The organism is Mesorhizobium sp. WSM3868, from assembly GCF_002294785.1.
Taxonomy (GTDB): domain Bacteria; phylum Pseudomonadota; class Alphaproteobacteria; order Rhizobiales; family Rhizobiaceae; genus Mesorhizobium.
Map to the genome: position 1 here is coordinate 1 of NZ_NSGB01000007.1, position 111,992 is coordinate 111,992.

General features: G+C 64.4%; 113 protein-coding genes, 1 tRNA gene, 1 other RNA gene and 3 pseudogenes. 78 read left to right on the plus strand and 40 right to left on the minus strand.

Annotated features, from left to right (window positions below; genetic code table 11):
• Nucleotides 1–193: 193 nt before the first annotated feature.
• The 4 genes from purH to htpX all read right to left on the minus strand — a co-directional run bounded on the left by purH (nt 194) and on the right by htpX (nt 6,169).
• On the minus strand, nt 194–1,810 hold the full coding sequence (purH, locus tag CK221_RS13110) for a bifunctional phosphoribosylaminoimidazolecarboxamide formyltransferase/IMP cyclohydrolase (protein ID WP_095778035.1): 1,617 nt from the start codon (nt 1,808–1,810) through the stop codon (nt 194–196).
• Nucleotides 1,811–1,906: 96 nt separating this feature from the next.
• Nucleotides 1,907–3,631: a heparinase II/III family protein gene (locus CK221_RS13115; protein WP_095778036.1), complete on the minus strand. Its 1,725-nt coding sequence runs from the start codon at nt 3,629–3,631 to the stop codon at nt 1,907–1,909.
• Between the two features lie 148 nt (nt 3,632–3,779).
• Nucleotides 3,780–5,165, minus strand: a complete 1,386-nt coding sequence (locus tag CK221_RS13120; protein ID WP_245430633.1) for an RsmB/NOP family class I SAM-dependent RNA methyltransferase — start codon at nt 5,163–5,165, stop codon at nt 3,780–3,782.
• Nucleotides 5,156–6,169, minus strand: coding sequence for a zinc metalloprotease HtpX (gene htpX / locus CK221_RS13125; protein WP_067001483.1), 1,014 nt, complete (start codon nt 6,167–6,169; stop codon nt 5,156–5,158). The genes CK221_RS13120 and htpX overlap by 10 nt, the downstream gene beginning before the upstream one ends.
• A gap of 105 nt (nt 6,170–6,274) precedes the next feature.
• Between htpX and CK221_RS13130 the strand changes: the two genes are divergently transcribed.
• The gene (locus CK221_RS13130) at nt 6,275–6,484 is read left to right on the plus strand and encodes a DUF1674 domain-containing protein (protein ID WP_095778038.1); all 210 of its coding nucleotides are present in this window, start codon (nt 6,275–6,277) and stop codon (nt 6,482–6,484) included.
• A gap of 102 nt (nt 6,485–6,586) precedes the next feature.
• Here the strand turns inward: CK221_RS13130 and CK221_RS13135 are convergent, their stop codons facing one another.
• Nucleotides 6,587–7,252, minus strand: a complete 666-nt coding sequence (locus CK221_RS13135) for an HAD-IA family hydrolase (protein ID WP_067001487.1) — start codon at nt 7,250–7,252, stop codon at nt 6,587–6,589.
• An 80-nt stretch (nt 7,253–7,332) separates the two neighbouring features.
• Between CK221_RS13135 and CK221_RS30245 the strand changes: the two genes are divergently transcribed.
• The 4 genes from CK221_RS30245 to CK221_RS13150 all read left to right on the plus strand — a co-directional run bounded on the left by CK221_RS30245 (nt 7,333) and on the right by CK221_RS13150 (nt 11,743).
• Nucleotides 7,333–7,476, plus strand: a complete 144-nt coding sequence (locus CK221_RS30245) for a hypothetical protein (RefSeq protein WP_179295121.1) — start codon at nt 7,333–7,335, stop codon at nt 7,474–7,476.
• A complete protein-coding gene (locus tag CK221_RS13140; protein WP_067001492.1) occupies nt 7,476–8,345 on the plus strand; it encodes a transglutaminase family protein in 870 nt (289 codons plus the stop codon). The genes CK221_RS30245 and CK221_RS13140 overlap by 1 nt, the downstream gene beginning before the upstream one ends.
• A gap of 301 nt (nt 8,346–8,646) precedes the next feature.
• Nucleotides 8,647–10,065: a pilus assembly protein gene (locus tag CK221_RS13145; RefSeq protein WP_095778039.1), complete on the plus strand. Its 1,419-nt coding sequence runs from the start codon at nt 8,647–8,649 to the stop codon at nt 10,063–10,065.
• Nucleotides 10,066–10,474: 409 nt separating this feature from the next.
• Nucleotides 10,475–11,743 carry a cyclopropane-fatty-acyl-phospholipid synthase family protein gene (locus CK221_RS13150; protein WP_095778040.1) on the plus strand — a complete coding sequence of 423 codons (1,269 nt, stop codon included), beginning with the start codon at nt 10,475–10,477 and terminating at the stop codon, nt 11,741–11,743.
• A gap of 11 nt (nt 11,744–11,754) precedes the next feature.
• Here the strand turns inward: CK221_RS13150 and CK221_RS13155 are convergent, their stop codons facing one another.
• Both CK221_RS13155 and acs read right to left on the minus strand, forming a co-directional pair.
• Complete coding sequence (locus tag CK221_RS13155) at nt 11,755–12,501, minus strand: MOSC N-terminal beta barrel domain-containing protein (RefSeq protein WP_067324949.1); 747 nt, start codon at nt 12,499–12,501, stop codon at nt 11,755–11,757.
• Nucleotides 12,501–14,456: an acetate--CoA ligase gene (gene acs, locus CK221_RS13160; RefSeq protein WP_095778041.1), complete on the minus strand. Its 1,956-nt coding sequence runs from the start codon at nt 14,454–14,456 to the stop codon at nt 12,501–12,503. The genes CK221_RS13155 and acs overlap by 1 nt, the downstream gene beginning before the upstream one ends.
• A gap of 304 nt (nt 14,457–14,760) precedes the next feature.
• On the opposite strand from acs, the gene CK221_RS13165 reads away from it, so the two are divergent.
• Nucleotides 14,761–15,033 carry an aspartate-semialdehyde dehydrogenase gene (locus CK221_RS13165; protein ID WP_067001506.1) on the plus strand — a complete coding sequence of 91 codons (273 nt, stop codon included), beginning with the start codon at nt 14,761–14,763 and terminating at the stop codon, nt 15,031–15,033.
• A gap of 266 nt (nt 15,034–15,299) precedes the next feature.
• Here the strand turns inward: CK221_RS13165 and CK221_RS13170 are convergent, their stop codons facing one another.
• Complete coding sequence (locus CK221_RS13170; protein WP_067002175.1) at nt 15,300–15,962, minus strand: YggS family pyridoxal phosphate-dependent enzyme; 663 nt, start codon at nt 15,960–15,962, stop codon at nt 15,300–15,302.
• Nucleotides 15,963–16,108: 146 nt separating this feature from the next.
• Here CK221_RS13170 and leuS point away from each other — a divergent pair, with 146 nt between their 5' ends.
• Together leuS and lptE are read left to right on the plus strand one after the other, a co-directional pair.
• Nucleotides 16,109–18,751 carry a leucine--tRNA ligase gene (leuS, locus tag CK221_RS13175; RefSeq protein WP_095778042.1) on the plus strand — a complete coding sequence of 881 codons (2,643 nt, stop codon included), beginning with the start codon at nt 16,109–16,111 and terminating at the stop codon, nt 18,749–18,751.
• Nucleotides 18,738–19,319: an LPS assembly lipoprotein LptE gene (gene lptE / locus CK221_RS13180; protein WP_067001511.1), complete on the plus strand. Its 582-nt coding sequence runs from the start codon at nt 18,738–18,740 to the stop codon at nt 19,317–19,319. The genes leuS and lptE overlap by 14 nt, the downstream gene beginning before the upstream one ends.
• Before the next feature lie 92 nt (nt 19,320–19,411).
• Here the strand turns inward: lptE and fsa are convergent, their stop codons facing one another.
• Entirely contained in the window at nt 19,412–20,068 is a 657-nt protein-coding gene (gene fsa / locus CK221_RS13185; RefSeq protein WP_067001514.1) for a fructose-6-phosphate aldolase, read from the minus strand.
• A 90-nt stretch (nt 20,069–20,158) separates the two neighbouring features.
• Here fsa and CK221_RS13190 point away from each other — a divergent pair, with 90 nt between their 5' ends.
• From CK221_RS13190 to CK221_RS30250, 9 genes are all read left to right on the plus strand, one after another.
• A complete protein-coding gene (locus CK221_RS13190; protein WP_095778043.1) occupies nt 20,159–22,342 on the plus strand; it encodes a primosomal protein N' in 2,184 nt (727 codons plus the stop codon).
• A 34-nt stretch (nt 22,343–22,376) separates the two neighbouring features.
• Nucleotides 22,377–23,072 (plus strand): aspartate/glutamate racemase family protein, encoded by a 696-nt coding sequence (locus CK221_RS13195; protein ID WP_095778044.1) that lies wholly within the window; start codon nt 22,377–22,379, stop codon nt 23,070–23,072.
• Between the two features lie 125 nt (nt 23,073–23,197).
• Nucleotides 23,198–23,593: a DUF4345 family protein gene (locus CK221_RS13200; RefSeq protein ID WP_095778045.1), complete on the plus strand. Its 396-nt coding sequence runs from the start codon at nt 23,198–23,200 to the stop codon at nt 23,591–23,593.
• Nucleotides 23,594–23,840: 247 nt separating this feature from the next.
• On the plus strand, nt 23,841–24,401 hold the full coding sequence (locus tag CK221_RS13205; protein ID WP_095778046.1) for a F0F1 ATP synthase subunit delta: 561 nt from the start codon (nt 23,841–23,843) through the stop codon (nt 24,399–24,401).
• Complete coding sequence (atpA, locus tag CK221_RS13210) at nt 24,401–25,930, plus strand: F0F1 ATP synthase subunit alpha (RefSeq protein WP_095778047.1); 1,530 nt, start codon at nt 24,401–24,403, stop codon at nt 25,928–25,930. Before CK221_RS13205 ends, atpA begins: the two co-directional genes overlap by 1 nt.
• A 34-nt stretch (nt 25,931–25,964) precedes the next feature.
• Complete coding sequence (locus tag CK221_RS13215; protein WP_067001531.1) at nt 25,965–26,849, plus strand: F0F1 ATP synthase subunit gamma; 885 nt, start codon at nt 25,965–25,967, stop codon at nt 26,847–26,849.
• Between the two features lie 75 nt (nt 26,850–26,924).
• Entirely contained in the window at nt 26,925–28,505 is a 1,581-nt protein-coding gene (atpD, locus tag CK221_RS13220) for a F0F1 ATP synthase subunit beta (protein WP_179295122.1), read from the plus strand.
• A 98-nt stretch (nt 28,506–28,603) separates the two neighbouring features.
• Nucleotides 28,604–29,011, plus strand: coding sequence for a F0F1 ATP synthase subunit epsilon (locus CK221_RS13225; RefSeq protein ID WP_067001534.1), 408 nt, complete (start codon nt 28,604–28,606; stop codon nt 29,009–29,011).
• 112 nt (nt 29,012–29,123) lie between these two features.
• Complete coding sequence (locus CK221_RS30250) at nt 29,124–29,387, plus strand: S26 family signal peptidase (RefSeq protein WP_095778048.1); 264 nt, start codon at nt 29,124–29,126, stop codon at nt 29,385–29,387.
• An 18-nt stretch (nt 29,388–29,405) separates the two neighbouring features.
• On the opposite strand, the gene CK221_RS13235 is transcribed toward CK221_RS30250, so the two are convergent.
• Complete coding sequence (locus tag CK221_RS13235; RefSeq protein WP_095778049.1) at nt 29,406–30,947, minus strand: mannitol dehydrogenase family protein; 1,542 nt, start codon at nt 30,945–30,947, stop codon at nt 29,406–29,408.
• A gap of 179 nt (nt 30,948–31,126) precedes the next feature.
• Between CK221_RS13235 and uxaC the strand changes: the two genes are divergently transcribed.
• From uxaC to recQ, 8 genes are all read left to right on the plus strand, one after another.
• On the plus strand, nt 31,127–32,530 hold the full coding sequence (gene uxaC, locus CK221_RS13240) for a glucuronate isomerase (RefSeq protein ID WP_095778050.1): 1,404 nt from the start codon (nt 31,127–31,129) through the stop codon (nt 32,528–32,530).
• A gap of 24 nt (nt 32,531–32,554) precedes the next feature.
• Nucleotides 32,555–32,689 (plus strand): hypothetical protein, encoded by a 135-nt coding sequence (locus CK221_RS31070; protein WP_280940578.1) that lies wholly within the window; start codon nt 32,555–32,557, stop codon nt 32,687–32,689.
• 38 nt (nt 32,690–32,727) lie between these two features.
• Nucleotides 32,728–33,501, plus strand: a complete 774-nt coding sequence (locus tag CK221_RS13245; protein WP_067001542.1) for a FadR/GntR family transcriptional regulator — start codon at nt 32,728–32,730, stop codon at nt 33,499–33,501.
• A gap of 114 nt (nt 33,502–33,615) precedes the next feature.
• Entirely contained in the window at nt 33,616–34,383 is a 768-nt protein-coding gene (gene kduD, locus CK221_RS13250; RefSeq protein WP_067001545.1) for a 2-dehydro-3-deoxy-D-gluconate 5-dehydrogenase KduD, read from the plus strand.
• A gap of 32 nt (nt 34,384–34,415) precedes the next feature.
• Nucleotides 34,416–34,745: a cupin domain-containing protein gene (locus CK221_RS13255; protein ID WP_067001548.1), complete on the plus strand. Its 330-nt coding sequence runs from the start codon at nt 34,416–34,418 to the stop codon at nt 34,743–34,745.
• 33 nt (nt 34,746–34,778) lie between these two features.
• On the plus strand, nt 34,779–35,726 hold the full coding sequence (locus tag CK221_RS13260; RefSeq protein ID WP_245430634.1) for a sulfotransferase: 948 nt from the start codon (nt 34,779–34,781) through the stop codon (nt 35,724–35,726).
• Nucleotides 35,723–36,682, plus strand: a complete 960-nt coding sequence (locus tag CK221_RS13265) for a hypothetical protein (protein WP_143749036.1) — start codon at nt 35,723–35,725, stop codon at nt 36,680–36,682. Before CK221_RS13260 ends, CK221_RS13265 begins: the two co-directional genes overlap by 4 nt.
• A gap of 220 nt (nt 36,683–36,902) precedes the next feature.
• Nucleotides 36,903–38,768, plus strand: coding sequence for a DNA helicase RecQ (recQ, locus tag CK221_RS13270; protein ID WP_245430635.1), 1,866 nt, complete (start codon nt 36,903–36,905; stop codon nt 38,766–38,768).
• A 100-nt stretch (nt 38,769–38,868) separates the two neighbouring features.
• On the opposite strand, the gene CK221_RS13275 is transcribed toward recQ, so the two are convergent.
• Nucleotides 38,869–39,078: a hypothetical protein gene (locus CK221_RS13275; protein ID WP_095778053.1), complete on the minus strand. Its 210-nt coding sequence runs from the start codon at nt 39,076–39,078 to the stop codon at nt 38,869–38,871.
• A gap of 296 nt (nt 39,079–39,374) precedes the next feature.
• Between CK221_RS13275 and CK221_RS13280 the strand changes: the two genes are divergently transcribed.
• From CK221_RS13280 to CK221_RS13300, 5 genes are all read left to right on the plus strand, one after another.
• Nucleotides 39,375–39,914 carry a sulfotransferase gene (locus tag CK221_RS13280; RefSeq protein ID WP_348628437.1) on the plus strand — a complete coding sequence of 180 codons (540 nt, stop codon included), beginning with the start codon at nt 39,375–39,377 and terminating at the stop codon, nt 39,912–39,914.
• 273 nt (nt 39,915–40,187) lie between these two features.
• Nucleotides 40,188–40,652, plus strand: coding sequence for a DUF2147 domain-containing protein (locus tag CK221_RS13285; protein ID WP_095778055.1), 465 nt, complete (start codon nt 40,188–40,190; stop codon nt 40,650–40,652).
• Between the two features lie 223 nt (nt 40,653–40,875).
• On the plus strand, nt 40,876–41,706 hold the full coding sequence (locus tag CK221_RS13290) for an oxidoreductase (protein ID WP_067001565.1): 831 nt from the start codon (nt 40,876–40,878) through the stop codon (nt 41,704–41,706).
• Nucleotides 41,707–41,770: 64 nt separating this feature from the next.
• Nucleotides 41,771–42,811, plus strand: coding sequence for an AraC family transcriptional regulator (locus tag CK221_RS13295; RefSeq protein WP_067001568.1), 1,041 nt, complete (start codon nt 41,771–41,773; stop codon nt 42,809–42,811).
• A 187-nt stretch (nt 42,812–42,998) separates the two neighbouring features.
• Nucleotides 42,999–43,628: a methyltransferase domain-containing protein gene (locus tag CK221_RS13300; protein WP_095778056.1), complete on the plus strand. Its 630-nt coding sequence runs from the start codon at nt 42,999–43,001 to the stop codon at nt 43,626–43,628.
• Nucleotides 43,629–43,908: 280 nt separating this feature from the next.
• Here CK221_RS13300 and CK221_RS13305 read toward each other — a convergent pair.
• Nucleotides 43,909–43,998, minus strand: a tRNA-Ser gene (locus CK221_RS13305).
• Between the two features lie 316 nt (nt 43,999–44,314).
• Between CK221_RS13305 and rplU the strand changes: the two genes are divergently transcribed.
• The 3 genes from rplU (at nt 44,315) to CK221_RS13320 (ending at nt 46,114) form a co-directional block, all read left to right on the plus strand.
• Nucleotides 44,315–45,031 (plus strand): 50S ribosomal protein L21, encoded by a 717-nt coding sequence (rplU, locus tag CK221_RS13310; RefSeq protein ID WP_067001574.1) that lies wholly within the window; start codon nt 44,315–44,317, stop codon nt 45,029–45,031.
• 100 nt (nt 45,032–45,131) lie between these two features.
• Nucleotides 45,132–45,401, plus strand: a complete 270-nt coding sequence (gene rpmA / locus CK221_RS13315) for a 50S ribosomal protein L27 (RefSeq protein WP_040991608.1) — start codon at nt 45,132–45,134, stop codon at nt 45,399–45,401.
• A gap of 125 nt (nt 45,402–45,526) precedes the next feature.
• A complete protein-coding gene (locus CK221_RS13320) occupies nt 45,527–46,114 on the plus strand; it encodes a GNAT family protein (RefSeq protein ID WP_067001577.1) in 588 nt (195 codons plus the stop codon).
• A 163-nt stretch (nt 46,115–46,277) separates the two neighbouring features.
• Here the strand turns inward: CK221_RS13320 and CK221_RS13325 are convergent, their stop codons facing one another.
• Entirely contained in the window at nt 46,278–47,141 is an 864-nt protein-coding gene (locus tag CK221_RS13325) for an endonuclease/exonuclease/phosphatase family protein (RefSeq protein ID WP_067001579.1), read from the minus strand.
• Nucleotides 47,142–47,289: 148 nt separating this feature from the next.
• Between CK221_RS13325 and obgE the strand changes: the two genes are divergently transcribed.
• The 5 genes from obgE (at nt 47,290) to CK221_RS13355 (ending at nt 52,982) form a co-directional block, all read left to right on the plus strand.
• Nucleotides 47,290–48,327, plus strand: a complete 1,038-nt coding sequence (gene obgE / locus CK221_RS13330; RefSeq protein WP_095778057.1) for a GTPase ObgE — start codon at nt 47,290–47,292, stop codon at nt 48,325–48,327.
• The gene (gene proB / locus CK221_RS13335) at nt 48,324–49,481 is read left to right on the plus strand and encodes a glutamate 5-kinase (protein WP_095778058.1); all 1,158 of its coding nucleotides are present in this window, start codon (nt 48,324–48,326) and stop codon (nt 49,479–49,481) included. The genes obgE and proB overlap by 4 nt, the downstream gene beginning before the upstream one ends.
• Nucleotides 49,482–49,499: 18 nt before the next feature.
• Nucleotides 49,500–50,786, plus strand: a complete 1,287-nt coding sequence (locus CK221_RS13340) for a glutamate-5-semialdehyde dehydrogenase (RefSeq protein WP_095778059.1) — start codon at nt 49,500–49,502, stop codon at nt 50,784–50,786.
• Between the two features lie 249 nt (nt 50,787–51,035).
• Entirely contained in the window at nt 51,036–51,623 is a 588-nt protein-coding gene (locus tag CK221_RS13350; RefSeq protein ID WP_067001594.1) for a nicotinate-nucleotide adenylyltransferase, read from the plus strand.
• 81 nt (nt 51,624–51,704) lie between these two features.
• Nucleotides 51,705–52,982 (plus strand): MFS transporter, encoded by a 1,278-nt coding sequence (locus CK221_RS13355; RefSeq protein ID WP_095778061.1) that lies wholly within the window; start codon nt 51,705–51,707, stop codon nt 52,980–52,982.
• A gap of 5 nt (nt 52,983–52,987) precedes the next feature.
• Here the strand turns inward: CK221_RS13355 and CK221_RS13360 are convergent, their stop codons facing one another.
• Complete coding sequence (locus CK221_RS13360) at nt 52,988–53,839, minus strand: mechanosensitive ion channel domain-containing protein (protein WP_095778062.1); 852 nt, start codon at nt 53,837–53,839, stop codon at nt 52,988–52,990.
• 241 nt (nt 53,840–54,080) lie between these two features.
• On the opposite strand from CK221_RS13360, the gene rsfS reads away from it, so the two are divergent.
• The 10 genes from rsfS to CK221_RS13410 all read left to right on the plus strand — a co-directional run bounded on the left by rsfS (nt 54,081) and on the right by CK221_RS13410 (nt 63,638).
• The gene (gene rsfS / locus CK221_RS13365; RefSeq protein ID WP_059189846.1) at nt 54,081–54,458 is read left to right on the plus strand and encodes a ribosome silencing factor; all 378 of its coding nucleotides are present in this window, start codon (nt 54,081–54,083) and stop codon (nt 54,456–54,458) included.
• A gap of 61 nt (nt 54,459–54,519) precedes the next feature.
• Nucleotides 54,520–55,002: a 23S rRNA (pseudouridine(1915)-N(3))-methyltransferase RlmH gene (gene rlmH, locus CK221_RS13370; RefSeq protein ID WP_067001603.1), complete on the plus strand. Its 483-nt coding sequence runs from the start codon at nt 54,520–54,522 to the stop codon at nt 55,000–55,002.
• Between the two features lie 148 nt (nt 55,003–55,150).
• On the plus strand, nt 55,151–56,485 hold the full coding sequence (locus tag CK221_RS13375; protein ID WP_067001607.1) for a murein hydrolase activator EnvC: 1,335 nt from the start codon (nt 55,151–55,153) through the stop codon (nt 56,483–56,485).
• Between the two features lies 1 nt (nt 56,486).
• The gene (locus tag CK221_RS13380) at nt 56,487–57,818 is read left to right on the plus strand and encodes a S41 family peptidase (protein ID WP_067001610.1); all 1,332 of its coding nucleotides are present in this window, start codon (nt 56,487–56,489) and stop codon (nt 57,816–57,818) included.
• A 212-nt stretch (nt 57,819–58,030) separates the two neighbouring features.
• Complete coding sequence (locus CK221_RS13385) at nt 58,031–59,230, plus strand: divergent polysaccharide deacetylase family protein (protein WP_095778063.1); 1,200 nt, start codon at nt 58,031–58,033, stop codon at nt 59,228–59,230.
• Between the two features lie 51 nt (nt 59,231–59,281).
• Nucleotides 59,282–59,797: an RNA pyrophosphohydrolase gene (locus CK221_RS13390; RefSeq protein WP_067001616.1), complete on the plus strand. Its 516-nt coding sequence runs from the start codon at nt 59,282–59,284 to the stop codon at nt 59,795–59,797.
• A gap of 251 nt (nt 59,798–60,048) precedes the next feature.
• On the plus strand, nt 60,049–61,140 hold the full coding sequence (alr, locus tag CK221_RS13395; RefSeq protein WP_095778192.1) for an alanine racemase: 1,092 nt from the start codon (nt 60,049–60,051) through the stop codon (nt 61,138–61,140).
• A gap of 271 nt (nt 61,141–61,411) precedes the next feature.
• Complete coding sequence (gene rnk / locus CK221_RS13400; RefSeq protein WP_095778064.1) at nt 61,412–61,831, plus strand: nucleoside diphosphate kinase regulator; 420 nt, start codon at nt 61,412–61,414, stop codon at nt 61,829–61,831.
• Nucleotides 61,828–62,358, plus strand: a complete 531-nt coding sequence (locus CK221_RS13405; RefSeq protein WP_095778065.1) for a nucleoside-diphosphate kinase — start codon at nt 61,828–61,830, stop codon at nt 62,356–62,358. The genes rnk and CK221_RS13405 overlap by 4 nt, the downstream gene beginning before the upstream one ends.
• Before the next feature lie 20 nt (nt 62,359–62,378).
• Nucleotides 62,379–63,638 carry a D-amino acid dehydrogenase gene (locus CK221_RS13410; protein ID WP_095778066.1) on the plus strand — a complete coding sequence of 420 codons (1,260 nt, stop codon included), beginning with the start codon at nt 62,379–62,381 and terminating at the stop codon, nt 63,636–63,638.
• Nucleotide 63,639: 1 nt separating this feature from the next.
• On the opposite strand, the gene CK221_RS13415 is transcribed toward CK221_RS13410, so the two are convergent.
• Both CK221_RS13415 and CK221_RS13420 read right to left on the minus strand, forming a co-directional pair.
• Nucleotides 63,640–65,730 carry a phosphatidylserine/phosphatidylglycerophosphate/cardiolipin synthase family protein gene (locus CK221_RS13415; RefSeq protein ID WP_095778193.1) on the minus strand — a complete coding sequence of 697 codons (2,091 nt, stop codon included), beginning with the start codon at nt 65,728–65,730 and terminating at the stop codon, nt 63,640–63,642.
• Nucleotides 65,731–65,798: 68 nt separating this feature from the next.
• The gene (locus tag CK221_RS13420) at nt 65,799–66,239 is read right to left on the minus strand and encodes a hypothetical protein (protein WP_095778194.1); all 441 of its coding nucleotides are present in this window, start codon (nt 66,237–66,239) and stop codon (nt 65,799–65,801) included.
• A gap of 76 nt (nt 66,240–66,315) precedes the next feature.
• On the opposite strand from CK221_RS13420, the gene CK221_RS13425 reads away from it, so the two are divergent.
• On the plus strand, nt 66,316–66,573 hold the full coding sequence (locus CK221_RS13425) for a hypothetical protein (protein WP_143749037.1): 258 nt from the start codon (nt 66,316–66,318) through the stop codon (nt 66,571–66,573).
• Nucleotides 66,574–66,653: 80 nt separating this feature from the next.
• Here CK221_RS13425 and CK221_RS13430 read toward each other — a convergent pair whose 3' ends face one another.
• Nucleotides 66,654–67,535, minus strand: coding sequence for a LysR family transcriptional regulator (locus tag CK221_RS13430; protein ID WP_095778195.1), 882 nt, complete (start codon nt 67,533–67,535; stop codon nt 66,654–66,656).
• A 368-nt stretch (nt 67,536–67,903) separates the two neighbouring features.
• On the opposite strand from CK221_RS13430, the gene CK221_RS13435 reads away from it, so the two are divergent.
• A complete protein-coding gene (locus tag CK221_RS13435; protein WP_095778068.1) occupies nt 67,904–69,400 on the plus strand; it encodes a CoA-acylating methylmalonate-semialdehyde dehydrogenase in 1,497 nt (498 codons plus the stop codon).
• A 428-nt stretch (nt 69,401–69,828) separates the two neighbouring features.
• On the plus strand, nt 69,829–70,128 hold the full coding sequence (locus CK221_RS13440; RefSeq protein ID WP_067001648.1) for a hypothetical protein: 300 nt from the start codon (nt 69,829–69,831) through the stop codon (nt 70,126–70,128).
• A gap of 3 nt (nt 70,129–70,131) precedes the next feature.
• Here the strand turns inward: CK221_RS13440 and CK221_RS13445 are convergent, their stop codons facing one another.
• The gene (locus CK221_RS13445) at nt 70,132–70,371 is read right to left on the minus strand and encodes a hypothetical protein (protein ID WP_095778069.1); all 240 of its coding nucleotides are present in this window, start codon (nt 70,369–70,371) and stop codon (nt 70,132–70,134) included.
• Here CK221_RS13445 and CK221_RS13450 point away from each other — a divergent pair.
• A complete protein-coding gene (locus tag CK221_RS13450; protein WP_095778070.1) occupies nt 70,370–70,687 on the plus strand; it encodes a hypothetical protein in 318 nt (105 codons plus the stop codon). The genes CK221_RS13445 and CK221_RS13450 overlap by 2 nt on opposite strands.
• Nucleotides 70,688–70,729: 42 nt before the next feature.
• Here CK221_RS13450 and CK221_RS13455 read toward each other — a convergent pair whose 3' ends face one another.
• Complete coding sequence (locus CK221_RS13455) at nt 70,730–71,431, minus strand: GntR family transcriptional regulator (protein ID WP_245430636.1); 702 nt, start codon at nt 71,429–71,431, stop codon at nt 70,730–70,732.
• A 69-nt stretch (nt 71,432–71,500) separates the two neighbouring features.
• Between CK221_RS13455 and CK221_RS13460 the strand changes: the two genes are divergently transcribed.
• From CK221_RS13460 to CK221_RS13520, 13 genes and pseudogenes are all read left to right on the plus strand, one after another.
• A complete protein-coding gene (locus CK221_RS13460; protein ID WP_095778072.1) occupies nt 71,501–72,394 on the plus strand; it encodes a dihydrodipicolinate synthase family protein in 894 nt (297 codons plus the stop codon).
• 63 nt (nt 72,395–72,457) lie between these two features.
• Nucleotides 72,458–73,774, plus strand: coding sequence for an FAD-dependent oxidoreductase (locus CK221_RS13465; protein ID WP_245430637.1), 1,317 nt, complete (start codon nt 72,458–72,460; stop codon nt 73,772–73,774).
• A 36-nt stretch (nt 73,775–73,810) separates the two neighbouring features.
• Complete coding sequence (locus CK221_RS13470) at nt 73,811–74,812, plus strand: 4-hydroxyproline epimerase (RefSeq protein ID WP_095778074.1); 1,002 nt, start codon at nt 73,811–73,813, stop codon at nt 74,810–74,812.
• A gap of 452 nt (nt 74,813–75,264) precedes the next feature.
• Nucleotides 75,265–76,167: a branched-chain amino acid ABC transporter permease LivH gene (locus CK221_RS13475; RefSeq protein WP_067001669.1), complete on the plus strand. Its 903-nt coding sequence runs from the start codon at nt 75,265–75,267 to the stop codon at nt 76,165–76,167.
• Between the two features lie 5 nt (nt 76,168–76,172).
• Complete coding sequence (gene livM / locus CK221_RS13480; protein ID WP_067001672.1) at nt 76,173–77,564, plus strand: high-affinity branched-chain amino acid ABC transporter permease LivM; 1,392 nt, start codon at nt 76,173–76,175, stop codon at nt 77,562–77,564.
• Nucleotides 77,564–78,637 (plus strand): annotated as a pseudogene (locus CK221_RS13485) (ABC transporter ATP-binding protein); the annotation flags it as partial. The gene livM and the pseudogene CK221_RS13485, both read left to right, overlap by 1 nt.
• A 32-nt stretch (nt 78,638–78,669) precedes the next feature.
• Entirely contained in the window at nt 78,670–79,398 is a 729-nt protein-coding gene (locus CK221_RS13490) for an ABC transporter ATP-binding protein (RefSeq protein ID WP_067001678.1), read from the plus strand.
• 17 nt (nt 79,399–79,415) lie between these two features.
• Nucleotides 79,416–79,763 carry a DUF6867 family protein gene (locus tag CK221_RS13495; RefSeq protein ID WP_095778075.1) on the plus strand — a complete coding sequence of 116 codons (348 nt, stop codon included), beginning with the start codon at nt 79,416–79,418 and terminating at the stop codon, nt 79,761–79,763.
• A gap of 139 nt (nt 79,764–79,902) precedes the next feature.
• Nucleotides 79,903–81,021, plus strand: a complete 1,119-nt coding sequence (locus CK221_RS13500) for a branched-chain amino acid ABC transporter substrate-binding protein (protein ID WP_067001684.1) — start codon at nt 79,903–79,905, stop codon at nt 81,019–81,021.
• A 263-nt stretch (nt 81,022–81,284) separates the two neighbouring features.
• Complete coding sequence (gene pyc / locus CK221_RS13505) at nt 81,285–84,743, plus strand: pyruvate carboxylase (protein WP_095778076.1); 3,459 nt, start codon at nt 81,285–81,287, stop codon at nt 84,741–84,743.
• A gap of 355 nt (nt 84,744–85,098) precedes the next feature.
• Nucleotides 85,099–85,359: a DUF2312 domain-containing protein gene (locus CK221_RS13510; protein WP_067001689.1), complete on the plus strand. Its 261-nt coding sequence runs from the start codon at nt 85,099–85,101 to the stop codon at nt 85,357–85,359.
• A gap of 120 nt (nt 85,360–85,479) precedes the next feature.
• A complete protein-coding gene (locus CK221_RS13515) occupies nt 85,480–85,920 on the plus strand; it encodes a hypothetical protein (RefSeq protein WP_067001692.1) in 441 nt (146 codons plus the stop codon).
• A 7-nt stretch (nt 85,921–85,927) separates the two neighbouring features.
• On the plus strand, nt 85,928–86,227 hold the full coding sequence (locus tag CK221_RS13520; protein ID WP_082980670.1) for a hypothetical protein: 300 nt from the start codon (nt 85,928–85,930) through the stop codon (nt 86,225–86,227).
• A 52-nt stretch (nt 86,228–86,279) separates the two neighbouring features.
• Here CK221_RS13520 and msrB read toward each other — a convergent pair whose 3' ends face one another.
• The 6 genes and pseudogenes from msrB to CK221_RS13550 all read right to left on the minus strand — a co-directional run bounded on the left by msrB (nt 86,280) and on the right by CK221_RS13550 (nt 90,060).
• A complete protein-coding gene (msrB, locus tag CK221_RS13525) occupies nt 86,280–86,684 on the minus strand; it encodes a peptide-methionine (R)-S-oxide reductase MsrB (protein WP_067001694.1) in 405 nt (134 codons plus the stop codon).
• Nucleotides 86,685–86,820: 136 nt separating this feature from the next.
• Nucleotides 86,821–88,010: pseudogene (locus CK221_RS13530) on the minus strand (VWA domain-containing protein).
• A 10-nt stretch (nt 88,011–88,020) separates the two neighbouring features.
• Nucleotides 88,021–88,425: a type II toxin-antitoxin system HicB family antitoxin gene (locus CK221_RS13535; RefSeq protein WP_067002185.1), complete on the minus strand. Its 405-nt coding sequence runs from the start codon at nt 88,423–88,425 to the stop codon at nt 88,021–88,023.
• An 11-nt stretch (nt 88,426–88,436) separates the two neighbouring features.
• Complete coding sequence (locus CK221_RS13540) at nt 88,437–88,631, minus strand: type II toxin-antitoxin system HicA family toxin (RefSeq protein WP_095778077.1); 195 nt, start codon at nt 88,629–88,631, stop codon at nt 88,437–88,439.
• A gap of 52 nt (nt 88,632–88,683) precedes the next feature.
• Nucleotides 88,684–89,130, minus strand: a complete 447-nt coding sequence (locus CK221_RS13545) for a GNAT family N-acetyltransferase (RefSeq protein ID WP_095778196.1) — start codon at nt 89,128–89,130, stop codon at nt 88,684–88,686.
• Between the two features lie 90 nt (nt 89,131–89,220).
• Nucleotides 89,221–90,060 carry a MoxR family ATPase gene (locus CK221_RS13550; RefSeq protein WP_095778078.1) on the minus strand — a complete coding sequence of 280 codons (840 nt, stop codon included), beginning with the start codon at nt 90,058–90,060 and terminating at the stop codon, nt 89,221–89,223.
• Nucleotides 90,061–90,210: 150 nt separating this feature from the next.
• On the opposite strand from CK221_RS13550, the gene ssrS reads away from it, so the two are divergent.
• The 5 genes from ssrS (at nt 90,211) to CK221_RS13580 (ending at nt 93,414) form a co-directional block, all read left to right on the plus strand.
• Nucleotides 90,211–90,366: non-coding RNA, 6S RNA (gene ssrS, locus CK221_RS13555), on the plus strand.
• A gap of 82 nt (nt 90,367–90,448) precedes the next feature.
• On the plus strand, nt 90,449–91,033 hold the full coding sequence (locus tag CK221_RS13560) for a 5-formyltetrahydrofolate cyclo-ligase (RefSeq protein ID WP_067001704.1): 585 nt from the start codon (nt 90,449–90,451) through the stop codon (nt 91,031–91,033).
• A gap of 209 nt (nt 91,034–91,242) precedes the next feature.
• Entirely contained in the window at nt 91,243–91,551 is a 309-nt protein-coding gene (locus tag CK221_RS13570; protein ID WP_143749038.1) for a hypothetical protein, read from the plus strand.
• A 190-nt stretch (nt 91,552–91,741) separates the two neighbouring features.
• Nucleotides 91,742–92,566 carry a YmdB family metallophosphoesterase gene (locus tag CK221_RS13575; protein ID WP_067002189.1) on the plus strand — a complete coding sequence of 275 codons (825 nt, stop codon included), beginning with the start codon at nt 91,742–91,744 and terminating at the stop codon, nt 92,564–92,566.
• Nucleotides 92,567–92,646: 80 nt separating this feature from the next.
• Complete coding sequence (locus CK221_RS13580; protein ID WP_067001713.1) at nt 92,647–93,414, plus strand: TerC family protein; 768 nt, start codon at nt 92,647–92,649, stop codon at nt 93,412–93,414.
• Nucleotide 93,415: 1 nt separating this feature from the next.
• Here the strand turns inward: CK221_RS13580 and CK221_RS13585 are convergent, their stop codons facing one another.
• Both CK221_RS13585 and CK221_RS13590 read right to left on the minus strand, forming a co-directional pair.
• Nucleotides 93,416–93,805: a VOC family protein gene (locus tag CK221_RS13585; protein ID WP_280940573.1), complete on the minus strand. Its 390-nt coding sequence runs from the start codon at nt 93,803–93,805 to the stop codon at nt 93,416–93,418.
• 26 nt (nt 93,806–93,831) lie between these two features.
• Nucleotides 93,832–94,314 carry an SRPBCC domain-containing protein gene (locus CK221_RS13590; RefSeq protein WP_067001716.1) on the minus strand — a complete coding sequence of 161 codons (483 nt, stop codon included), beginning with the start codon at nt 94,312–94,314 and terminating at the stop codon, nt 93,832–93,834.
• Nucleotides 94,315–94,365: 51 nt separating this feature from the next.
• Here CK221_RS13590 and CK221_RS13595 point away from each other — a divergent pair, with 51 nt between their 5' ends.
• The 3 genes from CK221_RS13595 (at nt 94,366) to CK221_RS13605 (ending at nt 96,006) form a co-directional block, all read left to right on the plus strand.
• Nucleotides 94,366–94,689 carry a helix-turn-helix domain-containing protein gene (locus CK221_RS13595; protein ID WP_067001718.1) on the plus strand — a complete coding sequence of 108 codons (324 nt, stop codon included), beginning with the start codon at nt 94,366–94,368 and terminating at the stop codon, nt 94,687–94,689.
• Nucleotides 94,690–94,912: 223 nt separating this feature from the next.
• Nucleotides 94,913–95,662, plus strand: coding sequence for a YebC/PmpR family DNA-binding transcriptional regulator (locus CK221_RS13600; RefSeq protein ID WP_067001721.1), 750 nt, complete (start codon nt 94,913–94,915; stop codon nt 95,660–95,662).
• A 32-nt stretch (nt 95,663–95,694) separates the two neighbouring features.
• Entirely contained in the window at nt 95,695–96,006 is a 312-nt protein-coding gene (locus CK221_RS13605; RefSeq protein ID WP_095778080.1) for a SelT/SelW/SelH family protein, read from the plus strand.
• 28 nt (nt 96,007–96,034) lie between these two features.
• On the opposite strand, the gene CK221_RS13610 is transcribed toward CK221_RS13605, so the two are convergent.
• Together CK221_RS13610 and CK221_RS13615 are read right to left on the minus strand one after the other, a co-directional pair.
• Nucleotides 96,035–96,511, minus strand: coding sequence for a DUF1772 domain-containing protein (locus CK221_RS13610; protein WP_095778081.1), 477 nt, complete (start codon nt 96,509–96,511; stop codon nt 96,035–96,037).
• A gap of 1 nt (nt 96,512) precedes the next feature.
• On the minus strand, nt 96,513–97,346 hold the full coding sequence (locus CK221_RS13615; protein ID WP_095778082.1) for an NAD(P)H-binding protein: 834 nt from the start codon (nt 97,344–97,346) through the stop codon (nt 96,513–96,515).
• Nucleotides 97,347–97,458: 112 nt separating this feature from the next.
• On the opposite strand from CK221_RS13615, the gene CK221_RS13620 reads away from it, so the two are divergent.
• Nucleotides 97,459–98,097, plus strand: coding sequence for a TetR/AcrR family transcriptional regulator (locus CK221_RS13620; RefSeq protein WP_095778083.1), 639 nt, complete (start codon nt 97,459–97,461; stop codon nt 98,095–98,097).
• A gap of 91 nt (nt 98,098–98,188) precedes the next feature.
• On the opposite strand, the gene rpmE is transcribed toward CK221_RS13620, so the two are convergent.
• Complete coding sequence (rpmE, locus tag CK221_RS13625; RefSeq protein ID WP_040974396.1) at nt 98,189–98,410, minus strand: 50S ribosomal protein L31; 222 nt, start codon at nt 98,408–98,410, stop codon at nt 98,189–98,191.
• A 205-nt stretch (nt 98,411–98,615) separates the two neighbouring features.
• On the opposite strand from rpmE, the gene CK221_RS13630 reads away from it, so the two are divergent.
• Nucleotides 98,616–100,418 (plus strand): ABC transporter transmembrane domain-containing protein, encoded by a 1,803-nt coding sequence (locus tag CK221_RS13630; protein WP_095778197.1) that lies wholly within the window; start codon nt 98,616–98,618, stop codon nt 100,416–100,418.
• A gap of 19 nt (nt 100,419–100,437) precedes the next feature.
• Here CK221_RS13630 and CK221_RS13635 read toward each other — a convergent pair whose 3' ends face one another.
• A complete protein-coding gene (locus CK221_RS13635; RefSeq protein WP_095778084.1) occupies nt 100,438–101,922 on the minus strand; it encodes a carboxypeptidase M32 in 1,485 nt (494 codons plus the stop codon).
• 148 nt (nt 101,923–102,070) lie between these two features.
• Here CK221_RS13635 and CK221_RS13640 point away from each other — a divergent pair.
• A pseudogene (locus CK221_RS13640) lies at nt 102,071–102,423 on the plus strand (DUF1304 domain-containing protein).
• An 88-nt stretch (nt 102,424–102,511) separates the two neighbouring features.
• Here the strand turns inward: CK221_RS13640 and CK221_RS13645 are convergent.
• From CK221_RS13645 to CK221_RS13680, 8 genes are all read right to left on the minus strand, one after another.
• A complete protein-coding gene (locus CK221_RS13645) occupies nt 102,512–102,937 on the minus strand; it encodes a hypothetical protein (protein ID WP_095778085.1) in 426 nt (141 codons plus the stop codon).
• A 248-nt stretch (nt 102,938–103,185) separates the two neighbouring features.
• On the minus strand, nt 103,186–104,214 hold the full coding sequence (locus CK221_RS13650) for a peptidoglycan -binding protein (RefSeq protein ID WP_067319478.1): 1,029 nt from the start codon (nt 104,212–104,214) through the stop codon (nt 103,186–103,188).
• Between the two features lies 1 nt (nt 104,215).
• Nucleotides 104,216–105,235 carry a MotA/TolQ/ExbB proton channel family protein gene (locus tag CK221_RS13655; RefSeq protein WP_067319476.1) on the minus strand — a complete coding sequence of 340 codons (1,020 nt, stop codon included), beginning with the start codon at nt 105,233–105,235 and terminating at the stop codon, nt 104,216–104,218.
• Nucleotides 105,236–105,340: 105 nt separating this feature from the next.
• The gene (locus CK221_RS13660) at nt 105,341–106,033 is read right to left on the minus strand and encodes a hemolysin III family protein (protein WP_179295125.1); all 693 of its coding nucleotides are present in this window, start codon (nt 106,031–106,033) and stop codon (nt 105,341–105,343) included.
• A gap of 193 nt (nt 106,034–106,226) precedes the next feature.
• Nucleotides 106,227–107,027, minus strand: a complete 801-nt coding sequence (locus tag CK221_RS13665; protein ID WP_095778087.1) for an inositol monophosphatase family protein — start codon at nt 107,025–107,027, stop codon at nt 106,227–106,229.
• Between the two features lie 25 nt (nt 107,028–107,052).
• Nucleotides 107,053–107,619: an elongation factor P gene (gene efp / locus CK221_RS13670; protein ID WP_067001754.1), complete on the minus strand. Its 567-nt coding sequence runs from the start codon at nt 107,617–107,619 to the stop codon at nt 107,053–107,055.
• Between the two features lie 133 nt (nt 107,620–107,752).
• Complete coding sequence (locus CK221_RS13675) at nt 107,753–108,727, minus strand: tetratricopeptide repeat protein (protein ID WP_245430643.1); 975 nt, start codon at nt 108,725–108,727, stop codon at nt 107,753–107,755.
• Nucleotides 108,728–108,929: 202 nt separating this feature from the next.
• Nucleotides 108,930–109,577: a thiamine phosphate synthase gene (locus CK221_RS13680; protein WP_095778088.1), complete on the minus strand. Its 648-nt coding sequence runs from the start codon at nt 109,575–109,577 to the stop codon at nt 108,930–108,932.
• Between the two features lie 226 nt (nt 109,578–109,803).
• On the opposite strand from CK221_RS13680, the gene CK221_RS13685 reads away from it, so the two are divergent.
• Complete coding sequence (locus tag CK221_RS13685) at nt 109,804–110,532, plus strand: class I SAM-dependent methyltransferase (RefSeq protein WP_095778089.1); 729 nt, start codon at nt 109,804–109,806, stop codon at nt 110,530–110,532.
• 30 nt (nt 110,533–110,562) lie between these two features.
• Here the strand turns inward: CK221_RS13685 and CK221_RS13690 are convergent, their stop codons facing one another.
• Nucleotides 110,563–111,021: a GNAT family N-acetyltransferase gene (locus CK221_RS13690; protein ID WP_095778090.1), complete on the minus strand. Its 459-nt coding sequence runs from the start codon at nt 111,019–111,021 to the stop codon at nt 110,563–110,565.
• Nucleotides 111,022–111,215: 194 nt separating this feature from the next.
• Here CK221_RS13690 and CK221_RS13695 point away from each other — a divergent pair, with 194 nt between their 5' ends.
• Nucleotides 111,216–111,986, plus strand: a complete 771-nt coding sequence (locus CK221_RS13695; protein ID WP_095778091.1) for a sulfite exporter TauE/SafE family protein — start codon at nt 111,216–111,218, stop codon at nt 111,984–111,986.
• Nucleotides 111,987–111,992 lie beyond the last annotated feature (6 nt).

The following is a 111,992-nucleotide window of genomic DNA, read 5'->3' on the forward strand; positions in this document are numbered from 1 at the left end:
CGCGCGCGGCTACGACACCGGGGGGCCCCCCCCCCACCGCCCCCCCCCCGGGGGGGGTTCTATCCCCCCCCCCCGGGGGGGGGGGGGCCCCCCCGCCCCGGGGGGGGGGGGGGCGGGCGGCGCCATCACCCCGCCCCGGTGCGCTCGCAGGCGAGCGCACCGACCCTCCCCATCGAGGGGAGGGTAGTGGCTCTCAATGCCTGAAGTGCCGCACGCCGGTGAACACCATGGCGATGCCGTGCTCGTCGGCGGCGGCGATCACGTCCTCGTCGCGCATCGAGCCGCCGGGCTGGATCACGGCCGTGGCGCCGGCCTCGATGGCCGACAGCAGGCCGTCGGCGAAGGGGAAGAAGGCGTCGGAAGCGACGACCGAACCCCTGGTCAGCGGCTCGGCCAGGCCAGCCGCCTCGGCAGCGTCGAGCGCCTTGCGGGCGGCGATGCGCGAGGAATCGACGCGGCTCATCTGGCCGGCGCCGATGCCGACGGTCGAGCCGTCCTTGACGTAGACGATGGCATTCGACTTGACGTGCTTGGCGACGCGGAAGGCAAATTTAAGGTCGGCCATCTCGGCCGGAGTCGGCGCGCGTTTCGTCACCACCTTGAGCTCGAGGTCGTCGACCACCGCATCGTCGCGGCTTTGCACCAGCAGCCCGCCGGCGACCGATTTGGCAACCGTGCCGGCGGCGCGCGGGTCGGGCAGGCCGCCGGTGACCAGAAGGCGCAAGTTCTTCTTCGCCGCTATGATCGCCGCGGCCTCGTCGGTGGCATCGGGCGCGATGATGACCTCGGTGAAGGTCTTCACGATCTCTTCCGCTGCCTCTGCGTCGAGCATGCGGTTCATGGCGACGATGCCGCCAAAGGCCGAGACCGGATCGCAGGCCAGCGCCTTTGCGTAAGCCGCCTTCAGCGTCGCGCCCTCGGCCACACCACACGGGTTGGCGTGCTTGATGATGGCTATCGCCGCTGACCGGGTCGGATCGAATTCACCGACCAGTTCGAAGGCGGCGTCGGTATCGTTGATGTTGTTGTAGGAAAGCTGCTTGCCCTGCAGCTGCCTGGCGGTCGCGACGCCCGGGCGCTTGTCGCCGGAGAGATAGAAGCCGGCGCCCTGATGCGGGTTCTCGCCATAGCGCATCACCTGGTCGAGACGGCCGCCGAAGGCGCGCCAGGTCGGATGCTCGATTTCGAGCGTGTCGGCAAACCAGCCGGAGATCGCCGCATCGTAGGTCGCGGTGCGGGCAAAGGCCTTCGCCGCCAGCTTCTTGCGGAAATCGAGCGACAGCGAGCCGAGATTCATCTCCAGCGCGTTGAGCACTGAGGCGTAGTCGGCAGGGTCGGTGACGATGGCGACATAGGCGTGGTTCTTGGCCGAGGCGCGGATCATCGCCGGGCCGCCAATGTCGATGTTTTCCACGATCGAGGCGTAGCCGGCGCCGGAGCGGCGGACCTCCTCGAACGGGTAGAGGTTGGACACGACGAGGTCGATCGGCTGGATGTGGTGGTCGTGCATCGCTTTCGCGTGCTCGGGGTCGTCGCGCACGCCGAGCAGGGCGCCATGCACCGAGGGATGCAAGGTCTTGACGCGACCGTCCATGATCTCGGGAAAGCCGGTCAGCTCCGAAACATCGCGTACGGCCAGGCCGGCCCCGGCGATCTCCTTCGCGGTGCCGCCGGTGGAGACCAGCTCGACGCCGGCGGCGGCAAGGGCTTTGGCAAAGTCGATCAAACCGGTCTTGTCGAAAACGGAAAGCAGCGCGCGGCGAATCGGAACGAGGTCGGGCGCCGGAATGTTCTTGGCGGGGACGGCCATGGCTGGCGGCCTTTCAAGGCTGGTTGGGAACGTTCGCGGGCCGTAGCATATGAGGCTCGGAAATCAAGCGCGCAACTCGGGTTCCTTGGCCGCGAATCAATTGTTCTCGGGATAGCCGGCGACGGCGGCGCGCGTCAGCTGCCAGTGCACCTCGGCGATCTCCGAGGCCTTGAAGGCAAGCACGATCTGCCGGCTGCGGCGCGGTCCGCCGAGCCCGGCGAAATAGATGGATTCCTCGATTTCCGGCGCCACTTCGGCACAAGTGAACACCCAGGTGTCGCCCTGGGAGGCCGCCAGGGTCAGGCGGCCCTGCTCGTCGTGCAGCAGGCCGATGTCGGGATGGGTATGGAAGCGCACGGTGACGAAGTCGCGGCCATTGTTGCGGATCGCCGCACCTCCGGGGCGAAGGAAGCGGTCGCGGCCGGTCAGCACATTGCCGTTCTCCGCCAGCTTCAGCTCCCGCTCGTGCAGCAAGCCGAAGCGCGCGGCATAGCCGTCGTGGCGCGCGACAAAGCCCTGCACACCCTTCTGGTCGATGCGCTTGCAAGGCACTAGCTGCGGGCCGCCGATCAGCGGCGAGCCGAGCAGGTCGCTGACCCGCAACGAGTGACTGAAGCGCGCCGAGGACGTGTCGTTGACGGTGGCGGTCGAATGCGCGGCGGTGGCGCGGGCGAGCGGCCGGAACTCGGCGGCGCCATAGGTGTCGATGCCTGCGTTGACGATGAAATGCTGGCGCCCGGAGGAAAGCTCGAAGGCGAGGCAGCCGGCATGCGCCGCGTTGGAGATGTCGACTGGCGGCGGCAGGCCGGTGTCGGCAATCACCGTGACGCCACCCATCGACAGGCGCTCATAGCCGGAATGGGGCGCGTGCAGCAGCGGCGCGCCGACCGTGTCGTCATGACGCAGGATGGTGGCGATGCGATCGTGGATGGTGGCGCCCATGCCGTTGAAGCGGGCAAGGCTGCCGTCCTGGTGGCGGAAGAAGCGCAGCGCCGGCAGCATGCGGTCGATGGCGTTGATCAGCGCCGGCGGCGGCGCCTCGGCCTGGTTGGCATAGGTCTGGCGCAACGGCAGAAGGTCGGCCAGCAATTCCAGCACCGTCATCGGGTTGCGCGAGATGTGACCGCCGTCCGGCAGGATCTGGTGGTCGAGCTCCTCGGCCAGGTTGCGCGTGGCGGCGCGCAGCGCCGAGGCCGGCGCGGGTAGCGACAGGGTGGAGAAGGCGAGCGCGATGCGAGCGCGCAGCCTGTCCTTGCCGTCCGGCATCTCGCGCGCCATCGATCTGAGATAGCGGATCTGCATGGCGAGCGATTTGAGGAAGGCGCGGTAGAACGGGAATTCAGCGCCTTGCAGCACGACCGAGGAATGCTGGAGCCAGGCAATCACCCGCTTGGCTGTCGTGCCAGGCTCCCAGGCGACGCCCGATATCTGGTTGCCGTGCATGACGATCCAGTCCGAGACCAGGGCGCGAGCGTTGGCGGCGGCGAGCTCGGTGCCTGCGGCGCGCATATGGCGCAGCCAGCGGAAGCCGTGCAGCGACTTTTGCCAGCCGCGGTTGGGCACATTGATCTGGAAAGGCGATTTGCCGCCGGTCTCGACCATGTGGCCGGACAGCGGATAGCGGCCATAGTAGATTTCGAGCGCGATCTGCGGGTCGGCGAGCCTCAGATCCGGCGGCGCGATGAGGACGCGCTCGGGCGTGCGGCCGGAATAACGCCAGCGATAGATAGGACCGGCACGAAGGCGCCGGCGCGTTTTGCGCCAGAACTCCCTCGCGACAAGCGTCCAAAGACGCGTCGTGCTGCCGGCAGCAAGTGCCAAAACCCCTCCTGATAGTCGTCAGCCCCTAAGCACAAGCTTATATGATTCAAAAACTTATGCGAAGGCGGATTTCGCCGAAGTGAACCCCTTGACGCGGCCATGGCCTGGGCGTCGCTAAAAAAGTCGGCAAGATTTATGCAATAACGTCCTAAATCGTCCTTCTCATCCGGGCGGCAAAGAAGCCGTCGAGCCCCGAAACCCCCGGTGAATTCAGCACCAAATCGGCGGGGGTGGTGCGCAGCGTGCCATCGGGCGTGAGGAAGGGATCGAGGCCGGCGAATTCACCCGCTTGGATCGGATCGGAGATCACGCCGCGAGTTCCGGCAAGGAAGACGCGATAAAGCTCCTCGCCCTCGATCGGGTCGAGCGAGCAATTGGAAAAGACGAGTCGTCCGCCCGGTTTGACGAGAGTGACGGCGTGAGCGAGCAGGCGCCGCTGCAGCGTGGCGAGCTTCTCGACATCGGCCATGGTTTTTGTCCACGGCACGTCGGGATGCCGGCGCACGGTGCCGGTCGAGGAGCAGGGCGCGTCGAGCAGCACGGCGTCGAACGGCTCCGCCGGCCGGTAGTCGAGCAGGTCGGTGTGCGCCAGTTCGGCCGAAAGGCCGAGGCGTTTTAGGTTCTCACCCAGCCTGGCCAGCCGGTTCTTTGAACTGTCGACGGCGGTGACGTTCGCGCCGGCGAGGATCAGCTGGGCCGTCTTGCCGCCGGGCGCGGCGCAAAGATCGGCGATGCGTTGTCCCTCGATGGCGCCGAAAAGGCGCGCGGGCAGGGCTGCCGCCGCATCCTGCACCCACCAGGCGCCCTCGGCGAAGCCGGGCAGATCGGTGACGCCGGTCTGCAGCTTCTCGACGCGCACGGTGCCGGTCGGCAGCACGATGCCGCCCAGCTTCTCCGCCCAGAGCGAAGGGTCGGTTTTAACGGTGAAATCGACCGGAGCCTCATGGCGATGGGCGGCAAGAATGGCCTCCGCCCTGGCGGCGCCATAGGCTGTGGCCAGTCGGTCTGCGAACCACTGGGGCGCCTCGGTCGTCGCGGCGAGCGTCGGCGCCAGCTCGGCGCCCTTGGCACGCGCCAGCGAGCGCAGCACGCCGTTGACGAGACCGGAGAAACGCAGCGTGCGTGGGTCGGACTTGGCGTGGGTGACGGCGAGGTCGACGGCGGCGCTGTCGGGGATGTCGAGAAACAGGATCTGCGCGGCGGCCACGTGCAGGATGTGCGAGAGCACGGTGGCGTTTGCCGGCAACGGCCTTTCCAGACGCCTTGCAAGCAGTCCGGCAATGGTCATGCGGTGGCGCAGCGCCGTGACCAGAATGGCGCGCACCAATGCGCGGTCGCGTTGGTCGAGCGCCTTGTATTGCGGGTGGCCGTGCTCGTTGTCGGTCAGGCCGTCGAGCGGGGTATGGGCATCGATGACGGCGGCAAGCAGGCGGGCGGCCGCCTTGCGCGCCGCGAGGCCGGCGACCGTTTCGCTCGCACTTGCGTCACCTCTGCCTTGGGTTTGCGGTCGGCGCTTCGCTCCGCTCACGACCACGGACCTTTGGATCCTCCGCCGCGAGGGCCGGTCGGGTTGCGACCCCAGGGATTGGGCTTCGGCCGCTCCGGCTCGGCCGGCTGGCTCCATGGCCCTGCCTGCGGCTCGTCCGGCTGGCCTGGCGCAGGGGCTTCGCGCCGCGCGGCTTGGGCGGCACCGCTCATCTCGCGCGCCATCTGCTGCAGGGCGGCGATGCGGTTCTCTGTGCTCGGGTGGGTCGAGAACAGATTGTCCATGCGCTCACCGTGCAACGGATTGATGATGAACAGATGTGCCATCGCCGGATTGCGCTCGGCATCCGGATTGGGAATGCGCTCGGCGCCGCGCGCGATCTTGTCGAGCGCCGAGGCGAGCCACAACGGATTTCCGCAAATTTCGGCGCCGCGCCGGTCGGCCTCGTATTCGCGGGTGCGGCTCACCGCCATTTGCACGATCATGGCGGCAAAGGGGGCAACGAGCATGGCGACAAGCACGCCGACGAAGCCCAGCGGATTGTTGTTTTCGCGGCTGCCGCCGAAGAAGAAGGCGAAATTGCCGAGCATCGAGATCGCGCCGGCAAGCGTGGCGACAATCGTCATGGTGAGCGTGTCGCGATGCTGCACATGGGCGAGTTCATGCGCCATCACCGCCGCTACCTCTTCGTGGCTGAGCCGCTCCAGCAGGCCGGTCGATGCGGCCACAGCGGCGTTTTCGGGATTGCGGCCAGTGGCGAAGGCGTTCGGCTGCGGACTGTCGATCAGATAGGTCTTCGGCATCGGCAGGCCCGCCTGCTTGGCCAGCGCCTCAACGATCGCATAATATTCGGGAGCGTTCCTCTCGTCGACCTCGACGGCGCGGTTCATCGACAGCACCATCTTGTCGGCATTCCAGTAGCTGAACAGGTTCATGCCGGCGGCGAACAGCAAGGCGATCACCATGCCGCCGGTGCCGCCGATCAGAAAGCCGACGCCCATGAACAGCGCGGTCATCGCGGCAAGGAGCATGGCGGTGCGAAGCGTATTCATCGTCTCTTCCGTCTGGCGTGGTGGCGAATAGGGGTCGATCCTGCCATTGTCATGGCTATATGATGGGAAAGGCCGGTCCCCGTTTCAATCGGCAGGAAGCATCGCATGACCGAACAACCCAACAAAACCGAAGGCGCCAAGCCGCAAAGGACGCTGTCGCCTGAGGCGCAGCGCGCATTGGCGGAAGCGGAAGCCAGGCGGAAGGCATACCGCGAGGCGGAAGCCCGCCTGCCGAAAGAGTTCGGCGGACGCGGCGGCAAGGAACCCGGGCGCTACGGCGACTGGGAGGTGAAGGGTCTGGCCACTGATTTTTAATGACACTCAAGGCGCGTCGCGCTGAAGCGGATTCAGGCGACGCGCTTTAAGCGCTTGTTTGCGCTGCCGTCTTCGCAAAACCGCTGCACACCGCGACATACGTCAGGCCGCGTCGCGCTGCGGCTCGATGATCATCCAGCCATTGTCGTCCGTGGCGACGCCGAGGGCATCGTAGGTGGCGATGCTGGCGTGCTGCGTCACGACCGGATGGACATGCGTGGCGCTGATCACCATCACCGAGGCGCCGGAGGCTTCGCCCGCGGCGATGCCGGCCGGGGCATCCTCGAAGACGAGGCAATCGCGCGCCTCGACGCCGAGACGCTTTGCCGCCAAAAGAAAACAGTCGGGCGCCGGCTTGCCGCGGGTGACGTCCTCGGCCGAGACCATGATGGCCGGCACCGGAATGCCGGCCGCCGCCATACGCAGCAGCGCGAGTTCCCGCGGCGCCGAGGTGACGACCGCCCAGCGCTCCGGCGGCAGCGACTTGAGAAACGCCACAGCACCCGGAATCGGAACGATGCCCTCGAGGTCGGCCGCCTCGGCCTCGAGCAGCGCATCGGCTTCCACGACGGGATCGACGCCGGGAAGCTTCAGCGCGGCGATGGTCTCGATCGCGCGCTTGCCGTGGATCGTCGGCAGGAAGCTCGCGACGTCGAGGCCGTGACGGCGAGCCCACTTGGTCCACACGCGTTCCGCCGCGGCGATCGAATTGAGGACCGTGCCGTCCATGTCGAAAAGGAAAGCGGCAAACTTTCTGCCTGGGTACATCGGATATCCTGGGGAATCGTTTTCGGGGAGCGCGAAACGCGCCGCTATCCTAACCTCCGAAGCGGAGCCTGCAAAGGCGCATGCCGGCATTTCGACTCGCCGCCGGAACAACGCTCCTCATTGCGGCGTTCTCCAACCAGTCTTGCAAGACCACCAACAAGGGCAAGACCACCAACAAGGGCAAGACCACCAACAAGGGCAAGACCACCTACAAGGGGAAGTGATGCTGATCAGGCTCGGCTACGAAATCGCCATCGAATGCGATGCCGCGACGCCGATCATCGCGCTTCTCGACATCCACCCGGATCGCCATGCCGACATCAAGCGGCAGACGCGCTTTCTCACCTCGCCTTCGGTGCCGACGACCACCTATCGCGACAGCCATGGCAATATCTGCCGCCGCTTCACGGCGCCGGCCGGCGGTTTTCGCATCCTCTTTGATGGGGTGGTCGAGGACAGCGGCGAGGCCGACGAGATCAACACGCTGGCGCGCGAAATGCCGGTGGCCGAGCTGCCGGACGAGGTGCTCGTCTACCTGCTCGGCAGCCGCTATTGCGAAACCGACCACCTCAGCAACCTCGCCTGGGAGCTGTTCGGCCACCTGCCGCCCGGCTGGGCGCGCGCGCAGGCGATCGTCGACTATGTCCATAGCCGGCTTTCGTTCGGCTACGGCTATGCCCGCGCCACCCGCACGGCGGCGCAGGCGCATGAGGAGCGCGTCGGCGTTTGCCGCGACTTCGCGCATCTCGCGATCGCGCTCTGCCGCGCGATGAACATTCCAGCGCGCTATGTGAACGGCTATCTCGGCGACATCGGCGTGCCGGCCGATCCGGCGCCGATGGATTTCTCAGCCTGGATGGAAGTGTTCCTCGACGGGAAATGGTACGCGTTCGATCCGCGCCACAATCGTCCAAGGATCGGCCGCGTCGTGATCGCGCGCGGCCGCGACGCCACCGACGTGCCGCTGCTGCACAGCTTCGGCCCGCATCGGCTTACCCTGTTCAAGGTGTGGACCTATGAGCAGGAAGGCAACCTGTTCAAGCCGCCGCATCACGGCATCGACAGGACCGCGAGCGCCCAGATGCTCGCGTAAGCCAGGCGGCTGTTTCACTGCGGCGCCAGCACCAGCGCTGACCCGCTTTGGCACAGGGCGCACTGTGCCGAAGCGGGAAGGGCCGCAATCGCTCCGCCACTCATGGTAAGCGCTTTATGAACGGCATTTCCCTATTGCGTTTCCATTTACCCGCCATTCACCTTCCTGTCTGCCGTATTCCAGCAGAAACAATGAGTTAGCTGTCGCTCCGCGCCTTCGAACAGAAGGGTGGCCGTGTCTGGCCGAAATCCTGCAGCGCTTCCGTTGAGCGGCACCGAAGCCGCAGCAGGCGGGGGTGAGGATGCGGCAGTTGAAAGGTCTCGCTCGTGGGGTGGACGGCTTTGCGCGGGATCGCGGAGGCAATTTCGCGGTTCTGTTTGGGGCTGCCGCATCGGTGCTGGCGCTGGGGGTGGGATTCGCAGTCAATATCGCGCAGGTCTACAATGCGAGATCGAGTCTGCAGAGCGTCGTCGATGCCGCTGTGACTTCGACGGCACGCGATCTCACCCTAGGCATCATCAAGGAAGCCGATGCCGACGCGTCGGTACAGGCATTTCTCGACGCCAACAGCGCGGCCGGCATCTTGCAGGCCGACCAGATCGTGCTCGACAAGCTCACCATCGACAGGACATCGAAGACCGTGCAGGTGAATGCGCATGCCGATGTCGGCCTCTATTTTCCGCTGTTCAGCGTTGGCGATATGCAGCGTGTCGGCGCCTCGACCACCGCGCTCTATTCGGATAAGAAGATCGAGGTGGCGCTGATGCTCGACATCACCGGCTCCATGGCGGCCAACAAGCGCGCCAAGACCAATAAGATCGGCGACCTGCAGGCGGCAGCGTCGCAGACGGTCAAGGATCTCCTGGGACAGAACCGGGATCCCAGCGAGCCTCGGGTCCGGGTGGCGATCGTCCCCTATGCCGAGGCCGTCAACACTGGCGGCCTCGCCGACACCGTCTTCGTCGAGACGTCGGCCGGACCGAAGCTGCCGCCGCCGATCGATGCGCCGCTTGCCGTTTCCGTGACGACCGCGCCTGACAAATGCGCCACCGAGCGCAAGGACAAGGACGGCTATGCCGATTATTCGTCCGACGGCCCGTATACGCTGCGGCAGGACAACAATGGCAGGACCTATGAGGCCAAGGTCAACCGCGACCACCGCATGAAAGTGTGTCCATCCGCGGCTTTGGTTCCGCTGACGGCCGATCAGGACAAGCTGCTCACGGCCATCGGTCATTTCCAAGCTGCGGGCGTGACGGCAGGTGGCATTGCCGCGCAATGGGGCTATTACATGCTTTCGCCGTCCTGGCGTTCAGCCATCGCCGATGCCCGCCTGGGCGCCGGTCCGGCGAATTTCGATCCGAAGAAAGTGGCAAAGATCGCCATCCTGATGACGGATGGCCAGTTCAACACCGCCTTTGCCCGCGGGCGGGGCACGTCCGCGTCCGACGACGAGGGCCGGAGATCGCGCGCCAATGCCGAAGCCATTTGCGAGAATATGAAGCACGACGGCATAGAGGTTTTCACCATCGGCTTCGATCTCAACGATCCGTCGATGACGACGACCGAGAGGGATCAAGCGAGATCCGTATTGAAGGACTGTGCGACCGACGACACGTCGTCGCTCAAGCATTTTTACGAGGCCGCCACGGGCGCCGAACTGTCAGATGCCTTCGATCAGATCACCCGCAATATCGAGAAGCTCACCATCAATCGCTGACCCACAGGGCAGGCCGCGAGAAAAGGAAAAGGCCGCCGCTTCTTGAGGAAGCAGGCGGCCTTCCGTGTTTCCGTCCATGACGCGGCTCCTGGCGGCGACCCCTTCGGGTCACCTGCCGCGCGTCTCGCGCCTTAACGGGAAGACTGCTTCCCGGAAGTGCAATCCGCTGAGCTCACGTTATGGAAAACGAAATCACTCGACATCGGATCACCTCCTTTCGGTTTGTTGAACACAGCCGAATGATGGGGTGCGTCGCGGCAAAACACAAGATGACGCTACGGAATGGCCGTGCATCGGGCGAGGATCATCCTCGCGCGATGCTTTTGCGCAACAGATCGGGATTGCGGTCGACAGGCCGGTGGACGACAGTGGCGCTCGAGGGCGGTGTTTCGCCTATCGGGAGGTGGGAATGGACGCCGCCGACAGAGCCGCGCGGATCGTACGCAGGGTCGTCGAGACCTTGAAGCCGGGTTTTGCGGTCAGGCTTTGGACCGGCGAGCGGATCGGGCCCGCCGGCGGTCCGGTCCTTGCCATCAACGATCAGGACATCGTCTGGCAACTGGTGCGGCGTCCTGCCTTCTCGACGCTTGTCGAGATGTGGATTTCCAAGACCGTCGACATCGAAGAGGGCACGCTGTTCGACTTCTACGCCGTGCCCTCGCAGGGCAGGCTCAAGACGAAGCTCAGATCATTGCCCAAGCTGGAGATCCTGCGCGACCTGCCGGTGGTGCTGTTCTCGCGAAAACAGATGACGGCGCGCAGCGACCTCTCCGGCCGCAACCCTTATGTCAGCGGGTCGAACAAGGAAGCGATCCAGCATCACTACGACATTTCGAATGCCTTCTACCGGCTCTTCCTTGACGAGCGCATGGTCTATAGCTGCGGCTATTTCAAGGATTTCGCCAACGGCATCGACCAGGCGCAAGTCGACAAGCTCGACCATATCTGCCACAAGCTCAGGCTGAAGCCCGGCGAAAGGCTGCTCGACATCGGCTGCGGCTGGGGCGCGATGCTGATCCATGCGGCGAAGCATTACGGCGTCGTCGGCCATGGCGTCTCGCTGTCGCGGGCCCAGACGGAGCTTGCCCGCGAGCGCATCCGCGCCGAGGGTCTCGAGGACCGCATCACCATCGAGATCAAATCCTACGCCGAGCTCTCCGGCGCGTTCGACAAGATATCGTCCATCGGCATGTTCGAGCATCTGGGTATCGCCAATCACGACGCCTACTTTTCGGCCGTCCATCGTCTGCTCAAGCCCGGCGGCGTCTATCTGCACCACGCCATCACCAGGCGCAGCAAGGGCGACATCCGCAAGACGTTGCGCAAGGGCCCGGAATACAAGGCGCTGATCAAATACATCTTCCCAGGCGGAGAGCTCGACACGATCGGCATGACGCTCGGCAATCTCGAGGCGCGTGGCTTCCTCGTCCATGATGTCGAGAACCTTCGCGAGCATTATCAGCGCACCTGCCGGCTGTGGGCCGAGCGTCTCCATGCGCGCTTCGACGAGGCGATCGCCGAGGTCGGCGAGGCGAAAGCTCGGCTATGGCTGCTCTATCTCACCGGCTGCTCGATCGCCTTCGAACGCGCCTCGGCGCAGATTTTCCAGACGGTCGCCACCAAGCGCGCGCGCGGACCAAGCGGCCTGCCGCCGACGCGTGAGGATTTGTACCGGTAGGGACAGGCAGGTCAGGCGAACCGCACTTCCGCGCCGATCTCGACGCGTGCCGGCCGGTCGACGGTGCAATAAACGCCGATATTGTGGGCGTTGTAGCGGACCAGGTTGCGCAGGATGCCGGGGTCGTTGTCGAAGCCGTCCTGGGCGATGATGGTGAAGCCGCAGCGGCGGCAGGGCTCGGAGATCGTGAGCAGCAGATCGCCGATCGCGAGCTTGCGGCCGAGCCATTCCGTCTCCGGGAAGGAGCCTTCCACCGGCTCCATGTCGACGACGATGTTGGGGCGGAAGCGGCGCGAATCTGGCACGCCTTGCGGATGCAGCGCCTTCAACCGCGCCAGCGAGGCGGTGGTGAGCAGATGGATCGGCGTCCTGCTGTATCGCTCGGCCGTCAGCGGGCCGGCATAGCCCGGCGCGTGCTCGCGGAAGTAAGGCCGGATCGAGGCGTCGAAGCCAAGAAATCCGGAAAGAACCCGGTCGCTTTCCGGGTCGGGCGCCGGCAGCCAGTCGCCGCCGGGCACGGCCACTTCGAGCCGGCGGTCTTCGGTCAGCCGGGTGCGGATCAGCGGCACCTTGTGCCATTTCGGTCCGCGGTCCGGCCTGGCGATCTCGCCATCCGACGCATCGACCAAGCCGAACAGCCGGTCGCCGTCGACAGTCGACGTGCCGACGGAGATTGCGTCCAGCCGCTCGCCGGCGAGCGAGCTCGCCGGATAGCGCCAGAGCTGGCTGACGGTGCCGAGTGCGGCCTGCGCGTTCATCAGGCCCTTTTATTCTGCCGGTTGGCAACGAGATCGTCGACCACGGCGGGATCGGCGAGCGTCGAGGTGTCGCCGAGCGCGCCGTAATCGTCCTCGGCGATCTTGCGCAGGATGCGCCGCATGATCTTGCCCGAACGGGTCTTGGGCAGGCCCGGCGCGAACTGGATCTTGTCGGGCGTTGCGATGGCGCCGATCTCCTTGCGGACATGGGCGACAAGCTCCTTGCGCAGATCCTCGCTCGATGTCGTGCCGGACATCAGCGTGACGTAGCAGTAGATTCCCTGACCCTTGATATCGTGCGGATAGCCGACGACGGCGGCTTCCGAGACCTTGTCGTGGCTGACCAGCGCAGATTCAACTTCCGCCGTGCCCATGCGGTGGCCTGAAACGTTGATGACGTCGTCGACGCGGCCGGTGATCCAGTAGTAGCCGTCGGCGTCACGGCGGCAGCCGTCGCCGGTGAAGTATTTGCCCTTGTAAGTCGAGAAATAGGTCTGCACGAAACGGTCGTGATCGCCATAGACGGTGCGCATCTGGCCGGGCCAGGAATCGGTGATGCAGAGATTGCCGTCGGCCGCGCCTTCCAGCACCTTGCCTTCGCCATCGACCAGCTGCGGCTTGACGCCGAAGAAGGGCCGTGTCGCCGAGCCGGCCTTAAGGTCGGTGGCGCCCGGCAGCGGCGTGATCAGGATGCCGCCGGTCTCGGTCTGCCACCATGTGTCGACGATCGGCACCTTGGCGTTGCCGACGACGTTGAAATACCACTCCCAGGCTTCCGGATTGATCGGCTCGCCGACCGTGCCCAGCACGCGCAGCGACTTGCGCGAGGTCTTCTTCACATGGGAATCACCGGCGCCCATCAGGGCGCGCAGCGCCGTCGGCGCGGTGTAGAAGATGTTGACCTGGTGCTTGTCGACGACTTCCCAGAAGCGCGACTGCGACGGGTAGTTCGGCACGCCCTCGAACATCAGCGTCGTGACGCCGTTGGCCAAAGGGCCATAGACGATGTAGCTGTGGCCGGTGACCCAGCCGACATCGGCGGTGCACCAGTAGATGTCGCCGTCATGGTAATCGAAGACATACTGGTGCGTCATCGAAACATAGACGAGATAGCCGGCGGTGGTGTGCAGCACGCCTTTCGGCTTGCCGGTCGAGCCCGAGGTGTAGAGGATAAACAACGGGTCCTCCGCCTTCATCTTCTCGGGTTTGCAGTCGGCCTTAACGGTCGCGGCCTCGTCATGGTACCAGACGTCGCGGCCCGGCACCCAGCCGGTCTTGCCGCCGGTGCGTCGCACCACCACCACTTTTTCCACCTTGGTGCCGGCCTTGGCGGCGATGTCGATGGCCTTGTCGGTGTTGTCCTTCAGCGCAATCGGCTTGCCGCCGCGCAGGCCCTCGTCGGCGGTGATGACGATGGTCGACTTGCAGTCGTCGATGCGGCCGGCGAGAGCGTCCGGGGAGAAGCCGCCGAAGACGACCGAATGGATGGCGCCGATACGCGTGCAGGCAAGCATCGCGTAAGCCGTTTCGGGGATCATCGGCATGTAGATGGTAACGCGGTCGCCCTTCTTGACGCCGTGCTTCTTCAGCACATTGGCGAAGCGGCAGACATGCGCATAGAGCTCGTTGTAGGTGATCTTCCTGTCATCGTAAGGGTTGTCGCCTTCCCAGATGATGGCGGTCTGGTTGCCGCGCTTCTTCAGATGCCGGTCGATGCAGTTGTAGGAAACGTTGGTCTGGCCGTCCTCGAACCACTTGATCGAGACCTTGCCGTCGAAGGAAGTGTTCTTGACCTTGGTGAAGGGCTTGAACCAGTCGATGCGCTTGCCGTGCTTGCCCCAAAACTTGTCCGGGTTCTTCACGCTGTCGGCATACCATTTGAGATAGGTGTCGTTGTCGATCAGCGCGTTTTTCTTCCACGCCGGCTGGACGCGGTGGACATGGACATCGGACATTTTCTAGCTTTCCTCCGAAACCGTTCCGCCGGCTTGATGTGCCGACGGCATCACGGCGAAGCAGCCGTGAATTCGCGGCATTATTAACAGTTCCGCCGTGACGGCAATATTAGACGTTGGATTCGCGCGGCGGGATGACGCAGGGGCAAGTGCAAACGCCTGTCAGCACTCTCGCCCTAGGGCTGCTAACCGTCTGTTTTTCCGATGGAAAACTTGGGTCTGATGTGCGAAAATCAATAGACGGTTAAGCAACGAGGCGCAGAGTTTCGCGTTGGGAGGAAAGGAGAATCAACTGAGGACGGCAATGCGCCATCATCTCGAAATGGACTTGATGCTCAGCGGCTATGGGCTGACCACGGCCAAGATCCTTTATCACTTCCCAGACCATCCACATCTGCTGCAAAGCTATATCTGGCAGGATTACGACATCGCGCCGGAGTTTCCGGTGCTGATCCGCTTCATCGAATTCTGGAAGACCAAGCTCGACGGCCCGCTGCATTCGGTGACCTATACGCACCAGAAGCTGATCGCGCCGAACGAGTGGCGGAAAGTGGACGGGGAGTTCGTGCTGCACTGAGCGGCGCAGAGGTTCTCTGGACGTCGAACGTTTGGCGGAAACGCCCATTACTCGTTATCCCCGGGCGGAGCAAGGAGCTGCAGCTAATCGCAAACGTTCACGCTTGCCCTGATAGGGACGGCCGTAATGACGTGGCCCCGAGCATTGTGTTCCGCCAAGCTGAATGACGACGGGGGAATAGGAACGGCCCGCTTCATTTCAAGCGCCGGCGAAAGCGTTATCATTGTCGGGTCGGTAACAAGATCGTTACGGAGGTGTCGAGGCGCTTAGCGACTGCCGAAGATCGCCGAGCCCAGCCTGACGCCGGTTGCGCCAAAGGCGATCCCGGTCTCGTAATCGCCGGACATGCCCATCGAGAGCTTCGCGACGCCGGCCTCGCGGGCGATCTTTTCCAAAAGCGCGAAATGCGGGCCCGGATTCTCGTCCGCCGGCGGAATGCACATCAGGCCCTCAATGGCGAGGCCGTGCACGTCGCGGCAGCGTTTGACGAAGGCGACCGCGTCGCGCGGCTCGATGCCGGCCTTCTGCGGCTCGGAGCCGGTGTTGACCTGGACATAGAGTTTCGGCGCCAGGCCTTGCCTGGCGGTCTCCTTGGCAAGCTCGGCGGCGATCTTCTCGCGATCGACGGTCTCGATGACATCGAAAAGCGCCACCGCTTCCTTCGTCTTGTTGGATTGCAGCGGCCCGATCAGGTGCAGCTCGATGTCGGGAAACGCCGCTTTCAGCGCCGGCCATTTACCTTGAGCTTCCTGCACGCGGTTCTCGCCGAAAACACGCTGGCCCGCCTCGATGACCGGGCGGATATCTTCGGCCGCGAAGGTCTTCGAGACCGCGACGAGCATGACGGCGCCGGGCTCACGCTTTGCCTCGCGTTCGGCGCTTGCGATCTTCGCCTTGACCGCGCGAAGCTGTTCGACGGGGCTCGTCATGTCCATATCCTGCCCATAGTTTTAGCACCAACGCCGGATCGCCACAGTTGACGGGTCTGGCAATCCATGGTGAACACCGCGACGACATTGTCTCGGCTGCCGGCTTGCCCAGCGCCGCGCACCCGCTTTTAAGTGAAAAACATCCGATGGCAACCGAACGATACAATCCGCGCACGTCAGAGCCCAAATGGCAGAAGGCCTGGGCCGAAAAGAAGCTGTTCGAGGCCAGGAACGAGGACCCGAAGCCGAAATACTACGTGCTCGAGATGTTCCCTTATCCCTCGGGGAAGATCCATATCGGCCACACCCGCAACTATACGATGGGCGACGTCGTCGCGCGCTACAAGCGGGCCAGGGGCTTCAACGTGCTGCACCCGATGGGTTGGGACGCCTTCGGCATGCCGGCCGAGAACGCAGCGATGCAGAACAAGGTCCATCCCAAGGACTGGACCTACGAAAACATCGCCGTCATGCGCGAGCAGCTCAAGATGATGGGCCTGTCGCTCGACTGGGCGCGCGAATTCGCGACCTGCGACGTCGACTACTACCACCGCCAGCAGATGCTGTTCCTCGACTTCGTCGAGAAGGGGCTGGTGACGCGCAAATCCTCCAAGGTCAATTGGGACCCGGCAGACATGACGGTGCTCGCCAACGAGCAGGTCATCGACGGCCGCGGCTGGCGCTCGGGCGCGCTGGTCGAGCAGCGCGAGTTGACGCAGTGGTTCTTCAAGATCACCGATTTCGCGCAGGACCTGCTGGATTCGCTCGGCCGTCTCGACGAATGGCCGGAAAAGGTCAAGCTGATGCAGCATAACTGGATCGGCCGCTCGGAAGGGCTGCTGATCCGCTGGCCGCTGGCGGCTGCAAGCTCTGCCAAGATCGGCGGCGACATGCACGAGCTGGAAGTCTACACGACCAGGCCGGACACCATCTTCGGCGCCTCCTTCATGGCGGTCGCGGCGGATCATCCGCTGGCCAAACAAGCCGCCGAGAACAATCCGGCGCTGGCCAAGTTCATCGACGAGGTCCGCCATATGGGCACCTCGGTGGCGGCGCTTGAGACGGCGGAAAAAAAGGGTTTCGATACCGGCATCCGCGTCGTCCATCCTTTCGACGACAGCTGGACGCTGCCTGTCTATGTCGCGAATTTCGTGCTGATGGAGTATGGCACGGGCGCCATCTTCGGCTGCCCGTCGGGCGATCAGCGCGACCTCGACTTCGCCAACAAATACGGCCTGCCCGTAGTCCCGGTAGTGATGCCGGAAGACGGCGACGCCAAGACTTTCCAGATCATCGAGGAGGCCTATGTCGACGACGGCGTGATGATCAATTCGCGCTTCCTCGACGGCATGAAGCCGCAGCGCGCGTTCGACGAGGTGGCGAAGCTGCTCGAACAGAGGACGATCGGCGGCCGGCCGATGGCAGAGCGCAAGGTGAATTTCCGCCTGCGCGATTGGGGCATCTCGCGCCAGCGCTACTGGGGCTGCCCGATCCCGATGATCCACTGCGAGGCCTGCGGCGTGGTGCCGGTGCCGAAGGCCGATCTGCCGGTGAAACTGCCTGACGACATCGAGTTCGACCGTCCGGGCAATCCGCTCGATCGGCATCCGACATGGCGTCACGTGAAATGCCCGCAATGCGGGCGCGACGCGCGGCGCGAGACCGACACGATGGATACGTTCGTCGATTCGTCGTGGTATTTCGCGCGCTTCACCGCCCCCTGGGCAAACGAGCCGACCGAGCCGAAGGCGGCGGACGAGTGGCTGGCGGTGGACCAGTATATCGGCGGCATCGAGCACGCGATCCTGCATCTGCTCTATTCGCGCTTCTTCACACGTGCCATGCGCGAGACCGGCCATTTGAACCTCGCCGAGCCGTTCAAGGGCCTGTTCACGCAAGGCATGGTGGTGCACGAGACCTACCGCGTCGGCGGTCCGTCGACAAATGGGCGCTGGCTGTCGCCGAGCGAGGTCAGGATCGAGGATGCCGGCGGCAAGCGCCGCGCCATCGAGATCGCGACCGGCGAGGAAGCGACGATCGGCGCGCTCGAGAAGATGTCGAAATCGAAGAAGAACACGGTGAGTCCGGAGGAGATCACCGACGGCTACGGGGCCGATACCGCGCGCTGGTTCATGCTGTCGGACTCGCCGCCGGAGCGCGACGTCGAATGGACCGACGAAGGTGCCGCCGGCGCGCATCGCTTCGTGCAGCGCGTCTGGCGCCTGGTGCAGATCGCGGCCGAACAGCTTGCCGACGTGAAGCCGGCCGCGGCGAGCGAAGGCGAGGCAGGTGCCGTTTCCAAGGCCGCGCACAAGATCCTTAAGGCGATCGGCGAGGACATCGAGAAGCTCGGCTTCAACCGGGCTATCGCCCGCATCTACGAGCTTGCCAATGCGCTGGCCGTGCCGCTCAACGACGTCGCCGAAGGCAAGGCTGACGCGGCGCTGAAGGGCGCCTGCCGCGAGGCCGTCGAGATCCTGGTGCATGTGATCGCGCCGGTGATGCCGCATCTGGCCGAGGAATGCTGGGAGGCGTTGGGCGGCACCGAGATGGTCGCCGAACGGCCGTGGCCCGCCTACGATCCGGCCTTGGTCGTCGACAACGAGATCATGCTGCCGGTGCAGGTCAACGGCAAGAAGCGCGGGGATTTGACAATTGCCCGCGACGCGGATCAAGGTGCCGTCGAAAAAGCGGTGCTGGCTCTCGACTTCGTGCAGAAAGCGCTCGATGGTAAAGCCCCGCGCAAGGTGATCATCGTCCCGCAGAGGATCGTCAATGTCGTTGCCTGATCCGGAAAAGTCACAGGCGGCGCGTTTGCTGCGCCGCGCTGCTCTCAGCGGCCTGGTCGCCTCGCTGGCACTGGTCTCCGCCTGCACGGTGCGGCCGCTCTATTCCAGCGCGCCGCTCACCGCCGGCTCGCAGGTCGGGGCCGCCGCCGAGTTGGCCTCGATCTCGATCAAGCCGGTCAGCACCCGCCCTGCACAGCAGGTGCGCAACAACCTGATCTTCGCTTTCGGCCAGGGCTCGGGCGAGCCGGCATCGCCTGCCTATACGCTCGACCTCGGCGTCACCGAGCTTGTCGAGTCGGCGGCCATCGTTCAGGTGCAGACCGAAGAGGACGAGCCGACGGCGGGCACCGTGACCCTCACCGCCAATTATGTGCTCAGAGACGCCGCGACCGGCACTGTGGTCGCGCTCGGCAAGCGCTCGATTCCTTCCTCCTTCGACCGGCCGCGCCAGGAGTTTGCGGCCTACCGGGCGCAGATCGACGCCGAGAACCGCGCCGCCCGCGAGCTCGCCGATCTGCTCAGGCTGGCGATCGCCCAGGACCTGGCCAAGAATGGCAAGAAGGCCTGAGCTGGTCTCTGGGCGCCGCCGCGCTATTCCCCTATTCGAGGCAATAAAAAAGGCCAGGTTACCCCCGGCCTTTTGTTGTCTGCTCTCCGGCCTCAGCCAATCTTCTGGCCGGTCTTGGCCCAGTCTGCGAGGAAGGCGGCGAGGCCCTTGTCGGTGAGCGGATGGTTGACCAGCGCCTTCAACGTCGCCGGCGGCGCGGTCACGATATCGGCGCCGATCAAAGCCGCCTGCTTGACGTGGTTCACCGTACGCACGGAAGCGGTCAGGATCTCGGTCTTGAAATCGTAATTGTCGTAGATGGTGCGGATTTCCGAGATCAGCTCCATGCCGTCCGAGCCGGTGTCGTCGATGCGGCCGACGAAGGGCGAGATGAAGGAGGCGCCGGCCTTGGCGGCAAGCAGCGCCTGGTTGGCCGAGAAGCAGAGCGTGACGTTGACCATGCGGTTCATCTCGGTGCGGATCGTCTTGCAGGCCTTCAGACCATCCAGCGTCAGCGGCACCTTGATGGCCACATTCGGTGCGATCTTGGCCAGCACCTCGGCCTCGGCCATCATCTGCTTGTACTCGGTCGCCACGACCTCGGCCGAGACCGGGCCTTCGACAATGTCGCAGATCTGCTTGGTGACCTCGGCGATCTTGCCGCCCGATTTCAGGATCAGCGACGGGTTGGTGGTGACGCCATCGAGCAGCCCCAGATCGTGCAGCTCCTTAATTTCCTTGATGTCAGCGGTATCGACAAAAAACTTCATGGCTGTCTCCTTGGGGATTGCCTGACGCCGGCCAGGCAGATGCGGGGGTCCCCTTTGATCTAGAGCAAAGTCGGGGCAAGGTCACGCCCGATGATCGAAGATTCGCCCTTTGTCGCGGCCGCGCCGGTGCTGGTGCCGATGCCGGCCGAACGGCCCTACACTTATGCCGTGCCGCCAGGCATGCGCGTGGTGCCGGGCTCGATCGTGCGCGTGCCGCTAGGGCCGCGGCAGGTCGCCGGCATCGTCTGGGACGCCGTCGTCGAATCCGTCGATCCGAAAAAGCTGCGGCCGATTGAGGAGGTCTTCGACTGCCCGCCGATCGACAAGGCCATGCGCCGTTTCGTCGACTGGATCGCCCAATACACGCTGTCGGCGCCCGGCATGGTGGCGCGGATGTTGTTGAGGGCGCCGGAAGCTTTCGACCCGGAGCCGTGGATCGAAGGCCTGCAGCGCACGCTTGCCGAGCCCGACCGATTGACCGACGCGCGACGCCGCGTGCTGGAGACGGCCGAAGGCGGGCTTGCCTGGACGCGCTCCGGTCTCGCCCATGCGGCGGGTGTCTCCTCGACCGTCGTCGATGGCTTGAGGGCACAAGGCGTGTTCGAGACGGTGATGATCCCGCCAAGGCCGGTGGTCGCCGCACCCGATCCGGGCCATGCCGTGCCGGATTTGATGCCGGACCAGAAGGCGGCGGCCGAGAAGCTGCGCGCGGCGATCGCCGCCGACGCCTTCAACGTCACCCTGCTCGACGGCGTCACCGGATCGGGCAAGACGGAAGTCTATTTCGAGGCGGTGGCGGCGGCGCTCGACAAGGGCAAGCAGGTGCTGATCCTGCTGCCGGAGATCGCGCTGACGCACGCTTTTCTCGAACGCTTCCAGGACCGCTTCGGCGCCAAACCGGCGGAGTGGCATTCGGACCTGCCGCCCCGGATGCGCGAACGCGTCTGGCGGCAGGTGGCGGAGGGTGGCGTGCGCGTCGTCGCCGGGGCGCGTTCGGCGCTGTTTTTGCCGTTCAAGGAGCTAGGCCTGATTGTTGTCGACGAGGAGCATGACCCGGCTTACAAGCAAGAAGACCGCGTCTTCTATAATGCGCGCGACATGGCGGTGGTGCGCGGCCATATCGGCGCTTTCCCGGTCGTGCTCGCCTCGGCGACGCCGTCGGTCGAGAGCCGGGTCAACGCCAGCCAGGGCCGCTATCATCGCGCGGTGCTGTCGGCGCGTTTTGCCGAGGCAGCGCTCCCCGACCTGAAATCGATCGACATGCGGCGCGCGCCGCCGGCGCGCGGCGGTTTCCTGTCGCCTCTCCTTCTGGAGCAGATGCAGCGCACGCTGGAGAGACAAGAGCAGTCGCTGCTCTTTCTCAACCGGCGCGGCTATGCGCCGCTGACGCTCTGCCGCGTCTGCGGCCATCGCTTCGGCTGCCCGGTCTGCTCGGCCTGGCTGGTCGAGCATCGCTTTCGCGGCCAGCTCGTTTGCCATCATTGCGGCCACAATGAGCGGCGGCCGGAGGCCTGCCCGGAATGCGGCACGCTCGATCATCTGGTCGCCTGCGGGCCGGGCGTCGAGCGCATCGCCGAGGAAGTGGTGGCGCATTTCCCGGAAGCCCGCACGATCGTATTGTCGTCCGATCTCTTGGGCGGCGTGCGCCGGCTGCGGCTCGAGCTCGAGGCCGTCGCCAATGGCGAGGCCGATATCGTCATCGGCACGCAGCTCGTCGCCAAGGGTCACAACTTCCCCGGCATGACGCTGGTCGGCGTGGTCGACGCCGATCTCGGCCTCGCCAATGGCGATCCGCGCGCCGCCGAGCGCACCTTCCAGCTGCTCAGCCAGGTGACCGGGCGCGCGGGCCGCACCGGCAAGAAGAGCCTCGGCCTGCTGCAGACCTACCAGCCCGACCATCCGGTGATGCGGGCGATCGTCTCCGGCGATTCGGAAGCCTTTTACGAGCGCGAAATCGCGGAGCGGGAGCGCGCCGCGCTGCCACCGTTCGGCCGGCTCGCCGGCATCATCGTCAGTGCCGCGACACGCGCCGAGGCCGAAACCCATGCGCGGGGCTTGCGGCGCGCGGCACCTACAGCCTCCGATCTCTTCGTGCTCGGACCGGCCGAGGCGCCGCTGTCGCTGATCGGCGGACGGCATCGCTTCCGCTTGCTTGTCCAGGGCGAGCGGCGCGCCGACATGCAAGGGTTTATTCGAGCCATGCTGGCGGAGGGGCCGAAGCTGCGCGGCTCCGTCAGGGTGCAGGTCGACATCGACCCGCAGAGCTTCCTATAAGCGAGAAAGACTGCCCCAACGGAGTGCTCGCTTTATGAAAACCCTCGGCCTTATCGGCGGCATGAGCTGGGAATCGACGGCGATCTACTACCGACTGCTCAACGAGATCGTGCGCGAGCGGCTGGGCGGGCTGCATTCGGCGAAGCTGCTCCTGTGGTCGTTCGACTTCGCCGAGATCGCCGAACGCCAGCATGCCGGCGACTGGGACGGCGCCGGCGTCCTTCTGGTGAAAGCCGCGCGAAAGCTGGAGGCCGGCGGCGCCGAGGGCCTGGTGATCTGCACCAACACCATGCACAAACTCGCCGACACGGTGCAGGCGGTCATCTCGATTCCGCTCATCCATATCGCCGACGCAACTGGACACGCTGTTGTCGCCGCAGGCGTGAAGCGGCCGGCGCTGCTGGCGACACGCTTCACCATGGAGCAGGATTTCTACAAAGGACGGCTCGCCGACAAATACGGCCTGCAGCCGGTCGTGCCCGGCCAGGCCGGCCGCGACATGGTGCACCGGATTATCTATGATGAGCTCTGCCAGGGTATCGTCAAAGCCGACTCGAAGTCCGCTTATGTCGAGGAAGTCGGCCGTCTGCGGCGCGACGAAAAGATCGACGGCCTCATCATGGGCTGCACCGAGATCAACATGCTGATCGGCCAGGGCGATTTCGACATGCCGGTGTTCGACACCACGCGCATCCATGCCGAGGCAGCGATCGAGTTCGCATTGTCCTGATCGGGCGCTCTTCTGACGCTTCTTCTCTTGCGTCTTTTCAAATGTGCCGGCCGCCATCTGGCGCGCGGATTTTCCTCGGCTAGAATGCCGGCAATTTCAGAACAAGACTTTCCGAGGGGGATCAGATGGAGTTCGCGTTTCCGTGGCCGGCGAGCCAGGGCGAGTGGCTGGCATGGTCGAGCGCCGTCGTGACGCTGCTCATCGGCCTCGTCCTGTTCCTGGCGCCGAACCTCGCCTTCCACATCCTGCGCCTGCAAGCGAAGCCGGAGAAAGCGGCGGCGATCGCCGAAGGGCGCGGCCGCATGTCGGGCTTCTACCTCGGCGTCAGCCTGTGCTGCATCCTGCTCGCGCAGCCGCTGCTCTATATGGCGCTCGGCTTCTCATGGCTGTTCACCGCTTTCGGCCGGCTTTTGTCGATGATGTCGGACGGCGCCAACACACCTTTCAACTGGGCTTCCATCGTGGTTGAATTGGCCCTGGCGGCGCTGCCGCTTGCCTTCGCCTTCGGCTTCGTGCCGTGAATTCGTGACTAATCCGCCGCTCAGGCTCGGCCTTCGCCGCCTGATGCGACAAAAGTGCCTGAAAACCATGCCGGACGATGCATTGCGGTCTCAAAAGGCCTGTGCTAGACGGCAATCGACTTTCGGCCGGGGATAGCGGAAGCCATCCCTCCGTGCTTGGAAAAATCGCAGTAAGGTCAAAGATTTAGCCAGAGTTTTCGCTCGCGCCAACAATCTGCGGCCTGTCAGACAAGAGAAAAGACGGTCCGTGGCCCAATCGTCATCGCCAATCTCAGCTGTCGCAGAGCGCTATGCAAGCTCGCTGTTCGAGCTCGCGCTGCAGGAAAATTCGGTCGCCCAGGTCGAGGCCGACCTCAACGATTTCGAGGCGATGCTCAACGGCAGCGCCGACCTTGCCCGGCTCATCAACAGCCCGGTGTTCTCCAGCGACGATCAGGCCAAGGCGATCGGCGCGATCATCTCCAAGGCCAACATCACCGGCCTCGTCGGCAATTTCCTGCGCGTCGTCGCCCGCAACCGCCGCCTGTTCGCCGTGCCCGGCATGATCAAGGCGTTCCGCCAGATTGCCGCCGACCACCGCGGCGAGGCGTCCGCCGAAGTCACCTCCGCGCATGCGCTGACGGATGCGCAGCAGGCCGAACTCAAGGCGACGCTGACCGGCATCGCCGGCAAGGACGTGGCCATCGCCATGACCGTCGACCCGTCGCTGCTCGGCGGCTTGATCGTCAAGATGGGCTCGCGCCAGATCGATACGTCGCTCAAAACCAAACTCAATTCGCTCAAGCTTGCACTGAAAGAGGTCGGCTGATGGACATCCGCGCCGCGGAAATTTCCGCAATTCTGAAAGACCAGATCAAGAATTTCGGCAAGGAGGCCGAGGTCTCCGAAGTCGGCCAGGTTCTGTCCGTCGGTGACGGCATTGCCCGCGTCTACGGGCTCGACAACGTCCAGGCCGGCGAGATGGTCGAATTCCCGGGCGGCATCCGCGGCATGGCGCTGAACCTCGAAGCCGACAATGTCGGCGTCGTCATCTTCGGCAACGACCGCGACATCAAGGAAGGCGACACCGTCAAGCGCACCGGCGCCATCGTCGACGTTCCGGTCGGTCCCGGCCTGCTCGGCCGCGTGGTCGACGCGCTCGGCAATCCGATCGACGGCAAGGGCCCGATCCAGGCGACCGAACGCCGCCGTGTCGACGTCAAGGCGCCCGGCATCATTCCGCGCAAGTCGGTGCATGAGCCGATGTCGACCGGCCTCAAGGCCATCGACGCGCTGATCCCGGTCGGCCGCGGCCAGCGCGAACTGGTCATCGGCGACCGTCAGACCGGCAAGACCGCCATCATCCTCGACACGATGCTGAACCAGAAGTCGGTGCACGACAACGGCCCGGAGAAGGAGAAGCTCTACTGCGTCTACGTCGCCGTCGGCCAGAAGCGCTCGACCGTCGCGCAGTTCGTCAAGGTGCTGGAGGAGCGCGGCGCGCTCGACTACTCCATCATCATCGCCGCGACCGCGTCGGATCCGGCGCCGATGCAGTTCCTGGCGCCGTTCGCCGGCTGCACCATGGGCGAATATTTCCGCGACAACGGCATGCATGCCCTCATCAGCTATGACGACCTGTCGAAGCAGGCCGTCTCCTACCGCCAGATGTCGCTGCTGCTGCGCCGCCCGCCGGGCCGCGAAGCTTATCCGGGCGACGTGTTCTACCTGCATTCGCGCCTGCTGGAGCGCGCCGCGAAGCTCAATGACGATAATGGCAACGGCTCGCTGACCGCGCTGCCGATCATCGAGACGCAGGCCAACGACGTGTCGGCCTACATCCCGACCAACGTGATCTCGATCACCGACGGCCAGATCTTCCTCGAGACCAACCTCTTCTTCCAGGGCATCCGCCCGGCGGTGAACGTCGGTCTGTCGGTGTCGCGCGTCGGCTCCTCGGCGCAGGTCAAGGCGATGAAGCAGGTCGCCGGCTCGATCAAGGGCGAGCTCGCGCAGTACCGCGAAATGGCGGCCTTCGCGCAGTTCGGCTCCGACCTCGACGCCGCCACCCAGCGTCTGCTCAATCGCGGTTCGCGCCTGACGGAGCTCCTGAAGCAGCCGCAGTTCTCGCCGCTCAAGACCGAAGAGCAGGTCGCGGTGATCTTCGCCGGCGTCAATGGCTATCTCGACAAGCTGGCGCTGAATCAGGTCGGCAAGTTCGAGCACGGCCTGCTCAGCCACATGCGCTCGGCCGGCAAGGACGTGCTCGACGGCATCCGCAAGGAGAAGGCGCTGTCGGACGACCTGCGCGGCAAGCTCAAGGCCGAGATCGACGCCTTCGCCAAGACCTTCGCTTAACGAGCAGCCGGACGCACGGGATCAGGTTTGAAGCATGCCTTCATTAAAAGACCTTCGTAACCGTATCGCCTCGGTCAAGGCGACGCAGAAGATCACCAAGGCGATGCAGATGGTCGCCGCGGCGAAGCTGCGTCGCGCGCAGGAAGCGGCGGAAGCGGCGCGTCCCTATTCCGAGCGGATGGGGGCGGTGCTGGCCAACATCACTCAGGCGATCGGCGGCGGCGGCGATGCCCCGGCGCTGATGACTGGCACCGGCAGGGACGACGTGCATCTGCTCATCGTCTGCACCGCCGAGCGCGGCCTGTGCGGCGGCTTCAATTCCCAGATCGCGCGCCTGGCCCGCGAGCATATTCGTAAGCTTCTCGCCGACGGCAAGCAGGTCAAGATCATCTGCGTCGGCAAGAAGGGTTTTGACATCCTGCGCCGCGAGTACGGCTCGCTGATCCTCGAGCGCGTCGACCTGCGCGAGGTCAAGACGCTCGGCTTCGTCAATGCCGATGCGATCGCGCGCAAGGTGATCAACCTGTTCAACCAGGGCGGCTTCGACGTCTGCACGCTGTTCTATTCGCAGTTCAAGTCGGTGATCAGCCAGATTCCGACGGCGCAGCAGATCATCCCGGCGGCCCCGGCTTCCGCCGCTGCCGAGACGAGCAACGGCGCCACGGCCGTCTACGAATACGAGCCGGAGCCGGGCGAGATCCTCTCCGACCTCATCCCGCGCAACATCGCGGTGCAGATCTTCCGCGCGCTGCTGGAAAACGCGGCCGGCGAGATGGGCGCTAAGATGAGCGCGATGGACAATGCGACGCGCAACGCCGGCGACATGATCAACAGGCTGTCGATCACCTACAATCGCCAGCGGCAGGCGCAGATCACCAAGGAACTCATCGAAATCATTTCGGGCGCCGAGGCGCTCTAGGCGCGCCCCGCCGCCGAGGCCATGGACCTCGCGGCAGAAGGCGTGAGCAACAGACAGACGAAAAGGGCAAAGACGATGGCGAAAGCAGCTACCCCGAAGACCGCCGCCAAGGCGGCACCGGCCCCCAAGGCGGCAAAGGCTCCGGCAGCAGCCGCGAATGCCGCTCTGGCCAAGAAGGCGGCCGCTCCGGCCAAGGCAGCGGCTCCGGCGAAGGCGGCCAGCGTTGCGGCGAAGCGGGTCGGCGCCGCCGGCAAGGTGCGCCAGGTCATCGGCGCCGTCGTCGACGTCCAGTTCGAAGATCATCTCCCGGCCATTCTGAATGCGCTGGAAACCGACAATGTCGGCAACCGCCTCGTCCTCGAAGTCGCCCAGCATCTCGGCGAGAACACCGTGCGCTGCATCGCCATGGACTCGACCGAAGGTCTCGTGCGCGGCCAGGATGTCTATGACACCGGCGGACCGATTTCGGTGCCGGTCGGCCCGGGCATGCTCGGCCGCATCATCAACGTCATCGGCGAACCGGTCGACGAGGCCGGCCCGGTCGACGCCGTCGAAATGCGCGCCATCCACCAGCCGGCTCCGGCCTATGTCGACCAGTCGACGGAAGCGCAGATCCTGGTCACCGGCATCAAGGTCCTCGACCTGCTGGCGCCTTACGCCCGCGGCGGCAAGATCGGCCTGTTCGGCGGCGCCGGCGTCGGCAAGACCGTGCTGATCCAGGAACTTATCAACAACGTCGCCAAGGCCCACGGTGGCTTCTCGGTGTTCGCCGGCGTCGGCGAACGCACCCGCGAAGGCAACGACCTCTATCACGAGTTCATCGAATCGGGCGTCAACAAGAAGGGCGGCGGCCAGGGTTCCAAGGCCGCGCTGGTCTACGGCCAGATGAACGAGCCGCCGGGCGCGCGCGCCCGCGTCGGCCTGACCGGCCTCACCGTCGCCGAGTATTTCCGCGACCAGGGCCAGGACGTGCTGTTCTTCGTCGACAACATCTTCCGCTTCACCCAGGCCGGATCGGAAGTGTCGGCGCTGCTCGGCCGCATCCCCTCGGCCGTGGGCTATCAGCCGACGCTCGCCACCGACATGGGCGCGCTGCAGGAGCGCATCACGACCACGACCAAGGGTTCGATCACCTCGGTGCAGGCCATCTACGTTCCGGCCGACGACTTGACCGACCCGGCGCCGGCCACGTCCTTCGCCCACCTCGACGCCACGACCGTGCTCAACCGCGCGATCTCGGAAAAGGGCATCTACCCGGCCGTTGATCCGCTCGATTCGACCTCGCGCATGCTCGACCCGCTGGTTGTCGGCGAGGAGCACTACCAGGTCGCCCGCCAGGTGCAGTCGATCCTGCAGCGCTACAAGTCGCTGCAGGACATCATCGCCATCCTTGGCATGGACGAGCTGTCGGAAGAGGACAAGCAGACCGTTGCCCGCGCCCGCAAGATCGAGCGCTTCCTGTCGCAGCCGTTCTTCGTCGCCGAAGTGTTCACCGGCTCGCCCGGCAAGCTGGTCGACCTTGCCGACACCATCAAGGGCTTCAAGGGCCTTTGCGCCGGCGATTACGACCATCTGCCCGAAGCCGCCTTCTACATGGTCGGCGGCATCGAGGAAGCGGTCGAGAAGGCGCAGCGCCTGGCGGCTGAAGCGGCGTAAAGAAGCGAATAGCGAATAGGGAGTAGCGAATAGGGATCAGTGGGCCGGCCGAGTTTTTCACTACTCGCTACCCGCTATTTCCTACTCGCTAGATTGGCATGGCTGAAGCTTTCAAGTTCGAACTGGTCTCGCCGGAGCGGCTGCTCGTTTCCGAGCAGGTCGAGTCCGTGGTCATCCCGGGCGCCGAAGGCGAGATGACCGTGATGGCGCAGCACGCTCCGGTCATGACCACGATCAAGCCCGGCGTCGTCACGGTGAAAACCGCGGCCGGCAAGGAAGAGCGCTACGTCGTGTTCGGCGGCTTCGCCGACATCCTGCCCTCCGGCTGCACGCTGCTGGCCGAATCGGCGGTCGCCGTCGGCGACATCGACCGCGCTGATCTCGCCCGCCGCATCCAGGAAGCCAGGGAAGACGCCGCCGACGCCAAGGACGATGAGGCCCGCAGCAAGGCCGAGCAGTTTCTCAGCCAGCTCACCACGTTGGAAGGCGCGCTGCTGCCGGCCTGACGGCGGCCTCTTAGGATGGACTGAAAGAGAGCGGGCTTGCCCCGCTTTTTTGTTTGCCTCGTTTGCCCGTTTTCTCGTTTGGGAGACAGTTCGCCCTGCTTGTCAGGGTGTCTTGCGGTTTCATGCAAACGGCGAGCCGCTCTATCTTCTTGTTTGGGTGATCGACCCCGACACGAGTTCGGCAGGCGACGACATGCCGGAAATCGTCGTGCCGCCTGATGAATTTTTCATGCTCGGCGACAACCGCGACAATTTGGCCGACAGCCGCTTCACCGGGCACGGTGCCGTACGGCAATCTCGTTGGCAAGGCAGTGCGCCTGTTCTGGACGGGGCCTACTCTGCCGCACGGCAGGTCGTGAACGAGTCGGGCGAGTAGTCTCGGTGCAGAGACGCGCTACTCGGCCAGCCGGGGCGGTTCCTTGCCGATGCCGATCGCCGCGAGAGCCAGCTTCGGACCGCCCTGCTTGAAATGGACGAGATGCGTGGCGACAGACTCGATCAACTTCTGTCGCTCCGGATGAGCTTTGGCAAAGCCGGCGAGGTCGAACACGGCCTCCGTCATCTCCGCCGTCGGCAGAATCCGGGCGAACAGGTTGCTGAGGGCGTCGTCGAGCGGGTCGGTGAAATGGCCCTCCGGCAAGCTGCCACCGCGCGCGGCGCATGCGGCGATCCAGGCGGCGACCACCAGCGTCAGGTGTACGAACTCGGTCCCGGCTTCGAGGCATTCGATGGCTGACGCGACGATGCGCTGCGGCAGTTTCTGGCTGCCGTCATTGGCGATCTGCGCCGTGCGATGGGCAAGCGCGGTGTTGGAGAAGCGCTGGGCGAGCTCGGCCGTATAGGCGGCCGTATCGAGGCTTGCATCCTCAGGCAGCGTCGGCACGGCTTCGGCCCACAATGCGTCGACAAACCGTCGGATCGACGGGTCGGCGAAGGCGCGGTCGACGGTGGTGTGGCCGCTGAGCAGGCCAAGATAGGCGATGCCGGAATGCGCGCCGTTGAGCAGCCTCAGCTTCATGTCCTCGAAGGGACCGACATCCTCGACCATGGTGACGCCGAATCTCTCCCAGGCCGGCCGCCCGGTGGGGAAACGGTCCTCAATCACCCATTGGCAGAACGGCTCGGTCACCACCGGCCAGGCATCCTGGAGGCCAAGCTCGCCGGCGATGCGGGCGTGGTCGGCGTCGGTGGTCGCCGGCACGATGCGGTCGACCATGGAAGACGGGAAGGCCACTTCGTTGGCGACATGGCGGGCGAGTTCGGTATCGCCCTGTCGAGCGAGCCCGGCATCGCCCGGTCGAGCGAGTCGTAAGTCGCGCAGCTTGGCAAACTCGAGCAACAGCTTGTGCAGCGTGGCGCCGTTGGCCGGAAGGTTGTCGCAGCACAGCACCGTGAAGGGCGGCGTGCCGGCGGCGCGGCGGCGCGCAAGCGCCTCGGCCAGGAAACCATGCGCCGTCCTGGGCGATCCGGGGTTTCCCAGATCGTGGACGATATCGGGATGAGTTTCGTCTAGGCTGCCGTCGGCGGCCCTCAGATAGGCCTTTTCGGTGATGGTCAGCGTGACGATGCGGGTGCGCGGATCGGTGAGCGCGGTAAGCACGGCGTCCGGATCTTCGGGCGCCACCAGCAACGACACGATCGAGCCGATGATCTGCAACTGCTCGCCGGCGCTTTCCCTCACCGCCAGCGTGTAGAGACCGTCCTGCGGCGACAGCGCATCGCGTGTATCGGGACTGCGCAGCGAGACGCCAATGATGCCCCAACCTGTATCGCCATCCGCCAGGACGGCGTCGACATAGGCCGCCTGATGAGCGCGATGGAAGGCGCCGACGCCGAGATGGACGATGCCGGGCGTCACGGCGCCGCGATCGTAGCGGGGTATGGCGATTGCGCCCGGCAGCTGCGTGATCGAGGCGTTCGACAGACGGCTGTTCATTGGTTTGAAGTCTCCGATCGGCGCGTCGAGCCTGGCAGGAATGGCGGCAGCGGCGTAGCACCCGCCGCTGCCCGGTACAATGGCCGGGCCTTATGCAAAAGTCATCATACAACTGGCTGGTTTTTGTATGTTGACAATGTTGTTTGCTAATCCACCAATGGCAGCCTGGGAGGAGCGAAGTGGCTGCATTGACTGATCCGGACCTGTTGTTCGCGCCGGAAACGCGAACGCTGGCTCGCGCCCTTCATGCAGGCGTCAAGGACCTGCCGATCGTCAGCCCGCATGGCCACACGGACCCGCGCTGGTATGCGTTCAACGAGCCCTTTCCCGACCCCGCGCAGCTCCTGATCGTCCCGGACCACTACATTTTCCGCATGCTGTTCAGCCAGGGCGTGCCGCTGGAAAAGCTCGGCGTGCCGACGCTCGACGGAGCGCCGGTCGAGACCGACGGCAGAACGATCTGGCGGCGCTTTGCCGAGCATTACTATCTCTTCCGCGGCACGCCGACCCGGCTCTGGCTCGACCATGTGTTCGAGCACCTGTTCGGCATCGACGAACCGCTCAACGCCAGCACCGCTGATCGGTGCTACGACACGATCGCCGCGCTTCTTCAGCGCGCCGACTATCGGCCGCGGGCGCTGTTCGAGCGCTTCAACATCGAGGTGATCGCCACCACCGAAGGGGCGCTCGACGATCTCAAATGGCATCGGATGATCCGTGACAGCGGTTGGCAGGGCCGCGTCGTTACCGCCTACCGGCCGGACGCCGTGGTCGATCCCGACCTCGAAGGGTTTCTAGCCAATCTCGATCGCCTGGGCGAAATCACCGGATGCGACACCGGCACATGGGCCGGCTATCTCGAGGCGCACCGAAAGCGCCGCGCCTATTTCAAGGAATTCGGCGCCACCTCGTCCGATCACGGCCATCCGACCGCCGACACCGCCAATCTTTCCGACACGGCGGCGCAGGAGCTGTTCGACAGCATCCGCCGCGGTTCGGAGGACGAGCGCGAGCGAAAACTGTTCCGCGCCCAGATGCTGACCGAGATGGCCAAGATGAGTCGCGACGATGGGCTGGTAATGCAGATCCATCCCGGGTCGTGGCGCAATCATTCGCCGGCTGTTTTCCAGAAATTCGGCCGCGACAAGGGTTTCGATATCCCGACCCGGACCGACTATGTGACGGCGCTGAAGCCGCTGCTCGACTGCGTCGGGCTGGAGCGAGACCTGACGATCATTCTGTTCACGCTCGACGAGACGAGCTATGCGCGCGAGCTGGCGCCGCTCGCCGGCGTCTATCCGGCGCTGAAGCTTGGGCCGGCCTGGTGGTTCCACGACAGCCCGGAAGGCATGCGCCGCTTCCGCGAGATGACCACCGAGACGGCGGGCTTCTACAATACGGTCGGCTTCAACGACGACACGCGCGCCTTTCCATCGATCCCGGCGCGCCACGACGTCGCGCGGCGTGTCGACTGTGCCTTCCTGGCGCGGCTCGTCGCCGAACATCGGCTGCGCGAGGAGGAAGCGCATGAGCTGGCGCGCGAGCTTGCCTACACGCTTGCCAAGAAGGCGTACCGGCTCTGAGCCGGGCGCCAGGATTTGAAGGGCATGAAGTTCGGCAAGATCACGGTCTGGGAAGCGATACGCTCGAACTGGCCGTTCTACGGCGCGGGTATCGTGGTTCTGGCGCTGGTGACGTATATTCCCGCGATCTCGCTGTGGTTGCCAAGTGTCTTCAAGTAGGCGTCCTCGAATAGGGCGTTCAGATAGGGGAGTGCGACGTGGCCGGGCCCACGACGGATTTCAGGGTCGAACGGAAGCCGAAGCTGTCGGAAACGGTGGTCGCGGCGATCCGCAAGCAGCTGTTGGCGGGCGAGATCCCGCCCGGGCACAAGCTGCCGACCGAAGGGCAACTCACGGAAACCTTCGGCGTCAGCCGCACCGTCATTCGCGAGGCGCTGGCAAAGCTTGCCGCCGACGGCCTCGTCGAGGCGCGGCAGGGCGCCGGCGTCTTCGTCACAGAACACATCTCCACCACGCTCGGCGTTTTGGCCGCCGACATGGGCGCCAAGGATTCGATCGCGCTCAACGTGCTCGAGGTGCGGCTGGCGATCGAGATCGAATCGGCCGGCCTTGCCGCCATCCGCCGCAACGCGGCGCAAGAGGCGGCGATCCAGGAGGCTTTCTTCGAGTTCGAGCGGCTTCTGCTCGCCAGCCAGCCGACCGGTCCGGCGGATCTCGCCTTCCATAGGGCAATCGCCAGCGCCACCAATAACCCGTTCTATGTCGAGATGCTCGACGTGCTCGGCCGCCGCGCCATTCCCTGCGACGTAACCTCGCCCTGGTCGGCCGAGCTCGTCCAGTCCGACGAGTACCAGCGTGGCCTGCAACGGGAGCATCTGGTGATCCTCAACGCGATTTCGGCGGGCGACGCCGAAGCCGCGCGCGAGGCGATGCGGGCACATCTCACCTCGAGCCAGCAGCGCTACCGCGAGCGCCTGCAGGCGCGGCAGGCCTATTACGCAAAGTCCGTGGCGGCTGCGTCGACCGGATAATCATTCGAGCAAGGTAGAGATGGACCAGACACACACCGGCGCTTTCATCTGGGCCATGGCTGGCGACAATGTCGATTATACCGACGTCGACCAGCTGACGATGGACCAGCTCAAGTGAGCGATCTTTTCGCCTTCAGCCTTGCGGGAAAACGCATCCTCGTCACCGGCGCCAACACCGGCATCGGCCAAGGCATTGCAGTGTCGGTCGCGCGCGCCGGCGGCGCCGTCATCGGCGTCGGCCGCTCGGCGATGGATGAAACCGTGGAGAAGATCGCGGCCATTGGTGGCCAGTTCGAAACCGTGGCCGCCGATCTCGGCGATCCTGCTGCGGCTGCCGTCATGCTCGACCGGATATGGGACGAGAAGGGACCGCTCGACGGCTTGGTCAACAATGCCGGCATCATACGACGCGCCGACGCGGTCGATCTGACCGAAGCCGACTGGGACGAGGTGATGGACATCAATTTGAAGACGGTCTTCCGGCTTTGCCAGAGTTTTGCCAGACGCGTGCTGGCCGAGCCCGGGCGGCGCGGCAAGATCGTCAACATAGGCTCGGTGCTGAGCTTCCAGGGCGGCATCCGCGTCGCCTCCTACACCGCTTCGAAACATGGTGTGCTTGGCCTCACGAGGCTGCTCGCCTGCGAATGGGCGGCGAAAGGCATAAACGTCAACGGCATCGCGCCGGGCTATATCGAAACCAACAACACCGAAGCCTTGCGCGCCGACCCCGACCGCAGCGCCGCCATCCTCGGACGCATTCCCGCGGGGCGCTGGGGCCGGCCGGGCGACATCGGCGACGCGGCCGTTTTCCTGCTCGCGCCCGCGTCGGACTACATGCATGGCGCGGTGATGCCGGTGGACGGCGGCTGGCTGGCGCGGTGACCATTCTGCCAATTTCGAACGGAAGCTAAGCGATGACGCCTCTCTTTTCACATGCCGGCGAAAAAGCCTGGGAGCCGACGCCCGACGGCAACAGACGGCGCGTGCTGGTGCACACGGCCGAACTGATGATGGTCGAATTCGCCTTCAACAAGGGCGGCCTCGGCGCGCTGCATTCGCATCCGCACGTCCAGGCAAGCTATGTCGCCGAAGGCCGCTTCGAAGTCACCATCGACGACAAGTCAGAGATCCTGGCAGCGGGAAGCAGCTTCATCGTGCCGTCCAACCTGGTGCACGGCGTCAGGGCGCTGGAAGCGGGGCGGCTGGTCGACAGTTTTGCGCCTTATCGGGCCGACTTCCTATAGCGATATTCCTGTTGCCAAAGAAAAACCCGCGCCGTGAGGCGCGGGTTTGTTGCCTGGGCGCAGGTGGCGCCGCTGCGGTACTCAAACATTGCCGCAGGACGACAACGGTGCCGCAGCATGGTGAAGATAGGTTTAACGAAGAGGACTGGCACTCTGCCGGCATATCGGCCAAAGAGACGGCGCGCCGCAGCTTTGGCAACGGATGAACTAAGCCGGCGGGAGCGGAAGTCGGAAATGGACGTCGCACGAAAATCAGAAGCCTTTTTGCGCAAGGCCATCAGGCGGCCGATCAGAGAGGTTCGGCGCTTGGCGCTGGATGTGAAGCGGCTGTGGCGGCTTTGGTTTGCTGGACGCTCGGCGCCTTACAAGAAGATATTCATTGCCGGTTGCGCGCGCAGCGGCACGACGCTGACCCAGCGCCTGATGGGGTGTTTCGAGGACACCTTCGTCCATCGAGCCGAAGCGAAATACACCCAGCTGGATATGTTGGACCGCTCCGAATCCAACCTTGTCGTCAAGCGCACGGATCGGGGTCATATGCATCTGGCGAAATTGCCCGCCGCCATTGGCCTGATCTATTGCGTTCGCCATCCTTTCGACGTGCTCACCAGCTCGCATCCGGAAAGCAGGGCGGAGCGCCGGTTCCATGTCACCTCCGAACGCTGGCTGGCCGAGTACGAGGCCTTGCTGCGGCTGAGAAAGGCGCAGCCGGAGCGCGCGATCGTCTATGTCCGTTACGAGGACATGATCGCTCGGCCGGACGAGGTCCAGGAGAGGATCGCGCGAGCATTCGACCTCAGGCCGCGTATCCGCTTCAGCGAGGATGCCGGCAACCCGATACGGGCAACATCGCTCAAGAAGTGGGAACGGAACGAGGAATACCTTGCCTATCTCAAAGCCCTGCCCCCCGCCTTCCTCGCCCGGCTGAGAGGGTTCTGTGACGAGTTCGGCTATGACATGCCGGAGTGGGCAAACGCATGACGTCGATGCTCGGCCTTTCAGCCGAACGGCGAGGACCGTTGATTACGCCCGATATGCTGCCGGGCGATGAGGGAGCCAGCATAAACGGCCCATCGCTGGTGAGGATGCCGGCCTGGGCGACCGGCCGGCTCGCAACGTATCACCTCTATTTCGCGCATCACAACGGCACCTACATCCGCCTAGCCTATTCAGATACGCTGCAGGGTCCTTGGAGCGTTCACCCGGGCGGCGTACTTTCGCTTGGCGAATGTCCTTTTCTGAGGGATCACATCGCCTCTCCCGACGTGCATGTCGACGAGCAGACCCGACGCATCGTCATGTATTTTCACGGCCCTGAGCGACATGGCCGCGAGCAGACGACCTCTGCGGCGACATCGGTCGACGGCCTTTACTTCAACCCCAGTCCCCAGGCGCTAGGGCCGTTCTATGCGCGGATATTTCGGCACGACGGCTGGTGGTATGGGCTTTTCGGCACCGGCAGCATCAGGCTTCGCCGTTCGATCGATGGTCTTTCCGGTTTCGAGGAAGGGCCGGTCGTGCTACCGGGCTCGGGCCGGGTCCGGCCACGGCATGTGGCAGTGCAGAAGAACGGGGATTTGCTGATTGTCTATTATACGCGCAAGGGCGACGCGCCGGAGCGCGTGATTTACGGCAGCATCGACCTTTCCAAGGAGTGGCGGCGCTGGGTCGTGCGCGGCAGGACCGAATTGCTGAGACCCGGCACCGACTACGAGGGCGCCGGCCTGCCGGTTCGCCGTAGCAAGGCGGGCGTGGCAAGAAGCAAGGAGAACGGGCTGCGCGATCCGGCCATTTTCGAGGAGGATGGCAGGACCTGGCTGCTCTATGCCATTGCGGGCGAGAGCGGCATCGCGCTGGCCGAAATCCGACCGGGAGAACTCCGGGCTGTCGGGCTGCGAAAATCGATTGCGGATCTATGGAGCCGGCTTGGAGTCTGACGCGCCCTGCCTTTGCTAACCCTCGGCTCAGTGGACACTGCCGACCGCCTTGCCCTGCCATCTCGGTATCGCCGGGTTGCAGCGCAGGGAGGAGCCGACACCTCCGGCAGAGACGGCGGCGCCGGCAGGCAAAAACGGCGGACAGCACGGGTTGCGATGGCCTTCGGGCGATCCGCGCCTTAAGAACGTGACCTCAGCCGAAACCGGGAATCACTCTCAAATGCAAAACGCGATGGCGGGGCGGGCATCGGTGGCGGGCATTGCGGCGGAGGGACGCGATCCGAAGCGGCGCGTGCTGAAGGACGTGTTCGGCTTCGACGATTTTCGGCCCGGTCAGGCCGACGTGATAGAGGCGCTGCTGTGCGGCCGCCACGTGCTGGCGGTCATGCCGACCGGCGCCGGCAAGTCGCTCTGCTACCAGGTTCCGGCGCTGGTCCTTGGCGGGCTCACCATCGTCGTCTCGCCGCTGGTGGCGCTGATGCAGGACCAGGTCGCAGCGCTGCGGCTCGCCGGCGTCGCCGCCGATACGATCAACTCCTCGCTGGATCGCGATGCCAACGTCGCGGCGTGGCGCCGCGTCGCCTCGGGCCAGACGCGTCTGCTCTATCTGGCGCCGGAGCGGCTGATGACCGAGCGGATGCTCGACGCGCTGGCCAGGCTCGACATCCGGCTGATCGCCGTCGACGAGGCGCATTGCATCTCGCAATGGGGGCCAGCCTTTCGGCGCGAATATGAGGACCTTGCGCGGCTGCGCGACCTCTTTCCGAAAGTGCCGATCATCGCGCTGACCGCGACCGCGGACGAAACGACGCGCACCGACATTTCGGCGCGGCTGTTTGCCCACAGTGTCGACACGCTGGTGCTGGGCTTCGACCGGCCGAACATCAAGCTTGCCATCGAGCCGAAGCAGGACAGCAAACGCCAGCTGTTGCGTTTCGTCGAACGCCATGCGGGGCAGAGCGGCATCGTCTATTGCCTGTCGCGCAGGAAGACAGAGGAGATGGCGGCCTTCCTCGAAAAGAACGGCGTCACCGCGCTCGCTTACCATGCCGGCATGAGCAAGGAGGCGCGGGACGCGAACCAAAACGCTTTCATGACGCTGTCCGGCGTGGTCATGGTGGCGACCATCGCCTTCGGCATGGGCATCGACAAGCCGGACGTTGCCTATGTCTTCCACACCGACCTGCCGGCGAGCCTCGAGGCCTATTACCAGGAGATCGGCCGTGCCGGGCGCGACGGACGACCAGCCGAGGCGCATATGCTCTACGGCCTCGGCGACATCCGCACGCGCCGCTTGTTCATCGACGACGAAGATGCCTCGCCGGAGCATAAGCGGCGCTCGCATGGCCGGCTGGACACGCTGATCGGCTATTGCGAGACGGCGCAATGCCGGCGCCAGGTCCTGCTTGGCTATTTCGGCGAAGGCGCCTCGCCTTGCGGCAATTGCGACAACTGCCTCAACCAGGCGCCGCGCGCGGACGGCGGCACCGAGGCGCGCATCATTCTTTCGGCCGTCGCGCAAACCGGCGAGCGGTTCGGGGCCTCCCATATCGTCGACATCCTGCTCGGCCACGAGACCGAGAAAGTGCTGGCCCGAGGTCATCAAAGGCTTGCCAGCTTCGGCACCGGCGCGGCGCACAAGCGACCCGCGTGGCTGTCGCTGATCCGCCAGCTTGTGGCGGGCGGGTACCTGGTGCCGGACCCGGACGGCTATGGCGGCCTTGCCATTTCCGAGAGCGGCCGCGCGCTCGGCCGCGGCGAGATCGCCTTCGAGTATCGCGTCGAGACGCGGCACCGTTCCCTGCGCGACAAGGCGCGTTCGGCCCAGGCCGCGGCGGACGCCGAAGACCTGGACGCCGCGCTGCTCGCCACGCTCAAGGCGCTGCGGCTGCGCCTGGCGAAGGAACGCCAGGTCCCGGCCTATGTCGTTTTCTCCGACCGCACGCTGATCGACATGGCCGAGCGCTGCCCGCGCGACCTCGCTGCCTTCGCCGCGGTGAACGGCGTCGGCGAAGCCAAGCTCAAGGAATTCGGCGAGGTCTTCTTGAGCGCGATTGCGGAGCATCAATCCGGCGGATCAGGTTGAGGCAAAATCGGCCGGCGCATCACGCTCGTCCGGCCCAACCTACAAACCGGATCACGCATTCAAACGATGATTGCCCGCAGCCGACGCGCAACGCCCGCTCTCAAGTTGCGCCCTGGCTGGCCCCGATCATGGTTCTCACAGCGTCCAAGGGCTGCAAGCCGGCCTCGCGCACCAGCGTGCGCCAGCTGAAGAAGCTCAGCGCCAGCTGAAGCATCGCGCGCTGCCTGCCGTCGAGGCCTTGGCCGAGCACGTCCCGGCAGGCCGCGGCGGCAAGCGCGTGCGCTTCATCGATACACCCGATACGCCGCACGCTGAAATGTGAACGGCGCCGAGCGTGGTTCCACGCCGTTCCTGTGGAAACATTCCTGTTGCAATCTTCGAGGCAAACAGTTCGAATAAAGTCTTTCCGGGGGAACAAGAATTGTGAACAAGGGTGTGGTACGGCTTATTCCAAAGCCGAGGGCCTCAATATTCATCTGTGGTTGCGGTCATACCGGGTCGACCTTGCTCGCCCGGATATTGGCTGCGCATCCGGATGTCTTCAGTGTCCCGCGGGAGACAAGCGCTTTTGTCTCGGACAAAGGCGCCAGATGGACCAAGCTAAGCTTGCTTTTGCTTGAGGCGGCCATTTCGCGCCGGAGCGTCTGGGTCGAAAAAACCCCCGGGCATATTCATTACACCCGTCAGATACGCGAGACGATCCCGGATGCCCGTTTCATCGTGGTGACGCGCGATGGCCGTGATGTCGTGGCATCGCTCGGGCAGCGCTACGAGGGCGATTTCGACAGAGCGTTCCAAAGGTGGGTCGCCGACAGCAGGGCCTCGATGCTCTGCGTCGAGAGGGGCGGGGCCATGCTGTGGCGCTACGAGGACTTTATCGAGTCGCCTGCGCTTTCGATCGAACGGCTATGCCGCTTCATTGGTGTGGCTTTCGATGCTGCCATCCTGGACTATCACCGGCATCCGGTCGTCTGGGGAAGGGCAAGAAGAGTTCGCACGGCGCATTCGGCTCGCCGATCGGCGCAGGTCAACCAACCAATCACCGACTACAGGGGCGGCTGGCGATCGAAGCTGCCTGAGGAATTCGCCTCGCGTTTCGAGGCAGGTGAGGCCCAGGAACTGATGGCCTATTTCGGATATCGCTGAGGGCGACTGTCGCGCTCCTTCGTCAAGCGCGCAGCGCCGACGAGCGATCGCCGGCTCTGCGAACGGTAGCGGCAAGCGCTCTTCCACCGAACATGGCGCCAGGCGTCAGTAAAATGGCGCCGCCCGCGACTGATCGAGGCGCAACGCCGGTTTAGCTTACGCTCATCCAGTCTCGCAAAGATGAGAAAACTGGATCTCGCGAACGGTCGACAAACGGGTCGTCCGATCCGTGCCGGCTGCCGGCACCGCCAATCCCACACAAAGGAAAGATAGATGGATCTGAACAATTTCTCCCGCCGCGGCGCCTTGGCCATTTTTGTAGGCGCCACACTTCTGTCCGCCGCGCCTGCGGCTCACGCCCAGCAGGCGTCGTCTGATGCAATCATTGGCACCTGGCAGGCGGACGACGGCAGCGTGAAGCTCGAGACGTTCAAGACCGGCTCCGAATTCCAAGCCCGTCTCCTCTATGGCAACCAACTGGTCGAGCCCGGCGGCGTGACGTTCAAGAAGGACACCAAGAACCCCAATCCGGCGCTGCGCTCGCGGTCGATGAGGAATGCCATCTTCATCACCGGCCTCCATTGGGATGACGGCGCATGGACGGGCGGCTCCCTCTATGACGGCTCCTCGGGACGCACCTACAACTGCGAGGTGCGCATCAAGAATGGCAAGATGAACCTCAGGGGCTACATCGGCCTTCCGGCCCTCGGCCAGACGCGCACCTTCCATCGCGTCTGACGGCAGTGGATGGGAGTTGGCTGGCCCCGCAAAATGCCGGGCCGCCCAACTCCCGCACTTGTCGGAGCTTGGGTTGTCGCTGCCCGTAGCCGCACCCTCGTGAGCCATGGCGGCTGCCGCCCAGAGGTTGGCGGAAATTGCAAGTACCGTGGCAGCGATCGCCAATGCGTGCCGACCCCTTTTGCCCCAGAATTCAACATCAAATAGGAAAGGCACAAATCAAATGGCTAAGAAAGCAAACAGAACCGCGCTCGTCACTGGCGCATCCTCTGGCATGGGCAAGGAAATCGCCCGGCGTCTGATCAAGGACGGCTTCAAGGTCTATGTCGCCGCCCGCACCGTCGACAAAATGGCCGATCTTGCCAAGCTTGGCGCCATTCCGGTGCGCATGGACATTTCAGTGAATGCCGACATCGAGGCCGCCGTGGAAACGATACTCGCCCAGTCCGGCGGTGTCGACGTTCTCGTCAACAACGCCGGTTTTGGTCTTTACGGGCCGGTGGAAGACGTGACGATCGATGAGGCTCGCTACCAGTTCGAGGTCAATGTTTTCGGTCCCGCCCGGCTGACCCAGCTCCTGCTGCCGGCCATGCGCAAGAAGGGCGCTGGAACCATCGTCAACATCACCTCGATGGGCGGCAAGATCTATACGCTTCTCGGCGCGTGGTACCATGCCACCAAACATGCGCTTGAGGGCTGGTCGGACAGCCTGAGGCTCGAGCTAGCCCCCTTCGGCATCAAGGTCGTCGTCGTCGAGCCGGGCCTGATCGAGACGGGCTTTGGCGATGTCGTCGCCGATGGCCTGGTCAAGCGGTCGGCAAGCAGCGCCTATGCCAAGGTTTCCCAAGCGGTCGCCAAGACAACGCGGGACACCTATGGCCACGGCCGCGGCACCAACCCGGGCGTTATTGCCGATGTGGTTTCGGAGGCCGTCCGGGCGCGCAAGCCTAAGACCCGTTACGCTGCCGGCAAATACGCCAAGCCTATGATCGCTATCCGCAAATGGTTCGGCGACCGCATGTTCGACCGGATCATCATGAGCCAAATGCGATAAACAAGACCGGGATGGGCCGCTTGGCGGCGGCCCGTCGACGATGTGGAGTACAGGAGAACAGGTCATGGGCGCAGCTCCTGCTGACAAATGCAAGGTCCCGCAGGCGTTGTGGCGGGCGATCGAAGGCCTCGGGCTTCCGGCCGCTGCCGTGCTGAGGCAGGCGCGGCTGCCGGCGACGCTGCACTTGAACCCACAAAGTCTGGTGACGACGCACCAGTACTTCGCGATTTTCAAGGCCCTGGAAGAACTCACCTCCGACCCCGGCGTCGGCATCAGGTTGGTCAAGAGTGCCGATACCGCCGTCCATCCGCCGTCTACTTTGGCCGCATTCCACGCGCGGGATTACCGCGACGGATTGTCGAGGATCGCCAGGTTCAAGAGACTCTGCACGCCCGAACAGCTGCATATCTCCGAAACAAGGGGCGAGGTGGCGATCACGAGCGAGTGGTTCTATGCGACGGAGCCGGAGCCGGCCATTGCCGTCGACATTACGTTCGCGTTTCTGCTCGAACTGGGCCGGCGCGGAACCGGGCAGAACCTGGCGCCTGTCCTGGTCGAACTCACCCGTGCCGATCCCAACAGCGACGTTCTCAGCTCTTACTTTTCCTGTCCCATCCGCTACGGCGCGCCGCGTGACGTGCTGATCTTGAAAAGCAGCGATCTGAACCGTCCGTTTCCGGGACACAATCCAGAGCTTTTGGAAATTCTCACGCCGGCGCTTGCATCCGCCCTGGGTGAACTCCAGGCGCTCAGTTCGATCCGCGAGCAGGTGAAGATGGTCCTGAAAAGGAACCTGGCCAGCGGCCGGCCGGAACTGTCCGGCATTGCAACCGATCTCGGCCTCAGCGAACGAACGCTGCAACGCCGTATCACCGAGGAAGGCACCACCTTTCGTGAACTCCTGGTGGAAGCAAGACACGAGCTGGGCCGCCAGCTTCTGGCCGATGCCTCTGCCGACATCAACGAGGTCGCTTGCCTGCTCGGCTACCAGGACACGAGTTCATTCTATCGTGCCTTCCGCGACTGGGAAGGCACTACCCCCAATAGGTGGCGCGAACTGAATATGGGTCGAGCGTCGGGACCTGGTGGCACCAGCTTGCACTAGCCTGAGATAATTGGCGGTCTACGGCCGGAGGCATTTGTCCGATCTGTGATCTGTCGACTTGCTTGGATTGGCGCGAGTCACGAGTCGAATGGCGCCTGGCGCTAATCAGCATCCTTTTCGCCAGTGCTAACACCCGCCTAGGGATTCATCGACGTGAGCGAAGCTCCGGCTTCCAAAGGTGTGCAAGATGCGCCACGATTTTTGGATGTTCTTCAGAACCTGGCTGAGCGCTCCGCTCCGCGTGGCAGCAGTCGCGCCTTCTGGCAAGGCGCTTGCGAGGATCATGACGCAGGATATAACCGCGGAGACCGGGCTGGTAGTCGAACTTGGACCCGGCACCGGTGTTTTCACCTCGCGGCTGCTGGAGCGCGGCGTGCGGCCGGAAGACTTGACCTTGGTTGAGTACGGGGCGGAGTTCGCACAGCATCTCCAGTCCCGTTTTCCTCGGGTGCGGGTATTGCAGATGGACGCGGCTGCCATCGGAGACATCTCGCTTCAAAGAGGGGCAGCCGGAGCCGTCATCAGCGGCCTACCGCTTCTGAGCATGCCTGACCACAAGGTCATCGCGATCCTGGGTGGCGCCTTTTCACTGCTGCGGCCCGGAGGCGCTTTCTATCAGTTTACCTATGGTCCACGCTGTCCCGTGCCGCGTCCCATTCTGGAGGGATTGGAATTGCGTGCCACGCGCATAGGCCGGACATTGCAGAACGTGCCGCCAGCCGCAGTCTACAAGATTTCGCGGCTCAGGACTTGGGATCGGCCCCAGGGGCGCAAAGCTACGGAGCAGCCTAAAGGGGTTTCGGCCGTTGCAAGTTGAGTGCTTGTCGCCCATCGGCCCTAAAAAACGGTCAACCGAATCCGTTTGTCCATTTCGTCAAAGATTCGAAAAACGACGCCTTTTGTAGCCGACCCGGAAAGCCTCCCGAGCTGCCCGGCGGGGCAGGCCCGGGAGAGGGGTCGGTCTACGCGTCCAGGCTGCATCGGGAGAGCCCGCGCGGCCTTAGTGCCCTTCCGCATCGTGTTCAGTTTAACCGGGGCAGAAGTCGCTAAGGGCCGCAATGCCGCCGTTCTGAGTTTCAGATAGTTGTTGGAGGTCGTGGCGGAGAGGGAGGGATTCGAACCCCCGATACCCTTGCGAGTATGCCGCATTTCGAGTGCGGTGCATTCGACCACTCTGCCACCTCTCCGCGAGGTCATGGTCGGCCGTTTGCCGGCGCGGCGCACTAGATAACGGCTGACCGCCGCAGTTACAAGGCCCTAGTCGACCGATTTCCCGCTTCTTGAAAAAGCGTCGGCGAGCGACGGACCGGCGCGCGGCCCACGGCATGCTCAGGAGCAAGGGCCGCTTGCCTTGACTTCCTTGCGACCTTCGGTTAGGGACAGCCCGCATTCGGCGTGGGGCTTCTCCGCGCCGCTTGTTTTTTGAACCCGCAGACTGACAAAAAGACGGCCGAACCGCCTGAAGCGGTTCATCGAGGCCGACCGAACAGCGAAAGGCAAAAAATGTTCGCAGTCATCAAAACGGGCGGCAAGCAGTATCGCGTCGCCGCCAACGATCTGCTCAAGATCGAGAAAGTCGAAGCCAAGGTCGGCGAGATCGTCGAGATCGGCACTGTTCTCGCGCATGGCGAGGGTGAGAATGTCACCTTCGGCGCGCCGTTCGTCGATGGCGCTCTGGTCACGGCGGAAGTCGTCGAGCAGGGCAAGAACCGCACCGTCATCGCTTTCAAGAAGCGCCGCCGCCAGAATTCGCGCCGCAAGATCGGCCACCGCCAGCTTCTGACCACCGTCCGGATTTCCGAGATCCTGCTGGGCGGCGCCAAGCCGTCGAAGAAGGCCACCGCCAAGGCTGAGGCCAAGGCGCCCGAAGCCAAGGCAGACGTCGCCGCCGAGGCGAAGGCCGAAGCCGCTCCGAAGGAGGCCAAGGCCAAGAAGGAAGCCAAGGCAGAGGCCGCCCCCAAGGAAGCTCCCGCCAGCGAAGAGGCCAAGGCCGCGCCACTGTTCAAGGCACCGAAGGGCGAGCCGGACGATTTGACCGTGATCAAGGGCATCGGTCCCGTCGCGGCGAAGGACCTCGCCGAGCAGGGCATCGTCACCTTCGCACAGCTGGCCAAGCTGACCGAGAAGGATGTCGCCAAGATCGACGAACACATGCCGTTCAGCGCCGACCAGATCAAGGACTGGCGCGAGCAGGCCAAGGAGCTGGCGAAAAAGAAGTAAGGACGGCCGGCGACAATCGTCGCCGGTACGGACTTGAAACGGAACGCGAACGCGTTCATAAGACCATTCAAGCGCCTCAGGGCGCATCGGAGTTAGTTAGATGGCACACAAGAAAGCTGGCGGTTCGTCGCGCAACGGTCGCGATTCGCACTCCAAGCGTCTCGGCGTGAAGAAGTTCGGTGGCGAAGCCGTCGTCGCCGGCAACATCATCATTCGTCAGCGCGGCACGCAATGGCATCCGGGCACCAACGTTGGCATGGGCACCGACCACACCCTTTTTGCGCTCGAAGCCGGCGCAGTCACCTTCAACAAAAAAGCCAACGGCCGAACCTACGTCTCGGTAAACCCGATCACCAAAGCAGCGGAGTAGCCGGTTCCGCACCATAACACCGGCGCCCATCTCGGGAACCGGTGTCTGGCCAGGCCAGGAAAAGGATCAGGAGAGATGGGCTTCCATCTCTCCTTTTTCATTTTTCTTTGCCCTGGAGGACTAAAATGGTTGCCGAAGCGGAAGACACCGAAGACGAAAGTTACGCGATCGATTGCCCGGTGCTCGCCACCGAGCGCCTGGTCATGCGCGCTCCGCGCGAGAGCGATCTCGCGCAACTCGTCGCTCTGGCCGACAACCGTCACGTCGCCGAAATGCTGGCCCGCATGCCGCATCCTTACGGCGAAGCCGAGGCCCGCGCCTTCCTCGCCATGGCCTCGTCGCGCCGCGCCGGCATCGCCTATGCGCTGACGCTCGCCGGAACCGGCACTTTCGTCGGCTGCGCGGGGTTGAATACCACCGATCGCGGGCTGGAGCTGGGCTACTGGATCGGCGAGCCTTACTGGAAGCGCGGCTATGCGACCGAGGCGGCGCACGCGCTGGTCGACCTTGCCTTCCAGAAGACCTCGATCCAGGTGCTGCATGCCTCGACCAGGGTCATCAATCCGGCATCGCGCCGCGTCATCCACAAGTGCGGCTTTCAGTATGCCGGCCAGGGCATGCTGAACTCGATCGTCGCCGGCCAGGTGCCGGTCGAGCGCTACCGGCTGGACCGCAAGACCTGGACGAGCCTGCGCAACTGGGTGCACTTCTAGGCATGTTGAAATTCAGGTGAGGCCGGCCCGCAAATGACGGTTTCCTGCGCTTCCGGTGCTCGCGTACTTTCAGTACGCTCCGCTCCGGTTCTCGGAAGCCGTGATTTTCGGCTCAGCCTGACCTGAATAGCAACACGCATAGGCGTCGGCGCTCAAAGACGACTCAACCCAATTCGACCCAGACCGGCAGGTGGTCCGATCCGCGCGCCTGCGGGTCGGCCCACAGGCGCTTCAGCGAGCCGGCGAGCGAAGCGCTGGTGAAGACGTAGTCGATGCATTTGTGGCGGCCCGCATCGTTGGGTCGATTGGGGTCGATCCAGGTGAAGAGGCCGGAAACCTCCAGGCGCTGGGCGACATCGACGGCGAGATCGGCGGTGAGCGGCATGCCGAATTCATGGTCCGGACGTCCGGCGAGTTCGACATATTCGGGCGATCCGGGCAGCATGTTGAAGTCGCCCATGACGATGAAGGCTTCCGGATAGGGCAGGTCCGGCAGGCCGATTTCGGGAATGCCGGAAAGGCCGCCGCCTTCCAGCGCGTAGTTGAGCAGGCGCTGGCGCAGGAAACGGATTTGGCTCTGACGCTCGACGGGGCTGCGGTGGTCGAGATGGGTGGAGTAGAAGCGGATGAAGCCGAGCGGCGTCTCGATTAGCGCCTCCAGCGCGCCGCGCTGGAAGTTCATCCGCTCCAGGCTGCGGCTGCGCGGCAGAAGGAGATTACGCGACAGATGAATGGGCGTCTTCGACAGCACCATATTGCCGAGCTGGAAGGTGCGGGTGACGGCGCGGCCGGCATCCAGGCGCGAGCCGATATTGACCTCGAAATTGCTGGCATAGGCGACAAAATAGTCCGGCAGCGCCTCGCCGATCTCGGCCACCATGTCGCGGTCGCCGTTGCGCGGGTTGTTGCGGGTGACTTCCTGCAGGGCGATGACATCGGCGCCGCGCACCGCGTCGGCGATGCGGCCGACATCGTATTTGCCGTCGAGGCCGATGCCATACTGGATGTTGTAGGTGACAAGCTTCATTCGCGCCTCCCGGTCTCGCCCGCGAACAGTGCTACCGCGCCCCTGGCTAAAGTGCATCCGGCGCTTTAGTTGCAAACGGGCCTCGCCCTTGGCTCCACCTTGGTTTAGAGCAATCCCGCAAGCGCAATAGCAGAAACCTGAAAATCCGATGAAATTCCTCGACCAAGCCCGAGTTTACATCCGGTCCGGCGACGGTGGTGCCGGATCGATGTCGTTCCGCCGCGAGAAATTCATCGAGTTCGGCGGTCCGGACGGCGGCGACGGTGGCCGCGGCGGCGATGTCTGGGTCGAAGCCGTCGATGGCTTGAACACACTGATCGACTACCGCTACCAGCAGCATTTCAAGGCCAAGACCGGCATGCACGGCATGGGCCGCAACATGACGGGCGCCAAGGGCGCCGACGCGACGCTGAAAGTGCCGGCCGGCACCCAGGTATTCGCCGAGGACAATGAGACGCTGATCTGCGATTTGACCGAGGTCGGCCAACGCTTTCTGCTCGCCAAGGGCGGCAATGGCGGCTTCGGCAACCAGCATTTCAAGACCTCGACCAACCAGGCGCCGCGCCGCGCCAATCCCGGCCAGCCGGGCGAGGAGTTGAGCATCTGGCTGCGGCTCAAGCTGATCGCCGATGCCGGCCTTGTCGGCCTGCCCAACGCCGGCAAGTCGACCTTCCTTGCGGCCGTCACCGCCGCCAAGCCGAAGATCGCCGACTATCCCTTCACCACGCTCTATCCGGGCCTCGGCGTCGCCCGCATCGACGGCCGCGAGTTCGTGCTGGCCGACATCCCCGGCCTGATCGAGGGCGCGCATGAGGGCGTCGGCATCGGCGACCGCTTCCTCGGCCATGTCGAGCGCACGCGCGTCCTGCTCCATCTCGTCTCGGCGCAGGAGGAAAATCCCGGCAAGGCCTACAAGACCGTGCGCGCCGAGCTCGAAGCCTATGGCCATGGGCTGGCCGACAAGCCTGAGATCATCGCCCTCAGCCAGGTCGACATCCTCGACGCGGACGCGCGCAAGAAGAAGGCTGCCTCGCTGAAACGCGCCGCCGGCCGCGCGCCGATGATGTTGTCAGCCGTCACCGGCGAAGGCGTCGAGGCTGTGCAGCGCGCGCTGATGGCGGTGGTCGCCGAGTCACGCGATGCCGTTCCCGCTCCAGTCGATACGCGCTGGCGGCAAAACCCATGAAATCGCTGAAAGCATACCGGCGCATAACCGTGAAGATCGGCTCGGCGCTGCTCGTCGACCGCGCGACCGGCCTGAAGCGCGATTGGCTGACCTCTTTAGCCGCAGACATCGCGGTGCTCGCCAATGCCGGCGCGGAGGTGCTCGTCGTCTCCTCGGGCGCCATCGCGCTCGGCCGCACCATTCTCGGGCTCGGCAAACGCGCGCTGAAGCTCGAGGAAAGCCAGGCAGCGGCCGCCGTCGGCCAGATCGCGCTTGCGGGCGCCTGGTCGGATGCGCTGGGCAGGGACGGGCTCAAATCCGGGCAGATTCTGTTGACCCTTGGCGATACCGAGGAGCGCCGCCGCTACCTTAACGCCCGCGCCACGATCTCGACCTTGCTCAAGATGAAGGCGGTGCCGGTCATCAACGAGAATGACACGGTCGCGACCTCCGAAATCCGTTATGGCGACAACGACCGGCTGGCGGCGCGGGTGGCGACGATGATGGGCGCCGATCTTCTGGTGCTGCTTTCCGACATCGACGGGCTCTATACGGCGCCGCCGGCCAAGGACCCGCAAGCCAAGTTCATTCCGGTGGTCGAGCGCATCACGCCGGACATCGAGGCGATGGCGGGCGCCGCCGCTTCGGAACTCTCGCGCGGCGGCATGCGGACGAAACTCGACGCGGGCAAGATCGCAAACGCCGCCGGCACGGCGATGATCATCACCGCCGGCACGCGCCTGTCGCCGCTGATGGCGATCGAGCGCGGCGAACGCGCCACTTTCTTCAAGCCCAGCGCCAACCCGGTGAAGGGCTACAAGACCTGGATCGCGGGACAGTTGGAGCCGGCCGGGAGGCTCACCGTCGATGCCGGCGCTGTCGGCGCGCTGAAATCGGGCAAGTCGCTGCTGCCGGCCGGCGTCAAGCTCGTCAGCGGCAATTTCTCGCGCGGCGACACGGTGGCGATCCTGTCGCCCGAGGGCCGCGAGATCGCGCGCGGGCTGGTTGCCTATGATGCCGCCGATGCCGTAAGGATCGCGGGTTTGAAGACGGCCGAGATCGAAAATGTGCTCGGCTACGAGGCGCGCTCGGCGATGATCCATCGCGACGACCTTGTGGTAAGTCGATCCAGTGATCAAGTATTGGCCGACGACCAAGTTTTGGCCGACGAATGACCCAGCGGAGGATGAACCATGCTGAAGCTGCATGACAAATCCGGGGAAGATACGGTGACGCTGATGGCCGATATCGGCCTCCGCGCCCGCGCCGCTGCCCGACCGTTGGCCGTCGCATCGACCAAGGCCAAGAACGACGCCTTGGCCGCGATGGCCGACGCCATCCTGCGCAACGAGCAGGCGATCCTAGAGGCTAACGCCATCGATATGTCGAATGGCGAGGAAGCCGGGCTGTCCGGTTCCTTCATGGACCGGCTGAAACTCAACCCCTCACGTATCAAGGCGATGGCCGACGGCATTCGCGAGATCGCGGCGCTCAAGGATCCGGTCGGCGAGGTGATTGCCGAATGGGACCGGCCGAACGGCCTCCATATCGAGCGCGTGCGCACGCCGCTCGGCGTCATCGGCGTCATCTATGAAAGCCGCCCGAACGTGACGGCTGATGCGGGCGCGCTCTGCCTGAAAGCCGGCAATCCCGTGATCCTGCGCGGCGGCTCGGATTCGATCAATTCGTCGTCCGCAATCCATGCCTGCATGGTCGAAGGGCTGAAGGCAGCCGGCCTGCCGCAAGACGCCATTCAGTTGGTGCCGACCACCGACCGCGCCGCGGTCGGCGAGATGCTCAAAGGCTTAGGCGGCAATCTCGACGTCATCATCCCGCGCGGCGGCAAGAGCCTGGTCGGGCGCGTGCAGACCGAGGCGCGCGTACCGGTCTTTGCCCATCTCGAAGGCATCTGCCATCTCTATGTCGATCGCTCGGCGAAGCTCGACATGGCGGTCCAGATCGCCGTCAACGCCAAGATGCGGCGCACCGGCGTGTGCGGCGCCGCCGAGACGCTGCTCGTCGACCGTGCGGTCGCGTCCACGCATCTGGTGCCGATCCTGGAGGCCCTGCGCGCCGCCGGCTGTGAGGTCCATGCCGACGCCGAGGTGATGAAAGCCTTTGCCGACGCCAGCCCGGCGACCGACGCCGACTGGGTGACGGAATATCTCGACGCGATCATCGCGGTGAAGCTGGTCGATGGCGTGGCCGGCGCGATCGAGCATGTCGAGACCTTCTCCTCGCATCACACCGAGGCGATCGTCGCCGAGGATGCGCAATCGGTCGAAACATTCTTCAGCGAGATCGACTCGGCGATTTTGTTGCACAATGCCTCGACACAGTTCGCCGACGGCGGCGAGTTCGGCATGGGCGCCGAGATCGGCATCGCCACCGGCAAGATGCATGCGCGCGGACCGGTCGGCGTCGAGCAGCTGACCTCGTTCAAGTACCGCGTGCGCGGGTCGGGGCAAGTGAGGCCTTGATGTCGCTTGCCCCAAGAGGCTGAAGCTTGCGCCTAGGCTCCCCCCTCCGGCCTGCCAGGCATCCTCCCCGCAAGGGGGGAGATCAGCTGATTTTCCCGGTTTCGCCAGTCGCCAACACTGCAAGATTTGCGACTGCGAAGGAGCTGCCAATCTCCCCCCTTGCGGGGAGGATGCCCGGCAGGGCAGAGGGGGGTGCCTAGCGTCATGCTTTCCCAGCCCGAGCAGCCCGTCCCCGCGCCCTATCTCCACATGCCGCATGCCGGCAAAGGGCTGGCCGTCGGCCTGTTCGGCGGCTCGTTCAACCCGCCGCATGCGGGCCACGCGCTGGTCGCCGAGATTGCGCTGAGAAGGCTGGCCCTCGACCAGCTCTGGTGGATCGTGACGCCCGGCAATCCGCTGAAAAGCGCGCGCGAGCTGGCGCCGCTCGCCGAGCGCATCGTGCTGTCCGAAAAGATCGCCAGGAATCCGAAGATCAAGGTTACTGCCTTCGAGGCGGCGCAGCATGTCCGCTATACCGCGGACACGCTGGCGCTGGTCAAGGCGCGCAATCCGGGCGTCGACTTCGTCTGGATCATGGGCGCGGATTCCTTACGCGACTTCCATCGCTGGCAGCGCTGGCGCGAGATCGTGCTGACCTTCCCGATCGCCGTCATCGACCGACCGGGCGCCACGCTCTCCTTCCTGTCCTCGGTCGTCGCCAAGACCTTCGACTATGCCCGCGTCGACGAAGGCGACGCCCCGCTGCTCGCCCGCATGCGGGCGCCGGCCTGGACCTTCATCCACGGCCCGCGCTCGTCGCTTTCCTCCACCGCGATCCGCAAGGCGGCGAAGGGCTGAGGCCTCCCTTCTCCACAAGGGGCCGAGCGATGTCGCTTTTACGGCGGCCTTTCGCATTCCGATCAGCCAAGCTGCGAGGGCATGCTGACGCAGACCCAAACCGATCCCGGACAATCGGCGCCGCTGATTGCCATTGCCAGCGTCATCGTGTCGATGGCGCTGATCGCGATCGGCAACGGCCTGATGTTCGCCTTCATTCCGGTGCGGCTCGGCGCCGATGGTTTCGATCCGACCTGGGCCGGACTGATCGTCACCGGCCTTTCGGCCGGCGGGCTCGCCGGCTGCATCCTGACCGGACCCTTGGTGCGCCGGGTCGGCCATGCCCGCGCGTTCATGGTGCTTTCGGCGCTGATCGCGCTCTCCAACGTGGCGATCGGCGCCGGACCGATGCCGCTGCTGTGGATCGCGGCGCGGGCGCTCTACGGCTTCGCCATATGCGGCCTCTTCATCGTCGCGCAGAGCTGGCTCAACGACGCCCTGCCGAACGCCATACGTGGCCGGGTGATGGCGGTGTTCTACGTCGCCTATATCGCCGGATTGGGCGTCGGTTATGCGACTCTCGCCGCGATCGACATCCAGACGGCGGCGGCGCCGCTGATCGGCATCGCCTTCACCGCGTTGTCCATCCTGCCGGTGGGCATGACGCGGCTTGCCCAGCCGCCCGCGCCGCAGGCCGCTTCGGTGGCGCTCGGCCAAGCGTGGAGGATCTCGCCAGTCGGCGTCGTCGGCATGCTGGCGGTGGGCGGCCTGTCGATGATCATTTCCGGTTTTGCGCCGATCCACGCCACCGCCAAGGGTTACAGCCAGGCAGAGGTGGCGCTGCTCTTGTCGGCGATGCCGGTCGGCACGCTGATCCTGCAGATACCGCTCGGCTGGCTCTCGGACCGTACCGACCGCCGCTATGTGCTGGCGGGCACGGCGGCGCTGGCGGTGGCGGCGAGCCTGCTCGCCATCGCCTTCGACGGCGGGGCGCTGATGGTCCTGGTGGCGATCTACCTGATCTGGGACGGTGCATCGGAATCGATCTATTCGCTGTCCAGCGCCCACGCCGCCGACCGCGCCAGGAAGGAAGAGCTGCTGGCGCTGTCGAGTTCGCTGCTCTTTGCCTGGTCGCTGTCCGGCTTCATCGTACCCGGCATCGTGACGGCGCTTTCCGCCGTCTTCGGCACCGGGACCTTCATCTATGTCGGCATCGCCATCGCTTCCGCGTTCTGCCTGTTCGTGCTGTGGCGGGTGTTTGCGGCGCGACCTATGCCTGCTGCCGCAACCGGCAGCTTCGCGCCGATGTCGGCGCAGACGCCCCTGCCGGTGGAGCTCGCGTTCGCGCCGGAGGAGCCGGCAAAGCCGGCCAAGGACTGACGAGATTATTGCTTGCGGACTTCCGGGGACGGTATCTCGGGCGGCGGAAGGGGGATCGAAATGCCCTCGTTGTCGAAGGCCAGCTTGGCGCGTTTGGTCAAGTCGATCTGGGTGGCGAAATAGTCGGCCGCTGAAGTCCAGTAGCGCAGGGTCAGTGAGACCGTGCTCTCGCCAAGCCCTGCGATGAAGGCGATCGGCGCCGGCTCGCGCCGGATGCGCTTCTCGGCATTGGCGATGGCAAGCAGCGTCTTCTGCCCGCGGTCGATGTCGTTCCATGAACCGATGCTCAAGCTGATATCGGTGCGCCTGACGCCGTTGCGGGTGAAATTGCGTACCGGCTGGTTCCACAGCGTCTGGTTGGGCGCCAGAATGTAGATGCCTTCGACAGTGCGCAGCTTGGTCGCGAACAGGCCGATCTCCTCGATTGTGCCGGCGATCGCACCGACCTCCACATATTCGCCGATGCGGAAGGGCCTCAGCGCAAGCAGCATGATGCCGGCGGCGATGTTCTGCAGCGTACCTTGCAGTGCAAGGCCGATCGCCAGACCGGCAGCGCCGATCGCGGCGATGATCGAAGCCGTCTGCACGCCAAACTGGCCGAGCACCATGATAACGACCAGGATCAGGATGCCGTAGCGGACGACCTGGGAGAAGAAGTGGCGCAGCGTCTCGTCAAAGCCGTGAATATGACCGAGCCCGGCATAGATCGATCGCTCGGCAAGGCCGGCAACGAGGTAGCCGACAACCAGAAGGATCACAGCACCGATTGCCGAGAAGGAATAGGAGACTATCAGCGAGCTGAGCTGCGCAAGCCCGGCTTGAATCGTGATGAGGGCGCTCTGCGGGTCGATTGGCATGGTTGGGAATCCCCTTTGTCCGGTGTGCCGATAACCCATGCGGCGCGCAGGGGTTCCGCTCTTTTCAGCCTTCCGAGGGCCTGTCCGACCTGCCGAGGCCGCCCTGAGAGCGCGCCCGTCTTGAAACTGCAATGGAACTCTGCCTATCTAAGCAGGGTCACCTGATTTGCCGGGTGATTTGGTTGTTCTTATTTGGAAAGGAAACACACTGAGAACAGCACTGCGGAAGAAGGCCAATATCGTGCCTTCGCCGGCCGGGATCAGCGGAAGCGATGCTGCCTCCCTCGCCATCAAGACAGTCCTTGCCAGTCTGGAAGACTCCAAGGCCGAAAACATCGTCTCAATCGACATCCAGGGTAAATCGAGCCTCGGCGACTATATGGTCGTCGCTTCGGGCCGATCGCACCGCCATGTCTCGGCGGTCGCCGACCATCTCCTCAAGGCGCTCAAGGATGCCGGTCTCGGCATGGCGCGCGTCGAAGGGCTGGCCAGCGCCGACTGGGTCCTGATCGATTCCGGCGACATCATCGTCCATGTCTTCCGTCCCGAAGTCCGCGAATTCTACAATCTCGAAAAGATGTGGCAGGCGCCGGATCTCGAGGAAGAGACCTTGCACTGAGCCGTATCGCGGGCCGTGACCGTTCCGGTCCGGCGCCGATCGAGAGCTCGCCGAGGCGAGGATGAAGATCACCGTTCATGCCGTGGGCCGGATGAAGACCGGCCCCGAGAGAGAGCTCGCCGACCGCTATTTCGAGCGCTTCGCCAAGAGCGGGCCCGCGGTCGGGCTGGAATTTGCCGGCATTGTCGAGACATCCGAGAGCCGCGGCCAGAGCGCCGACGAACGTCGCCGCGAGGAGGGCCAGAAGCTGCAGGGTCAGCTGCAGCAAGGCAACGTGCTGTTCCTGCTCGACGAACGCGGCAAGGCGCTGTCCTCGGAGGACCTGGCGGCCCGCATCGGCCAGTTGCGCGACAGCGGCCGCAAGGCGCTGGTCATCGCGATCGGCGGCGCGGACGGCCATCACAAATCCTTGCGCGAAGAGGCCGATCTGGTGTTGTCGTTCGGAGCGCTGACCTGGCCGCATCAGCTGGTGCGCGTCATGCTCGGCGAACAGCTCTATCGCATCGCCACCATCCTTGCCGGGCATCCCTATCACCGCTCGTGAGTCATCGTTCGCGCTGTGACCCCGAAAGCTGGGGATCACGTCCGCTTGCACCGATTTCCGCCTCAATGAACCGACATCACGGTTGTTGCGGGTGCATCCAACATGGTTGATGGTTCGTTAACGAAGCGGCGGATAGAGTCGAGGCCTGATGTCTGAAGGCTGGAATTCGAGAACGCGCGCCTGGCGCAGCCGCTGCGGCTTGACACTTGTCGCCGCGCTGATCGCGCTCGGGCCGGCTATGGCCGCGGAAAATTCGCTCGATGTCCCGCCGGACCCCGACAAGAGCCGGGTCGAATACGAGCAGGTCTCCAAGGAAATCTCCTTGTCCTCCGAGCGGCTGGCCAAGCTTGCCGCCGACGTCGCGACGGTCAAGAAAGACCATGCCTCGATCAGTGCGGCGCTGATCCAGTCGGCGATGACCGAGCAGAAGCTCGGCCAGGACATCGAGGACATCGGCGCCAAACTGGAAGGACTGAAGGCCGAGCAAGAGAAGCTGCACGCTTCGCTGGTGGCGCGGCGCGACGTGCTCGCCGAGGTGCTCGGCGCGCTGCAGCGCATGGGGCTCAATCCGCCACCGGCGATCCTGGTCAAGCCGGAGGACGCGTTGTCGTCGGTGCGCAGCGCCATCCTGCTCGGCGCCGTGGTGCCGGAATTGCGCCAGCAGACCGACAGGCTGCTCGCCGATCTCAAGGAACAGACCCGGGTGACGGCCTCGATCGAGGCCGAACGCGGGCGGCTTACCGCTGCCGTCACCGAGCAGACGGCGGAAAAGAAACGACTGACCATGCTGCTCGAGGCCAAGCAGAAGCTGCAGGCCGATACCGAAGCGGCCCTGGCAGCAGAGCGGCAGCGCTCGCAGCAACTGGCGGACAAGGCCAGCAGCCTCAAGGACCTCATCGCCTCGCTCGAGGCCGACAAGGCGCGCAAAGCGGCCGACCAGGCCAAGGCGGCCGATCGGAAATCGGCGGACGCCGACACGACCGCATCGACGGCGGAACCCGCCGCGCCGCCGGTGCCGGAGGGCAATCGTCTAACCGCTTCCGCCCCGTTCGCGGCGCTCCAGGGCCAGATCGCGCTGCCGGTCATCGGCAAGATCAAACGGCGCTTCGGCACCGACGACGGCAATGGCGCAATGATGCAGGGAGACATGGTTGCGACACAATCGGGGGCCATCGTCACCGCGCCGGCGGATGGAAACGTTCTTTATGCGGGGCCGTTTCGCTCCTATGGTCAACTCTTGATCCTCAATGCGGGCGACGGGTATCATGTCGTCCTGGCGGGGATGAGCAGAATCAGCGTCGCGACCGGACAGTCGGTGCTCGCAGGAGAGCCGATCGGCGCGATGGGAGAGGCCCGGGTGGCAAGCACCTCGGCCTCGCAGAATGGAAATGCGACGCCGGAACTCTATGTTGAGTTCCGCAAGGATGGAAAACCCGTCGATCCGAACCCCTGGTGGGCGGACCGATTTTCTGGAAGGACGTGAAATGATGCGGAAATTGTCGCTTCTGTTTGCCGGCGCGCTGATGGGCGCATCGGCAATGAGCCTGGTCTACGGCGCACCTGGCTCGGCGGCGAATGCTGCGGGTTCCGAGACCTACAAGCAGCTGGCGATCTTCGGCGACATCTTCGAGCGCGTGCGCGCGCAATATGTGACGCCCCCGGACGACAAGTCGCTGGTCGAGAACGCCATCAACGGCATGCTGGCTTCGCTCGACCCGCACTCGTCCTACATGAATGCCGAGCAGGCGCAGGATATGCGTGTGCAGACCAAGGGCGAGTTCGGCGGCCTCGGCATCGAGGTCACGATGGAGAACGACCTGGTCAAGGTGATCACGCCGATCGACGACACGCCGGCCGCAAAGGCGGGCGTGCTTGCCGGCGACTATATCGCCAAGATCGACGGCGAGGAGGTGCGCGGCCTCACCCTCAATGACGCGGTCGAGAAGATGCGCGGCCCGGTCAACACGCCGATCAAGCTCACCATCCTGCGCCAGGGCGCCGACAAGCCGATCGAGTTGACGGTCGTGCGCGACATCATCAAGGTCAAGGCGGTGAAATACCGGGTTGAGAACGACATCGGCTACATGAAGATCACCTCCTTCACCGAGAAGACCTATGACGATCTCGAGAACGCCATCGAGAACATCAAGAAGCAGGTGCCCAACGACAAGCTGAAGGGCTATGTACTCGACCTGCGCCTCAATCCGGGCGGCCTGCTCGACCAGGCGGTGAGCGTGTCGGACGCCTTCCTGAAGCGCGGCGAGATCGTCTCGACCCGCGGCCGCGATCCGAAGGACGTTACCCGCTTCGACGCCAAGCCGAAGCAGAACGACGACATCGGCGGCAAGCCGCTGATCGTGCTGGTCAATGGCGGCTCGGCAAGCGCGTCCGAGATCGTCGCCGGTGCGCTGCAGGATCTGCGCCGCGCCACCGTCGTCGGCACGCAGTCGTTCGGCAAGGGTTCGGTGCAGACCATCATCCCGCTCGGCGAGAATGGCGCGCTCAGGCTCACCACGGCGCTCTATTACACGCCGTCGGGCAAGTCGATCCAGGGCAAGGGCATCACGCCCGACATCAAGGTCGAGCAGCCGCTGCCGCCGGACCTGCAGGGCAGGGACCTGACCCGCGGCGAATCGGACCTCAAGGGCCACATCAAGGGGGCCGACGAGAGCTCGACCGGCTCGGGCTCGGCCGCCTATGTGCCGCCGGAGCCGAAGGACGACCTGCAGCTGATCTATGCCGAACAGCTGCTGCGCGGCCAAAAGACCGATCCGGCCTTCCCGCCGAACCCGGACAAGGCTGTGCTGAACCAGTAAAGACGGGGAGGGCCGGGGCAGATCGCTCTGGCCGGCCGACCGAAGCGATGCAATGCTGCCGGGACCGCGAGGTTCCGGCAGTTTGATTCGGGGACAGGGTGGTTCGGCAACGGGCGCTGCGTCGCCTAAGGTTTTGAATTTGCGCGTGAGCGCTGACGATTCGATCAGCTGCGCTGATCCGATCAGCCGCGTCACGGGCCTGGGGATGCGGCTTGGCTGACATCGGCAAGGACATCGAACGCCCGCTCGGACAGACGCTCCGGCCAGAGCGCCCTGCCTCCCGCACCTTCGGCGCCGGCTCGCTTGGCGCGGCGGTCGCCGTCCTCACTGTAGTGGGCATTTCCGGTGCGATCGCGTTGCGTGAAAAACCTTTCCGCAAACCGCAAGAGACCGCCGTTTCGACGCCGAAGGTAATCGTGGCGCCGGCTCCCGCGCCGGCACCGGCGCCGACGCCGGCACCGGCCGAGGTGGCGGCGGCGAAGCCCAATGCGAGCACGCCGATGAAGAGCGATGGCCCGCAAATCATCCATGTCGAGTCTGAAGAGGGCGATGGTCCGCCGAAGGCCGGTATCGTCATCCGCGATCCTTCCACACTCAGCCAGAATCTCAAGGTCGCGCATATTCCCGACAGGGCGCTGATCGAGGCGAGCGACAGCGGCCCGCTGCCGGTGCGCTCCGCCGATGGCCGGCGACCGTTCGACGTCTATGCGCGGCCCTGGTCCGGCGCGCGCGGCGCGCGCGTGGCTATCGTCATCGGCGGGCTCGCCGTCTCCCAGACCGGCACGCAGGCGGCGATCGCCAAATTGCCGGCCGAGGTGACGCTGGCTTTCGCGCCGCAGGGCAACAGCATCGACCGCTGGATGAAGGCGGCGCGCCAGAGCGGACATGAGATCGTCATGCAGATACCGCTCGAGCCGTTCGATTATCCGGGCGTCAATCCGGGACGCAACACGCTGACGGTCGCTGCGAGTCCGGACGAGAACCTGAAGAGCCTGCACTGGGCGCTGTCGAGGACTACCAACTATACCGGCGTCATGAACTATATGGGCGCGCGTTTCTCGGCTGATGCAAACGCGATGGGACCGTTCATGGCCGAGCTCGGCAAGCGCGGCCTTGCCTATGTCGACGACGGCTCCTCCGCGCGAAGCCTGGCGCCCGACCTCGCGCTGAAGGATGGCGTTCCTTTCGTCGCCGGCGACATGGCGATCGATGCTGTGCAGGACCGCGGCGAAATCCTCAAGAAGCTGGACAGCCTCGAGGCGACGGCACGCGCCAAGGGCAGCGCCGTCGGCATCGGCTCGGCCTTCGATATCACCGTGGACACGGTTGCGTCCTGGGTGGCAGAAGCGAAGAAGCGCGGCATCGAGATCGTGCCGATTTCGGCGGTGGCGATCGATCCGCAAAAAGGCTAACGCCGACCCTTTCGCCTGAATGCATCTCCAAAACGGCTGGAAATCTCAACGATGGCCAAAAAGATCGATCCTGAAACGCTGCCCTATCGCCCCTGCGTCGGGCTGATGATCCTCAACCCGGCCGGGCTGGTCTGGGTCGGTCATCGCATCGCCGAGCCGGACAGCGAATTCTCCGGCACCACGAAACTCTGGCAGATGCCGCAGGGCGGCATCGACGAGGGCGAGGAGCCGCTCCCGGCGGCGGAGCGGGAGCTTTACGAGGAGACCGGTATGCGCAGCGTGTCGCTGCTTGCCGAAGCGCCGCACTGGATCAATTACGACCTGCCGCCGCATCTGGTCGGCGTCGCCTTCAAGGGCCGCTATCGCGGCCAAACGCAGAAATGGTTCGCCTACCGCTTCGAGGGCGACGAGAGCGAGATTGAGATCAATCCGCCGCCCGGCGGCCACAAGGCCGAGTTCGATCAATGGGCGTGGCGGCCGATGCGGGAGCTGCCCGACCTGATCGTGCCGTTCAAGCGCAAGGTCTACGAGCAGGTGGTGGCCGCGTTCCAGGATCTTGCTCGCTAGGCGTTGGCAGGCGTGCTTCCAACTAAGTTCGGTTAGCGAAGAGGTTGGCACCGTAGTCGAGATCATGCTTTGTTGATGCAGATGCGCCGCAGGCAAAGAGGCAAACATGAACGACGCGCGACAAGCGCACTTCGCCGGCGTCGAGAAGCACGCAGCTCCGCAACAAGTGTGACCCGACTTTGTCCGACGCAATTGCCCCGATGACCGGCACCAAAACGTCTTTGCCGCAAACGACCGCCACCAGCGGCTTTATGCCCGGCGAAACTGCAGCCGGCGCGATCCTGACCATCGATCTTGGCGCCATCCGCGAGAACTACCGGCGGCTGAAGGCGCGGCTGGCGGGCGTGCGCTGCGCCGGCGTGCTCAAGGCCGACGGCTATGGCCTCGGCGCAGCGCGCGTGGCATCGGCGCTGATGAAGGAAGGCTGCGAGATATTCTTCGTCGCGCTGCTCGGCGAGGGCATCGCGCTGCGCAAGGCGCTTGGACCCGGACATGAGATCTTTGTGCTCAACGGCCTGCCGCCGGGCTCCGAGCCGGAAGCGATCGCGACTGGGCTTCATCCTGTCATCAACAGCACCGCTCAGTTGAGAGCGTGGCGTGAAGCGGCGCTTGCCGCCGGCCGAAAGCTGCCGGCCGCTGTTCAGGTCGACAGCGGCATGTCACGGCTCGGCATGCCGCCGGCTGACGTCGAGGCGCTCGCGGCAGATGCTTTCGGCGGCATCGACATCCGCCTGGTGATGAGCCATCTCGCCTGCGCCGACGAGCCGCGCAATCCTGCCAACGAAGCGCAGCGGCTGGCGTTTGAGCGGCTGCGCGGGATGCTGCCCAAGGCGCCGGCCTCGCTTGCCAATTCGTCCGGCATCTTTCTCGGATCGGCCTACCACCACGACCTCGCGCGGCCGGGCGCGGCGCTCTACGGCATCAACCCGGCGCCGGGCGAGGCGAACCCGATGCGGCCGGTGGTCCGGCTGCAGGCGAAGGTGGCTCAGACGCGCAACGTCGAAGACGGCGCCGGCGTCGGCTACGGCCACAGCCATCATGCGCGCGGACCGCTCAGGCTGGCGACAATCTCGCTCGGCTATGCCGATGGCTGGCACCGGCGCGCGGCGTCGGCCGCCTGGTTCGAGGGCGTGCGGCTGCCTTTCGTCGGGCGGGTATCGATGGATTCCATTGTCCTCGACATTTCAGCGCTTCCGGTCGATCAACTGGGCGAGGGCGACCTCGTCGAGCTCATCGGGCCGTCGCAAAGCCTCGACGACGCGGCCGCGCATGCCGGAACCATCGGCTACGAGGTGCTGGCCAGCTTGGGTGCGCGCTTTCACCGCCGCTACATTGGCGGGTGAAAGGGGCGGCTTGCTTGACAAGCCGGTGCATCTCGGCAAGGGTCGAGGCATGAGCAACCTCGCCCATAGCAGAACCTTTTTCAGGGTTTGCCCCATCGCGGGAGCGTAGCCCCGGCGCGGTCGTGTTGGCGACCGCCGAGCCGGGGCATTTGAATTCCTGACATCGTCACCGAGCTAGCCAGCCTTTCGCGGCTGTCGGCTGTTCTTCGCCGCCTTCGAGCGGGCTGCAGCGAGCGTCGGTTCGTCGACGCGCCAATCCAGGAGGTTTGCCATGAATGCCACAACCCAATCGCGTTCCCGAAACACGATCCTCGTCAGCGACGCGGATCACGACCGGCTCAGCGGCCTTGCCAGAGCCTTTCTCGAGCGGACGCCCGATATGGCCGAGGACCTGCTCGCCGAGATGGACCGCGCGCGGATTGCCGCCGAAGCGGCGATGCCAGCGGATGTCGTGCGGATGGGCACGACGGTGACGCTTCACGATGGGGAAGGAAGCGTTCAGCGCGTCACGCTGGTCTATCCCGCCGAGGCCGACATCGCCGAAAAACGCATCTCGGTGCTGACGCCGCTCGGAACCGCGCTGATCGGCGCGCGTGCCGGCCGCACAGTCTCCTGGCGAAGCCGCGACGGCCGGGTGCTTTCGGCGACCATCCACGCGGTCGAGCAATCCGCGTCGCGGAGGGCGCCATGACCAGGACCATCTATCGTCTCACTCCGAAGGATCTCGCGGTTCTCGAAGCGATGCTGATGCGCCGGCGCGCCTTTGCCGACGTGATCGTGCCGATGCTCGAACGCAAGCTCGCCGAGAGCAACATCATCCCAGTCGGCATGGTCGAGCCCGACATCGCCACGCTGAACAGCCGGGTAGTCTTCCGGATCGACGACGGAGCCCCGGAGACGAGGACGTTGATGCTGGGCGACGCCTCCGCTCCTGTCGGATTCGGCCTGCCGCTCGGCACCTGGCGCGGCCTCTGCCTGCTCGGCATGAGGGCGGGCCAGTCGGTAGTGGCCGAGCGCCCCGACGGCAGCCGCGAGCGCATCCTTCTCGAGGATGTGGCCTACCAGCCGGAGGCCGAGCATCGGGCGGCTCGGACTGCCGCACAGCGACCCCTTGGCCCGAGGCTGGTGTACAGCGCCGCAGGCGATCGTTGGCCCCTTGGCGGGGGCGGCAAAATCCGGCAGACAGAAGGCGACGATCCCGGCCCTTCGGCGGCATGATCGGTTTGAGGGAGCATAGAATGAAAGTCCTGGTGCTGGGCGGCGGCGTGATCGGGATCACCACCGCCTACTTCCTTGCCGAGGCCGGCCATGAAGTTACGGTGATCGACCGGCAGCAGGGACCGGCGCTGGAGACCAGCTTCGCCAATGCCGGCGAAGTGTCGCCGGGCTATGCCTCGCCATGGGCCGGGCCCGGCATCCCCGTGAAAGCCGTCAAATGGCTGTTGATGAAATACGGACCGCTGGTGGTGCGGCCGGCCTTCGATCCGCATATGTGGACATGGCTCTTGAAGATGCTGCGCAACTGCACGGCCGAGCGCTATGCGCTGAACAAGTCGCGCATGGTGCCCTTGGCCGAGTACAGCCGCGACACGCTGAAGGCGCTTCGCGCTACGATCGGCATCAGCTATGACGAGCGAGCCAAGGGCACGCTGCAGCTCTTCCGCAGGCAGAAGCAGCTCGACGGCACCGGCGGCGATGTCGAGGTGCTGAAAAAATACGGCGTTCCCTACGAGCTCCTCGACCGGGACGGCTGCATCGCGGCCGAGCCGGCGCTGGCCGGTGTACGGGAAAAATTCGTCGGTGGGCTGAGGTTGCCCGGCGACGAGACCGGCGACTGCAAGATGTTCACCGACAAGCTGGCCGAGCTTTGCGTGGCGCGCGGCGTCGCCTTCGAATATGGCACGAGCATCCGGCGCGTCGTCAGGAACCGGAACCGCGTCGTCCAGGTCGGCACCGACAAGGGCTGGCGAACGGCGGAGGCTTATGTGATGGCGCTTGGCAGCTATTCGGCTCCCTTCATGCGCAAGATGAAACGGCCGATCCCCGTCTATCCGGTCAAGGGCTATTCCATCACGGTGCCGATCACGGACGCGGCGGCGGCGCCGGTATCGACCATCATGGACGAGACTTACAAGGTGGCGATCACCAGGCTCGGCGACCGCATCCGCGTCGGCGGCACCGCGGAGATTTCGGGCTTCGACCTTCGCCTGCATGAATCGCGCCGCCGCACGCTCGAGCACTCCGTCGGCGACCTGTTTCCGGGCGGCGGCGATCTCAAGGCGGCGAGTTTCTGGTGCGGCTTGCGGCCGATGACGCCGGACGGGCCGCCGCTGGTCGGGCGCAGCGAATTGTCCAACCTCTATCTCAACACCGGCCACGGCACGCTGGGCTGGACCATGGCCTGCGGCTCGGCGAAAGTGCTTGCCGATGTCATTTCCAATCGGGTGCCGGAGATCAACGCGCTCGACCTCAGCCCGGACCGCTACATCAAGGCTTGATTTAAAAGGCCTGTTTCACCCACCCATTGCTGAACAGCAGCCGGTAAGCCCAGCCGATCGTGACATTGGTGGCGACCGGCTGCGAATGGGCGAGATAGTCGTCATAGACCGACTTCATGCGGCGGTAGAAGGCCGGATCGAGCACCATCATGCCGTTTTCCGAGTCGTGGACGAAGCTGCGATTGTTGAGGTTGACCGAGGAGATTGTCACCAGGCGCTGATCGATCATCATGATCTTGGAATGCAGCACCACGTCGGGCGCCTTGAATTCGCGGATGCTGATGCGGTCGCCATATTTCTCCACGAACAGCTTGTTGAGCGCGGTGAGGAAGCGGCCGCCTATGTCGCCCTTGAGATCGATGCGCCCAACGACGTCGATCTTGACGCCGCGGGCCAGCGCCCGATCGAACGCTCTCGCGAGACTGGGCGTCAGGTTGAGATAAGGGTTGACGATCTCGATGCGGTGCTCGGCGGTGTCGATCAGTTCGACGAAGTAGTTTTCCAGTGCATGCCCGTCCGCGTAAGGCACGGAAATGAAGTGCCGCACCACGCCTTGCGGATGGCCACCGGAACGGACCGGAATGGAAAACGGCCGTGACAGGTTGGTGTCGGCATCGCGCAGCCAGACGGTCGAGAAATGCGCGGCCAGCGTTTCGACCGTCGCCGGGTCGGCGATCTCGATGTCGAAGTCGCTCCAGTTGGAATAGTAGTTGAGCGAGAAGCCGTCGGTCTTGCCGTATTGCTGCAGCTGAGGGTAGCGCGACAGGTCGATCGGCTTATGAAACAGGAACCCGTCATGGATGTTGCGGCCGCCGATGATGACGCGCGAGCGGCCGGGTTCCTCGGCCAGGGTCGCCAGAATCTTGATGTGATGGGTCTTGTGCAGCTGTGAGAGCTGCTCGTCGATCGGCGCGCCGTGATCGGCCTGCCAGCGATATTCCTGCAATTGGACATTGGGAAACTCCGCCGCCAGCCGATGCAGCAGGGCGTCGTCCTTGTCGCGCTCCAGCACGTCGGTGACCAGGATGCGTACCTTGGTGCCGAGCGCCGCGTGATGGCGGATCAGCCGCTCCATGATGCGGCCGGAGAAGTCCGCCTTGAACTCCAGCGACGACAGGTAGATCAGCTTGAGTCTCGGCGCGTTGGAGAAATCGAGCGGCAGTTCGGGATCGGCCTTGTCGAAGGCGCTGTCGGGCAGTTTCTTGCCGAGCAGCGCCTCGACCTTGGCGTTGAAGCCGTCGCGCGATTTGCGCAGCAGGGTCGGCGACCCGAGCGGCAGCGCGCAGGTCTGCGACAGCCAGCGACCGACATAAAAGGCGCGGTCGAGCGCTTCGAGCCCGGCCGGATCTGGCACCGGACAACGATCATAGCGGCTGTCGAGTGCCGTGATCCATGGGTCGGCGGCCTCCTCGCGCAGGATGGTCAGCTTCGCGCCGGACGGCGCGAGGCTGGAGCTGACGGTGAAATCGCAACGGGTGAGCGCTTCGCTTGGAAACAGGCTGGCAGATGTCTCGGTCGCCGGCAGGCTGAGATGGAACGCGGCACCTTTGGCAATTGTCCGCGACCGGCCCGAGATGCGCATCGCCAGCGATCCGTCGCAGCTGCCGCCGATCACGACCGTTTGCCGGCCGACCTGGCGGAGCACGATCTCGACCGAGCGCGCCTGCAGGCCGGAGAAGCTGAAGGTCTTGGGTGCGGACGGCCTGGCGGCAGCGTCGAGATAGAGCGTCTGGCGCGACATGCGCCAGCGACCGGTGAAATGGCCTTCGCCCGGTTTGCCTGGTGCCAGCGGCTGCTCCGTGCTGTCGAGCGGCTTCGCCAACCGTTGCAGCGCCGGATAAGTTGCCTGGAAACGATCATTGTGGACGTCGCGCCAGTCACGGCCGAAGCGGCCGGTGCCGTTGGTGCGGTCGAGCGCATCGATTCGGCTTTGGGCCAGCAACGCCTCGAATCGCTTTTCATAGGCGGCATTGCCATTGTCCGCGAAGTAACCGGCGCTGGCGATCTCGGCGCCGCTTCGATCCGCCGAGATGGGCTGGCGCGCGCAGGCTTCGTCTCCCGGAAAGAAGGCGCAGGCGGAACGGCCCGGCATGCCGGCGCATCCGGCGAGCGCGGTCAGCGCCAGGCCAAGCAGCAGCCTTGTCACGACGGCTCCCGGTCTCACCCGGTCGCCTCGTTCATGACCTTGAGCTGGGCGGGATCGCGCGGCGGCATGAAGCCCTGCGGAAAGACCTTGCAGACGGGAAGCGCGAAGGTGGCTATCAAGAGCTCGGCCTGGCCGCGCATCTTCCTTGGCGCCGTCTTGTCGTTGCGGATCGTCCTTGCCGAAGCGATCAGCGCGCCGTCGCAATCGCAATGATTGTGGCGGGCGATATAGCAGGCATCGTGGATCCGGCAGGCGGCATCGAGCTGGTCGACCGGGGTGGCCGAGAGATCGCCGGTACGGGTTCCGGGACCGCAATAATTACCGAAGACGAAAGGCGAGGGGCGGGCCATCGCATAGCGGATCGACTTCGGCAGTTCAGCTTCGGGAACCCTGGCCCACGGATTGGCGCAGCCGGAGAGGTAAAGCAGCGGCAGGATGGCAAGAATGGCTCGCATGTCTGCGCCGGCTTTCCAAGATTCCCCCTCGCCTGCCATGGCATGGCGAAGCACTGGTGCCACACTGGCCGATTTTGTGGCAAGCGCAAGGCGGGTCGGCTCCGCCTTCGGTTCGGGCAGTTTCAGCAACGACCGGCTGGCGCGATTCCCCGACGGCTATCCCGTGCGGATGGCTGACATGGATTTCCACCTCGGCGACGGCGATGTCAGCTTCTACGGCCACGCCAGGATAGCGATTTCGATACGCGAGGGCCACTATGGTTTCGTCACCTGCGGGCTGATGGGCAACAGCGCCGAGGAAGCCGGCCGGGATGTGGGCGGCGTTCGCGGCTGAGGTCGACAAGGTTGTGAATTCTTTCGTCCTCGATGCGCCTCAATGGCGGTTCCAAAGCGGATCGGCCTTTTTGGACGGCATCAGACGAACAACCCTTTTTCCCGCTCCACCGCCTTGGTGATGAAATTGGCGACGAGCTGGACCCGGCGCAGCGGCCTCACCGATTCGTGATAGACCAACCAGTAGGCGCGGCGGATGGGCGCGACGATGTCTACCGGCACCAGCTCCGGCATCGAGCGGGCGACGAAGGTATGGAGGATGCCGATGCCGGCGCCCGAGCGCACCGCCTCCGCCTGACCAAGTGCTGACGAGATGGCGAAGCTGGTGCGCCAGTCCGGGCTGAACTCCGCGGCATAGTCGAGCGAAGGGCTGACGATGAGGTCGGGCACATAGCCGATCAGCGTGTGCCGATCGAGCTCGGCTGCTGTCTTCGGCAGGCCGTTGGCTTCCGCATAGGTGCGGGAGGCGAACAGGCCGAGCGTATAGTCGACCAGCTTTCCCGCCACCAATCGGCCCTCGGTCGGCCGCTCGACGGTAATCGCGATGTCGGCCTCGCGCCGCGACAGGGAGAAGGAGCGCGGCACCGGCACCAGCTGGATGGTGAGCTCGCGGTGGAGCGCCGTCAGCTCGCCCAAACGCTTGGCGAGGAAGGCGACACCGAAACCGTCGGGAGCGCCGATGCGCACCGTGCCGGAGACGTCGTCGCCCTCGCCGGCGATGGTCGAGCGCGCGGCGATCATGTCGCTCTCCATGCGCTCGGCGATGTCGAGGAAGCGCTCGCCGGCCGGTGTCAGCTCGCTGCCGGTGGTCAGGCGGCGGAAGAGTTTCGTCCGCAGCGCCTCCTCGAGAGCCGCGAGGCGGCGCGAGACGGTGGCGTGGTTGAGCTCCAGGCGTCTTGCCGCGCCGAGGATCTGGCCGGCGCGAGCCACGGCGAGGAAGATGCGGACATCATCCCAGTTCATGGGGATGACCTTGGTGACAGCGATCAAAGCCGCGTTCCTTCGCGCCCCCCTCTGTCCTGCCGGACATCTCCCCCACAAGGGGGGAGATCAGCGGTTCCGTCGCCGGCTCTTTTGTTGCGACGTTGGCTATTGGCGAAAGCAAAAATGAGAGCTTAACCTCCTCCCTTGCGGGGGCGATGGCCGGTCGGCCAGAGGGGGGTGTGAAGGAACGCAAGCTGCGGCCTTTTCAGCAATCTGCTATTTGCGGCATTTAATGCACAGCTCCCGGACGCTGTCTATTTCGCGCACAACGGTTGCGTTCTAGCTCGCGTTGCCATTGCCGCCGCAAAGGCGGACAATGCCTCATCACCAAAACAGGGAGAGAACCCATGATCGAGTACGGTCATTTCATTGGCGGCAAGCGTGTCGCCGGCACCAGCGGCCGCAAGCAGGACGTCATGCAGCCGATGGACGGCTCGGTGCGCGCTACGGTGGCGCTGGCCTCGGCGCAGGAACTGCGCGCCGCGGTCGAGAACGCCAAGGCCGCGCAGATCAAGTGGGGCGCCACCAACCCGCAGCGCCGCGTGCGCGTGCTGATGAAGTTTCTCGAACTGGTCCAGCGCGACTATGACGAGCTGGCCGACATCCTGGCGCGCGAGCATGGCAAGACCATTGCCGACGCGCGCGGCGACATCCAGCGTGGCCTCGAAGTGGTCGAGGTCTGCATCGGCGCGCCGCATATGATGAAGGGCGAGTTCACCGACGGCGCCGGTCCGGGCATCGACACCTATTCGATGCGCCAGCCGCTCGGCGTCGTCGCCGGCATCACGCCGTTCAACTTCCCGGCGATGATCCCGCTGTGGAAGATCGCGCCGGCGATCGCCTGCGGCAACGCCTTCATCCTGAAGCCTTCGGAGCGCGATCCGGGCGTGCCGATCCGCATCGCCGAGCTGTTCATCGAGGCCGGCCTGCCGGAAGGCGTGCTGAACGTGGTCAACGGCGACAAGGAAGTGGTCGACGCCATCCTCGACGATCCGGACATCAAAGCCGTCGGCTTCGTCGGCTCGACGCCGATTGCGCAGTACATCTATGCGCGCGGCTGCGCGGCGGGAAAACGCGTGCAATGCTTCGGCGGCGCCAAGAACCACATGATCATCATGCCCGACGCCGACATGGACCAGACGGTCGACGCGCTGGTCGGCGCCGGCTACGGCTCGGCCGGCGAGCGCTGCATGGCGATCTCGGTGGCCGTGCCGGTCGGCACCGACACCGCGAACCGGCTGATGGAAAAGCTGGTGCCGCGCGTCGAAAGCCTGAAGGTCGGTCCGTCGACCGACTCCTCGGCCGATTTCGGCCCGCTGGTGACACGCCAAGCCCTGGAACGCGTCAAGGGCTATGTCGACATCGGCGTCAAGGAAGGCGCCAAGCTGGTCGTCGATGGCCGCGGCTTCAAGATGCAGGGCTACGAGAACGGCTACTACATGGGCGGCTGCCTGTTCGACAACGTGACGCCGGAGATGCGCATCTACAAGGAAGAGATCTTCGGGCCGGTGCTGTCGGTGGTGCGCGCGCCGACCTATGAGAACGCCATCAATCTCGCCAACGACCACGAGATGGGCAACGGCGTTGCCATCTTCACCCGCGACGGCGACGCCGCGCGTGACTTTGCTTCCAGGGTCCAGGTCGGCATGGTCGGCGTCAACGTGCCGATCCCTGTGCCGATCGCCTACTACACCTTCGGCGGCTGGAAGGCGTCGTCCTTCGGCGACCTCAACCAGCACGGCCCGGACGCGTTCCGCTTCTACACCAAGACCAAGACGGTCACCTCGCGCTGGCCGTCCGGCATCAAGGACGGCGCCGAGTTCGTCATCCCGACGATGAACTGACCGGACGGTTTTTCGGTCGCGCGTCCTTGCCGCGTTGCGGCTGCGGGCGCGCGGCAGGCATCAAGGACGGCGCCGAGTTCGTCATCCCGACGATGAACTGACCGGACGGTTTTTCGAGAGCCTCGTGAGAAAGCGCGGTTTGCACCCGCGCTTTCTGTTTGGGGCCTTGCAGAGGAGGCTGGTTGTCCTTCACCTCATCGATATTTGGCGTAGCTTGTCGTCTCGCCCGGTCGTCGCTTGCAACTTCAGATGCATGATTTGCGACGAGACACGTCGAGGCTGCATCCGCACCTCCTAATGATTCCATCGCCGTGTGATGGAACCAACAGGCCGCCATTCGCCTTAGGCTGTATTCCTGCCATGCGTGCAGGCCAATCAAACAGCGCCGGTGGCAGCCGGGGTTCTCGTCTGGCGCGAGGAGGTGTCGGATGACACGATTTCTTATGGCGACGATGTGCCTTGCGGCGGCAGCGCTGTCGGTCGGCCAGGCCAATGCGGCGGCACAATGCGCACCACGCGCCGACATCATCAAGGCGCTCGGCGACAAGTTCCACGAAAGCGAGGCAGGGCGCGGGCTGATCAATCCGAACGTCGTGCTCGAGATCTTTGTCTCCGACCAAGGCAGTTGGACCGTTCTTGCCTCCGATACCAAGGGGCAGAGCTGCATTCTGTCCGTTGGCGAAGGCTGGGACAGCCCGACGATCACGGCAGCCGTGCCGGGAGCCTAACACTCACTGGCGCCACGGCTCGTTCAGTGAAAGCCGCGCCGGCGCCTGCATCAACGCCCGCTTGTCTACCGGGCGCAGCTTCACCATATCGAATGCAGGGAGTGATAAATCTCCCTGCGACAGACCGGAAACCAGAAGGAGTGACGTGATGGCGACGTCGAGTCCGGCCTGGAGCGTTCCGGCACACTGAGGCGGCCGAATGTGCCTCTTTTGCCGGAATGCCACGGCGAAGGAGGTGCCCATGGCACGCAGATTTTCGTTCCGAGTGGTGAAGGCGGCAGTCGCCGGCGCCGTCATGGCTTTGCCGGCAGTCCCGCTGCAGGCGCAAGTCCTCTGCGGGGACCATGACGATCTGGTCGCGGGGCTGGCAGAGACGTTCGAAGAGAAGCGGCTGGGCTACGGCGTGGGTGGAGACGTCGCCATCTTCGAGGTGTTTGTGTCGGCGAGGGGAACCTGGACCATCCTGATGACCGACGTTAAGGGCCAGAGTTGCATCCTGGCAGCGGGCGAGGGATGGGAGGACACGCTGGCCACCGCGGTCCGGCACCCGGGCGGGTGAACTGCGTAACCGGACAGTTCAGCTAAGCCGGAACCGCTCCGGTCAGCGCGTCGCGGCCGCCTCGGCGTGGTGGCGCAGCAGCGCCATCAATTTCTTGGCGTCCTTGGCGGCGGCTTCCTCGTCGCCGTCGAGGATCGAGCGGATCAGCGCGACGTGGTGCTCGGCCGATTCGGCGAGCCCGGTATCCGCCTTGTAGCGGAACCAGAAGCGCCGGCTGTGCGTCTGCAAGGGCGCCGCCACGCGCGCCGCGAATGGATTGTCGGCGGCGATCGCCAGCGCCTCGTCAAGTTGCTTGTCCGCCTGAATGAAGGAAAGCACGTTGCCGGAGATCACTGCCTTCTGCATGGCAAGGGCTGCCTCGTGAAACAGGTCGGCCGCCTCGCGGGTGACGAAGCGGGCGGCCGAGCGGGCAAGCACCACCTCGACGCCGCGCCTGGCATCGATGACGCGCAGCCAGTCGCCGGGGTGGAGCGGCGCGACCGCGATGCCGGCGCGTGGTCTGATGTCGAGCAAGCCCTCCCAGGCCAGCCTCTGGATCGCCTCGCGCACGGGAGTACGGCCGAAGCCGAGCCGCTCGATCAGCGCGCCTTCGGTGACGAAGCTTGAAGGCACTAGTTCGAGGGTGACGATCATGTGCTCCAGCACCCGATAGGCCCTGGTCGCAACCGGCTCGAAGGCCGCGCTCGTGTCGTTTATCAATGCGGATATCAATGGGGGACTCCTGATATATTTTTCATATATCATAGTGGATTCAGCATTGACAGCCCGCGCCCTAACAAATATACCTCTGATATATCAGATGGAGAGGTAGCCATGTGGGCCGGAGTTTTCCCTGCAGTCACGACCAAGTTCACCACCGACGACCGCCTCGATCATGCCGAGATGGAGCGTTGTTTCTCCTTGCAGATGGAGGCCGGCTGCGACGGCATCATCGTCTGCGGTTCGCTCGGCGAAGGGCCAATGCTGTCGCATGACGAGAAGATCGAAGTCTTGAAAACGGCGCAGAAGGTCGCGGGGACAAAGCCGGTGCTTCTGACGGTCAACGAACCCAGCACCCGCGAGGCGGCAAGCATCGCACGCCGCGCAGCCAAGGAAGGCGCTAATGGCCTGATGGTGGTGCCGAGCCCGATCTACCACACCAATGCTGAAGAGACGGTCGCCGCACTTCGCGCCGTCGCGGAGGCCGGCGACCTGCCTGTTATGATCTACTCCAACCGGCTCGCCTATCGCGTCGACGTCACTGTCGACCTGATGGAGGAGCTGGCGTCCGACAAGCGCTTCGTCGCGATCAAGGAATCGTCGGACGACATCCGCCGCTCGACCGAGATCATCAATCGCCTCGGCGACCGCTACGACCTCTTCACCGGCGTCGACAACCTCGCCTTCGAGGCGCTGTCGGTCGGCGCAATCGGCTGGGTCGCGGGCCTTGTCACGGCCTTCCCGCGCGAGACCGTCGCCATCTACCAGCTGATGCGAAAAGGTCGCCGCGAGGAAGCGCTGAAGATTTACCGCTGGTTCAGGCCACTGCTCGACCTCGATGTCTCGACCTACCTGGTCCAAAACATCAAGCTTGCCGAAGTGCTGGCGATCGGTACCAATGACCGCGTTCGCATGCCGCGCCAGCCATTGTCGGGCGAGCGCCGGAAGGCGGTGGAAAAGACCGTCAGGGATGCGCTGGCTGCGCGGCCGGAACTGCCGGCGTTCTGATGGCTTTCTGCTCCCGTTCACGGGGAGCAGATGGCGGCAGACAGACGAGGGGACAGCGCCAGCGTGCAAGGAAATGCCAAGCCGACCGAAGAGGGGCGCCGCCCTTCATCCGCCCGTCGGGCGCCTTCTCCCCGTGACCGGGGAGAAGGGGAAGATATCGCCATCATCGGCGGCGGCATCATCGGCATTTGCGCCGCCACCTTGCTCGCGGAGGCGGGACGCAGCGTCACCATTTTCGATCGGACGGGCATTTGCGAGGAGACGAGCTCCGGCAACGCTGCCGCCTTCGCCTTCTCCGACGTGCTGCCGCTGGCGCATAAGGGGATGATCAGGCAGTTGCCGAGATGGCTTGCCGATCCGCTGGGGCCTCTTGCCATCCCGCCGGCCTATCTGCCTAAGCTTCTTCCCTGGCTGTTCCGCTTCTGGCGCGCGGGCGCCGCCAGGCACTTCGAGGCGAGCCTTGCGGCGCAGGCCGGCATGATGAAGCTCGCCGAAGCCGAATGGATGGGTTTGCTCGACCACTCCGGCACGCGGCCGATGCTGCGTGAGGACGGCTCGCTCGAACTCTACGAAAGCGAGGCCGAGTTCCGCGCCTCGCTGTCCGGCTGGAGGGCGCGCGAACGTTTCGGCATAGGCTTCCGCCATGTCGAGGGTGAGGGGATGGCGGCGCTGCAGCCGGGTCTTTCGCCGCGCTTCGTCAAGGGCACCTTCGTGCCGGGGTGGAAGACAGTCGCCGATCCGAAACTGCTCGGCAAGGCGATCTGGGCCTATGCGGAGCGGCTCGGCGCGCGCTTCGAGCACGCGCGCGTCGAGCGTATCGGGACCGGAACAAACGGCGTCACGCTTATGCTTGCGGACGGCACGGCCCGAAAGGCGAAGCAGCTCGTGATCGCCGCCGGCGCCTGGTCGCATCTGCTGGCCAAAGATCTCGGCGACCGCATCCCGCTGGAGACGGAGCGCGGCTACAACACCACGCTGCCGGTGTCGGCCTTCGACGTGAAGCGGCAGCTGATCTTTTCCGGGCACGGCTTCGTCATCACGCCGCTGGAAACCGGCTTGCGCGTCGGCGGCGCCGTCGAGCTCGGAGGCATCGAACGAGCGCCTAATTTCGCGCGCTCGAAGGCGATGCTGGAAAAAGCCAAGCGTTTCCTGCCCGGGCTCGATCCGTCGGGCGGCCGCGAGTGGATGGGCTTTCGGCCATCGCTGCCGGATTCGCTGCCGGTTATCGGCCGGGCGCGGGCGCCGAACATCGTCTACGCTTTCGGCCACGGCCATCTCGGCCTGACCCAGGCGGCAGCGACCGGCCGCTTGATCCGAGATCTCCTTCTCGGGCAGGCGCCGCCGCTCGATCTCACTCCTTTCCGCCCGCAACGGTTCTGACAATTCGCCAGAATTCTGATATTTCAGGGAGCCATCATGGCCAAGACATCCTTCTTCTGCATCGACGGCCACACCTGCGGCAATCCGGTGAGGCTGGTTGCCGGCGGCGGCCCACTGCTGGAAGGCGCGACGATGATGGAACGGCGGGCGCATTTCCTCGCCGAATATGACTGGATCCGGACCGGGCTGATGTTCGAGCCGCGCGGTCATGACGTGATGTCCGGCTCGATCCTCTATCCGCCGACGCGCGAGGACTGCGATATCGCGATCCTCTTCATCGAAACCTCGGGCTGCCTGCCGATGTGCGGCCACGGCACCATCGGCACCGTGACGATGGCGATCGAGCATGGGCTGGTGAGGCCGGAGACGCCGGGCGTGCTCAGGCTCGACACGCCGGCCGGCCTTGTCGTCGCCGAATACAAGCAGATCGGCGAATATGTCGAGGAGGTGCGGATCACCAACGTGCCGTCCTTCCTCTACGCCGAAGGGCTGTCGGTGGAGTGCCCGGTGCTTGGCGAGATCAGCGTCGACGTCGCTTATGGCGGCAATTTCTATGCCATCGTCGAGCCGCAGGAGAACTACCGCGACATGGCCGACCATTCGGCCGCCGACCTCATCGCCTGGAGCCCGCTTGTGCGCCAGCGCCTCAACGAGAAATACTCGTTCATTCATCCGGAAAATCCGGGCATCAACCGGCTGTCGCACATGCTGTGGACCGGCAAGCCGAGAGATGCCGAGGCCGATGCCCGCAATGCCGTATTCTATGGCGACAAGGCGATCGACCGCTCGCCTTGCGGCACCGGCACCTCGGCGCGCATGGCGCAGCTCCACGCCAAGGGCAGGCTCAAGGTTGGCGACAGTTTTGTCCATGAGTCGATCATCGGCTCGCTGTTCAAGGGCAGGGTCGAAAAGGAGGTCAGCGTTGCCGGCAAACCAGCCATCATCCCCTCGATCGGCGGCTGGGCGCGCATGACCGGACTGAACACGATCTTCATCGACGACCGCGATCCGTTCGCGCACGGATTCATCGTCACCTGATCGCTCCCGGTCGGCGCGTCAGGCCGCCTCGTCGTTCGTCGAAACCTGACTACCGAACCAATCGGGAAAGGATTTCGGCCGCCGTTCGCCTCGCCCGTCACATGACCGTCATACCGAGCAGAATCCTTGCTTGGCGGAGTGGGCGGGACGGCAAAATCGAGCGCTGCCGCTGACGCAAGGAATCTTCTCATCAATTTATTTTGACGACGATTTCTTCGAAACGACGCGCATGATACGGCTGAATCATCAAAGACATTGCGTTGTGCCAATGATAGGGTCCGCGATAGTCCAGGGGCCGGGTGCGAAAAAGCGGGCAATCGGGCAGCGTGCTTCCAAACCACGCGCGGCGATTGAAAAATCACGTTGCAATCCGGGCTTGAAACTTTACGACTAGGGGCAATACGAAAAGGAATGCGTCCTCGAAGGCGACATTCCAGGGGAGCCGCTTAAATATGCAGTATTTCGTCCAGCAGCTTATCAACGGGCTGACGCTGGGATCTATCTACGGGCTGATCGCGATCGGCTACACGATGGTCTACGGCATCATCGGCATGATCAATTTCGCCCATGGCGATATCTTCATGGTGGGCGCCTTCACGGCCCTCATCGTCTTCCTGATCCTCGGCGCGATGTTCTATTCGGTGCCGGTGGTGGTGGCGCTCCTGATCATGATGATCGTGGGCATGCTGCTCACCAGCCTCTACAACTGGACGATCGAGAAGGTGGCCTACAGGCCGCTGCGCGGATCGTTCCGGCTGGCGCCGCTGATCACCGCCATCGGCATGTCGATCGCCCTGTCCAACTTCGTGCAGGTCACGCAAGGGCCGCGCAACAAGCCGATCCCGCCGCTGGTCAGCCAGGTCTATACGATCGACGGCATCAGCGTCTCGCTGAAGCAGATCATCATCGTGCTGGTCACCGCCGTGCTGCTGGCGATCTTCTGGTATCTCGTCAACAGGACGGCATTGGGGCGGGCACAGCGCGCCTGCGAGCAGGACCGCAAGATGGCGGCGCTGCTTGGCGTCGACGTCGACCGCACAATCTCCATCACCTTCATCATGGGCGCAGCGCTTGCCGCGGTCGCCGGGACGCTTTTCTTGATGTATTATGGCGTGGTGGTCTTCTCAGACGGCTTCGTGCCGGGCGTGAAGGCCTTCACGGCGGCGGTGCTCGGCGGCATCGGCTCGCTGCCGGGCGCAGTGCTCGGCGGGCTTTTGATCGGCTTCATCGAGAGCATGTGGTCGGCCTATTTCTCGATCGACTACAAGGACGTCGCGGCCTTCTCGATCCTGGCGATCGTGCTCATCTTCCTGCCCTCCGGCATCCTGGGCCGGCCTGAAGTCGAAAAGGTCTGATCCTCATGGCCGTTACCGTTTCTCCGGAGCGCGACGTCGTCGCTACTCCCATCCAGCGCGCGTTCCGCGAAGCGCTCTACGCCGGCGCCATCGCGCTCGGCCTGTTCGTGCTGTTCATCGGTCTCAGGACCGATCAGAACATCAACAACGAGCTGATCCTGGTGCAGCGTTGGGGCCTGCTCGCCCTGGTGGTCCTCGCCGTTGTCGTCGGGCGCTTCCTCTATGTTGCCTATGCGGTTCCGGCGCTCGAACGATCAAGGGCTGAAAGGGCCAAGGCGCCTGCGATCGCCGTGGAGCCCGGCTTCGTGCGGCGAAACTTCAACAAGATCGGCGCCACGGTGCTGATCCTCTATCCAGTGGCGATGGTGCTTCTGTTCGGCTTCCAGGGCTCGCTGAAATGGGTCGACAATTTCGGCATCCAGATCCTGATTTATGTGATGCTGGCCTGGGGCCTCAACATCGTCATCGGGCTAGCCGGCCTGCTCGACCTCGGCTATGTCGCCTTTTACGCCGTCGGCGCCTATGCCTATGCGCTGCTCGGCACGCATTTTGGCCTGTCGTTCTGGATCCTGCTGCCTGCCGCCGGCGCCATGGCCGCCTTCTGGGGCGTCATGCTCGGCTTCCCGGTGTTGCGGCTGCGCGGCGACTATCTGGCGATCGTCACGCTCGCCTTCGGCGAGATCATCCGTCTGGTGCTGATCAACTGGCGTGAGGTGACCAACGGCTCGGCCGGCATTTCCGGCATCCCGAAGGTCTCCTTCTTCGGGCTGATGTCGTTCAACGTCTCGGACCCGAACTACATCGCCAAGGTGCTGGGCATCGCCCAGTCGGGCGCCTACTACAAGATCTTCCTCTATTATCTCATCCTGGCGCTCTGCTTCCTCACCGCCTTCGTCACCATCAGGCTGCGCCGCCTGCCGGTGGGCCGCGCCTGGGAAGCGCTGCGCGAGGACGAGATCGCCTGCCGCTCGCTCGGCATCAATACCACCACCACCAAGCTGACGGCGTTCGCCACCGGCGCCATGTTCGGCGGCTTCGCCGGCTCGTTCTTCGCCGCGCGCCAGGGCTTCGTCAGCCCGGAATCCTTCGTCTTCCTTGAATCGGCGATCATCCTGGCCATCGTAGTGCTCGGCGGCATGGGCTCGTTGGGCGGTATCGCGGTGGCGGCGCTGGTGATGATCGGCGGCACCGAGATCCTGCGCGAGCTGGGCTTCCTCAAGGTGGTGTTCGGTCCGGACTTCACGCCGGAGCTCTACCGCATGCTATTGTTCGGCGTTGCGATGGTGATCGTCATGCTGTGGAAGCCGCGCGGCTTCGTCGGCAGTCGAGAACCAACAGCCTTCCTCAAGGAGCGAAAAGCGGTCTCAGGCTCCTTCACCAAGGAGGGCCATGGCTGATGAACGCGCAAGTTTCCATGAACGACTTCATCCTGCAGGTCGAGCACCTGTCGATGAAGTTCGGCGGCCTGATCGCGATCGGCGACCTGTCGTTCCAGGCCAAGCGCGGCGAGATCACCGCGCTGATCGGGCCGAACGGTGCCGGCAAGACGACCGTGTTCAATTGCATCACCGGCTTCTACAAACCGTCGGAGGGCATGATCACGCTCAGCCGGCGCGACGGCTCGAACTATCTGCTCGAGCGCTTGCCCAATCACGAGATCCCCGCGCGCGCCAAGGTGGCGCGCACCTTCCAGAACATCCGCCTGTTCTCGGGCATGACGCTGCTGGAGAACCTCCTGGTCGCCCAGCACAACAAGCTGATGAAGGCCTCGGGCTATACCTTCCTCGGCCTGTTCGGCTTCTCCAGCTACCGGCAGGCCTCGGCTGAATCGATCGATCTCGCCAAGCACTGGCTGGAAAAGGCCAATCTCGTCGACCGCGCCGACGATCCGGCCGGCGACCTGCCCTATGGCGCGCAACGGCGGCTGGAGATCGCGCGCGCCATGTGCACCGGACCTGAGCTTTTGTGCCTCGACGAGCCGGCCGCCGGTCTCAATCCGAAGGAATCGGCCTCGCTCAATGAACTGTTGATGGACATCAAGGACAACACCGGCACGTCGATCCTGCTCATCGAGCACGACATGTCGGTGGTCATGCAGATCTCCGACCACGTCGTGGTGCTGGAGTACGGCCGCAAGATCTCCGACGGCAGCCCGCAGTCGGTCCGGACCGATCCGCGCGTGATCGCCGCCTATCTCGGCGTCGACGACGAGGAAGTGGAAGAGGTGCTGACCGAAGTCGGCGACGAGGATGTCATCGAGCAGCTGGATACCGGGCCTGATGCGGCGCACGGGCCGGGCAGTTCCGCCTCGATGATGGCGGGGCCGGTTTCCGACACTGTCGAACACGCGGACGAGGGCGAACGGGTCATGGTATCGAGAGGCGCCTCGAAAGCGGCTCAGGTCGATGCCAAAGCCAAAACGCCAAGAAAGTCGTCCGAGCGGGCCACGGGCAAGCCAGCCGCGAAATCCTCGACAGCCAAGCCGCGCGGAGGGCGTAAGTAATGGCCGGCACAACGCTGCTCGATATCAAGGGCGTGCAGACCTATTATGGCAACATCCGTGCGCTGAACGGTGTCGACGTCACCGTCAACCAAGGTGAGATCGTGGCGCTGATCGGGGCCAATGGCGCCGGCAAGTCGACGTTGATGATGACGATCTTCGGCGCGCCGCGTGCGCGCAGCGGCTCCATCACCTTTGCCGGCAACGACATCACGCAGTTGCCGACGCACGAGATCGCGCGGATGCGCATCGCCCAGTCGCCTGAGGGACGCCGCATCTTTCCGCGCATGACGGTGATGGAAAACCTGCAGATGGGCGCCAGCCTCGACAACCTAAAACATTTTGACGAGGATGCCGAGAAGGTGTTTGCGCTGTTCCCGCGGCTGAAGGAGCGCATCGGCCAGCGCGGCGGCACGCTCTCGGGCGGCGAGCAGCAGATGCTGTCGATAGGCCGTGCGCTGATGGCCCGGCCGAAGCTGCTTCTGCTCGACGAGCCGTCGCTGGGATTGGCGCCGCTGATCGTCAAGCAGATCTTCGATGCAATCCGCGAATTGAACCGGACCCAAGGGCTGACCGTGTTCCTGGTCGAGCAGAACGCTTTCGGCGCGCTGAAGCTCGCCAATCGCGGCTACGTCATGGTCAACGGCAATGTGACGATGAGCGGCACCGGCAAGGAGCTGCTCGCCAATCCGGAAGTGCGCGCCGCCTATCTCGAAGGCGGCCACCACTAAGTTCAGGAGACTTCATCATGCAGGGCATTCTCTACGAGGAAGCCTCGATCTGGCAGTTCCTGTTCGTCACCTGCCTGCTCGGCGGATGGGCGGCGTGGATGACCGGCAAGGCGAGCGCGCAGACCTGGCGCAGCTTCTTTCAGCTGTTCCTCTATATGCTCGGACTCGGCATCGGCATAAGGTTCATCCACCACGCGCTGTTCGACGGCACGATGTTTTCGCTGCACTACTATATCGTCGACACCATCGTGCTGATGATACTGGGCTTCCTTGGGTATCAATACACGCGCACGAACCAGATGGTCAGTCAGTATAATTGGCTCTACGAAAGAGCCTCCTTATTGAGCTGGAAACCAAAGGGTTGACGTTCATGATCAACGCCGTTCCGGGGAATGAATTTGGCGTGACAAGTGCCTGAAAATCGGCATTCTATGCTTTCTGCGATAAGGGTGGGCATCGCATGAAAGTATCATCCACGCCCACTCCGTAAATGGGAGCGTTTCAATGAAAAAATCACTCTTGTCCGCCGTGGCGCTGACCGCGTTCATCGCGTTCAGCGGCAGCGCGTGGGCCGACATTCTGATCGGCGTCGCCGGTCCGATCACCGGTCCGAACGCGGCCTTCGGCGCGCAGCTGCAGAAGGGCGCCGAACAGGCGGTCGCCGACATCAACGCGGCCGGCGGAGTCCTCGGCCAGCAACTTAAGCTGAGCGTGGGTGACGACGTGTCGGATCCGAAGCAGGGCATCTCGGTCGCCAACAAGTTTGTCGCCGACGGCATCAAGTTCGTCGATGGCCACTTCAATTCGGGCGTCTCAATTCCTGCGTCGGAGGTCTATGCCGAGAATGGCATCCTCGAAATCACGCCGGCCGCGACCAATCCCAAGTTCACCGAACGCGGCATGTGGAATACGTTCCGCACCTGCGGACGCGACGACCAGCAGGGCAAGGTTGCCGGCGACTATGTCGCCAAGAACTTCAAGGACGCCAAGATCGCGCTCATCCATGACAAGACCCCTTATGGCCAGGGCCTTGCCGACGAAACCAAGAAGGCGCTCAACGCCAATGGCGTCAACGAAGCCATGTATGAAGGCATCAATGTCGGCGACAAGGACTTCTCGGCGCTCATCGCCAAGATGAAGGAAGCCGGTATCTCCGTCGTCTACTATGGCGGCCTGCATACGGAGGCCGGCCTCATCATCCGCCAGCTCGCCGACCAGGGCCTCAAGGCCCAGTTCATGTCGGGCGACGGCATCGTGTCGAACGAGCTCGCCTCGATCGCCGGCGACGCCGTCCAAGGCACGCTGATGACGTTCGCGCCGGATCCGCGCAAGAACCCGAACGCCAAGGAGCTCGTGGAGAAGTTCCGCGCTGCCGGTTTCGAACCGGAGGCCTACACGCTCTACTCCTACGCCGCGATCCAGATCATCGCTGCGGCCATCACGAAGACCGGCTCCGCCGACGATGCGCAGAAAGTCGCCGAGACGATCAAGTCGGGCGGCCCCTGGAAGACCGCCATCGGCGACATTGGTTATGACTCCAAGGGCGACATCACCCGCCCGGACTATGTCATGTACACCTGGAAGAAGGGCGAAGACGGCAAGTACTCCTACTTCGAGCAATAAGCCGGCAAAGAAGAGCCGACTTTCCGAGATGCCCGGCGCTGAGCGCCGGGCATTTTTTGTTGGCCGCGCATCCAGCCTGCGTTCGTGTCCCTCGCCGAGTTCGTCGGCGTTGTCGTCCAGGCGCTCGGAGGCCGTCGCGAAGGTTTGGCGCAAACAAACGATTTAAATCGATTGAAGTGTCGCGCTATTTTGTTTGCGCTGCAGCATTTTCACGCTAATCATTGCGCCGGTTCACCTCACCTTCCGCTACTGGAGCCCAGTCCTTGGCAATCACGAAGATCCTCGTCGCCAACCGGTCCGAAATCGCCATCCGCGTCTTTCGCGCGGCCAACGAACTAGGCCTCAAAACCGTGGCGATCTGGGCGGAAGAGGACAAATATTCGCTGCACCGCTTCAAGGCCGACGAAAGCTACCAGGTCGGGCGCGGTCCGCATCTCACCAAGGACATGGGTCCGATCGAAAGCTATCTGTCGATCGACGAGGTGATCCGCGTCGCGCGCCTCTCGGGTGCCGATGCGATCCACCCCGGCTACGGCCTGTTGTCGGAAAGCCCCGAATTCGCCGAGGCCTGCGCTGCCGCTGGCATCACCTTCATCGGGCCGAAGCCCGAGACGATGCGCCGGCTCGGCAACAAGGTGGCGGCGCGCAACCTGGCGATCGAGGTCGGCGTGCCGGTCGTGCCCGCCACCGATCCGCTGCCCGACGATATGGACGAGGTGAAAAAGCTCGCCGCGGAAATAGGCTATCCGGTGATGCTCAAGGCCTCGTGGGGTGGCGGCGGCCGCGGCATGCGCGCCATCCGCGCTGAAGCCGACCTCGCGCGCGAAGTCATGGAAGGCAAGCGCGAGGCGAAGGCCGCCTTCGGCAAAGACGAGGTCTATCTCGAAAAGCTGATCGAGCGCGCCCGCCATGTCGAGGTGCAGGTGCTGGGCGACACGCAGCGCAATGCTGTGCATCTGTTCGAGCGCGACTGCTCGATCCAGCGCCGCAACCAGAAGGTCGTCGAACGTGCGCCGGCTCCCTACCTCAGCGAGAAACTGCGCGAGGAGCTCTGCGGCTACGCGCTGAAGATCGCGCGCGAGACCAGCTATATCGGCGCCGGCACCGTCGAGTTCCTGCAGGACGCCGACACCGGCAAGTTCTATTTCATCGAGGTCAACCCGCGTATCCAGGTCGAGCATACCGTCACCGAGATGGTGACCGGCATCGATATCGTAAAGGCGCAAATCCACATCCTCGACGGCTTCGCCATCGGCACGCCGGAGTCCGGCGTGCCGGCGCAGAAGGACATCAAGCTCAACGGCCACGCCCTGCAGTGCCGCATCACCACCGAGGATCCGGAACACAATTTCATCCCCGATTACGGGCGCATCACCGCATATCGCGGCGCGACCGGCTTCGGCATCCGCCTCGACGGCGGCACCGCCTATTCGGGCGCGGTCATCACCCGGTTCTACGATCCGCTGCTCGAAAAGGTGACGGCCTGGGCGCCGACGCCGGCCGAGACGATCGCGCGCATGAACCGGGCATTGCGCGAGTTCCGCATCCGCGGCGTCGCCACCAACCTCACCTTCCTCGAAGCGATCATCAACCACCCGAGCTTCGCCGACAATTCCTATACCACCAAGTTCATCGATACGACGCCGGAGCTGTTCGAGCAGGTCAAGCGGCAGGACCGCGCCACCAAGCTGCTCAACTATCTCGCCGACGTCAGCGTCAACGGCCATCCCGAGACGCGCGGACGGCCGGTGCCGAAGGCGGATGCGGCGGCACCTGTGGTGCCCTATCTCAACGGCAAGGTGCCGGACGGCAGCAAGCAGCGGCTCGACGCGCTCGGGCCTCAGAAGTTCGCGGCATGGATGCGCGAGCAAGCCCAGGTGCTCGTTACCGACACGACGATGCGCGACGGACACCAGTCGCTGCTCGCCACGCGCATGCGCACCTACGACATCGCCGGCATCGCCGGCACCTATGCGCGGGCGCTGCCGCAACTGCTCTCACTGGAATGCTGGGGCGGCGCCACCTTCGACGTCGCCATGCGCTTCCTCACCGAGGATCCGTGGGAGCGTCTGAGCAGAGTGCGCGAGGCAGCCCCCAATCTTCTGCTGCAGATGCTTCTGCGCGGCGCCAACGGCGTCGGCTACACCAACTATCCCGACAATGTCGTGCAGCATTTCGTCAAACAGGCAGCTGCCGGCGGCGTCGACCTGTTCCGCGTCTTCGACTGCTTGAACTGGGTCGAGAACATGCGCGTCGCGATGGACGCGGTGGGTGCCGAGGGCAAGCTGATCGAAGCGGCGATGTGCTACACCGGCGACATACTCGATCCGGCGCGCGCCAAATACGACCTGAAATATTATGTCGGGCTGGCGAAGGAACTGGAAGCGGCCGGCGCGCATATCATCGCCGTCAAGGACATGGCGGGCCTGTTGAAGCCCTCGGCGGCGCGCGTGCTGTTCAAGGCGCTGCGCGAAGAGACCGACCTGCCGATCCATTTCCACACGCATGACACCTCCGGCCTGTCGGCGGCGACGGTGCTGGCGGCGGTCGAGACCGGCGTCGACGCCATCGACGCGGCGATGGATTCGTTCTCCGGCAACACCTCGCAGCCTTGCCTCGGCTCGATCGTCGAGGCGCTCAAGGGCACCGAGCGCGACCCCGGTCTCGACCCGCAGTGGATCCGCCACATCTCGTTCTACTGGGAAGCGGTTCGCAACCAGTACGCCGCCTTTGAAAGCGACCTCAAGGGACCGGCCTCGGAAGTCTATCTGCACGAGATGCCGGGCGGCCAGTTCACCAATCTCAAGGAACAGGCGCGCTCGCTTGGGCTCGAAACGCGCTGGCACGAGGTGGCGCAGGCCTATCACGACGTCAACCTGATGTTCGGCGATATCGTCAAGGTGACGCCGTCGTCGAAAGTGGTCGGCGACATGGCGCTGATGATGGTGAGCCAGGACCTCACGGTCACCGATGTCGAGAACCCGGCGAAGGACATCGCCTTTCCGGACTCGGTCGTCTCGATGCTGCGCGGCGATCTCGGCCAGTCGCCGGGCGGTTGGCCGCAAGCGCTGCAGAAGAAGGCGCTGAAGGGCGAAAAGCCGATCACCGTCCGGCCGGGCTCGCTGCTCAAGCCGGCGAACCTCAAGGCCAGCCGCAAGGAGATCGAGGAGAAGCTCGAGCGCAAGCTCACCGAGTTCGAATTCGCCTCCTGGCTGATGTATCCGAAAGTCTTCACCGACTTCGCCGCCGCTCAGGAGACCTATGGCCCGGTCAGCGTGCTGCCGACGCCGACCTATTTCTACGGCATGAAGTCGGAAGACGAGATCTTCGTCGACATCGAGAAGGGCAAGACCCTGGTGATACGCTGCCAGGCGTTCGGTGACGTCGACGAAAAAGGCATGGTCACCGTCTTCTTCGAGCTCAACGGCCAGCCGCGTCGCGTGAAGGTGCCGGACCGCGCGCATGGCGCTTCGGCCGCCAAGGCGCGGCGCAAGGCCGAGCCGGGCAACGAGGCGCATGTCGGGGCGCCGATGCCGGGCGTGGTGTCGGCTCTTGCCGTGGCGCCAGGCCAGGCGGTCAAGGCGGGCGACGTGCTGCTCTCGATCGAGGCGATGAAGATGGAGACCGCGTTGCACGCCGAGCGCGACGGCGTGGTGGCAGAGGTGCTGGTCAAGGCCGGCGACCAGATCGATGCGAAGGATTTGCTCATCGCCTTTGGCTGAATGTGCTGATCTTCAGGTGAGGCCGGCCTGCAAACGCCGGCTTCCTGGGGTTCCGGCCTTCGCCGCCGAAGCACTCACCAGGCACGTCGCAGTTAAGGCTACGGCCACCTTAGGCCCGTGCCCACGTACTCCAAGCACGCTCGGCTCCGGTTCTCGGAACAACCGTTCTCGCCCGCTTCGCGCCCGTCTTCGACTCCGGCTCGGCCTGACCAGAATCTCAGCACAGCCTGGGGTGCTCCAACCCTTCATGCCGCATCGATAATGTCTTGACCCGCCGCGCCTGCTCGGGCATCGAACCCGCTCCAATTTTGCCGGGCGGGAATCGCCGTGGCGCAAAAAAACGCGGAGAGAAAAAATGGCCGACGAGATCACCGAGACCAGCCAGACTGTAGCCGCCGGCCAGCTGCGCGCCATCATCGAGCGCATCGAGCGGCTCGAGGAAGAAAAGAAGACGATTTCCGACGACATCAAGGACGTCTATGGCGAGGCCAAGGGCACCGGCTTCGACACCAAGGCGATCCGCACCATCGTCCGGCTGCGCAAGAAGGATCAGGCCGAGCGCCAGGAGGAGGAGTCGATCCTCGATCTGTACAAGGCCGCGCTCGGCATGGTGTAAGGCTCGCGGCTAGAGCAGTTCAGCGTTTTGATGGAATCGCTGAACTGCTCCAACCATTTGCTTTTGCGCAATTCCGGACGGAAACCGTTACACTTCCTGGAATTGCCTCTAGGGACGGCCATGAGTGAGTTCGACTTCGGCGGCCATCGCGCTTCGGAGTTCCGGCATCGCGGGTTCTGGGCGCTGTTCGCCGAACGGCACCCGGAAGAAAGGGCGCGGCTGGCGCGACGCGGGCCATGGTTCTGGCAGCGCGGAATGCCGGAGTTCGCCCTGGTGCTGTCCATGTATGTCGCGCCAAGCGAGAACGTGGTCGGCGTCTTCTTCGGCCGCAACGAGAAGCTCGGCGCGACGGAGGTCTGGACGCGGCTGATGCCATTCCAACCGGCGATCGAGGCGCGGCTGAAGCTCAGGCCGGAGCAGAGCGCGCAGAATCTCGGCATAAATTCGCAGTGGCGGGTCAACTGCTTTGCCGAGGACAATTGGCCGGCCATGGCCGACTGGCTGGCGACGGAATGCTCGCGCTTCGAGCAAGCCGTCACCCAAGTGCTGAGGCAGGAGTAGAGCACAGATGGTTGCCGGCTTCTTCCGCTCGCGCTGGCAAGGCATTGTGCCGCTCGACCGGCTGTTCTGGCGCGACATGCTGCTCGCCGGCACGGCGATCAACATCGCTTCGTCCGGGCTGGCGCTTGTCCTGCTTGGGCTGAAGCTGCCGCTCTGGCTGGTGCTCACGGTGCATTTCCTTCCCGCCCCCTACAACATCTTTCTCGCCCTTGCCGTCTGGCGGACGGCGGAAACGGCCGGCGGGTTCAAGGCGCAGTTGATGATGCTGGGCTCGGCGCTCTGGCTGATCGCGACGGTCGTCGTCTGAATCGAAAAAGGGCGGCCGAAGCCGCCCTTACAAAGCTACCACGAACTGGCTGTCAGGCCGCCGGCTCGAAGCGCAGCGACACGCCGTTGATGCAATAGCGCAGGCCGGTCGGCGGCGGACCGTCCTCGAAGACATGGCCGAGATGGCTGCCGCAACGCGAGCAGTGGCACTCGGTGCGGACCATGCCGTAGCTGCGGTCGACGGTGGTCTCGATCGAGCCCGGGACCGGATCGTTGAAGCTCGGCCAGCCGGTTCCGCTCTCGAACTTCAGCTTGGATTCGAACAGCGGCTGGTCGCAGCCGACGCAGAAGAAAGTGCCGGCGCGCTTCTCGTAGAGCAGGGCGCAGCTGCCGGGACGCTCGGTGCCGTGGTTGCGCATGACGGCATACTGCTCCGGCGTCAGCCGGGCGCGCCACTCGGCATCGGTGCGGGTGACGGGATAGGCGTGGGTGTCCATGAAATCTCCTCGGCCTTGGCGGCTCGTTGTTGGTTGGCATGTCATGTTCGCACGAAGATAGGTGTTTGTTACACCACTGACCAGCGCCGGGGCTGACAAGGCGATCGCCTTCGACTTTCGCGAATTACTGTCACGCTCAATGCTTCCTCGATAGCTGCTTCGTTGCCGCTTCGAGCCCGGCAAGCGTCAGCGGGAACATGCGGCCGCCGAAGATGTCGCTGATCATCGCGATGGAATGGGTGTAGCGCCAGTTCTTCTCAGCCTCAGGGTTCAACCAGACCGCGTTCGGCCACTGCTGCAGCAGCCGACCGAGCCAGACGCCGCCGGCCTCCGGGTTCCAGTGCTCGACCGAGCCGCCGGGATGCGCAATTTCGTAAGGGCTCATCGAGGCGTCGCCGACCACGATCACCTTATAGTCCGGCCCATATTTGTGGATGAGGTCGAAGGTGGGGATCGTCTCGGCCAGGCGGCGGCGATTGTCCTTCCAGACGCGCTCGTAAAGACAGTTGTGGAAGTAGTAATACTCGAGCTGGCGGAATTCGGCGCGCGCGGCGGAGAACAGCTCTTCGACGGTTTTGACGTGACCATCCATCGAGCCGCCGACGTCGAAGAACATCAGGAGCTTCACCGCGTTGCGCCGCTCCGGCCGGGTTCTCACGTCCAGATAGCCGTGCTCGGCGGTGGCGTGGATGGTGCCGGGCAGGTCGAACTCTTCCTCGGCGCCCTCGCGCACCCAGCGCCGCAGCCGCTTCAGCGCCACCTTGATGTTGCGGGTGCCGAGCTCGATCGCGTCGTCGAAGTTTTGAACTCGCGCTTGTCCCAGACTTTCACTGCGCGACGGTGGCGGTTTTCGTGCTGGCCGATGCGCACGCCTTCCGGATTGTAGCCATAGGCGCCGAAGGGCGAGGTGCCGCCGGTGCCGATCCATTTCGAGCCGCCCTGGTGCCGGCCCTTCTGCTCCTCCAGGCGCTGCTTCAGCGTCTCCATCAGCTTGTCGAAGCCGCCCAGCGCCTCGACCAGCTTCTTCTCTTCGTCGCTCAGGTGCTTTTCGGCGAGCCGGCGCAGCCATTCCTCGGGGATGTTGGCGACGTCGACGGCGTCCGGACCGGCGAGCGCTTCGACGCCCTTGAAGACATGCGCGAACACCTGATCGAAACGGTCGATGTGGCGCTCGTCCTTCACCAGGGCCGAGCGCGCGAGGTAGTAAAAACCCTCGACGTCGTAGTCGACCAGCCCAGCTTCCAGGCCTTCCAGCAGCGTCAGATACCCCCGGAGCGAAACGGGAACCCGCGCGGCTTTCAGTTCAAGGAAGAAGGGGATGAACATCGCCAGACGGCTATCTCTGCCCCTCGATCTTTTCACGCGCGGCACTCGCAATGAAGGCAGAGCGCGTCAGGCCCCGGCGGCTGGCTTCAGTATCGATCGCCGCAAGCAGACCCGCGTCCAACGACAGGTTTGCCCGGACTGACCGACCGGAGTCGATCAGCAGCGGGATCATGACGGCAGACTCGCCTGCGGCGCTATCGATCTCACCTGATCGTAACAAGTCCGCCACCGTTCGTGCTTCGGGTAACGAGACGTGCTTTGCCAACCGAGTTTCGGCCCATTCGCGTATCGCCGATGTTGCATCGGCAATCGCCTCCTCGGGGCTGGCGCCGCCGCCATGGCAGCCCGGGAGGTCGGGGACCCGGATTCCCCAGACATTATCCGCGCCGTCCAGAACTCCGATGTAATGCGTCATGCGATCAGGCCTCAAATCCATCCGGCGAGCTTGGCGATCGAGCGTGCAACGCCCGGAGATTGCTCGCGGTGCCGCGGCACGATGATGGTCACATCCGGTTTTCCCGGGTGCTCGTATTTGTCATGCTTGCCGCCTCCGACGCTCGACCAGCCGTCGCGCAAAAGCCGCGCTATGGTCTTGCGCGTGTTAGTCTCAATCAGCGGCACGGCGGCTTTCCAATGCGCAATATATTGCGCAGCTGGACCGGTTTCAACCGTTTCACAACAGATCGTACTCGATGAAGCCCGTGCGCCGCGCCACATGGTCGTACAGCCGGCGCGCGGTGGCGTTGGTCTCGTGCGTCATCCAGTAGACGTTCTTCACGCCGATCTTGCCGGCCTCGTCCTGCACCGCTTTGATCAACGCCGCGCCGATGCCCTTGCCGCGCACTTCGGGGTCGGCGAACAGATCCTGCAGATAGCAGGTGTTGACCTCGGACCAGCAGGAGCGGTGGTAGAGATAGTGGGTCAGGCCGACGGCCTTGCCCTCAAGCGTGGCGATAAAGCCTTTCGGCTCGAACTCGCCAGGCGTGAACAGGCGCTTCCAGGTGACGTCGTAGACCTCGTCCGGCAGCTTGGTCTCGTAGAAGGTGAGGTAGGCGGTCCATAGCCGGCGCCAGTCGGAGCGGTCGGACTGGGCAAGCGGGCGGACGGTGATCTCGGACATGTTTTCCTCCAACGTTTTGGTCGGAAGCTGCGGCAACCGCCGCCTGTCGGCAACGGTCCACAGACGGACAAAGCGCTATTGCTGCCAAGCCTATTGCTGGCGCCTGGCCATGAAGGCCAAGCGTTCGAAGAGGTGCACGTCCTGCTCGTTCTTGAGCAGCGCCCCATGCAGCTTCGGCAACATGTTCTTCGGATCGGCGCGCAGATCCTCCGGCGCGATGTCGTCGGCGACCAGCAGTCGGATCCAGTCGAGCGCTTCGGAGGTGGATGGTTTCTTCTTCAGCCCGGGCACGTCGCGGATCTCGTAGAACTGGGTAAGCGCGGCCCGCACGAGATTCTGCTTGATGCCGGGATAATGCACGTCGACGATCCGGTGCAGCGTCTCGATATCGGGGAAGCGGATGTAGTGGAAAAAGCAGCGGCGCAGAAAGGCGTCCGGCAACTCCTTCTCGTTGTTGGAGGTGATGATGACGATCGGCCGAAATTCGGCGCGGATGGTCTCGCCGGTCTCGTAGACGAAGAACTCCATCCGGTCGAGTTCCTGCAGAAGATCGTTGGGGAATTCGATGTCGGCCTTGTCGATCTCGTCGATCAGGAGAACGACCTTTTTCGATGCCGCGAAGGCGTCCCACAGCTTGCCGCGTTTGATGTAGTTCTTGATGTCGCTGAACCGGTCGTCACCGAGCTGGCTGTCGCGCAGCCGCGAGACGGCGTCATACTCGTAGAGGCCCTGCTGCGCCTTGGTGGTCGATTTGACGTTCCATTCGATGAAATCGAGGCCGAGCGCCGCCGCCACTTGACGGGCGAGTTCGGTCTTGCCGGTGCCCGGCTCACCCTTGACCAGCAACGGTCGCTCCAGAACGATGGCGGCGTTGACCGCCACCATCAAATCCTTGTCGGCGACGTAAGCCGCGGTGCCTTCGAAACGCATTTCTTCTCCTCATAGTTCGGCCGCGACCCTAAGGACGCTGGCCAGGCTGTTCAAGGCATGGCAACGCCGCAAGGCCCATGACGCAGATTTGCGGCCGCTTGGAGCGGTGTCCTTCTGGCGCTCGGTCAACCATCGGCCTATATTGGTTTTGGCGGTCTGCGCTTCCCGGCAGGAGAAACTTATCCCCGGGGCCTTATCGATCCTTAGGGAGCTGTCCCTGGGAAGACCCGTGGGTTTTCTCACACGGCGCCCACCTACTTTGTAGGCACCCGGGATCGACCTCTCCACCGGTTGTGTGGATCGCCACTCTCCCGTTTTTGAATTTGATGCGGTAGAAAGCGTCGCTCCTGCAACTTCGTCCGGATACGACCTTTTCTAACGTCTGCGCATGACCTCATCAAAGGACCTGAAAAAACAGCTTCGCAAGGAAGCTCTGGCGCGGCGGGATGCGCTGGACGAATTCTGGCGGGTCGAGATCGCGCTCGAAATGGCTGAGACGGCGCGTGACCAGATCGCTGTCGAACCGGGCCAGATCGTCTCCGGCTTCTGGCCGATGCGCTCCGAGGTCGATGTGCGGCCGCTGATGTTCGCGCTGCGCGAGAAAGGCGCCAGGCTTTGCCTGCCGGCGATCCTCAACAAGACAACCATCGTCTTCCGCGAGCTGGTGCGCGGCGCGCCAATGGTCGAGATGGGTTTCGGCACGGTCGGACCGCACGAGGAGGCCGAAGAGCTCGACCCCTCGCTCATGTTTGTTCCGCTCGCGGCGTTCGACGCGCGCGGCCACCGGATCGGCTACGGCGCCGGCTATTACGACCGGGCGATCGCCAGGCTGGCCGACAAAGGGCTGGCGCCGCGGCTGATCGGCATTGCGTTCGACTGCCAGGAGGTGGCGCAAGTGCCGGATGAGAACCATGACGTGATCATCCCGGAAATACTCACCGAGAGCGGGTTACGCCGGTTTACCGCCTCTTAGAATATTCCGATCCGCTTCGCGCGATTCCAATCCCTATCCAACAGTATTCCTGCTATCCAATCCAAGTTGAGGTTAGCAAAGGATTTTGTCTTCATGCGATTCATCCTGATGCCGTTTGCTCTGATCGCGGCAGCACTGTTTGCGATGGGATTGCATATCACCGGAACCACCCTGTACCACCAAGCCGCCTGGGGCAGACGGTCGCTACCGTGACGGATGTCAGTCCTTTCACTGAAATGCACAAAAATGGCCTCGCCATAGAGCGCATCAATGTCGCCCTCGCCTATGTGGTTGACGACGTGCCGATGACCTGGTCCGGAAAGGGAAACCTTGTCGGTCTCCACGAGGCGTCGATCGGCGACAAGGTGAAATTCTACTACGACCCTGGCGATCCAGCGACCCTCGATACCGCCGGAATGAAGGGCTGGCGCAGCATGCTGTTGATCCTTGCAGGTACCGGCGGCTTCACCGTCTTCTACGTTTGGTTTTTCTGGCTGCGCGGACGGAGCGCGCGTTAGACGTCGCCTTCGGCTGCTAGGACGGGGCGGTGGTGCCGTATAAGACCATCATGTGATCATCCCGGAAATACTCACCGGGAGCGGGTTGCGCCGGTTCACGCCGCAATTGTAGAAAAGCGGTTGAGAAACGCATGATCTTTTGCGGAAAGTCATGCAGCTTTTGCTCGGCGGACTTTCGACGCGGGATCGTATGAGACTTCTCTTCCTCGGCGACATGGTCGGAAAAACTGGGCGCACGGCGGTGTGGGAACAGCTGCCGGGCGTGATATCCGACTTCAAGCTCGACTTCGTCATCGTCAATGGCGAGAACGCCGCCGGCGGCTTCGGCATCACCGAGGAGATTTTTCGCGAGACGCTCGCGGCGGGCGCGGATGTCGTCACCACCGGCAACCATGTCTGGGACCAGCGCGACGCGCTGGTCTTCGCGCCGCGCGAGGAGCGCTTCCTGCGCCCCTCCAATTTTCCCAAGGGCACGCCGGGGCGTGGTTCCGGCGTCTATATCGCCAGGAACGGCGCGCGGGTGCTGGTCGCCAACATCATGGGGCGCGTCTTCATGCATCCCGAGCTCGACGATCCGTTCCAGGCCGGCGAGCGCGAGCTTGCCGCCTGTCCGCTTGGCGAACAGGCCGACGCGGTAGTGATTGATTTCCATGCCGAGGCGACTTCGGAAAAGATGTGCTTCGCGCATTTCGTCGACGGCCGTGCCAGCCTTGTGGTCGGCACCCACACGCACCAGCCGACCGCCGATCATCAGATACTCAACGGCGGCACCGCCTATATTTCGGACGCCGGCATGTGCGGCGACTATGATTCCTCGCTTGGCATGGACAAGGAAGAGCCGCTCAACCGCTTCCTGTCGAAAGTGCCGAAAGGTCGTTTCGAGGCCGCGAATGGACCGGCGACGCTGTGCGGCGTCGGCGTGGAAATTTCCGACCGCACCGGGCTCGCCGAGAAGATCGCGCCGTTTCGCCGCGGGCCGAGACTCGAGGAAACCGCGCCGTCCTTCTGGTCATGATATTGATATGAGCACCGGTCGTACCTAACTGGCGACGAAACCCGCGAAAACTGCTCTAGATCGTAGAGGGGACGACCTCCATGCAGCTTGTCGAGTTCCTGGCGCCGCACTTTGCCTTTGTCTCCGATCCCACAGCCTGGATCGCGCTGCTGACGCTGGTGGTGCTGGAGGTGGTGCTCGGCATCGACAACCTGATCTTCATCTCGATCCTGACCAACAAGCTGCCGGAAGCGCAGCGCGCCCGCGCCCGCAAACTCGGCATCTCGGCGGCACTGGGCATGCGGCTGGTGCTGCTCGCCACGATCTCGATCATCGTGCAATTGACGACACCGGTGTTCACGGCGTTCGGGCATGGCTTTTCCTGGCGCGACCTGATCCTGATCGCCGGCGGCCTGTTCCTTGTCTGGAAGGCGACCAAGGAAATCCACCACACGGTCGATCCGCAGGATCATCAGGACTCGATGATGGGCGGCACACTGCAGATGAGCCTGGCCGGCGCGATCTTCCAGATCCTGCTGCTTGACCTCGTCTTCTCGATCGATTCCATCATCACCGCCGTCGGGATGACCGACGAGATCGCCATCATGTACATCGCTGTCATCGTGGCGGTGAGTGTGATGATGCTGGCGGCGACGCCGCTCGCCAACTTTATCGCCAAGAACCCCACAATCGTGATGCTGGCGCTCGGCTTCCTGCTGATGATCGGCATGACGCTGATTGCCGACGGCATGGGCTATCACGTGCCCAAGGGCTACATCTACGCCGCCATGGGTTTTTCCGCGCTGGTCGAGGGCCTCAACATGCTGGCGCGGCGTCGAAAGAAGCAGCGGTCCGGCGGCGGGCATTAAGCTAGGGCAGGTTGATCTGCCAGGAAACGCCGAAGCGGTCGTTGAGCCAAGCGAAACGGCGGCTGAAGCCGTAATCGTCGGTCGGCATCAGAAACGCGCCGTCCTTGCCCAGCACCCCGACAATGCGATCGAGCTCCTCCTCGGAGGAACAGTCGACGAAGAGCGAGAACGACGGCGTGAAGGAGAAGGCGTGATGCACGGGGCTGTTGAAGACCATGACCTCCGTGCCGCCGATCACGACGCGGGCCAGCTTGAGCGTGCCTTCGGGTCCGTCCTCACCGGCGCCATAGCGTGTGACGTCGACAACGCGGCTTTCTGGAACGGTGTCGCAATAGAGGGTCATGGCCTCCTCGGCCTGACCTTCGAACATCAGGAACGGCGTTACCTTCACGGCCGGGCCTCCTCGCTCAAAGGGAGTCAAATATTGGTCTCGTTGGCCGGCTCGCCTTTCATCTCGGCGCGATAATAGCCGTCGCGCAAATTGATGCCGTATTCGAGATACGCCTTCATGCAGGCGAGCATCTGCGACCAGCCCTCGCAATTGAGGTAGGATTTCTTCAGTCCGACCTCGCCTTCGTGCCAGCCGGCCTCGGCGATGGTAACGAAGGTGCCGCCGTCGTCCAACGGCTCGAAGTTCATCTCGATGCGTGTCTTGTAGGCCGGCTTGCCGTCAGTGTCGGCCGCGTCCCAGCGCAGCACGATACGCCTATCCTTGATCACCTCGTCGACCTCGACCGGCACCGTCTTCCACCAGGTGACGGTGGTGCCGGCGACCAGCGGAGCAGAGGCGCCGCCAATGGTGGTGAAATAGCCGCTGAGCTTCGTCGGGTTGACCACGGCGTCGAAGACTTCGGCGACCGGCTTGCCGATGCGTCCGGAAATCCTGAATCCAAGAGACATATCCACAGCTCCTTCCTTGCCTCGTGAAACAATATGTTATAAAAACATAACATGTCAAGCCCAACCTCGGACGATCGTGTTTTCAAGGCCTTGGCGCACTCGCGCCGGCGCGAGTTGCTCGACCGGCTCAAGGATCAGCCGCAGACCACCGGGGCGCTCTGCGAGGCTTTCCCGGACATGGATCGCTGCACGGTCATGATGCATCTGAAGGTGCTGGAAGAGGCCGATCTGGTCGTGGCTAGGCGCGAGGGGCGCGAGCGCTGGAACCATCTCAACGCGCTGCCGATCAGGCAGATCCACGACCGCTGGATCGGCCAATATGCGGGCCATGCGATCAGCATCCTCGACCGGCTGAAGTCGGATCTGGAGGGATGATGCCGCGCTGCAAGGGCAATCTCGGTCTGTCAGCCGTCAGGGTCGACGGTCCGGCTGGACGAATTGAGCCGATTTATCTATAAGCCGGCCATTCCGACAGAGAGCGCCGCGGGCCTTCGCAGGCACGCTTGCAGCGTTCTGAAATTTTGAATTCGAGCATTTGCCGATGCCGGGTGATCGCGCCCGGCCGAGAAATGCTCTAGCCGAACACGACAGGGGTGCCATGGCTGGCCATTCGCAGTTCAAGAACATCATGCACCGGAAAGGCCGCCAGGATGCGGTGCGGTCGAAAATGTTTTCCAAGCTGGCACGCGAAATCACCGTCGCCGCCAAGACCGGCACGCCGGACCCGGCGATGAACCCGCGGCTGCGCCTTGCAGTGCAGAACGCCAAGGCGGTGTCGATGCCGAAGGACAACATCCAGCGCGCCATCAACAAGGCCTCCGCCGGCGATGCCGAGAACTACGAGGCCGTGCGCTATGAGGGCTATGGCCCCGGCGGCGTGGCGCTGATCGTCGAGGTGCTGACCGACAACCGCAACCGCTCGGCGTCCAATGTGCGCGCCGCCTTCACCAAGGCCGGCGGGGCGCTCGGCGAAACCGGCTCGGTGTCGTTCATGTGGAACCGCGTCGGCGAGATCTATTACCCGGCTTCGGCCGGCAGCGCGGACAAGGTGATGGAAGCCGCGATCGAGGCCGGTGCTGACGACGTCGAGTCGGACGAGGAAGGCCACACCGTCTATTGCAGCTTCGAAAATCTCGGCGAGGTATCGAAGTCGCTCGAAGCCGCGCTCGGCGAAGCGGAGTCGGTGAAGCCGATCTGGCAGCCGCAGAACAATGTGCCGGTCGATGAAGAACGGGCGCAGTCGCTGATGAAGCTGGTCGCCACTCTCGAGGACGACGACGACGTGCAGAGCGTCTACGCCAATTTCGAGGTCGACGACGAAACGATGGCCAAGCTCAGCGCGGCCTGATCGGCTGATCTATGAGCGGAACTCGATCCGACATGAGCGAGAAGCCGCGGCCCGCCATCCGCATCACCTACTGCACGCAATGCCAGTGGCTGCTCAGAGCCGGCTGGATGGCACAGGAGCTGCTCTCGACCTTCGGTACCGATCTCGGCGAGGTGACGCTGGTGCCGGGCACCGGCGGCATCTTCACGATCTCCTGCAACGACCAGCTTATCTGGGAGCGCAAGCGCGACGGCGGTTTTCCGGAGGCGGCGAAGCTCAAGCAGCTGGTCCGCGATGTCATCGACCCGGAGCGCGATCTGGGACACGCCGACGGCAAGACGCACAAGAAGACGGACCCCGCCTGAGGCGGGGTTTATCCGCTGGCCGCTCTCTTCAAATCAGAGCAAGGATGAAGCAGGCCATCGCCACGATCGCGGTGATGGTGCGGACGTGGTTCCACATCGCCCATTGGCTCAGATGGTTCGCCCACACGGCGGCGCCGTTGCTGCTGGCCGGGTCGACGGCGGCCAGGGCGTCGTTGAGCGGTACGTTGAACACCATGGTCACGATCGGGTTGCCGACGAGATAGATTACGGCGCCGGCAAGCAGCCAGTACGAGCCCGATTGGCTCCAGCCCATGATGACGGCGGCAATCAGCACCAGGCAGATGAGGCCGGTGCCGAAAAGCGCCGTCATGAAGGCGGGCGTAATTACGGTGATGTTGATCGAATTCATCGCTGCGATGCCGGCTGGGACGGGCAGCCTGGCAAGTGCTGCCATGACGAAATTGGAAAAGGCGAAGAAGACGCCGCCGACCACGCCAGAGCCGATCGCGGCAATGAAGGCGAGGGCGGGAAGAATTTTCATCATCTCAGTTACTCCAGACGCCGCTGGCTGCGGTTTCGGTTGCATAGGCGAAGAAGTCTTTCGGCCGGCGGCCGAGCGCGCGCTGCACGCCGTCGGTCAGCGATTCGTTGCGGCCGTCGAGCACCTCGGTGAAGAGCTCGTTGAGCAGCCAGGCGAATTCCGGCGGCAGGTTGTGCGCAGCCACCGTTTCGGTGAATTGGGCATGCGAGATCCGCCGATAGCGGATGTCGCGGCCAGTGGCTTTGCCGATTTCGGCGACCGCCTGAGCAAAGCTCAGCAGACGCGGGCCGGTGAGTTCGTAAAGCTGGCCGGCATGGCCCGGCTCCGTCAGCACGGCTTCGGCGACATCGGCGATATCGTCGACATCGACGAAGGGTTCGCCGACAGCGCCGACCGGCAGGGTGACTTCGCCTTCGAGTATGGATTCGATGAGGAAGCCTTCGCTGAAATTCTGCGAGAACCATGAGCAGCGCAGGATCGTCCAATCGGCACCGGAGACCTTGACCATTTCCTCGGCGCGCTGAGCCTCCGTCTCGCCGCGACCGGAGAGCAGCACCAGCCGCTTGATGCCGCGCTCGACGGCAAGTTTGGCCAACGCCTCGACAGTTTCGGCGGCGCCCGGCACCGCGATGTCAGGATAGTAGCTGATGTAGACGGCGCCGACGCCGTCGAGGGCCGCGCCCCAGGTCTTCTTGTCCGACCAGTCGAGGGGAGGCGTGCCTGCGCGGGAGCCGATCCGCACCGGGATACTGCGGGCGGTCAGCCGTTCGGCCAGCCGCCGGCCGGTCTTGCCGGTGCCGCCCAGGATCAAAATCGGTTTCCGTGACGTGTCGGTCATCTCGAATCTCCTCGTTTTCTTAATATGAGTAATCCTCATGTTTGCAAAACGTGATAAACCCTCGTATTTTGTGAGTCAAGCCAGTTTCTCGAGGATCTTTCGGAGGAAGCTCATGCAAGGCAGGGTAGCCGCCAAGCTCGACCAGGAAATCGCAATGCCCCGGCGAGCGCCGACGCAGAAGCGCAGCCGCGAGCGGGTCGAGCGGATGCTTGCCGCTGCCGCGGCGCTGATCGCCGAGCAAGGCAGCGATGCCATGCGCATGGGCGAGGTGGCGGAAAGAGCAGGGGTATCGATCGGCTCGCTCTACCAGTTCTTTCCCGACAAGCGGGCGATCGTCTGGGCGCTGGCCGAGCGCTACACCGCCGAAAGCCAGGCCTGCATTTCGGCGGCGCTGAAGGACGTCAGCGACGCCGAAGGGCTGAAGCAGGCGTTTTCGGAGCTGGTCGACATCTATTACGGGATGTTCCTGGCCGAACCGGTGATGCGCGACATCTGGTCGGGCACGCAGGCCGACAAGGCCTTGCGCGAACTCGAACTGGCCGACAGCCGGGCCAATGCCCGATTCCTCGTCGCGGTGCTGAAGCGGTTGCGTCCCGGCGCAGATACCGTGGCGATGGAGACGGCGGCGCTGCTAGTCTGGCAGATGGGCGAGGCGGTCATGCGGCTGGCGATCTCCGTCGACCGGGAGGAGGGCGACAGGCTGGTCGCGGCCTATAAGCGCATGGCGCTGCGGGAGCTGGTGGAAGGGTAGGGACAACCTGGTCGGGTTTCCCGCAGCGTCTGTGGCCAACAAAAAACCCGCCTCGGAGGCGGGTTTTGATCTGCGACACGTTTAGAAAGGCTTAGAGGCCGAAACCTTCGAAACGCTTCTTGAACTTCGACAGGCGGCCGCCGCGGTCGAGCAGGGTCTGCTGGCCGCCGGTCCAGGCCGGGTGCGTGGTCGGGTCGATGTCGAGGTTCATCGTGTCGCCTTCCTTGCCCCAGGTCGAGCGGGTCAGGTATTCGGTGCCGTCGGTCATGACGACCTTGATGGTGTGGTAGTCGGGATGGATATCGGCCTTCATTGTCGTGTTCCTGGCTTGCCGGCGCTGGTGACGGGCCGATGGCCTGCGTCGATGCGCCCCTTTTTAAAACTCGAAGCCGCAGCTAATGAAAAGCCACGGCTTCTAAAACGGTCGGCGAGCCTATACATCAGCCGGAATTGAATCACAAGGCCGCGGCAGGCGCATATTGAAGCGCATGACGAACACGCGGCCAGAGGAAACGCTCATGGCGGATATTGGTGTCAGTGGTGACGAGCGCAGGCGCTCGGTCCGGCCGCTCAGGAACCTTTTTCCGTACGTCATGCGGTACCGCAAACTGGCGGTCGGCGCGATCATATCGCTGATCGTTGCGGCAGGGACGACGCTGGCCCTGCCGATGGCCGTGCGGCGCATGATCGATCACGGCTTCCAGGCGGCGGGCACTACCTTCATTGCCGAGTATTTCGCCGCGCTGGTGCTGATGGCGGCCGTGCTGGCGGCGGCGTCCGCCAGCCGCTACTACTTCGTCATCACGCTCGGCGAGCGGGTCGTCGCCGACATCCGCCGCGATGTCTTCTCCCATGTCACGACGCTCTCGCCGGCCTTTTTCGATCGCTCGCAGTCGGGCGAGATCGTGTCGCGGCTTGCCGCGGATACCACGCAGGTGAAGTCGGCGGTCGGCGCCACGGCATCGGTCGCGCTGCGCAATCTCATCCTCGGCGTCGGTGCCGTGGCGATGATGGTCTTCACCAGCCCGAAACTGTCCGGCCTGGTCCTGGCCGCCATCCCGCTGATCGTGCTGCCGCTCGTCGCCTTCGGCCGTTCGGTGCGGCGCAAGTCGCGGCTGGCGCAGGATACGCTGGCGGAAGCCACTGCCTATGCCAGCGAGCAGATCGGCGCCGTGCGCACGCTGCAGGCCTTCACCAACGAGAAGCTGGTGACGGGGCGCTTCTCGGCCGCCGTCGAGGCCGCCTTCGAGGCGGCGCGCACGTCGGTCTTCGCCCGCTCCTTTCTCACCTTCTTCGCCATCTTCATGATCTTTTCATCGGTGGTGGCGGTGCTCTGGTTCGGCTCGCGCGACGTGCTTGCCGGCACGATGTCGGCCGGCACGCTCGGCCAGTTCCTGCTCTATTCGGTGTTCGCCGCCGGCGCACTCGGCGCGCTGTCGGAAGTGTGGAGCGAGCTGTCGCAGGCGGCGGGCGCCGCCGAGCGTCTGACCGAGATCCTGGCGGAGAAGCCCGCCATTCAAGCGCCCGCCGATCCGCAGCCGCTGCCGGCCAAGGCCAAGGGCGCGATCAGCTTTGACGATGTCTCCTTCTCCTATCCCGCGCGGCCGGACCGGGCCGCCGTGCATGGGCTGAGCTTCCAGGTGAAGCCCGGCGAGACGGTGGCGATCGTCGGTCCTTCGGGCGCGGGAAAAAGCACCGTCTTCTCGCTTATCCTGCGCTTCTACGATCCGGAGAGCGGCCGTGTCGTCATCGACGGCGTCGATCTGCGCCAGGCCGATCCGGCCGCAATCCGCCAGCGCATCGCCATCGTGGCGCAGGACGTCACCATCTTCGCGGCCAGTGCTGCCGACAATATCGGCTTCGGCCGGCCGGGCGCCAGCGATGCCGAGATCGAGGCGGCGGCAAAGGCGGCGCTTGCCGACGAATTCATCGGCAAGCTTGAAAAGGGCTATGACAGCCAGGTCGGCGAGCGCGGTGTGACGCTTTCGGGCGGCCAGCGCCAGCGCGTGGCGATCGCCCGCGCCATTCTGCGCGACGCACCGATCCTGCTGCTCGACGAGGCGACCTCGGCGCTCGACGCCGAAAGCGAAACGCTGGTGCAGACGGCGCTGGAGCGGCTGATGCGCGGCCGCACCACCATCGTGATCGCCCACCGGCTGGCGACGGTGCTCAAGGCCGACCGGATCCTAGTCATGGACGGCGGACGCATCGTCGAGGAAGGCACGCATCAGAGCCTTGTCGCCAAGGGCGGCACCTATGCGCGGCTCGCCAAGCTGCAGTTCGAGACCGGAGCGAGCGCCTTCAAGGGCGCGGCGGAGTAGCGCCCGCCGGCAGGCGCTATCAGTCGCCGTAGCGCTTGCGCAGGTGCTCGGTGAAGTAAACGGCGTTGAGCTTCTCGCCGGTGGCGCGCTCGAGCAGGTCCGGCGTCGACCAGCGTGAGCCCTGCGACCAGATTTTTTCGCGACGCCAGTCGTTGATGGCGCTGAAGTCGCCCTTGGCGAGATCCTCGTCCGCGCACGGGTTCTCCCTGGTCAGGGCCGCCCATTGCTGCGCCGCCATCATGGCGCCCAGGGTGTAGGACGGGAAATAGCCGAAGGCGGCGCCCGGCCAGTGCACGTCCTGCATCGGCCCGTCGGCCGGGTTGTCGATGGTCGACAGGCCGAGATAGTCGCGCATCTTGGCATCCCAGGCCTCCGGCAGGTCGGCGGCCTCCAGCCGTCCTGAGACGAGCTCCTGCTCGAGCTCGTAACGCAGGATGACATGCAGCGGATAGGTGACCTCGTCGGCGTCGACTCGGATGAAGCCGCGTTCCACATGATGGACATGCGGCAGGATGTCGTCGATCGACCAGGCTTCGCCGAGATGCTTCTCGACAACCGGCAGCGCCCAGCGCCAGAAGGCGGGGTTGCGGCCGATCTGCTTCTCGACGAACAGGCTCTGGCTCTCATGCACGGCCATGCCGCGCGCCTTGCCGAGCGGCCAGTGCGACCAGGCTTTCGGCAGATTCTGTTCGTAAAGCGCGTGGCCGGTCTCGTGCAGCACTCCCATCAGCGCCGACAGGAAATCGGAAGTCTTGTAGCGGGTGGTGATGCGCACATCGGTCGGCACGCCGCCGCAGAAGGGATGGTGCGACACCGCCAGCGAGCCATGGGTGAGGTCGAAGCCGACCGCCGCCATCATGGCAAGACCAAGCTCGCGCTGCTTCTCGACGGCGTAGCTGCCGGAGAGCGGCTTGAGCGCGTGCTTCGCCAGCCGCGCATCCTGCATCGCCAGCGCATGCGGCAGGAAATCCTTGAGGAAAGCCTTCAGCTCGACAAACACCGGCGTGATGTCGGCGGCGCGGTTGCCCGGATCGTACTGCTCCATCAGCGCGTCATAGGGGGCGAGGCCGAGCGCCTCGGCGCGCAGCGCCGCTTCTTCTCGGACCAGCGCCACGACGCCTTCCAGTGCCGGCAGGAAGCCCGCCCAGTCATTCTTGGCGCGCAGGTCGCGCCAGAGCTGCTCGGAGCGCATGCGCGCCGTCGTCTGGCGCTCGACAAATTCGACCGGCAGGCAGGTGAGGTTGGTATATTGCCGGCGCAGTTCCCTCACCGCAGCCTGCTGCTCGTCGTTCAGCGGTTCGGCTTCGGCGGCGGCGATCCAGTCGCCGATCTCCGGCGCGGTAGCCTGGGCGTGCAGCATGCCGGCCAGGGCCGACATCGCCTCGGCGCGCTTCTCGCCGCCGCCAACCGCCATGTGGGTCGCCTCATCGGCGCCGAGAATGGCCAGCGCATGTTCCAGCGCTTCGAGCCTATGGCCGAGTAGATCGAGTTTTTGGAAGGACATGGATGGTTTCCGGCTGCAAAGGGGTTGGCGCGAAAAGATACCAAGGCGCGCAGCTTGGCAACCCTGATCCGCCCGTTCCGGATCAGCCCATCTTGCCTTGCAACAGCGCTGCGTGATCAAAGGTTGGGGCCAACGAGCGGAGGGGACAATGATCGGCAATATCCTGACCGGGCTGGTGGCGCTGATCCACTGCTACATCGTCTATCTGGAGATGGTGCTGTGGGACACGCCGCGCGGCCACAAGGCGTTCAACCTCAAGCCGGACTTCGCCAGCGCCTCGAAAGTGCTCGCCGCCAACCAGGGGCTCTATAACGGCTTTCTTGCAACAGGCCTGATCTGGGGCTCTATCTCGGCACCGGCGGCTTGCAAATCAAGATCTTCTTCCTGCTTTGCGTTGCCGTCGCCGGCCTCTATGGCGGGGCGACCGTCGGCCGCAAGATCCTGTTCATCCAGACGCTGCCCGCAGTGCTTGCCATTACCGCGCTTTGGCTCGGCCGGTGACTGAAAAAAGGACGCCCTCGGGCCAGGTCCCTCGGGCGCCAGATCGTCCCTTCCAAGTCTCGAAACGGCAGTCGCGGACCGAAACCGCTCAGCCGTTCGGATAGTGACCGCCGTCGGCGCCGTCGCCCATCAGGAAGCCGCTGCCGGTATCGGTTCTCAGCTTCTGGTCGACATTGTCGAGACGGCGCAGCAGGTCGTGATATTGCGCAGCCGGAATCCTGCCGTGATCCGAAGCGGCTACGTGCTCGGCCACCTGGCTGATGTGCGCGGCGCGCATATGCAGTTGCTGCGCTTCCGAGGCCGAGATGTCGTTTGCTTGCCGCGCGTCGGCGATGCCCTGATCCACACCCTGGACCTGCTCGATCAGGCTGGTCACCCGCGGTCCGGTGAAGTCGGTTGGATCGGTTGTGTCGAGAGCGCCCTTGTGATGTCCGGCGGCGTAGGCGCCGGCGAGCGGAGCGGCAATCAGAACCGCGGCGAGAGTTGCAGTCTTGAGAGATGTTAAAGCGCGCATGACGGCGCATCCTCCTGCTGGGGAAGGAGCGGCCATCCCGCTCCGCTTCCGAGCTAGTGGGCCGTCCGGTTCCGTCGCGTCGCGATGGGAGGCATCGCCGGCGGTTCCCGGCCCTGCGCAGCAAATTAGGGCCGCCAAGTCGCCGAGTGTAATTAAAAAAAGATAATGTTTTCAGGCCTTGCCGGCGAGCTTCTGCGCGCTAGAGTTGAGCCGGCGAACAAATTCGCGTGAGTTCGCGTGATGCCGGATCAACGTTCGGTGAGCTTCAGTTCAATTCGGCGGTTCTTGCTGCGCGCCTCATCCGTGTCGGCCGGATCGAGCGGCTGGAATTCGCCGAAGCCGGCAGCCACCAGCCGGTTCGCCGGCACGCCGTTCTCGATCAGGAACTTCACCACCGAGGTCGCGCGGGCCGTCGACAGTTCCCAGTTGTCGCGATAGCGTCCGGTTCCGGACAAGGGCTTGTTGTCGGTGTGGCCATCGACGCGCAGCACCCAGCTGATCTCGGGCGGGATTTCCCTCTGCAGCTCGATCACGGCATCGGCGAGCTTCTTCATCTCGACCTTGCCGGCATCGTTGATCTCGTCGGAGCCGGTCGGGAACAGCACTTCCGACTGGAAGACGAAGCGGTCGCCGACGATGCGGATGTTCTCGCGGTCGGCGAGGATCTCGCGCAGACGGCCGAAGAAATCGGAACGGTAGCGGTTGAGTTCCTGGACGCGCTGCGCCAGCGCCACGTTCAGGCGGCGGCCGAGATCGGCAATCTTAGTGTTGGACTCGCGGTCGCGCTGCTCGGACACGTTGAGCGCGTCCTCGAGAGCCGCGATCTGCTTGCGCAGTGCCGCGATCTGCTGGTTGAGGATCTCGACCTGGCTCAGCGCTTGCTGGCTGATCTGGCGCTGGTTGCTGAGTTCGCCGGACAGCGCGTCCGCCCGCTTGTTGGCCGCGTCGCCGGCGCCGGCACCCTGCTCCAGCAATTGCTGAAGGCGGCTCTTTTCCGCCTCCGCCGCCGACAGCGAGGCCTGCAGATTGGCGAGCGTATCTTCCTTGTCCTGGCTGTTCGAGCGCTCCAGCGCCAGCAACTGCGTCAGCTCGTTGATCTGCGAGTTGAGGCGGCTGAGCACGGTGTCCTTGCCGGAGATTTCGCGGCTGAGCAGGAATTGCGCCAACACGAAGACCGTCAGCAGGAACATGATGGCGAGCAGAAGCGTCGACAGCGCGTCGACGAAGCCGGGCCAGTAGTCGATGCGGCGATCGGCGCGCCGCCTTGCCAGCGCCACGTCAGTGCACTCCGGTCTTCTTCAGGGCGTCAGCGATCTTTTCCAGCGTGTTGCGCATCGCCTTCTGTTCGTCCGACTGCGCCTCGACCCAGTCGCGCATGATCTGCTGTTCGGAGCGCATGTTCTTGACCAGTCCGGAAATGCCGTCCGCGAGGTTGGCCATGGCGGTGGCGACGCGCGGGTTGGAGCCGCCGCCGTTTTCCTGCAGGCTGCGCAGCCGTTCCGACAGCAGGCGGATCTCCTCCGACGGCTCGGCGCGCGCCGATTCCGACACGACGATATCGGACGAGAGATCGGTGACCGAGGACAGCCAGTTCTCGAGTTCGGTGTAGAAGCGGGTCTGGGCGCGGCCCGCCTGCAGGTCGAGGAAGCCGAGCACCAGCGAGCCGGAGAGGCCGAACAGCGAGGACGAGAAGGCCGTGCCCATGCCGGCGAGCGGCGCCGACAGGCCCTGCTTCAGCGCGTCGAGCACGGCGGCGGCATCGCCGCTGCCGGGGTCGAGCGCCTCGATTGTCTCGCGGATGGAGGCGATGGTGTTGAGCAGGCCCCAGAAGGTGCCGAGCAGGCCAAGAAACACCAGCAGTCCGACGAGATAGCGCGAGGTGTCGCGGCTTTCATCGAGGCGCGTGGCGATGGAATCGAGCATGGTGCGCATCGAAGAGGTCGAGAAGGCGATCGTCGACGAGCGGCCGATCATCGCCTTCATCGGCGCCAAGAGCACCGGCTCGGTGGTCTCGGAGCCGGCGCGGAAGGAGTTGACCCAGCGCACCTCTCTGAACAGCCGGCCGACCTGGGCGAAGGCGAGCAGGATGCCGACGGCGAGCACGCCGATGATCAGCCCGTTGAGGCCGGGATTGCTGGAGAAGGCGGAGGAGATCTGGCGGGTGAGGATGGCGGCGATGAAGGCGACGATGACCAGGAAGATCACCATCGTGAGCAGGAAGACCTGCGGGCTCGACAGTTTGTGCGGATCGTAGACCAGGACATCCGAGCGCCTGCCGAAGGATCTGAGAAAAGCCATCCGTGCCCCGTTTCCGATGCCACCCGCCGCAGAATTGCCGCGACTCTAAACGGAATTGTGACCAAATTGAATGGTGCTTGACAATATCGCCCCGCGCGGGTCGTTTCAAAACCGGCTGATGACCAGACAGTCGACCATGGCGGCCAGGTGCAGCCCGGCGCCGGTGACGACGAAGCCATGCCAGACGGCATTGTGGAAGCGCAGGCCTTTCCAGGCAAAGAAGATGACGCCCAATGAATAGACGATGCCGCCCGCGAGCAGCAGCATGACGGAGGCTGGCGGCAGAGTCGCGACCAGCGGTCCGGCGAGCACGACGCCGCTCCAGCCGATGGCGAGATAGAAGAGGATCGCCAGCCGGTCGTAGCGTCCAGGCAGGAACATCTTGATCGCGATGCCCATTGCCGCCGCGCTCCACACGATAACGATCATCGGCACGGCAAGCGCGGACGTGTGGAGCTGGGCCAGGAAAGGCGTGTAGGTGGCGGCGATCAGCAGATAGATCGCGGCATGGTCGAAGCGGCGCAGGATCCACTTCGCCGGCCACGAAATCGGCCACAAATTATAGGCCAGCGATACCGACAGCACGGTGAGCAGCGACACAACGTAGAAGACGGCGGCGATGTACTCACCCGGGCCGGAATGGAAGGCGGCTAAAGCCAGGAAGGCCGAGCCGGCGGCGATCGCCAGCACGATGCCCACAGCATGGACGATGCCATCGGCGATCATCTCGGCGCGCGAATAGTGCCAGCGGCCGACAAAGGGGATTTCGATCGTTGTATTTGCGCGAGCGTCGTTCATGAATGATCCTGCAACCATAATCTGGGCAGTCGCGGATCAGTATTTCAAGCTTCGGTTGCGGTTTTGCGACGAGCGCGCCGCGCGTCCTTTCGACGCGCAAAGGGGGCTGCAGCCCTTTGATTTGCGCTTATCCGTTCCGAACCTGAGGTCAGCGAAATCGATTCCGATTTCGGGGCGATGCGATAGGCGCGCTTCAGCGCGCAGCCAGCGGCTTATTTACCGTCTTCAAGAGGGCGCGTTGGATAAGCTCGTTGCCGGCGACGATGGAGCCGGCCTCCAGCATGTCCTGCCCGCCATCCATATCCGAAACGAAGCCGCCCGCTTCGCGGATAAGCAGGGCGCCGGCGGCGATGTCCCAGGCCGAAAGGCCGGTTTCCCAAAACCCGTCCATGCGGCCGGCCGCGACATAGGCGAGATCGAGCGAGGCGGAGCCAAGGCGGCGGACGCCCGAGACCTCGGCCATGACATTGCGCAACTCGATCAGGAAATTGCCGTGCTGGCCGCGCCCAAGATGCGGCACGCCGCAGCCGATCACGGCATCGGTGAGCTTGGCGCGTCCGGCGACGCGCAGCCGGCGGTCGTTCATGAAGGCGCCGCCGCCGCGCTCGGTGGTATAGAGCTCGTCCATGGCCGGATTGTAGACGACACCGGCGACGATCTGGCCCTGGCGCTCGAGCGCGATCGAGACCGCGAAGAGCGGGATGCCGTGGAGGAAGTTGGTGGTGCCGTCGAGCGGGTCGACGATCCAGCGATGCTGGCCGTCCTCGCCGTCGACGGCGCCGCGCTCCTCCATCAGGAAGGCGTAGCCCGGCCGCGCCTTCGACAGTTCGGTAAAGACGATCTCTTCGGCCTTGCGGTCGGCCTGGCTGACATAGTCGCCAGGCCCCTTCATCGAGACCTGCAGGTTCTGCACCTCGCCGAAATCGCGCGACAGCGACCGACCGGCCTTCATCGCGGCCTGGACCATGACATTGAGGAGAGCGGAACGCGCCATTCTTCTTCTTCCTGTGTTGGCCGTCTTATTCTGCGCGACGCACGTAAGTGATCTCGTTGGTGTCGACGATGATGCGCTCGCCGGCCGAGATGAAGGGCGGCACCAGGACGCGGACACCGTTTTCCAGCACTGCAGGCTTGTAAGAGGACGCCGCCGTCTGGCCCTTCACCACGGGGTCGGCCTCGGTGATGGTCAGCGTCACCTGGTCGGGCAGCGAGATGCCGATCGGCCGCTCCTCGTAGAGCTGGACCGTGACCATCATGCCGTCCTGCAGGAAGGCGGCGCGCTCGCCGACGAAATCCTTGTTCAGTTCGAGCTGCTCGTAGCTTTCGGTGTCCATGAAAACCAGCGCGTCGCCCTGCTCGTAAAGGAAGGAGAAATCCTTCATCTCCAGCCGGATCTGCTCGACGGTCTCGGCCGAGCGGAAGCGCTCGTTGAGCTTGGTGCCGTTGATCAGGTTCTTCAGCTCGACCTGGTTGTAGGCGCCGCCCTTGCCGGGCTTCACGGTGTTGGTCTTGACCGCGACCCAGAGGCCGCCGTCATGCTCGATGACATAGCCGGGACGGATTTCGCTGCCACTGATCTTGGCCATGTTGAACTGATCCGGAATGAGATTTTTTGGCGCGGAGCGCGCTTTGGCGCCTCCAAGACCACAAATCGCATTGAGTGGCAAGGGAGGGCGTCGCGAACGCTCATGGAGATGGCCGCTGCCGTGAGCCGTCTTTTCAGGGCAGCCGGTTCGCCCTCTGCAGCGCCTGCTTGGTCTGACCGTCGTCGAGGCCCTGCAGGAAATCGTCCATCTGCGGGTCGATCAACCCGGCGCGCCGGGCGACGATATACCAGGCTCCGGCCAGGATCAGATCGGGGTCGGTACCGATGCCGCCCATATAGAGTTTGGCGAGGCGGTTCTGGGCGGCGACATTGCCGCCTTCGGCCGCGCGCCTCATCCAGGCAAAGCCCGATTTCAGGTCGCGATCGCCGCCGCGCCCCTCGATCATCCATGCGGCGAGGTCAAGTTGCGCGGTGTCGTAGTTCTGCCGGGCGGCCTGCGCCAGCAGGGTGCGTGCCTTGGCGTCGTCGCGCGGTTTGCCGCCGGCGCCGTTGGCGTAGATTTGCGCCATCGCATACTCGGCGTCGGCAAGGCCGGTACTGGCGGCGCGCTCATAATACACAGCCGCCTTGGCTATGCCGGCATCGCCCGGATCCTGCTGGACGAGCAATTGGGCGAAGTTGAACTGGGCCAGGCGGTTGCCCGCCTCGGCGGCGGCCTGCATCAGCGCATAGGCTTCCTTGGCGTCCTTCTTCACATAGCGTCCGTCGAGCAGCATCAGCGCATATTGGAACTGCGCCTCCGGCACGCCCTGCTCGGCGGCGAGCCCGTACCATTTCGCGGCCTCTGCCGCGTTGAGCGGTACGCCCAGCCCACGCGACAGGATCTCGGCGACCAGTGTCTGCGCCGCGGGGTCGCCGTTCTTGGCCCGCACCATGGCAAGGTTGTAGGCGGTCTTATAGAGGCCGCGCTGGAAGGCGCCGTAGGCGGCGTCCGGGAGCTTGGCGCCGAAGCGATCGGGATTGATGGTATCGGCCGATGGCGGTTGAAGCGTTGCCGGCTGCGGCAGCAGTGTTTCGATCGGCTTGTCGGCATGGGCCGCGCCAGCATTCGGAGCGCCACTATTCGGGGCGCCAGTACTTGGGGCGATTGCATTCGGGGCGCTTATATTCGGAATGCTTGTATCTGGGGCGCCGGTAGCAGGGGCGCTTGTATCCGGCGCGCTCGTGTCGGGTGTGGTCGTGTCCGGTCTGGGCTGCGGCACCGGCGGGGTCTCGGCGGCCACGGCGGCGGCCGCCTGGATCGTCAAGGCCGCGGCCAACGCCGCGAAGGAAAGCCGGGGCCAGCGCACGTCAGTCCTCGAAGCGCGGCGCGATTTGGTCGAGCAGCGCGTTGGCCGCGGCGACCGCCGCGCGCGGATCGAGTCCGTCGGCGAAGACGGCGCTGGAGAGCGCCACGAACTCGGCGCCAGTGGCCGCTACCGTTTCCACCGACGCAAGCTCGGAGCCGGCCATGACGATGCAAGGAATCTGGATCATCTGCGCCCACCATTCACCGAGAGCGAGATTGCGGTGGTGCGGCTCGGGCTTGTTGTCATAGCCGAAGCGGCCGAAGAACATGTAGTCGGGCCGCTCCTCGCCGAGCTCCAGCGCCTCGTCGCGGGTCTTGGCGCCGCCCGCCCCGACCATCATCCTGTCGGCCAAGCGCTCGATCGTCTCGGCCAGTTCCTGGCGGTTTGCCTCGACATGGATGCCGTCGGCATGGACGCGGCCGGCGATGCGGCTGTCGCCGGCGATGATGACGGCGACGCCGGCGGCCTGCGCGATCGGCACGATCTTCTCGGCGAAGGCCTGGAAGGCGGCGTCATCCATGCCGTTTTCGGGCAGGATCAGCGAGGCGACGTCGCCGCCGTCGAAGGCGGTGCAGATGTGCTCGGGAGTCACAAGCGGCGGCGCGATCAGCACGATTCGGCAGCGATTGGGCGGGGTTGCTTCATTCATCGGTCTTCGATCCCGGTTTTCGCCTATGCCGGGCGAACATGGTGGCATTGCGGCATAGAGCAAAGCGTCCGGCTTGAACAGGAGGCGGGCGAAGATCGCCGCTGAAAAGCGTCACGGCAGCAGCGGCTTGCGCCAATCTTCAAGGACTGACAGACGGCCTGTTGAAGCTCCTGATGGACGCTAACGAAACGACCGCTAGGTTAGCAAGCGAAAGCACGGGAAGAGCATGGCGCAAAATATCTACGACAAGGCCGATTTCTTCGAAGGCTACAGCCGTCTGCATCGTTCGGTGGAAGGGTTGGACGGCGCGCCCGAGTGGCCGGTTCTGCGCGCCATGCTGCCGAAGGTGGGTGGTCTAAGCATCGTCGATCTCGGTTGCGGCTTCGGCTGGTTCTGCCGCTGGGCGCGGGCGCACGGAGCCAAGCAGGTTCTGGGCCTCGACCTGTCGGAAAGGATGCTCGCCCGAGCACGCGCCGCCGGCTCCGACGAAGCCATAGCCTATGAGCGCGTCGACCTCGACGAGCTGAGCCTGCCGAAGGCGCGCTTCGACCTCGCCTATAGCTCGCTTGCCCTGCATTATGTCAGCGATGCCGCGCGGCTGTTCGCGACGGTTTACCAGGCCCTGGTCCCTGGCGGGTTCTTCGTCTTCTCGACGGAGCATCCGATCTTCATGGCTCCAAGCAATCCGGGCTGGTCCGTGGACGCCGCAGGAAGGAACGTCTGGCCCGTCGATCAGTATCTGGTGGAAGGGCCGCGCACGACCGACTGGTTCTCCGAGGGCGTGGTGAAGCACCACCGCACACTCGGCACCACGCTCAACAACCTGATCCAGGCCGGGTTCATCATCGGCCGCGTGGAGGAATTCTGTCCAACTGAAGGGCAGATCGCCGCCAGGCCTGAACTGGCCAAAGAGGTCGAGCGGCCGATGTTTCTTCTGGTTCAGGCGCGACGATGAGAGGTCGGCGGCATCGCCGGCGCGGGTGCGTCAAGGATCCAGCTTGTAGCCGATGTGGCTCGCCTTGAAGCCGAGCCGTTCGTAGAAGCGGTGCGCGTCGAGCCGGCTCTTGTTGGTCGTCAGTTGCACCACCCTGCAGCCGCGCTCGCGGCATCTTTCGATCGCCCATTCCAGCAGGCTATGCCCGAGCCCCTCTCCGCGCCGGCTCGCCGCGACGCGCACCGCCTCGATCTGGCCGCGCCAAGCGCCCTGCAACGACAGGCCCGGGATAAAACTGATCTGCAAGGTGCCGATGACTTCGGCGCCGTCCATCATCACCGCCAGGAAATGGTTCGGGTTGCCGTCTATGGCCGCGAAGGCGTCCTGATAGGCTTGCGCCAAAGGCACGCTTGCATTCTCGCGGGCGCGGCCAAGCGCGTCATTGGCAAGCATCGCGACGATCGCCGCAAGATCGGCTTTGTCCGCGCGGCGGATCAGGACTTCGCTCATCGTCAAACCTCATGCTGGGCGGGTGACCTTATGCATGGCCCGCCGCCAGCCGCAAACTCGGCAGGCCGGATTACGGACAGTTGATCGCGCGCCGACCGGCTGACGGGCGCGCTTCGGCTATCGCGGTCTTTCGCTTTGTGGTCTATTGCAAGTCTCCCGCCATCCTCCAGCCGTTTCTTGTCCCCGTATCTCCCATGTCAGGCCTGCTCAGCGATCCCTGGTTCTATGCCGCCGCCATTCCGGCGGTCATCCTCGTCGGCCTGTCGAAGGGCGGCTTCGGCGGCGCCGTCGGCTTCGTCGGCGTGCCGCTGATGGCGCTGGCCATCCCGCCGGTGCAGGCGGCGGCCATCCTGCTGCCGATCCTTTGCCTGATGGACATCGTTTCGGTGTGGACATGGTGGGGCGTCTATGACCGCAAGATGCTGGTCGACATGATGCCTGGCGCCGTCATCGGCATCGGCCTCGGCTGGCTGACGGCGGCCCTGGTGACGGAGGAAATGGTGCGGCTGATCGTCGGCGCGGTCGCGCTGGTCTTCGTCCTGCGCTGGATCTATCTGCAGTTCCGCCACGGCGCCGACCACGAGGTGGAGCCGAACCGCATCGCTGCGGCGTTCTGGGGCATCGTTGCGGGCTTCACCAGCTTCGTCGCCCATGTCGGCGGCCCGCCCTTCCAGGTCTATGCGCTGCCAATCCGGCTCGACCCGAAGGTGCTGTCAGGGACGGCGGCGATCTTCTTCGCCGCTACCAACGCGATGAAGCTTATTCCCTATTTCGCGCTTGGCCAGTTCGACAGCACCAATCTCACCGCATCGTTTGCGCTGATGCCGCTGGCGCCGCTTTCCACCATCGCCGGCGCCTGGCTGGTGCGCCGCATGCGGCCGGAGGTGTTTTATCCGTTCACATACGCGACGGTGGCGGTGGTGGCGCTCAAGCTGCTCTGGGACGGTATTGCCGGCCTGATGTAACGGGCA

Bases quoted from the DNA above. Each gene is read 5' to 3' on its own strand.
- purH (WP_095778035.1), bottom strand. From the start codon at position 1,810: ATGGCCGTCCCCGCCAAGAACATTCCGGCGCCCGACCTCGTTCCGATT.
- htpX (WP_067001483.1), bottom strand. From the start codon at position 6,169: ATGAATACGCTTCGCACCGCCATGCTCCTTGCCGCGATGACCGCGCTG.
- CK221_RS13130 (WP_095778038.1), top strand. From the start codon at position 6,275: ATGACCGAACAACCCAACAAAACCGAAGGCGCCAAGCCGCAAAGGACG.
- CK221_RS13135 (WP_067001487.1), bottom strand. From the start codon at position 7,252: ATGTACCCAGGCAGAAAGTTTGCCGCTTTCCTTTTCGACATGGACGGC.
- CK221_RS30245 (WP_179295121.1), top strand. From the start codon at position 7,333: ATGCCGGCATTTCGACTCGCCGCCGGAACAACGCTCCTCATTGCGGCG.
- CK221_RS13140 (WP_067001492.1), top strand. From the start codon at position 7,476: ATGCTGATCAGGCTCGGCTACGAAATCGCCATCGAATGCGATGCCGCG.
- CK221_RS13145 (WP_095778039.1), top strand. From the start codon at position 8,647: ATGCGGCAGTTGAAAGGTCTCGCTCGTGGGGTGGACGGCTTTGCGCGG.
- CK221_RS13150 (WP_095778040.1), top strand. From the start codon at position 10,475: ATGGACGCCGCCGACAGAGCCGCGCGGATCGTACGCAGGGTCGTCGAG.
- CK221_RS13155 (WP_067324949.1), bottom strand. From the start codon at position 12,501: ATGAACGCGCAGGCCGCACTCGGCACCGTCAGCCAGCTCTGGCGCTAT.
- acs (WP_095778041.1), bottom strand. From the start codon at position 14,456: ATGTCCGATGTCCATGTCCACCGCGTCCAGCCGGCGTGGAAGAAAAAC.
- CK221_RS13165 (WP_067001506.1), top strand. From the start codon at position 14,761: ATGCGCCATCATCTCGAAATGGACTTGATGCTCAGCGGCTATGGGCTG.
- CK221_RS13170 (WP_067002175.1), bottom strand. From the start codon at position 15,962: ATGACGAGCCCCGTCGAACAGCTTCGCGCGGTCAAGGCGAAGATCGCA.
- leuS (WP_095778042.1), top strand. From the start codon at position 16,109: ATGGCAACCGAACGATACAATCCGCGCACGTCAGAGCCCAAATGGCAG.
- lptE (WP_067001511.1), top strand. From the start codon at position 18,738: ATGTCGTTGCCTGATCCGGAAAAGTCACAGGCGGCGCGTTTGCTGCGC.
- fsa (WP_067001514.1), bottom strand. From the start codon at position 20,068: ATGAAGTTTTTTGTCGATACCGCTGACATCAAGGAAATTAAGGAGCTG.
- CK221_RS13190 (WP_095778043.1), top strand. From the start codon at position 20,159: ATGATCGAAGATTCGCCCTTTGTCGCGGCCGCGCCGGTGCTGGTGCCG.
- CK221_RS13195 (WP_095778044.1), top strand. From the start codon at position 22,377: ATGAAAACCCTCGGCCTTATCGGCGGCATGAGCTGGGAATCGACGGCG.
- CK221_RS13200 (WP_095778045.1), top strand. From the start codon at position 23,198: ATGGAGTTCGCGTTTCCGTGGCCGGCGAGCCAGGGCGAGTGGCTGGCA.
- atpA (WP_095778047.1), top strand. From the start codon at position 24,401: ATGGACATCCGCGCCGCGGAAATTTCCGCAATTCTGAAAGACCAGATC.
- CK221_RS13215 (WP_067001531.1), top strand. From the start codon at position 25,965: ATGCCTTCATTAAAAGACCTTCGTAACCGTATCGCCTCGGTCAAGGCG.
- atpD (WP_179295122.1), top strand. From the start codon at position 26,925: ATGGCGAAAGCAGCTACCCCGAAGACCGCCGCCAAGGCGGCACCGGCC.
- CK221_RS13225 (WP_067001534.1), top strand. From the start codon at position 28,604: ATGGCTGAAGCTTTCAAGTTCGAACTGGTCTCGCCGGAGCGGCTGCTC.
- CK221_RS13235 (WP_095778049.1), bottom strand. From the start codon at position 30,947: ATGAACAGCCGTCTGTCGAACGCCTCGATCACGCAGCTGCCGGGCGCA.
- CK221_RS31070 (WP_280940578.1), top strand. From the start codon at position 32,555: ATGAAGTTCGGCAAGATCACGGTCTGGGAAGCGATACGCTCGAACTGG.
- CK221_RS13255 (WP_067001548.1), top strand. From the start codon at position 34,416: ATGACGCCTCTCTTTTCACATGCCGGCGAAAAAGCCTGGGAGCCGACG.
- CK221_RS13265 (WP_143749036.1), top strand. From the start codon at position 35,723: ATGACGTCGATGCTCGGCCTTTCAGCCGAACGGCGAGGACCGTTGATT.
- recQ (WP_245430635.1), top strand. From the start codon at position 36,903: ATGCAAAACGCGATGGCGGGGCGGGCATCGGTGGCGGGCATTGCGGCG.
- CK221_RS13285 (WP_095778055.1), top strand. From the start codon at position 40,188: ATGGATCTGAACAATTTCTCCCGCCGCGGCGCCTTGGCCATTTTTGTA.
- CK221_RS13290 (WP_067001565.1), top strand. From the start codon at position 40,876: ATGGCTAAGAAAGCAAACAGAACCGCGCTCGTCACTGGCGCATCCTCT.
- CK221_RS13295 (WP_067001568.1), top strand. From the start codon at position 41,771: ATGGGCGCAGCTCCTGCTGACAAATGCAAGGTCCCGCAGGCGTTGTGG.
- CK221_RS13300 (WP_095778056.1), top strand. From the start codon at position 42,999: ATGCGCCACGATTTTTGGATGTTCTTCAGAACCTGGCTGAGCGCTCCG.
- rplU (WP_067001574.1), top strand. From the start codon at position 44,315: ATGTTCGCAGTCATCAAAACGGGCGGCAAGCAGTATCGCGTCGCCGCC.
- rpmA (WP_040991608.1), top strand. From the start codon at position 45,132: ATGGCACACAAGAAAGCTGGCGGTTCGTCGCGCAACGGTCGCGATTCG.
- CK221_RS13320 (WP_067001577.1), top strand. From the start codon at position 45,527: ATGGTTGCCGAAGCGGAAGACACCGAAGACGAAAGTTACGCGATCGAT.
- CK221_RS13325 (WP_067001579.1), bottom strand. From the start codon at position 47,141: ATGAAGCTTGTCACCTACAACATCCAGTATGGCATCGGCCTCGACGGC.
- obgE (WP_095778057.1), top strand. From the start codon at position 47,290: ATGAAATTCCTCGACCAAGCCCGAGTTTACATCCGGTCCGGCGACGGT.
- proB (WP_095778058.1), top strand. From the start codon at position 48,324: ATGAAATCGCTGAAAGCATACCGGCGCATAACCGTGAAGATCGGCTCG.
- CK221_RS13340 (WP_095778059.1), top strand. From the start codon at position 49,500: ATGCTGAAGCTGCATGACAAATCCGGGGAAGATACGGTGACGCTGATG.
- CK221_RS13350 (WP_067001594.1), top strand. From the start codon at position 51,036: ATGCCGCATGCCGGCAAAGGGCTGGCCGTCGGCCTGTTCGGCGGCTCG.
- CK221_RS13355 (WP_095778061.1), top strand. From the start codon at position 51,705: ATGCTGACGCAGACCCAAACCGATCCCGGACAATCGGCGCCGCTGATT.
- CK221_RS13360 (WP_095778062.1), bottom strand. From the start codon at position 53,839: ATGCCAATCGACCCGCAGAGCGCCCTCATCACGATTCAAGCCGGGCTT.
- rlmH (WP_067001603.1), top strand. From the start codon at position 54,520: ATGAAGATCACCGTTCATGCCGTGGGCCGGATGAAGACCGGCCCCGAG.
- CK221_RS13375 (WP_067001607.1), top strand. From the start codon at position 55,151: ATGTCTGAAGGCTGGAATTCGAGAACGCGCGCCTGGCGCAGCCGCTGC.
- CK221_RS13380 (WP_067001610.1), top strand. From the start codon at position 56,487: ATGATGCGGAAATTGTCGCTTCTGTTTGCCGGCGCGCTGATGGGCGCA.
- CK221_RS13390 (WP_067001616.1), top strand. From the start codon at position 59,282: ATGGCCAAAAAGATCGATCCTGAAACGCTGCCCTATCGCCCCTGCGTC.
- alr (WP_095778192.1), top strand. From the start codon at position 60,049: ATGCCCGGCGAAACTGCAGCCGGCGCGATCCTGACCATCGATCTTGGC.
- rnk (WP_095778064.1), top strand. From the start codon at position 61,412: ATGAATGCCACAACCCAATCGCGTTCCCGAAACACGATCCTCGTCAGC.
- CK221_RS13405 (WP_095778065.1), top strand. From the start codon at position 61,828: ATGACCAGGACCATCTATCGTCTCACTCCGAAGGATCTCGCGGTTCTC.
- CK221_RS13410 (WP_095778066.1), top strand. From the start codon at position 62,379: ATGAAAGTCCTGGTGCTGGGCGGCGGCGTGATCGGGATCACCACCGCC.
- CK221_RS13415 (WP_095778193.1), bottom strand. From the start codon at position 65,730: ATGCCGGGCCGTTCCGCCTGCGCCTTCTTTCCGGGAGACGAAGCCTGC.
- CK221_RS13420 (WP_095778194.1), bottom strand. From the start codon at position 66,239: ATGCGAGCCATTCTTGCCATCCTGCCGCTGCTTTACCTCTCCGGCTGC.
- CK221_RS13430 (WP_095778195.1), bottom strand. From the start codon at position 67,535: ATGAACTGGGATGATGTCCGCATCTTCCTCGCCGTGGCTCGCGCCGGC.
- CK221_RS13435 (WP_095778068.1), top strand. From the start codon at position 67,904: ATGATCGAGTACGGTCATTTCATTGGCGGCAAGCGTGTCGCCGGCACC.
- CK221_RS13440 (WP_067001648.1), top strand. From the start codon at position 69,829: ATGACACGATTTCTTATGGCGACGATGTGCCTTGCGGCGGCAGCGCTG.
- CK221_RS13450 (WP_095778070.1), top strand. From the start codon at position 70,370: ATGGCACGCAGATTTTCGTTCCGAGTGGTGAAGGCGGCAGTCGCCGGC.
- CK221_RS13445 (WP_095778069.1), bottom strand. From the start codon at position 70,371: ATGGGCACCTCCTTCGCCGTGGCATTCCGGCAAAAGAGGCACATTCGG.
- CK221_RS13455 (WP_245430636.1), bottom strand. From the start codon at position 71,431: ATGATATATGAAAAATATATCAGGAGTCCCCCATTGATATCCGCATTG.
- CK221_RS13460 (WP_095778072.1), top strand. From the start codon at position 71,501: ATGTGGGCCGGAGTTTTCCCTGCAGTCACGACCAAGTTCACCACCGAC.
- CK221_RS13470 (WP_095778074.1), top strand. From the start codon at position 73,811: ATGGCCAAGACATCCTTCTTCTGCATCGACGGCCACACCTGCGGCAAT.
- CK221_RS13475 (WP_067001669.1), top strand. From the start codon at position 75,265: ATGCAGTATTTCGTCCAGCAGCTTATCAACGGGCTGACGCTGGGATCT.
- livM (WP_067001672.1), top strand. From the start codon at position 76,173: ATGGCCGTTACCGTTTCTCCGGAGCGCGACGTCGTCGCTACTCCCATC.
- CK221_RS13490 (WP_067001678.1), top strand. From the start codon at position 78,670: ATGGCCGGCACAACGCTGCTCGATATCAAGGGCGTGCAGACCTATTAT.
- CK221_RS13495 (WP_095778075.1), top strand. From the start codon at position 79,416: ATGCAGGGCATTCTCTACGAGGAAGCCTCGATCTGGCAGTTCCTGTTC.
- CK221_RS13500 (WP_067001684.1), top strand. From the start codon at position 79,903: ATGAAAAAATCACTCTTGTCCGCCGTGGCGCTGACCGCGTTCATCGCG.
- CK221_RS13510 (WP_067001689.1), top strand. From the start codon at position 85,099: ATGGCCGACGAGATCACCGAGACCAGCCAGACTGTAGCCGCCGGCCAG.
- CK221_RS13515 (WP_067001692.1), top strand. From the start codon at position 85,480: ATGAGTGAGTTCGACTTCGGCGGCCATCGCGCTTCGGAGTTCCGGCAT.
- CK221_RS13520 (WP_082980670.1), top strand. From the start codon at position 85,928: ATGGTTGCCGGCTTCTTCCGCTCGCGCTGGCAAGGCATTGTGCCGCTC.
- msrB (WP_067001694.1), bottom strand. From the start codon at position 86,684: ATGGACACCCACGCCTATCCCGTCACCCGCACCGATGCCGAGTGGCGC.
- CK221_RS13535 (WP_067002185.1), bottom strand. From the start codon at position 88,425: ATGACGCATTACATCGGAGTTCTGGACGGCGCGGATAATGTCTGGGGA.
- CK221_RS13545 (WP_095778196.1), bottom strand. From the start codon at position 89,130: ATGTCCGAGATCACCGTCCGCCCGCTTGCCCAGTCCGACCGCTCCGAC.
- CK221_RS13550 (WP_095778078.1), bottom strand. From the start codon at position 90,060: ATGCGTTTCGAAGGCACCGCGGCTTACGTCGCCGACAAGGATTTGATG.
- CK221_RS13560 (WP_067001704.1), top strand. From the start codon at position 90,449: ATGACCTCATCAAAGGACCTGAAAAAACAGCTTCGCAAGGAAGCTCTG.
- CK221_RS13575 (WP_067002189.1), top strand. From the start codon at position 91,742: ATGAGACTTCTCTTCCTCGGCGACATGGTCGGAAAAACTGGGCGCACG.
- CK221_RS13580 (WP_067001713.1), top strand. From the start codon at position 92,647: ATGCAGCTTGTCGAGTTCCTGGCGCCGCACTTTGCCTTTGTCTCCGAT.
- CK221_RS13590 (WP_067001716.1), bottom strand. From the start codon at position 94,314: ATGTCTCTTGGATTCAGGATTTCCGGACGCATCGGCAAGCCGGTCGCC.
- CK221_RS13595 (WP_067001718.1), top strand. From the start codon at position 94,366: ATGTCAAGCCCAACCTCGGACGATCGTGTTTTCAAGGCCTTGGCGCAC.
- CK221_RS13600 (WP_067001721.1), top strand. From the start codon at position 94,913: ATGGCTGGCCATTCGCAGTTCAAGAACATCATGCACCGGAAAGGCCGC.
- CK221_RS13605 (WP_095778080.1), top strand. From the start codon at position 95,695: ATGAGCGAGAAGCCGCGGCCCGCCATCCGCATCACCTACTGCACGCAA.
- CK221_RS13610 (WP_095778081.1), bottom strand. From the start codon at position 96,511: ATGATGAAAATTCTTCCCGCCCTCGCCTTCATTGCCGCGATCGGCTCT.
- CK221_RS13615 (WP_095778082.1), bottom strand. From the start codon at position 97,346: ATGACCGACACGTCACGGAAACCGATTTTGATCCTGGGCGGCACCGGC.
- CK221_RS13620 (WP_095778083.1), top strand. From the start codon at position 97,459: ATGCAAGGCAGGGTAGCCGCCAAGCTCGACCAGGAAATCGCAATGCCC.
- rpmE (WP_040974396.1), bottom strand. From the start codon at position 98,410: ATGAAGGCCGATATCCATCCCGACTACCACACCATCAAGGTCGTCATG.
- CK221_RS13630 (WP_095778197.1), top strand. From the start codon at position 98,616: ATGGCGGATATTGGTGTCAGTGGTGACGAGCGCAGGCGCTCGGTCCGG.
- CK221_RS13635 (WP_095778084.1), bottom strand. From the start codon at position 101,922: ATGTCCTTCCAAAAACTCGATCTACTCGGCCATAGGCTCGAAGCGCTG.
- CK221_RS13645 (WP_095778085.1), bottom strand. From the start codon at position 102,937: ATGCGCGCTTTAACATCTCTCAAGACTGCAACTCTCGCCGCGGTTCTG.
- CK221_RS13655 (WP_067319476.1), bottom strand. From the start codon at position 105,235: ATGGCTTTTCTCAGATCCTTCGGCAGGCGCTCGGATGTCCTGGTCTAC.
- CK221_RS13660 (WP_179295125.1), bottom strand. From the start codon at position 106,033: ATGAACGACGCTCGCGCAAATACAACGATCGAAATCCCCTTTGTCGGC.
- CK221_RS13665 (WP_095778087.1), bottom strand. From the start codon at position 107,027: ATGGCGCGTTCCGCTCTCCTCAATGTCATGGTCCAGGCCGCGATGAAG.
- efp (WP_067001754.1), bottom strand. From the start codon at position 107,619: ATGGCCAAGATCAGTGGCAGCGAAATCCGTCCCGGCTATGTCATCGAG.
- CK221_RS13680 (WP_095778088.1), bottom strand. From the start codon at position 109,577: ATGAATGAAGCAACCCCGCCCAATCGCTGCCGAATCGTGCTGATCGCG.
- CK221_RS13685 (WP_095778089.1), top strand. From the start codon at position 109,804: ATGGCGCAAAATATCTACGACAAGGCCGATTTCTTCGAAGGCTACAGC.
- CK221_RS13690 (WP_095778090.1), bottom strand. From the start codon at position 111,021: ATGAGCGAAGTCCTGATCCGCCGCGCGGACAAAGCCGATCTTGCGGCG.
- CK221_RS13695 (WP_095778091.1), top strand. From the start codon at position 111,216: ATGTCAGGCCTGCTCAGCGATCCCTGGTTCTATGCCGCCGCCATTCCG.